Below are 114,402 nucleotides of genomic sequence, written 5' to 3' on the forward strand. Positions count from 1 at the left end.
CACCAGTTCTGGATGCTTTTCTAGAAGTTCGTAAAGGCAGATCAGTCCTTCTTGATCCCAATCCTCTTTCTCCCACAGGTGGAGATAATAATCTTTTCGGCATCTATGGACAATTCCTTTTACCTTCTCATAATTCTTTTCAAGCATTTGCTTTCCCCCTTTCTCTACTTGTAGTATAGCAGAGAAAGGGGGAAAGAAGGGATTTGATTTCTGTCTTGTGTTTTTTCAAGTCCAAGGTGTATCAGGAAGTATGAATACTGACAAGTGAGAATAAAAAAAGACAAAGATTTGAATCCTTGTCTTTTACCTTTTAAACGTTTTAGCGAAACAGATCTACAATGGTATCCCAGACAGTCTGAGCTTTTTCTTTAATTTTAGCATCCGATAACGCTCTTCCTGCTTCATCGACCAGATTTTGCGCCCGTCCACGAATATCTGATAGTATATCATCAGACTGTGCACTAGTATCACTTGTAGTTTGTTTAGGTGTATTTTCTGGTGCAATACCATTCATTTTATAAGCATTTTCAACTGTAAAAGTGCTACCTGGTGTATATGGTAGGATTGTTTCCGCCATACTTCTAAAAATGTGAGCAGCACCATTCGAAGTCGAACCTGCTAAATAGTGATTTTCATCAGTAGTCGGGAAACCAAGCCAGTGGCTAATGACTAAATCAGGGGTATACCCAATCACCCATTGATCACTCGTATATTCTGGATTGAAGGCAGCCTCTGTCGTTCCGGTTTTCCCAGCCATAACATAATCATCTGGAGACGAACTTATACCTGTGCCATTTGTAAAGGTTCCGAGCATCATACTTGTCATTTTATCAGCTACCGATTTGTCTACTACTCGTTTTTGAGTGTTTTTATGAGTAGCAATCACTTGACCACTAGCATTTTCAATACGAGTGATAAAGTGAGCATCCGGCATGAGTCCTTCATTTGCAAACACTGCGTATGCTTGGGCCATCTGAAGAGGGTTAGTTTCTACGCCACCACCTAAAGCCACTCCAAGCACACGATCTACATCGCTCATGTTTAGACCAAACTTTTCACCCGCTTCAAAGGCTTTATCTATTCCAAGCTCTTTAACAGTAGCTACTGCAGGTAAATTTAAAGATTTAGCCAAAGCTTGATACATGGGTACTTCTCGTGATGTCTTGATTCCTGCGTAGTTGTCTACTTTATAATCACCATATTGCATGGTATGATTATCCAACTCCTTATTAAGAGACCAGCCTGCCTCAACCGCTGGTGTGTACACTATCAAGGGTTTAATAGTAGACCCTGGACTTCTTTTGGATTGGGTTGCATAGTTAAAATTTCTGAAACCTGTTTTATCATCCCCGGCCACTCGACCAACAACTCCTCGAACTCCACCTGTTTTTGGTTCTAATGCTACACTACCAGACTCTGCATGTGTTCCATCTTCAGCTGTCGGAAAGAGAGAAGTATTTTGGTAGATAACCTGCATATTTGCTTGGTAATTTTGATCTAGCTCCGTATAAATTCGATAACCGTTATTAACGATTTCTTCCTCTGTTAGATTATACTTTTCAATAGCTTCATTGACAACTGCATCAAAATAGGAAGGATAACGGTAGTCTGATATTTTCCCTTCATAACTATCTTTCAATTGAGAAGCCATATCAACACTTGCTGCTTCTGCTTCCTTATTTTTATCAAGATAGCCGGCAGCCACCATATTTTGCAAGACAGTATCTCTTCGATTAGTTGAATGCTCAATAGAATTCAGAGGATTGTACAATTCTGGGCCTTTAAGCATACCTGCTAAAGTGGCGGCTTCATCAAGAGTTAATTCCGATGCCGAAACACCAAAGTACTTTTTACTAGCATCCTCAACGCCCCAAACTCCATTACCGAAGTAGGCATTGTTCAAGTACATAGTTAGAATTTCTTTTTTACTGTATTTTTTGGTTAATTCTAAAGCAAGAAAGAATTCTTTGGCCTTTCTCTGCACAGTTTGATCTTGTGAAAGATAAGCATTTTTCGCCAACTGTTGAGTAATTGTAGATCCACCACCCGAGCGACCAGCTGTTAGGATAGCTAGGAAAAAACGACCATAGTTAATTCCACTATTTTTATAGAAGCTTCTATCTTCTGTCGCAATAACAGCATTCTGCAAATCTTCACTAATTTCCGAGAGCTCAACATAGGTCCCTTTTTGGCCTGATAAGGCACCAGCCTCATTCTCTTCTCTGTCAAAAATCACTGTTCGCGTTTTCAAAGCATTCTGCAAGTCTGTAACATTTGTCGATTTAGCCAAGGCAAATAGATAGACCCCAACAAATAAGCTTGCACTTAGTCCAAGAATTAGAAAGATTTTGGTCAGATGATAACGACGCCAAAATTTTCGAATAGGTCCGACTTGCCCAACTTTCTTTCGCCCACCTCTTGATCTTCTTAAATTAGTCGAGGTATTTTCTTCATTATTAGCTTCGTCGATTTCTATTTCTTCCATTTCAGCTTCATCTTTCTTAAATAAAGAAAGAAATTTTTCAAATAATGTATCTAATTTCATGCGTTTATTTTATCATCTTCCCCATAGGAAGACAAGAATTTAGCTAGTTTCTCTATCCAAATAATCTATTTTTTGTTACAATATCTGTATGAAATTTACCTTTGTTATCCCTGACTCTCTTCCTGAAATGACTGTCAAAATCTTCTTGGAGGAGCAGCTACTCATTCCGAGAAAAATACGGCATTTCTTGAGAATTAAAAAGCATATTCTCATCAATCAAGAAGAAGTCCACTGGCATCAAACTATCAAATCCGGAGATGAATGTCAACTGATTTTCGATGAGGAGGATTATCCTACAAAAGAAATTGTTTGGGGGAATCCTAATCTTGTCCAAGAAGTTTACCAAGACCAACATTTGATTATCGTTAATAAACCAGAAGGTATGAAAACTCACGGGAATCAACCAGATGAGATTGCTCTTCTCAACCATGTCAGCGCCTATGTAGGCCAGACTTGCTATGTCGTTCATAGACTAGACAAAGAAACAAGTGGACTCGTACTATTTGCCAAAAATCCATTTATACTGCCCATCCTAAATCGATTATTGGAGAAAAAAGAAATCTCCCGCGAATACTGGGCTCTGGTTGAGGGGAACATAGGAACTAAAGAGCTTGTCTTTCGAGACAAAATCGGTCGTGATCGTCACGATCGTAGAAAACGGGTGGTGGATTTCAAAAATGGTCAATATGCTGAAACTCATGTAACTCGATTGAAACAATTTCAAAACAAAACTAGTCTCGTTCGTTGTCGATTAAAAACAGGACGTACTCATCAGATTCGAGTTCATCTATCTCACCACGGTCATCCAATCCTTGGAGACCCTCTCTATAATCCACATTCCAAAACTAGCAGACTGATGCTTCACGCATTTAAGCTATCCTTTATCCACCCTCTAACTTTTAAAAAATTAAGTTTTACTGCGCTATCAGATACATTTGAAAGAGAATTAAAACAAAATGGATGATTTCATCATCCATTTTTTCTTATAGATACCAAAAAAGCAAGGCCAGTCGGCCTTGCTTTGATTGACTCAGGAATTATTTAGCGATTTTAGCGAAGTATTCAAGAGTACGAACAAGTTGTGAAGTGTAAGACATTTCGTTGTCATACCATGAAACAACTTTAACCAATTGTTTACCGTCAACATCAAGAACTTTAGTTTGAGTTGCATCAAACAATGAACCGAATGACATACCTACGATATCAGAAGATACGATTGGATCTTCAGTGTATCCGTATGATTCGTTAGAAGCTGCTTTCATAGCTGCGTTTACTTCATCAACAGTAACGTTCTTGTCAAGAACTGCTACCAATTCAGTTACTGAACCAGTTGGTACAGGAACACGTTGAGCAGCTCCGTCCAATTTACCATTCAATTCAGGGATAACCAAACCGATTGCTTTAGCAGCACCAGTTGAGTTAGGAACAATGTTAGCTGCAGCAGCACGAGCACGGCGAAGGTCACCTTTACGGTGTGGTCCGTCAAGAACCATTTGGTCACCAGTGTAACCGTGGATAGTAGTCATCAAACCTTCAACGATACCGAAGTTGTCATGAAGAGCTTTAGCCATTGGAGCCAAACAGTTTGTAGTACATGAAGCACCTGAGATAACTGTTTCAGTACCATCAAGAATATCGTGGTTAGTGTTAAATACGACTGTTTTAACATCTGATCCACCAGGAGCAGTGATAACAACTTTCTTAGCACCACCAGCATGCAAGTGTTTTTCAGCAGCTGCTTTAGTAGCAAAGAAACCAGTTGCTTCAAGAACGATTTCTACACCGTCGTTAGCCCAGTCGATTTGTTCTGGATCGCGTTCAGCAGAAACTTTAACGAATTTACCGTTAACTTCGAATCCACCTTCTTTAACTTCCACAGTACCATCGAAACGACCTTGAGTTGTATCGTATTTCAACAAGTGTGCAAGCATAACTGGATCTGTAAGGTCGTTGATGCGAGTAACTTCAACACCTTCTACGTTTTGGATACGGCGGAAAGCAAGACGACCGATACGTCCGAAACCGTTAATACCAACTTTAACTACCATTAGTGATTTCCTCCTTATGAAAATCATGAAAATTTTATTGTGAAAAGAGTAACTTGAATCACTACAAATCACCTTTCAACGTTCTTATTATATAACTATTTAAGCTAAATTGCAAGCGCTGGCCTTGATTTTCTATGCTAGTTTCTTTTTGCGCTTATTCATAGCGTAAAGATTCTACCGGATCCATTTTACTAATCTTACGGGCTGGAAAGTAGGCTGAAATATAAGCAAGTAGTACGGCAAAAACTAGAGTGCTAAAAATAGAGAGGAAGTTTAATTCAAAAACTTTAGAAATAGACGGGTAGAAATGATTCACAGCTACATTCGCCAAACTTCCAAGCCCTTGTGCAATCAAAAATGCCATAAACAAAGCAATCCCTACAATCCAAATAGCTTCGTAGATAAAGATACCTTTCACATCATTATTTTGATAACCAACTGCCTTCATAACACCTATTTCCTTAGAACGTTGCATGATATTGATGTAGATAATAATGCCTATCATAACAGCGGATACCAAAATAGCTTGAGAAGAAAGTACTATCAAGAGCCCCTGAATAACACGAATAAAGGTAATCACAATATCAAGAACTGCCTGTTGAGAAAGAACTGTATACTTCTTATTTTTTTGCAATTCTTCTGTTACTGCTTTTGTCTGAGATGGATCTTTGAGTTCCAAAATGAAATAAGATACAGTCTTTGTAAATCCAGCTTCTTTCAAAATAGATTCCATTTGATAGGCTGACATAAAACTGTTACTGTCCTCCATGTCATCTTCATCATTTATCACACGTACAATCTGAGTTTGAAATTGAGAAGTCTTGCTACCTTCAGCCCCATTTTCTACAATGCTTGCCGATACTGTTTTGCCTATAACATCACTAGCTGTCAGATTTTTCCCTGTTTGTTCATTCCAATTTTTCAGTAGACTCATCGGAATCGTCAATCCCTGCTCTTTTGCATCAGTGTATATAGGCCCTGCTAGCACTTTTTCTTTCTCATTACTGCTAACAGAGATACTTGTATCCTCGTATAAACTCACAACCTGAGCATAAGAAGGCATGGTTTGACTAAAGTCTACTTCTTGTCCGTCTATGCTAATCTTTGACATGCTCATGCTAAAAGGACTTTCTAGATATTTAATAGCTTCTTTTCCAACCGTGTCCGTAATATAGTTCTTATCATCTTGGTTCAGAAAACCTCTTCCAGCAACACTGGAATTCAGTGCAATCTGCACTTGGGAAGGGAGCTTCCCTCCGTTTGTATTTTCATCAATCATAGAAATCAGAGCATTTCCCAGACCAAAAGAAATCAGTACGCCTACAAAACCGATTGAAGTTGCTACCGCAATCAACAAATTACGCCACTTTCTTTCCATAAAGTTACTTAAAGAAAGTTTGAATTTATTTTTAAAGGATAATCCTTTATTTTTTGACTTCTTCAACGACTTCACCATCCTTCATTTTGATAATTACATCTGCATATTCAGCCACTTCTGGGTTATGAGTCACAATCAGCACTGTTTTCCCAGATTTGGCCAAACTTTTAAATACTTCTAATACAATTTCTTGGGATTGAGAATCCAGAGACCCTGTTGGCTCATCAGCCACAATCATATCCGGTTGATTGACAAGAGCACGTGCAATGGCTACACGTTGCTTTTGCCCACCAGATAGCTGCTTGACATTCTTAGCCATAAAAGGCTCCATCCCTAGACTGAGAAGCTGCTCCTGAGCGATCCTTGTCATTTCTTTATCCGACAAATCTTTGACATAGAGAGGCAACTTGACATTATCCAGAACAGATTGATGGGGGATGAGATTGAAGTTTTGAAAGACAAACCCAATGTTGTCTTTGCGAAATTGAGTCAATTCAACCTCCGATAGTTCTCTAAGAGACTCCCCTTTAAAATCTAAAACTCCCTCGTACTCTCTATCCAGGCCACTGATGATATTCAGTAGACTGGTTTTGCCACAGCCTGACGGACCATAAATCGCTGTAATTTTTCCTTCAGCAATCTGCAGGTTAATATTTCTTAGAGCCTGCTCTTTATGTTTGCCGTCCAAAGCGTAAAATTTTGAAATACTTTTCATGGATAAAATGGACATTATAATCTCCTTTAATCACTTGTGTTATCGTGTACCGATACAAACTATATTTATCTATCAGATTCAAAAGGAATCAAAGAATTCCTTTCTCTTTTTACAAATTCATTGTAACAAAAAAGTGACATTTCACCAATGACAGAAATGTCACTCCTATAAACCCTTTAACAATATCTTTCTAGGTCCTCCGCCCATTCATTATCTAAACTAACGATTAACTGCTCATTACCAAACATTCTCGCCATCATTTTTGCTTCTTCATACTTTTGTTTGGCTGTATCATAATCTATCTGAATATAATATTTCCACTCAAGCATCAAGACAATAGGTTGTTTTTGAAAATCTCGTGTTTTTTGTCCTATTTTATTTAAGGCTTCAACCGCTCTCTTAAAATAATGAAACAGACCCATAATCTCTATACAAGTTAAAGAAGCTAACAAGGAGTCTCTAAGTAAGTCTAAACAATCGAACTCCATCTTATCAACCTGAGAACTTAGTTTATCATGAAAATAAAGAATGGTTTCATGCTCAGATTCTTTTATTTCACCCGCTTTCAAACCATCCATTAAGTTACATGCAAAATACAACCTCAGTCTTAATAGTTCCTCCGCTTTATATACATCTCTGGATAGTAAGTTCTGCAGACCATTTTCAAGCACACTGGTACCATACAAAGAATTACCAGTTGCTCTCACTGCATCTATAGCTTGAAGACAATCCACTACCACTTTCTCATCACGTGGCAAATCATCATAAAAACACTCAAAAATCTCATCAAAATAGTCTTCCTTCTGTTCCTGCAACTCTTTGTCTCCGTAGTCAGGATGATGAAGAAGAAAGTACTTTAATTCTTGATAACGCTTCGGTAATTCCTTATAGTCTGGCATCAAGACATAGGAGGGAATGTCTAGCCTATCTGCAATATATTCCAGTGTTTTTATAGTAGGACGAAATTCTCCTTTTTCAATGCGCACCAACTGACGGACTGATAGTTCGGACTCATCCCCACAAAAAACTGGACGACTTAGTCCTTTCTCCTCTCTAAGAAGCCTTACCTTTTCCCCTAGCTCATTTGTCTTGCTCATTTGCCCCTCGCATGATTATAAAAGATTTGGTTTTCAAATAAATATATACGATTATTATACCATTTCTCAAAAAGAATTACAAAAAAGAGACAGGATTCCTCCTGCCTCTGGCTGATAATCTATTATTTACGACGTCCTGGACGTTCTGCATAACCATAGTAAGCATCTGCCATGATTTCTTCCATGTCAGCTACCATTGGCAAGCGTGGGTTTGCAGGAGAACATTGGTCTTCGTAAGCAAGCAAGGCAATTTCATGCAAGCTATCTTTCCAAGCTTTTTCATCGATTCCTTGATCCTTGAAGTTCATCTTAATACCTACTGCAACACCAAGGTCGTAAACAGCTTTGGCGTATGCTTCAACTGCTTCTTCTGGAGTTGAGTGAGGCAAACCAAGCATTTTGGCGATGTCTTGGAATTTCTCATCAGCTTTCCAGTAGTTGTATTTAGGCCATGTAGTAGTCTTAGATGGACGAGTTCCGTTGTAACGGATTACGTATGGAAGCAAGATTGCATTTGTACGTCCGTGAACAGTGTGGTGAACCGCACCAATCTTATGGGCCATTGAGTGACTCATCCCAAGGAAGGCATTGGCGAAGGCCATACCAGCCATTGTAGAAGCATTATGCATTTTTTCGCGAGCTTCTGGATCAGCTGTCTTAACTGATTTTTCTAACCATTCGAAGACAAGCTTGATTGTTTGAAGAGCGATACCATCTGTATAATCATTAGCGAAGTTTGAAGTGTAAGCTTCGGTAGCGTGAGTCAAGACGTCCATACCAGTGTCTGCAGCGATGAAGTCAGGAACTGACTCAACCAAAGCAGGGTCAACAATCGCAATAGTTGGTGTCAATGAGTAGTCAGCCAATGGATATTTACGGTTGTTTTTCTTATCAGAGATAACGGCAAATGGTGTTACTTCTGAACCTGTACCTGAAGTTGTTGGAATACCGATGTATTTCGCTTTCTTGCCAAGTGATGGGAAGCGGAAGGCACGTTTACGAATATCCATGAATTTTTGAACCAAGTCACGGAAGTCGATTTGTGGTTGTTCGTAGAAGAGCCACATTACTTTAGCCGCATCCATTGGAGAACCACCACCAAGTGCGATGATTGTGTCTGGTTCAAATTTTCGCATCACTTCAGTTCCACGTTCTACAGTTGTGATATCTGGATCTGGTTCAACATCTGAGAAGACTTCGACAGTTACACGGTTGCTACGTTTGTTCAATTGATCAATAACACGTTGAACAAAGCCTAGTTTTTCGATAGATTTGTCTGTAACAATCATAACGCGTTCAATATTTTCACAGGTTTGAAGGTATTGGATAGAATTGCGTTCGAAGTAAATTTTTGAAGGAACTTTAAACCATTGCATATTATTTCTACGTTTCCCTACTTTCTTGATGTTTAGAAGGTTGATCGCACTCACGTTATCACCAACTGAGTTGTGTCCATATGAGCCACATCCAAGTGTCAATGATGGAATGAAGGCATTGTATACGTCACCGATACCACCGAAAGTAGATGGAGAGTTCCAGATAATACGCATTGCTTTGATTTCTGTACCAAAGCGTTTAGCAAGAGCTTCGTCTTTTGTATGGATGGCTGCTGAGTGACCAAGTCCGTTAAACTCAACCATTTGACGAGCTTTTTTAAGACCGTCTTCTGTATCTTCAGCTTTTAGGACAGCGATAACTGGTGATAATTTTTCACGAGTCAACGGTTCTTTTGGTCCTACTTCTGCACATTCTGCAGCCAAGATATTTGTACCTTCAGGCACGCTGAATCCTGCTTGTTCTGCAATCCATGCAGCTGGTTTACCAACGATGTTTGCATTTAGTTTAGCACCAGCACAGTTTTTGCTGTTAGCTTTCACACCGAAACAGAATTCTTCAAGAAGAGCTTTTTCTTTCTTGTTTACAAAGTAAGTGTGGTATGACTTTAATTCTTCTACAAATTCATCGTAAACTTCTTTATCAATGATAACTGCTTGTTCTGACGCACAGACCATACCATTATCGAATGATTTAGACATAACAATGTCATGAGCAGCTTGACGGAGGTCAGCTGATTTTTCGACATAGGCAGGAACGTTTCCGGCACCTACCCCAAGAGCCGGTTTCCCGCATGAGTATGCAGCTTTAACCATGGCATTACCACCTGTTGCGAGGATAGTTGCAACCCCTTCGTGGTTCATAAGTGCTCCAGTTGCTTCCATTGATGGTTCAGTAATCCATTGAACACAGTTTTCAGGTGCACCAGCTGCAATTGCTGCATCACGAACGATTTGTGCAGCATGAGCAGAAGATTCTTGAGCTGATGGGTGGAAGGCGAAAACGATTGGGTTACGTGTTTTCAAGGCAATCAATGATTTGAAAATTGCTGTTGAAGTTGGGTTTGTTGTTGGAGTGATACCACAAATAACTCCGACTGGCTCCGCAATCTTCGTCAAACCTGTAATTGGATCATCTTCGATAACTCCAGCTGTTTTAACTCCACGCATATTGTTCACTACGTGTTCACAGGCAAATAGATTTTTTGTCGCCTTATCTTCAAATACTCCACGACCAGTTTCTTCAACTGCATGTTGTGCAAGGATACCGTGCGCGTCAAGTGCGGCAACAGACGCTTTTGCCACGATATAGTCAACTTGCTCTTGATTCAATTTGCGCATTTCTTCAAGCGCAACCAAAGCTTTTTGTACTAATCCATCTACATGCTTTTCAGCAGCAAGTTGTTTTTCCTCTGGTGTTACTGTTTTTTTATCAGCCATATTATCCTCCATAGCCTTTAAGGATATTATCCTTTGTTAAATTTTTCACAAGTTTATTATAACTCTTTTTTTATACTTTGTAAACAGTTTCATAGATATTTCACAAAGAATTTTCAATTTATTGTGAAATTTTTTATCAAACTATTGTTTTTATGCACTCTTTTATCAATCTTTGTGAAAATAATATTGAAATTATTTTATTTCACAAACTTTTTTTATGATATTTTTAACGCAAAACCCAAGGAAGCGCTTTCTTATCATTTTGATAAAAGACCTCCTTGTTAGGAGGTTATTGTGCTTGTTGGAAGAGCCCTTGTTTAAAGTCGCCTTCATAGACAACTTCTTGCTCAGTAGTTAGTTTTCCTTTTCCTTCAGCTTGGCCGTTAACAAAATCACCTTCATAAACCCAGCCATCCTTTGCTTGGTAGGTACCTTTGCCATTGAATGTCCCATTTTTAAATTGTCCAGTGTAGGTGTCGCCATTTGAGAAGGTCATTGTTCCTTGACCGTTCATCTTTCCACGAACGATGCTCCCATCGTAGACAATTGAGTCACCATCCAGTTTTAAAACCCCTTGCTTTGGCATATTCCCTACAAATACAAAAATTGCACAAAGGACTATGACTACTACCGTCGCAATTTCTAAACGAGGGCGTGTTATATAAACACTGTATTTATCATAGAATTTCTTTAAATTATCCATTTTTTGCCTCATTTTCTAAACGTGTTAGCCATGCTTGGCAACCAGCTAAAACTCGATCATAAGTTTCGTCAAAGTCACCTGTATACCATGGATCTGGAACACTTTCAGAAGCGAACGCCTCTATCTTATGCTGTTGTTCTTGAGGACACATACGAGTCAAGTCAAGAAGATTGGACTCATCCATTCCGATAATATAGTCAAAATATTCAAAATCATCCTTAGAGATTTGTTGCGACGTTTTTGATGAATCATAAGGAATACCGTGAGTTTTAAAGATTTTCTGAGTCCCTTTGTGAATTGGATTGCCGTGTTCCCAAGATGAAGTTGCTCGACTTTCAATCTCACAATTATCGGTTAAAGATTTCATAACAAATTCTGCCATAGGACTTCGGCAAATATTACCAAGGCAAACAAAAACAACCTTTTTCATCATTACTCCTCATTATCATAGAAAAACGGGAATGAAATCCACCCCGTTTTATTCTTCAATCGCGCTTTCACCATCAACAACCGCACCTTCAGGTGTGACAGCTTCTTTAACTGGCAAAACTGTTCTAATTGCACCTAATTCGAAAGTCAAGTATACTCCGTCTACATCAAGTACAATCGTTTTGTTTTCAGTATCAACTTCGTCGACTGTACCGTAGAGACCACCGATAGTGATTACTTCGTAGCCTTTTTGAAGTTTGTTGAGGCTCTCCATACGTTTTTCAGCTTGTTTCTTTTGAGAACGTTGCATGAAGAACATCAAGCCAAACATCAAAACAAGCATAATCAAGAATGTTAAATTCCCACCCATTATTTTTTCTCCTTTGTAATTCAGATAAAACTACTATATCAAATTTCACTTGTTTTTACAAGATTGCACCTTGATTTTAGGTCAATAAAAAACCAGAGCAAACGCCCTGATTTTTCTTATTTCAAATTGTTTACAAGTTCTACTAAGTTTTCAACTGTAAAGCCATATTCTGCCAATACTTTTGGTGCTGGGGCAGATGCTCCAAAGGTATCAATACCGAGAACTGCTCCATCAAGCCCAACATATTTATACCAGTTTTGGCTAGCACCCATCTCAATTGCTACGCGACGACGAACTGCATTTGGTAGGATTTCTTCTTTATAAGCTGCATCTTGAACATCAAAAACATCCGTTGAAGGCATACTTACCACGCGCACCTTACCACCTTGACTTGCCAATTCTTTAGCAGCTGAAACAGCTAGGTTCACTTCTGAACCTGTTGCAATCAAAATCGTGTCAAAGTCTGCTGCATTTTCATAGACAACATAAGCACCTTTCGCAACCTTATTAAAGTCAGTTCCTTCCTCAACAGTCAAGTTTTGACGAGTCAAGACAAGAGCAGTTGGTGTTTTCTCACTCTTCACTGCAAGGTACCAAGCTGCTTGAGTTTCACGCGCATCTGCTGGACGGAAAACGTTGAGATTTGGAATCGCACGAAGTCCTGCCAAGTGCTCAATTGGTTCATGAGTTGGTCCATCTTCACCAACTGCGATTGAATCGTGAGTAAAGACATAGGTCACAGGAAGACCTTGTAGAGCTGACAAACGAACTGCTGCTTTAAGGTAGTCTGAGAATACGAAGAAAGTTCCACCGTAAACTCGAAGTCCACCGTGAAGAGTCATCCCGTTCAAAACAGTTCCCATTGCAAATTCACGAACACCAAATTGGATATTACGGTTCAAACGATTTGCATCGTCCTGAAGTCCGTCAGTTTTGATGTAAGTCATATTTGAATGAGCAAGGTCAGCTGATCCACCAAGGAAGGTTGGCAATTTAGCAGCCACTACATTTAAAGCATCTTGGCTTGAGTTACGAGTTGCTTGAGAGAAGCCATTTTCTAAAGCTGGGAAGTCTTCTGGAGTCAATTCAACTGGATCGCGTCCGTCGATGATTGCTTCCACTTCTGCAGCAAGCTCTGGGTAAGCTCCTTTATAATCTGCAACTAGTTTTGTCCATGCTTCATATGCTGATGCACCTCGGTCCGCAACATTTTCTTTGAAATCAGCATAAACTTCTGCTGGGATTTCAAATGGTTCGTAGTCCCAACCAAGGGCTTGACGAGTTGCAGCAGTTTCGTCTGCACCAAGAGGAGCACCGTGTACGGCATTAGTTCCTTGTTTGTTTGGCGAACCATAACCAATAACAGTTTTCACTTCAATCAAAGATGGTTTTCCTGAAGCCTTAGCTTCTTCAATAGCTGCTTGAATAGCTTCTAAGTCTGTCCCATCTTCTACCAAGGCTGTATGCCAACCGTAGGCATTATAACGATCGCGAACACTCTCTGTGAATGAATCTTTTGTCTCACCGTCCAAGTTGATATCATTTGAATCATAGAGAACAACCAATTTGTCAAGTTTCTGCAAACCTGCATAAGAAGCAGCTTCACTTGATACACCTTCCATCAAGTCACCATCTCCACAGATAACATATGTGTAGTGATCAAAGATGTTATAACCTTCGCGGTTATACTTGGCTGCAAGGAAACGTTCTGCTTGTGCAAAACCTGTCGCAGTCGCAATCCCTTGTCCTAGAGGACCTGTTGTTGCATCAACCCCTGCTGTATGACCAAATTCTGGGTGACCTGGAGTTTTAGAACCCCATTGACGGAAGCTCTTTACTTCATCCATGCTCACATCTTCAAATCCAGAAAGGTGAAGAAGGGCATAGAGAAGCATTGACCCGTGACCCGCTGAAAGAATAAAACGGTCGCGGTTAATCCAGTTTGGTTGAGCTGGATTGATACGAAGTTCTTTAGTGAATAGGCTGTATGCCATCGGTGCAGCTCCCATAACCACCCCTGGGTGACCTGAGTTCGCTTTATTGATAGCGTCAATACCCAAGAAACGAATAGCATTAACAGATAGATTTGACATAGAATTTCCTTTCTATTTAAGGTGATAAGTTTATCACATATCCTATTCTACTATTATATGAAAAAACAGATAGAATAGCAATAAAACAATTTACTATAAAATGACTCAGCCGATTATACTAATCTCTAGTCACTTGATAGTAAGGTGATAGTTTTTCAAAACCTCTATCAAGTTTTTCTAGAACTTTATCTATAGTATCTTCATCAGCTACTGGAATATCAACTTTTACTAAAACCTTACGAATCTCCTGATTGGATAATTGTTGTCTTAAAAGTTGTCTATTCTCCTCAGTAGCTTGTACTCTATAGCTTTCATCGTTTTTCTGAACCCAATAATAGATTCCATCAACCACCGGGATATCCAATATTTTAGCTTGTTTTGACAAGGTAGTCTCATCTTTCTTTCTCTCTACAAAGCTGACTTCTATAGAGATTCCCCAATTATTCTGATTTCCATACAAACGAAGAGCCATCATTGGCTCTGTCACTTTCCCCTCACGCTGTAGATAAACCCAAAAATGTGGTCGCAAGCGCTGCGCTTGGTTCATCCACTGGCTAGTCTGTTGGAGTTGCCATTCTGGATGGCTTGCTTGAAAAGCTTTAGCCAGTTCTGTAAAAGCCTTTCTAGCTTCCTGTCCCTTACTCCTCAAATATAGCATTTTCTCAGCATCTTGTCCTGCCTTCTCTGGTTTTTGATACTGTAAGCCAGAGTATGCAAGGTAGTCTCTCATTGTATTCAACATAGGATTAACCTCCCTTAGCTAGCAAAAAATCAGGGAAGCCCTGATTTTCTATTTTATTCTGTATCAACAACAACGTAACGATTTGGCTCATCACCTTCTGAATAACTAGTGACACCTTCCATACGTGAGATGATACGATGGATAATTTTACGTTCGCTACTAGACATTGGATCAGTCACCTGGCTTCGCCCCTCTTCTAGGACACGTGTAGCTAACTTCTGTGCATAGCTTTGCAAGACTTCTGCACGGTGCTCTACATAGTCATTAACATTGATGGTAATATAGAAGGTTCTTGAATAGCGGTTATAAAGATAATTTTGCGCTAAGAGCTGAAGAGATTTCAAGACCTTACCATGGTAACCGATAATACGACCCGGTTCATTGGTATCAATTTGCATATTGATAGAACGGCGATTTGAGGTACTTGAAATTGCTCCCTCAACATCCATATCATCAATAATACCTTGAACATAATTGGTTACTTCTTCGACCACCTGGTCAATATCATAGGTCGGTTCAATCTTCAAACCTAGATTTTCTAAATCATCATTCTGCTCGACTTCTTCCTGCTCTTTAGATTCTTCTGGCAGTAAATCTTTTAGAATGGCAATATGACCAGTCTCCTCTAAAATTGTACTAGCTTCTTTCTCATTTTTAAGAATTTCGGCCTTAACTTCTTCAGAGATCCCTTGTCCTTCTTCCTCGATTTTCTTAATTGCTTCAACAACATGGCCTAAGTCTACTGTTGCTTCACTAACAGTCTTAACGGGTTCGTTCTTAGCATTAACTTCCTTTGGAACTCCCTTCACTGCTTGCTGATTTGCCTTCACAACAGTTGTCTCACTAATTGCTTCGATATCAACTTGCGCTGGTTTCTTCCCAAAAAGGCCAAAGAAACCTTTTTTCTCCCTTGAGACAACCTTGATATGCGCCTTCATTCTAGGAATCCCCAATTCCTTCAATCCCGTTTGGATCGCTTCCTCAACAGTTGAACCTGTAAATAATACCATTACAAGATTCCTCCTTACTTTTTCTTTTTCTGTGCTTTCTTGAGAGCTTTTCTCTTCTTGATTTCTAAATCCTTCTTAGCCTGTACTCCTGCCTCACGCTCTGCAATAATCTTAAATGGATTGTTGAGCAGATAGGTTTGGAGCACCTGATAAGCATTGGATACCGCCCAGTATAAGGCAACCCCACTTGGTGAATACATGGCAAAGAAGAAAATCATGACTGGCATTGCATACATCATTCCTGTCATAGCACCATTTTTCTCAACCATGGCCTTATTGGATAACCAGGTGCTAAGGAAAGTAAAGATAGCTGCCAGAATAGGCAAAACAAAAGTCGTATCAACACCACCAAGGTTAATCCATAAGAAATGACCCGTTTTTAGAAATTCTACCCTACTCAAAGCTTGGAACAAGGCCAACAAGACTGGCATTTGGATTAAGATTGGCCAAAGAGAAGCTGACTGCTTCACACCATGTTGCTTGAACAACTGACGCATTTCTTGATCCAGCTTGGTACGGCTCTCCATATCCCGTCCCGGATAACGTTCTCGCAACTCCTTAACAAGTGGTTGTACTTCTTGCATCTTTCTAGATGCCACCATTTGTATCTGAAAGACTGGTAAAAGAATGGTTCTGATTAAAAGGGTAAATAAAATAATCCCCAGACCAATACTTGTATCAAATGATAAAAAGCGAATAGTTTCAGCAAAAAAATAAACAAATTTACTCCAAAAATCTGTTGATTCAGCTGTAATCTCACTCGTCGTACCACTAGCCGTGCAGGCGCTCATCACAAATAAAGCAAGCACCATTAAGCTAGTCAACTGTAATTTCTTTTTCACTCCCATTTCCTTCCTGGTAAATCTTTGATAACTTTAATACGTGAAGTAGATTTTTTTCCATTTCCGCGTAGTCCAAGATTTCAACACCTTTTCGAGCAATCACAACAAAATCTACGTTTTCAACCAGCTGATTTTTATGTTCAATCAGAATATGTCGAATTCTTCTTTTGATCTGATTTCTCATGACAGCGTTTCCCAATTTTTTGCTGACAGACAGACCAACTCGAAAATGCTGTTCATTATTTTCTAATCGATAAATAACAAATTTACGATTAGCAAAACTCTCCCCTTTTTTAAATATTGCACTAAAATCTTTCTCTTTTTTTACACGAAAGCGTTTTTTCAAAATTCAACTCCATCTATTAAAACTACTACTATTATACCATAATTTTTCAAAAAGCCAATCATAGCAAGGTTTTAGCCCATTTTACAGAATGAAAAAACTAGTTTTATCCTTTAAATCATCTTATTTTTGAACAAATTTACAAATTTGAACATGCTACTTTCTCTTGAGATAAAACAAAAGTCACCCTTTGGAGTGACTTTTGTAGGAGATTATTATGAAAAAGTTAGGATTTTAATTAAATAAAGTTAGGAGGTCTTTATTTAATAATAGTAGTATACAGGTCTATCCTTAAATTCAACTTAAACAGATTCCACTTCTTTTTAATTTTTAAAACTATGGATTGGAGCCGGGATTTGTCCTCCACGTGCAATAAAATCAACAGATGATGCACCGTTGACCTTCATGACTGGAGCTGTTCCTAAAAGGCCACCAAATTCAATCATATCGCCTTCTTTTCCTTTTGGAATAATACGTACAGCAGTTGTTTTCATATTGATGACTCCGATAGCAGCTTCATCCGCAATCATTGCTGCAATCGTTTCTGCAGGTGTATCCTCAGGAATGGCAATCATATCCAAACCAACTGAACAGATAGCTGTCATAGCTTCTAATTTTTCCAAATTAAGGGAGCCGTTTTGCACTGCAGCAATCATCCCCTCGTCCTCAGAAACTGGGATAAAAGCACCTGACAAACCACCAACTTGGTTGCAAGCCATAACTCCGCCCTTTTTAACTTGATCGTTCAAGAGAGCCAATGCAGCAGTCGTTCCATGAGTCCCAACTGTCTCTAGCCCCATTTCTTCAAGAACACGAGCTACAGAATCACCCACTGCTGGAGTTGGAGCTAAACTCAAATCGACAATCCCAAAATCAACTCCGAGGCGCTCACTAGCCATTTGACCAACCAATTGACCAATACGGGTAATCTTGAAAGCTGTTTTTTTAACAGTTTCAGCAACAACATCAAAGCTCTGACCTCGAACTTTTTCCAAGGCACGTTTGACAACACCCGGTCCTGAAACACCTACATTGATGATGACATCTGCTTCACCTACACCATGAAAAGCGCCTGCCATAAAAGGATTGTCCTCTACCGCGTTGGCAAATACAACCAATTTAGCCGCCCCCATATCAGATAAAGAAGCTGTTTCCTTAATAATGCGCCCCATATCCGCTACTGCAGTCATATTGATGCCCGATTTGGTAGAACCGATATTTACTGATGAACAAACCTTATCCGTTTCTGCCAATGCACGAGGAATGGAGTTGATAAGGATTTCATCACCTTTTTGATAACCCTTTTGTACCAAGGCTGAAAAACCACCAATGAAGTCAACACCAATTTCTTTCGCAGCTTCATCCAGTGCTTTAGCTAAGACTACATAATCCGTCGCATCGGTAGCAGCACCAATCAAGGAAATTGGAGTAACTGATACCCGTTTATTTACGATGGGAATTCCCAGCTCAGCCGCAATTTCATCCCCAACAGCCACTAAATTAGCTGCTTTTGTAGTAATCTTTTCATATATTTTATCCGCAGCACGATTGATATCTGGATCGATACAGTCCAAAAGGGAAATCCCCATGGTAATGGTTCTAATGTCAAAGTTTTGCTCCTCAATCATAGCGATTGTTTCGGTAACTTGTCTAATATCCATAAATACCTCCTAGATATTGTACATAGCATCAAAAATAGCCGCACTTTGAATATTGATTTTGACATTCAAAGTCTGACCAAAAACCTCAAATTCGTTTCTAAGATGAGTAAAATCTTGTTTTTCATCACTAGATACCACAGCCATCATTGTAAAGAATTCATCCAAGACTGTTTGTGAGATATCATCAATATTTAAGCCTAATTCAGCAATTTTTGTCGCAACACCTGCAACAATTCCAGATTTATCTTTACCAACAACAGTAATAATAGCTTTCATGATTAAACTCCGTTTCTAACACAGAACAATATCCATTTCGGACAAAAATAAAATGAAAAAGGGAGATAGAGTAACTAAATCACTTAATAGTGAACAATTATCCAAGTTGAAATCCTAAAAAATCTCTTAGTTGATCTTGTACCAGACTAGTATTTTTTTACCAAGTCGCTAGTTTAGAACTTGAAACTGATAGTCTATTGGCTCATAACCTCTTTATAGAATATTTTTGAAAAAATGAACATTGTTGATCTTTTTCCATAGTATAGCATATTTCTTAATAAAATACTCAAAAACGCCTGCTTACGAAATTGTTCTTTAGTAAAAAACAATTTCGTAAACAAGCGTCTACCTTATCATCTTATGATGAGTGTTCCCGCTAGGACATAAGTCCTAGCGGTAGACCAGAGCTAGACTAAGAGCACAAGACCCCATCATCATAACACTCAACAAAATTGATGATTTTATACTAATTCGATGATCGCCATTGGCGCTGCATCACCACGACGTGGTTCAGTTTTAAGGATACGAGTGTATCCACCGTTACGCTCAGCATAACGAGGTGCGATTTCTGAGAACAATTTTTGAAGTGCTGTAGTAGAAGTGTACTTATCAGTTGCTTCATCATAGTTTTCAGATGCGATTTCATTACGTACGAAAGCAGCTGCTTGACGACGTGCATGCAAATCACCACGTTTACCTAGAGTAATCATTTTTTCAACAGTTTTACGGATTTCTTTAGCACGAGCTTCAGTTGTCACGATTGATTCGTTGATCAAAAGGTCAGTTGTCAAATCGCGAAGCATTGCTTTACGTTGTGAGCTAGTGCGTCCTAGTTTACGGTAAGCCATTTATTCCTCCTTTATTTATCTTTTAATCCAAGACCCAAATCAATGAGTTTGACTTTCACTTCTTCCAAACTCTTGCGTCCAAGATTTCTTACTTTCATCATCTCTGCTTCAGATTTTTCTGTCAAATCATGCACAGTGTTGATACCGGCACGTTTCAAACAGTTGTATGAACGCACAGACAAGTCAAGTTCCTCAATCGTACGTTCCAAGATACGGTCGTCCGATTCAGTATCAGCTTCTTTCATCACTTCTGCTGACTTAGCAATCTCTGTAAGATTTGTAAACAAATCAAGGTGCTCAGTCAAGATACGCGCTGAAAGCCCTAAAGCATCTTCTGGAATAATTGTTCCATTAGTCAAGATTTCAAGGGTTAATTTGTCGAAACCATCATTGCTACCTACACGAGCAGGTTCAACTTGATAGTTGACTTTTGTAACTGGTGTATAAATAGAATCTACAGCAAGTGTTCCAACTGGTGCATTATCTTTTTTATTTTCATCAGCAGGTACATATCCACGACCACTGTTAACAGTCATTGTCGCTTTTAGAGAAGAACCTTCACCGATTGTAAAGAGATAATGATCTGGATTTACAATTTCAATGTCGCTATCTGTCAAGATATCTCCAGCTGTAATTTCAGCAGGACCTTGCACATCTAGTTCAATGATCTTTTCGTCTTTAACGTAAGATTTTACTGCAATACCTTTGATGTTCAGAATGATTTGCATCACGTCTTCGCGAACACCCGGAACTGTATCAAATTCATGCAATACACCTTCGATATTGATAGATGTTACAGCAGCCCCTGGAAGAGAAGCTAGAAGTACACGACGAAGAGAGTTACCAAGTGTTGTACCGTAACCACGTTCAAGCGGTTCGATTACAAACTTGCCATAATCTTTATTTTCATCAATTTTTGTTATATTTGGTTTTTCAAACTCGATCATTTAGTTACTCCCTCTTAAACGAAAAGCAGTGTAAGGTTATGATTATACACGGCGACGTTTTGGAGGACGAGCACCATTGTGTGGCACTGGAGTCACATCACGAATTGCTGTTACTTCAAGACCAGCGGCAGCAAGAGCACGAATAGCTGACTCACGACCAGAACCTGGACCCTTAACAGTAACTTCAACTGACTTAAGACCGTGTTCTTGTGCAGATTTAGCAGCAGCTTCAGAAGCCATTTGAGCAGCAAATGGTGTAGATTTACGAGAACCTTTAAAACCAAGAGCACCAGCTGATGACCAAGCAATTGCATTACCATGCACATCAGTAATCATAACAATAGTGTTATTAAATGTAGCGTGAATATGAGCAATACCAGATTCGATATTCTTTTTCACACGACGTTTACGTGTTGGTTTAGCCAAGACTTTTACCTCCTATATTATTTTTTCTTACCAGCAATCGCAACAGCTTTACCTTTACGAGTGCGAGCGTTGTTTTTAGTGTTTTGTCCACGGACAGGAAGTCCACGACGGTGACGGATACCACGGTATGAACCGATTTCCATCAAACGTTTGATGTTCAAGTTTACTTCACGACGAAGGTCACCTTCAACTTTGATTGCATCCACTTCACGACGGATAGCATCTTCTTGATCTGGTGTAAGATCGCGAACACGTACATCTTCTGAAATTCCAGCAGCTGCCAAGATTTTCTTAGATGTTGGAAGTCCGATACCGTATACATAAGTCAATGAAATTACTACGCGTTTGTCATTTGGAATGTCAACTCCAGCAATACGAGCCATGTTTTCTCCTTTCTATCTTATCCTTGACGTTGTTTGTGTTTTGGATTTGCTGGGCAAATTACCATAACACGACCATTACGACGAATAACTTTACAGTATTCGCAAATTGGTTTGACCGATGGTCTTACTTTCATTTCTTATCCCTCCAAGTTTTTCGATTATTTAAAGCGGTAAGTGATACGTCCACGTGTCAAGTCATATGGACTCATTTCGACAGTAACACGATCTCCCGCTAAAATACGAATATAGTTTTTACGAATTTTACCAGAAACTGTTGCTAAAATCTGATGTCCATTTTCAAGTTCAACCGTAAACATTGCATTCGGCATAGTATCAACTACTTTACCTTCAACTTCAATCACATCGTCTTTTGCCACGCAAAAGTACCTCCATAAATTTCGATTTGATGCCTCTAGGCACAGAGACAACAATTATAAGTCAGACTAATTCAGTATAACATTTGTAGAAACATTTTGCAAGCATGAAAAACGCTTTTATTTCAAATTTGTCAATACTTTTTCGATATCTGCAAATACATCATTGATATCTTGATTACCTTCGATATCATGTACCAAACCTTTAGCGCGATAGTGGGCAATAATCGGTTCACCTTGGGCAATATTGACATCCAAACGACGTTTTACTGTTTCAGGTTTGTCATCTTCACGTTGGTAATAGTCTTCTTCTTTGTAGTCAACTGGTGGGTTGAAAACTTTGTGGAAAGTTTCGCCAGTTTCACGATGAATGATACGACCACTCAAACGTTCGAGTAGACATGATGGATCTACTTCAATATTGATTACACCCTCAAGTTCAAGACCAAGGTCTACCAAAATTTGATCCAAAGCGTGTGCTTGTTCAATGGTACGAGGGAAACCGTCTAAGAGGAATCCTTTATCCTTAATGTCATCTTGAGCCAAACGTTCTTTAACGATACCGTTTGTAACTTCATCTGGAACCAACTCGCCTTGGTCGATATAAGACTTAGCTAAGACACCCATTTCAGTTTGGTTAGCCATTGCCGCACGGAACATATCACCTGTTGAGATATGAGCAACATGGAATTGTTCAACAATTTTTGCTGCTTGTGTACCCTTACCTGCACCAGGTAAGCCCATAATCAAAAGATTCATGATTCAAACTCCTTTTTTATTTTTAAATAGAAGCAAAAATTCATTTCAACTCCTATTTAAAAACAAAATAGAAGAGAGGAGATAAAAATCTGACAAGGTCTTTGATTTTTAAACTCCACTCTCTGAGCAATAGTGAATTTTCTTTTCTATTACAATTATTCTGTTGTATTCATGAAACCAACATACTTACGTTTCAATAAATAACCTTCCAATTGTTTAATTCCTTCAATACCTGTTGAGATAATGATCAAAAGACTTGTTCCCCCAAAAGCAACGACTTCTGAAAGACCGAATAAATCCTTAGCTACAATAGGTAAAATAGAAATAACACCTAAGAAGAGGGAACCGACTGTTGCGAGACGACGAAGAAGTTTTGACATATACTCTTCTGTCCCTTTACCAGGACGGACACCGTGGATATAAGCACCGCTCTTTTGCAAATTTTCTGCTGCCTTCTCTGGATTAATCTGTACAAATGTATAGAAGAATGTAAAGAGGATAATCAACAGAGCGTACAAAGCGATACCTGTAGGAGCTGTTGTAGATAGTAACTCCTGAGCACTACGTACCCAGGCCCAATCAAGACCAGATGCACTTACAAATTGTAAAATTGCCGCTGGTGCTGCTGTAATTGAGCTAGCAAAGATAACTGGAATAACTCCAGCAGGGTTAATCTTCAATGGAAGATAGGAACTTGACGGTGCTCCTTGTGCTACCTTAGTATACTGAATTGGTATCTTATATTCAGCTTGTTGAACATAAGTTGTAAAGTAAACAATCAATAAGACTGCTACGATTAAGATAGCAACAAAAATGAGGGATGAAGTCAAGCGGTCGCTTGGTACGTTGACAAAATAATCAACATAGATACCCTTAATCATATCAGGAATTGAAGCAACAATCCCCGCAAAGATAATCATGGAAACACCATTCCCATAACCCTTATCAGTAATTTGCTCTCCCAACCAAGTTACAATCATACTACCCGCTGTTAGGATTGCTCCAATCACAAGGAAAACTTGTGGTGTTAGAGGAACAGTCAACAGTTTGGCTCCAGATAAAGCATTAAAACCAGCTGTAATTCCGATAGATTGCACGAATGCAAGAACAAGGGCAATATATCGAGTTGCCTGGTTCAACTTTCTACGACCAACTTCCCCTTGTTTGCCCCACTCTACAAACTTTGGTAATAAATCCATTTGTAAGAGTTGGACAACGATAGAAGCAGTAATGTATGGACTAACACCAAGTGCAAAAACTGAAAAGTTTTTCATGGCATTACCAGACACCAAACTTAACATATTTAGAAAAGATAGACCACTCAAAGCATTCAAGCTATTGGCATTCACCCATGGAACTGTAATACTAGTCCCGATACGGAAGACCAAAACGATAAAAATTGTAAAAAGAATTTTTGATCGAACTTGCTTGACCTTGAGAGCTTCTCTCAATAATTTAAAAAACATAGGTCACCTCTCTTAGATGACTTCTACTGAACCACCTTTAGCAGTGATAGCTTCTTCAGCTGATTTAGAGAATTTAGCTGCTTTCACAGTCAATTTCTTAGTCAACTCACCGTTACCAAGAATTTTAATACCTGATTTTTCAGCTTTAACAATTCCTGCTTCGATAAGAACAACTGGAGTAACTTCAGCACCATCTTCAAAGACGTTCAATTGGTCAAGGTTCACAATTGCGTATTCTTTAGCGTTGATGTTAGTGAATCCACGTTTTGGAAGACGACGGAACAATGGAGTTTGTCCACCTTCAAACCCAAGGCGAACTCCGCCACCGCTACGAGCTTTTTGGCCTTTTTGACCACGACCAGATGTTTTACCGTTACCTGATGAAGTACCACGACCAACGCGGTTGCGTACTTTACGAGAACCTTCTGCAGGTTTCAATTCATGAAGTTTCATTTTTATTTTCTCCTCTTTTGTAAAATGCTAGCGCCGATAAGGGAGAAAAGGTTGTCTCCCCCATCAACTCGCCTATACGACGTCATCATAGATGACTATATCTAGTTTTAGGGGATGGTATAGTGCACATCCCCTAAAAATTCATTAGTTTACTTCTTCAACTGTTACCAAGTGAGATACTGCTGTGATCATACCACGGATAGCAGCGTTATCTTCTTTAATAACAGAGCTGTTCAATTTGCCAAGTCCAAGTGCTACAACAGTTTTACGTTGTGATGGAATGCGTCCGATTGGAGACTTAGTCAAAGTAATTTTAATTTGAGCCATTTTATCCCCTTTCTTATGCTAAATCAGAAACTGAGATACCACGAAGGGCAGCAACTTCTTCAGCGCGTTTCAATTGTTTCAAACCTTCAACAGTTGCGCGAACAATGTTGATTGGAGTATTTGAGCCAAGAGATTTAGATGTAACATCAGCTACACCTGCCAACTCGATAACGGCACGAACAGCACCACCAGCGGCAACTCCAGAACCTTCTACAGCTGGTTTCAACAATACTTTAGCTCCACCGAATTCTGAAATAACTTCGTGTGGGATTGTTGTTCCAACCATAGGAACTTCGATCAAGTTTTTCTTAGCATCTTCTACTGCTTTGCGGATTGCTTCTGGAACTTCTTGAGCTTTACCAGTACCAAATCCTACGCGACCGTTGTGGTCACCAACGACTACAAGAGCTGCAAAACGAAGACGACGTCCACCTTTAACAACTTTAGTAACACGGTTAACAGCAACTACGCGTTCTTCTAATTCAACTGCATTGTCTTTAAATGCCATTTTCTAGTGTCCTCCTATTAGAATTTCAATCCGTTTTCACGAGCTGCATCAGCCAAAGCTTTCACACGTCCGTGATATAGATATCCACCGCGGTCGAACACCACTTCTGAAATACCTTTAGCGTTTGCACGTTCTGCAACGAGTTTACCGACAGCAACGGCTTGTTCAGTTTTTGTTCCTTTTGAAACTTCTTTGTCAAGAGTTGAAGCACTTGCGAGCGTTACACCCGCTACGTCATCAATAACTTGAGCGTAGATGCCTGTATTAGAACGGAATACGTTCAAACGTGGGCGATCAGCAGTTCCAGAGAGTTTTCCGCGAACGCGACGGTGGCGTTTTTGGCGGAGTTTGTTTTTATCTGGTTTAGAAATCACAGTTTTCACCTCTTTAGTTTTAAATCGTGTGCTATGCACAAAGTTGGAAAATATGCTGGTGGTTGAAGATCAACCACTCAACATTATTTACCTGTTTTACCTTCTTTAAGACGAACGTATTCGCCAACGTAACGGATACCTTTACCTTTATAAGGTTCTGGTGAGCGAAGGCTACGTACGTAAGCAGCTGTTTGACCAACTACTTCTTTTGAAATTCCGCTGATAACAATGTTTGTTGGGTTTGGAAGTTCAAAAGTAATTCCTTCTGGAGCTTCAACTTCGTCTGGATGAGATTTACCAACAGCCAAGACAAGTTTGTTTCCTTGAAGTTGTGCACGGTAACCAACCCCACGCATTTCAAGTTGTTTCTTGAATCCTTCTGATACTCCAACAACCATATTGTTCAAAAGGGCACGAGTAGTTCCGTGGATAGTTTTCATTTCTTTTGAATCGTTTGGACGGTGAAGAGTTACTTCAGTTCCTTCCACACGGATTTCAATATCTTTTGAGAACTCACGAGTAAGTTCTCCTTTAGGTCCTTTTACAGTTACAACGTTGTCATTGTTAGTGATTTCAACACCAGCAGGCAACACGATAACTTTATTACCAATACGTGACATGTTTTTATTCTCCTGTTAAATTGTCAGGCCATGACGGCCAGTTTTCACGGGGAACTAAGATACAGAGGGCGTTATAAAGTCAAAGTGAAAATAGAAAACTTGAAGAAGAAACTGAAGTTTCTAGGAAAGTTTATCTTTTTCACACAGACTTTAGCCCATGTTCAATTAGTTCATTAATTAAACCAGATACCAAATTCGTTCATTAGCTGAACTGAACACGCTCTAAGAACTGTGCAAAATAGATAAGTTGGCTTGTTTGTAAACAAACTGCTCCAACTTCCTAATTTTGCTTTGTTCTTTACGAGCTTTGTATCTTGATTTTACCAAACGTAAGCGATAACCTCACCACCAACGTTCTTTTGGCGTGCTTCTTTATCAGTAAGCAAACCTTCAGAAGTTGAAAGGATAGCAATTCCAAGTCCGTTAAGTACTTTTGGAAGGTCTTCACGTTTTTTGTAGACACGAAGTCCTGGTTTAGAAACACGTTTCAAGTTTGTGATAACTTTTTCACCGTTTGGTCCGTATTTAAGGAATACACGGATGATTCCTTGTTTGTCATCTTCGATGATTTCTACGTTCTTAACAAAACCTTCGCGTTTAAGGATTTCTGCAATCCCTTTTTTGATGTTTGATGCAGGTACTTCAAGTACTTCGTGTTTTGCTTGGTTAGCGTTACGAATACGAGTTAGGAAGTCTGCGATTGGGTCAGTCATAACCATTTTATTTTCTCCTCTTACTAGTAGTTTGCAAGTTGCACTTGCTAGTTAATGATTGAGCTGGGCTCAGATTGTATTGACACATTCAAACAAGATAATCTCATTTGAACACGAGCTACAACCTGGGCAAAAAAGATAGATTTGTCTTGGAGCATCGCTCCTGCACCAAATCTCCTATTTTTGCTGGGGTTGTTACGCTCTTTGTATCATGATATTACCAAGATGCTTTTGTTACACCAGGGATTTGTCCTTTATATGCCAATTCACGGAAGCAAACACGGCAAAGTTTAAACTTGCGGTAAACTGAGTGTGGACGTCCACAACGTTCACAGCGAGTGTATGCTTGAGTAGAGAACTTCGCTGGGCGTTTGTTCTTAGCAATCATAGATTTTTTAGCCATTAGTTATACCTCCTATATTATTTTGCAAAAGGCATTCCAAGGCCTGTAAGCAATGCACGTGACTCTTCGTCAGTGTTAGCAGTTGTTACGATAACGATGTCAAGACCACGAGTTTTGTCAACGTCATCAAAGTTGATTTCTGGGAAAATCAATTGTTCTTTCACACCAAGAGTGTAGTTTCCGCGTCCATCAAATGATTTTGTTGGAACACCGTGGAAGTCACGCACACGTGGAAGTGAAACTGAAACCAATTTATCCAAGAATTCGTACATACGTTCACCACGAAGGGTAACTTTTGCACCGATCGCTACACCTTCACGAAGACGGAAGCCGGCGATTGATTTTTTAGCTTTAGTGATAAGTGGTTTTTGACCTGAGATAAGCGCCAATTCTTCAGCAGCTTTTTCAAGACTTTTAGCGTTTGATACAGCTTCACCAACACCCATGTTCAAAACGATCTTATCTACTTTAGGCACAGCCATCACTGATGAGTAGTTGAATTGTTCTGTCAAAGCAGGAACTACTTCATTAAGATATTTTTCTTTTAAACGATTTGCCATTATACTTCTCCTTTCCTTCGTGATTAATCAAGCACTTCGCCTGATTTTTTGTTGTAGCGAACTTTTTTACCGTCTACAAATTTGTAACCAACACGACCAGCTACACCATTTTTGTCCAAAACTTGAACGTTTGATACGTGGATAGCTGCTTCTTTCTCGATGATACCACCTTGAGGAAGCTCGTTAGTTGGACGTTGGTGTTTCTTAACGATGTTAACACCTTCAACGATAACTTTGTTTACTTTTGGAAGGGCAGTAAGGACAACAGCTTCTGTTCCCTTATCTTTACCAGCGATTACGCGAACTTTGTCGCCTTTTTTTACAAACATTTTTTTCTCCTTTTATTCTTACGCCCAATGGGCACCCTGGCTATGTCAGGGGACTGTGTTTGTTTGTTTTTGCTCTGTGAAAATTAAAGCAAACCTTCGTCAGTTTCAACTCACCTAACTTAAGTTATGCTTTCGTCTTACTTCCTAGACTTGTTTTAATTTTCTTTGAGCAATCAATTAAAGTACTTCTGGAGCAAGTGACACGATCTTCATGAAGCCACCTTCACGCAATTCACGTGCAACTGGGCCAAAGATACGTGTTCCGCGAGGAGTTTTATCTTCACGGATGATAACTGCTGCATTTTCGTCAAATTTGATGTATGAACCATCAGCACGACGAGCACCTGATTTAGTACGAACGATAACTGCTTTAACAACGTCACCTTTTTTAACCGCACCACCAGGAGTAGCTTGTTTTACAGATGCCACAATAACATCACCGATGTTCGCAAATTTACGTTTAGAACCACCAAGAACTTTGATAGTCAAGATTTCGCGTGCACCGCTGTTGTCTGCGACTTTCAAACGAGTTTCTGTTTGAATCATTTCAGTTTTCTCCTTTCAGGTTTGATTAGATGATAACCGCTTCTTCAACGACTTCTACAAGACGGAAACGTTTTGTAGCTGAAAGCGGACGAGTTTCCATGATACGTACGATATCGCCTTCTTTGGCAACATTGTTTTCATCATGTGCTTTGTATTTTTTAGAGTAGTTAATACGTTTACCATAGACTGGGTGGTTACGTTTTGTTTCAACTACAACTGTGATTGTCTTGTCCATTTTGTCAGATACAACACGTCCAACAAGAACTTTACGATTATTGCGTTCCATTGAAATTTCTCCTTCCCTAGTCTATTATTTCGCTTCAGATTGAACTGTTTTGATACGAGCGATTTGTTTTTTAACTTCTTTCAAGCGAGCTGTTTGTTCTAATTGACCAGTAGCAGCTTGGAAACGAAGTTCAAACAATTCTTTTTTCAATTCGTTTTCGCGCTTCGCGAGTTCTTCTTGAGAAAGACCACGAAGTTCTTTAACAAATTCTTTTACTTCATTAAGTTTCATGCCTTCTCCTTATTCTGCTTCACGTTTTACGAATTTACATTTAACTGGCAATTTGTGGCTTGCAAGACGAAGCGCTTCGCGAGCGATCTCTTCAGATACACCTGCAACTTCAAACATTACTTTACCACGTTTAACTGGTGCTACCCAACCTTCAGGTGCCCCTTTACCAGATCCCATACGAACCCCGATAGCCTTAGCTGTGTATGATTTGTGTGGGAAGATTTTAATCCAAACTTTACCACCACGTTTCATGTAACGAGTCATGGCGATACGAGCAGCTTCGATTTGGCGATTAGTGATCCAATGGCTAGTTGTAGCTTGAAGACCGTATTCACCGAATGCTACTTCTTTTCCACCTTTAGCTTCACCGCGCATTTTACCACGGAATTCACGACGGTGTTTAACACGTTTAGGTACTAACATTGGTTATTTACCTCCTTTAGTGTTTTTACGAGCTGGAAGAACTTCACCACGGTAGATCCATACTTTAACACCAAGTTTACCATATGTAGTGTCTGCTTCTTCCCAAGCATAATCGATATCTGCACGAAGTGTGTGAAGTGGAACAGTTCCCTCAGAGTATCCTTCAGCACGGGCGATATCTGCACCGTTCAAACGACCTGATACTTGAGTTTTGATTCCTTTAGCTCCAGCACGCATTGCACGTTGGATTGCTTGTTTTTGTGCACGACGGAAAGCAACACGTTGCTCCAATTGACGAGCAATTCCTTCACCAACAAGGTGAGCATCCAAATCAGGTTGTTTGATTTCGATGATGTTGATGTGTACTTGTTTTCCAGTCAATTTGTTAAGTTTAGCACGAAGTGCATCAACGTTAGCACCACCTTTACCGATAACCATACCTGGTTTAGCAGTGTGAAGTGAAACGTTAACTTTGTTTACTGCGCGTTCGATTTCAATAGTTGAAACAGCTGCGTCAGCAAGTTCTTTTTGAACGAATTTACGGATTGCAAGATCTTCATGAAGGTAATCCGCGTATTCTTTTTCAGCATACCATTTGGCATCCCAATCACGGATGATGCCGACACGCATACCAATTGGATGTACTTTTTGACCCACGATTTTACCTCCTTATTTTTCTGCAACAGCTACAGTGATGTGAGCTGTACGTTTGTTGATTGGTGAAGCTGAACCTTTCGCACGTGGACGGAAACGTTTCATAGTTGGTCCTTCGTTTGCGAATGCTTCAGATACTACCAAGTTAGCTTTATCCAAACCAAAGTTGTTTTCAGCGTTAGCTACAGCTGAGTTCAAAACTTTCAAGATGATTTCAGCAGCTTTGTTTGGAGTGAATGTCAAAATTGCGATTGCATCGGCTACGCTTTTACCACGGATGTTGTCAAGAACAAGACGTGATTTACGAGGTGAAACACGTACTGTGCGAGCCATTGCTTTAGCTGAAGTAATTTCTGCCATTTATGTTCTCCTTATTTTCTACGTGTCTTCTTGTCGTCTGCGGCGTGACCTTTGTAAGTACGAGTTGGTGCGAATTCACCAAGCTTGTGACCTACCATGTCTTCTTGGATGTAAACAGGTACGTGTTTACGTCCATCATAAACTGCGATAGTGTAACCAATGAAACTTGGGAAGATCGTTGAACGACGTGACCAAGTTTTGATAACTTTTTTCTTTTCGTCGTTAGCTTGAGCTTCAACTTTTTTCATCAAATGCTCATCGACGAAAGGTCCTTTTTTAAGACTGCGTCCCATTTTTATATTTTCTCCTTTAAATGTTGTACCACAGCGGCTTGCGCTCACAAGGAGCGCTACCGAGCTGGCGGAATTTCTAGTTGCTTAAGCGACTAGTTTTAAATTATTTCTCGTTGCGACGACGAACGATAAGTTTGTCAGATTTCGCTTTCTTGTTACGAGTTTTAAGACCAAGAGCAGGTTTGCCCCATGGAGTAGATGGTGCTTTACGACCAACTGGTGCTTTACCTTCACCACCACCGTGTGGGTGGTCGTTAGGGTTCATTACAGAACCACGAACTGTTGGACGGATACCTTTCCAACGGCTACGTCCTGCTTTACCAAGGTTTACAAGTCCATGTTGTTCGTTTCCGACAACACCAACTGTAGCACGACAAGTTCCAAGAATCATACGAACTTCGCCTGATTGAAGACGAACAAGAACGTATTTACCTTCTTGTCCCAACACTTGAGCAGAAGCTCCAGCAGCACGAACCAATTCACCACCACGACCTGGTTTCAACTCAATGTTGTGAACCAAAGTACCAACTGGGATGTTAGCAAGTGGAAGAGCGTTACCTACTTTGATATCTGCTTCAGGACCTGAAACGATACGTTGACCAACTTCAAGACCTTTTGGAGCGATGATGTATGCTTTCACACCGTCAGTGTAGTGTACAAGAGCGATGTTTGCAGAACGGTTTGGATCGTACTCGATAGTTTTAACAACTGCTTCAACGTTATCTTTGTTACGTTTAAAGTCAACCAAACGGTAGAAACGTTTGTGCCCACCACCTTGGTGACGAACAGTGATACGACCGTTGTTGTTACGACCAGCCTTGTTCTTCAAAGCAACAAGCAAAGTTTTTTCTGGTGTGCTTGTTGTGATTTCAGCGAAATCCAAAGAAGTCATATTACGGCGACCGTTTGTTGTTGGTTTATAAACACGAATTCCCACGATATTTCCTCCTTAGATTATTCAGCTTCAGCAGCAAACAACTCGATTGCTTTTGAATCAGCTGTAAGAGTGATGATAGCTTTTTTAGTTTTGTTAGTAAAACCAGTGTAACGTCCAACACGTTTAGCTTTAGGTTTTACGTTGATTGTGTTAACATTTGCAACTTTAACACCTTCGAAAGCAGCTTCAACAGCTTGCTTGATCAAAAGTTTGTGTGCACGAGTGTCAACTTCAAATACATATTTGCCTGCTTCAAGTTGAGCCATTGAGCTTTCAGTGATTACAGGTTTTTTGATAACATCATACAAATTCATTATGCAAGAACCTCCTCGATTTTAGAGATAGCTGCTTGAGTAACAAGAAGTTTGTCACTATTTGCGATGTCAAGAACACTTGCAGTTGTAGCAGTCGCAACTTTCACGTTTGGAAGGTTACGAGCTGAAAGAGCTGCGAATTCGTTTCCTTCTTCAAGAATAACAAGGACTTTAGAATCGATGCTCAAAGCTGCAAGAACTTTTGCAAATTCAGCAGTTTTTGGAGCTGTAAATTCAAGAGAATCAACGGCTACAAATTTGTTTTCAGCAACTTTTTCTGAGTAAACAGATTTTAGTGCAAGGCGACGAACTTTTTGAGGAAGTTTGTACGCATAGCTACGTGGAGTTGGTCCGAAGACGATTCCACCACCACGCCATTGTGGAGAGCGGATAGAACCTTGACGAGCACGTCCAGTTCCTTTTTGACGCCATGGTTTGCGTCCGCCACCTGAAACGGCTGAACGGTTTTTAACAGCGTGAGTTCCTTGACGAAGGCTAGCACGTTGGCTGATGATGACATCAAACACAACAGATTGGTTTGGTTCGATACCAAAGATTGCATCGTTAAGAACAACTTCGCCCGCTTGTTTACCAGTTTGGTCGAATAATGTTACATTTGCCATTTTGACTGTATTCCCCTTTCCTTATTATTTACCAGCTTTAACTGCTGATTTGATAGTGATAAGAGATTTCTTAGCACCTGGTACGTTACCTTTGATAAGAATAACGTTCTTTTCTGGAACAACTTGTACAACTTCAAGGTTTTGAATTGTTACACGGTCGCCACCCATACGTCCTGCAAGGTTTTTACCTTTGAATACGCGGTTAGGTGCAACAGGTCCCATAGAACCTGGACGACGGTGGTAACGAGAACCGTGAGCCATAGGTCCACGTGATTGTCCGTGGCGTTTGATAACACCTTGGAAACCTTTACCTTTAGAAGTACCAGTTACGTCAACAACATCTCCAGCTGCGAAAGTTTCAACTGTGATTTCAGCACCAACTTCCAAGCCTTCAACGTTTTTGAATTCACGAATGAAGCGCTTAGGAGCCGTGTTAGCTTTTGCTACATGTCCTTTAGCAGGTTTGTTGCTCAATACTTCGCGTTTGTCATCGAAACCAACTTGGATAGCGTTGTACCCGTCTGTTTCAACAGTTTTAACTTGAAGAACAACGTTTGGAGTTGCTTCAATAACTGTTACAGGGATCAATTCGCCAGCTTCAGTGAAGATTTGAGTCATTCCCACTTTTTTCCCTAAGATTCCTTTTGTCATGAGAAAATAGTTCCTTTTCTATATTTTTTATTCAAAAAGTTTTTAACGAGCGTTTTTTATGCTCAAGTCTAAGATACAAAGGGCGTCAAACTCAAAGTGAAAATAGGAAACTGACGCAGTGTCTAACAGACACTAGGAAGTTTATCTTTTTCACACCGAGTTTAGCCCGTGTTCAATTAAATTGAAACACTAGCCTCTGCTCTTTTATATTTTAAATTAAAGTTTGATTTCTACGTTTACACCACTTGGAAGATCCAATTTCATCAAAGCGTCAACTGTTTTTTGAGTTGGGTTAACGATATCGATCAAACGTTTGTGTGTACGCATTTCAAATTGTTCGCGAGAGTCTTTGTATTTGTGAGTCGCACGAATGATTGTGTAGAGGCTACGCTCAGTTGGAAGTGGGATTGGACCCGCAACTTGTGCACCTGTACGAGTAGCTGATTCTACGATTTTTGCAGCCGCTGTGTCAAGCGTACGGTGTTCGTAAGCTTTCAAACGGATACGGATTTTTTTGTTTGCCATCTTTTTCTCCTTTTCGTCTATTTAAGATAATAGGCTAGCTCCACAAGAAAACCGACGTGCGTTGCGTGGCAATGCAACCGAGCGTGTCGCAACCTCTTGCATCAAAGCTAAAGCTGTAATTTACAGCACCATAATAGAATAACACAAAGCCCCTGCGATTGCAAGGGATTTGACAGGATTTTTTAAATTTTTTAGATGAAACTGTTTTCTTATTCCATTTTAATAAATTTACATATTTAAGTGCTGGATTATCTGACTTTTCTTCTATATAATCTTAGTTTTAATTTGAAATTTATCATCTGATTGATCTACCAAGATATCTGCTCTTGATTCGGTTTCTTTATAGTATTGTAGATACTGCATCCGTCTCATCTGCTGACTAGCCAATATAAATTTTGAATCACAATTTCTCACAGTCGTATCTCGAGCTAGTCGCCTCTTTAATTCGGTCTCCTCATCCGTGTAGAAACAAATGGTTTTGTCAAAGAGTTCCTTGGGTAGAAAACCCACAGACATCCCTTCAACTATCAGAATTGGTTTTGCTCCCGATAAGACCTCACTAGCCTTCCAAGGTTCTTCTATTGTCAAGACATCCATACCCGCCTGCAAAGCGAGGATATCTCTTTGTAAACTTGCCAGCTCATGCGCTACTGGTAAACATGCTGTCACCTTTTGGTCCGGTGTCTCTTTAGGTACCACTAAATGTCGTTCCGAAGTAATATAGGGATCTGTCTCTAGTAAATTTACCTTTTTGAAATCAAGTTCTTGGTACAATTCTTGAGCAAAAGTTGATTTCCCTGAAGCTCCATGACCGTAAATACCCAGCGTTTTTACTTTTCCAGACTCTATTTCTGATACTAGTCTTTCTACTAACTCTTTTTTCTTCATTCTCTCTTCACCTGTTCATAGCTTTGCTTCCCATCATTAAGCTTGTCCCAAATAACTACTTTTCCACTTTGCAGAGATTTTTGGACATCGATAATCCGCTGATTAGAAGAGCCTCGGAACTGGAGCATGAGATTGCGCTTGCTTTTATCATAGCGTCCATCGACCAGGATATCAATCAGCGACAAGAGCTCCAGTTTATCAGGTGTCTCCAACATCATCTCTTCCCATGTGTATCCCGTCCAAGACCAGATGTCTTTTTCTGGCAATTCTTTCCGGATACGTTTCACGAGAGGCAAGAGTATTCCTGTATTGAGGAAAGGTTCTCCTCCTAATAAAGTCAATCCTTGAACATAGGGTTGGGCCAGATCTGCCATGATTTGTTCTTCTAACTCTGGCGTATATGGGATACCAGCATTGAAAGACCAGGTCGCAACATTATAACAGCCCTCGCAGTGAAACATACAACCTGCTACATAGAGAGAATTGCGCACTCCCTCTCCATCGACAAAGTTAAAAGCCTTATAGTCAATGATGCGCCCTTGACTGAGTTCTTCACTCTTCCACTCGCCTGGTTTTGGGGTATTCCATGTCATCCTTCTACTCCAACTCTATCCAATAGCGCTCCGTTCCATTACGAACATCCTCATAGACACCGCCGTTAGCTAAGATAACAGCTCGGCTGGCAGGATTTTCCGTGCTACAAGTCACAAGCGCTCGTTTGATATTCTTTTCCTTGGCAATTTGTAGACCTTGTCGGAGGGACTCTTTGGCGTAGCCCTTGCCTCTTTCAGACGGTCGGATGGAATAGCCAATATGACCACCTTCTTCCAATAAGAAGTCATTGAGACGTAATCGAAGGTTGAGGAATCCAACTGCTTTACCATCTTTTGCAAAAGCAACTAACTGAATATCAGGCACCCACCCTTCAGGCAAATTAATCCCCATTTCATGATTCTGGTTACTTTCCAACCACTTTTCGTAGTCAAAGTTCTCAGTATCCCAAAAGCCGCCATCGTGGGCTGATTGGCTCTTTTCAAACTCTGCCATCATCTCTAAAACTGTTTCTTTATCTGCTAATCTTGGTCTGCGTAGTATCATTTTTACCTCCAATTAAGAGAAAAGCGAGAGCGGACTCTCACTTTTTCTTATTCTTATTTAAAAATTGCTCTCTTAGGCTAGCCACTCGGTCTTTTTTATTGCCTCCACCTTTTGAATGTTTCTCGTGGAACCGTTGAACCAAGGCCTTGCCCTTATCGTCTAATTGATATTTTCCCATTCTATCTCTTTCTAATTTTTTACTTCATGTCCAGCTGTTTTGATAGTAGAACCGTTCATGTGTTTGACACGCGCAGCAATTTCCTTGTGGCGTCCATTAACCATCGGACGCGCTTGTGGATTCCCAAGATAACCACAGGTCCGTTTAACAACATCTACTGTTTTAGGATCGTTATTCCCACAGTTAGGACAAGCAAAGCCTCTCTCAGTTGGCTCAAAATCTCCTTCAAAATCACACTTGTAGCAACGGTCAATTGGAGTATTAGTTCCGAGATAACCTACACGGTCATAAGCATAATCCCAAACAGCTTCCAAGGCCTTTGGATTTTGTTGAAGAACTGGATACTCACAGTAGTGGATAAAGCCACCTGATGCACCCGCTTCTGGATAAACCTTTTCAAAATCTAGTTTTTCAAAAGGAGTTGGATTTTTACGCACATCATAATGGAAGGAATTTGTGTAGTATTCTTTATCAGTAATGTCTGGAATAGAGCCAAATTTCTCTGTATCCAAACGACAGAAGCGGTCTGTCAGACTTTCAGACGGTGTTGAATAAATAGAGAAGTGATACCCATATTGGTCTGACCACTCTTCTACTCGATGTTTCATATCTCGAATGATATCAAGGGTGAATTCTTTAGCTTCTGGATTGGTTTCCCAATTGTTGCCAAAGAATACTGTCGCTACTTCATAAAGTCCAATGTAGCCAAGCGAAACAGTAGCACGACGGTTCTTAAAGAGCTCGTCAACACTTTCTTCTTTACCAAGACGACGTCCGAAGGCACCATATTGATAAAGAATTGGTGCATTAGCTGGAGTGGCTTCCTTGGTTCTTTCCACACGATAAACCAAGGCATCTTCCGCGATATTCATACGCTCATTGAAAATTTCCCAGAACTTATTCATGTCGCCTTCTGATTCGAGGGCAATACGAGGGAGATTGACCGTCACCACCCCTAGATTCATACGGCCAGAGTTAACTTCAACTCCATTTTCATCCTTCCATCCTTGAAGGAATGAACGACATCCCATCGGAACCTTGAAGGAACCTGTCAATTCGATAATCTTATCGTAAGACAAGACATCGGGGTACATGCGTTTAGTTGCGCATTCGAGCGCCAACTTCTTGATATCGTAGTTCGGTGAACCTTCCTCCAAGTTAAGTCCTCTTTTAAGAGTGAAGATCAATTTAGGGAAGATAGCTGTACGGTGTTCTGAACCCAGCCCCTTGATTCGAATGTTCAAGATAGCCTTTTGAATTTCGCGTTCAAAACGATTGGTTCCTAGACCAAAACCAAGAGAAGTAAAGGGTGTTTGCCCATTTGAAGTGAAGAGAGTATTGATTTCATACTCTAGAGATTGCATGGCATCATAGATATCTTTTTGGGTTTTCTTCCAGGCGTACTCCTCACGCTTGTCAGGTAGTACCCATTCCTCTGCATCTTTGAGGTGTTTTTGGTAATTTTTTTCTGCATAAGGAGCCAAGACTTCATCAATACGGTCTGCTGAACAGCCTCCATACTGACTTGATGCAACGTTGGCGATGATTTGCGATATCTGAGCAGTTGCGGTCTGAATAGACTTAGGACTCTCTACCTCAGCATTCCCAATCTTAAAACCATTTTCCAACATGCCCTTGAAATCAATCAGACAGCAGTTGGTCATCGGGGTGTAAGGGCTATAGTCCAAATCGTGATAGTGGATATCCCCTTTTTGGTGGGCATTAGCCACATGCTTAGGAAGCATTTGAAGACCGATTGATTTCCCAACAATCCCCGCCGTCAAATCACGCTGGGTATTAAAAACATCACTATCTTTATTAGCATTCTCATTGACAACTGCCTGATCTTTGTTGAGAAGTTTATGGATACTGAAGTTGATATCTGTTGCTTTTGAGCGCTCAAAATCCCTTTGAGTTCGATAAGTGATATATTCCTCTGCCAAGGCATATTCTTTAGCTTCCAATAACTCATGTTCTACGATGTTTTGGATTTCATAAATTTTTACACCTTGAGGAAAGCGACTATGAATCTCTTCTACAATACGTTCAATTAGAGTATTAAGACGCTTTTCTACCAAGGGGGTTACATCCATGACTTTTTCTGCAGCCTTGTGTAAGGCTTTATCAATCTTATCTACATCAAAAATGACGCGTCTACCGTCGCGCTTTTCAACAAATAAGGTTGGATCAGGGTTTGTTTTTTCTTCCAATACAATCATATCCAGGCTCTTTTCTTAAATATTCTTTCTTAAAGTATTATATCACTATAAAAATAAAAATCAATATCTAGTATTAAAATTCCTATTTTCATAAAATTTACACTAGATATTGATTATTTTATTTTAATTTGTAAAGTTTACACTAGATATTGATTATTTTATTTTAATTTGTAAAGTTTAAAGTCTTTGAATTCACTTTGAACTGGTTGGTAGCTTTCTGCTAGAAGCTGTTCCACTTCCGTCCAGAGAGCTGTTTTGGTATTGACCACAATCACTTTAGGCTGATTATCACGTAAATCATTGACAAGTTTGCTACGATTTGCATCAAGACCAGTATATAATTTTGGTGATAGCAACTGACTAGCTGCTAAACGTTCACTAGTCTTATAACCATTAGTAAGATCATCCCATATATAAATACGATCGGTTGCCTGTGTTTGTCCTTTAACCGTAGTTTCCATACGAGCACGTTCTTGATATTGTTCTGAGTGAAGAACATAACGGGCCACCAGAGGAGCCAAAAATAGGTAGACCAAAGCTAAAACTGGCAAATAGACATTACCCTGAAGAAATACTGCCCATATTGAGGGTACTTCTCGATGTTTTCTACGGCGATTAGCTCCTTCTAATTTCCCAGTTCGAATATGAGTCAATAAAAGAATGGACAAGAAAGGAAGAAGCTCAGCTATACGACTACCGTGAATCGGTTCTGTAGAGTAAATTTTCAAGCCTAGTAACAATAGGATCGCTACTGAAGTAAAAATAGATAAGACGTATTGCTTGCTTGGTTTAGACTGGAAAAGCCCTGTAAATACGAGCCTTAATCCTCCAAGACCAATTGTTAACAATCCATAAAAAAGGAGGTTGTCCAGTAAGGCTGGATTGGACATAAATTTCAAACTATCTACTGGATAGAGGATCTGACTGATAGCGTTCCCAAAACTCCCATTATAAGCCGTATAGTAACCAATTGGAAAAAAGAAGAGCGAGAATCCAAGACCAGCTGCAAAGAATTGATAGAGCCCATGAACCAAGCGACCACGCCCAATATTAAAGGCTAACAAAGCAAAGAATAAGACTAGAGCATATAAAGTTGTGACGAGAGGGGCAAAGAAGAAGGCAAGCGCCAAACTCATCCCGATACGCACGAAACCTTTGTCATGATTATACTCTACCAAATACCTAGTTACTAAACTGAGAGCGTAAAACAGGAAGGGAAGGGCCAAAATAGTGGCATAACCACCGCCAAAGCTAAGTCCTCCAGCAAGAAGATAAAAGATGGTCAACACTTGTTGCGACTGCTTGTTCTCCTCCGTCAAGGTATAAGTTGAACGGAAAAGAAAAATCCCAGCACCCACTAGAGCAAGCCAAGTAAAGGCGGCAAACAAAATACTACCCTTGCTTAGATACTGTAAAAAGTAATAGAGAAGACCACTTGTTCCAAAATAGTCTGTGTAGATATCTCCCCCTTGGTGCATAGCCCATCCGATATAAAAATCTTGTGCCTGCTCTGGGCTAGTTAGTCCTAGCAAGAAAGGAAGAACTACAGATACAAGTACAACTAGAGTGCTCCAGATTAGGATCTTAAATAATGGTAAGGGAGCAAATGAACTTGGTTCATCCTCGAAACGCTCCTCTCTCTCAACTAAATCATCCTGAATTCCCGTCCAAGATGGAGTTGGTTCCTCTTCTAATCTGCCATATACGTTCATTCATTCTCTCCTATGTTTTAATTTGTTCTAGTATATCAAAAAGTCTAAATCTTGTCAGCCTGTGGTGGCCATTTGTCTAACTTTTGACAGAGACTAGCGAAGCGTTCAATCTCATAAAAACGATGATAGGAAGCATTTTTATAGTGGTCTAAAAAATTTTTTTCTTCTACCGTCAGCATGGTCATTCCTCCTTTTCTCTTTATTCGAAAATAGAGGACGATTCTATCAAAAAAGCTGAATTCCCAAAAGAGAATTCAGCACTTTATTTTTAGTCAGCTTTCTTTTCTAAGTTTTTAGAAATGCTTCGATTTTTACCTTCTAAATACACCATAAGAATGGAGATATCTGCTGGGTTAACCCCAGAAATACGGCTAGCTTGACCGATGGTTTCTGGATTAATGAGTTTGAACTTCTGACGAGCTTCAGTCGCGATAGAGTCAATGTCATCCCAGTCGATGTTGGCTGGAATACGTTTTTCTTCCATGCGTTTCATCTTGGCAACCTGATCCATGGCTTTTGAGATGTAGCCTTCGTACTTGATTTCTGTTTCAATCAATTCGATAATCTTGTCATCTAACTCTTCAGCAGCAGGTCCGATAAAGGCCACCACATCTTGGTAAGAGACTTCTGGGCGACGAAGGAATTCCTTGGCTGTCACCGCATCTGTCAATGGCTTGAAGCCCATCTCCTCAACCTTAGCATTGGTTTCCTTGACTGGCTTGAGTTTGATGCTATCCAAACGCTTCATCTCATTGTCAAATTGGTTTTTCTTAATCTCAAATCGAGCCCAACGTTCATCATCCACAAGACCAATCTCGCGTCCCATCTCAGTCAAGCGCATATCAGCATTATCATGACGGAGAATGAGGCGATATTCAGCACGACTGGTCAAGAGACGGTAAGGTTCAATAGTTCCCTTGGTCACCAAGTCATCAATCATGACCCCGATATAACCGTCACTGCGCTTCAAAATTAACTCAGGCTTACCTTGGATTTTCAGAGCTGCATTGATCCCAGCGATAATCCCTTGGCCAGCAGCTTCTTCATAACCTGATGTTCCATTTGTCTGACCAGCAGTGAAAAGTCCTGAGATTTTCTTGGTTTCCAGAGTCGCACGCAACTGGTGTGGTAAGACCATATCATACTCAATGGCATAACCAGTTCGCATCATTTCTGCATTTTCCAAACCTTTGATAGAATGTACCAGCTCACGCTGGACATCCTCAGGCAGACTGGTTGAGAGGCCTTGCACATAGACTTCCTCTGTATTGCGCCCTTCTGGCTCAAGGAAGAGTTGGTGACGTTCCTTGTCTGCAAAGCGCACAATCTTGTCCTCAATTGACGGACAGTAACGAGGCCCTACTCCCTTGACCACACCTGTAAACATAGGCGCACGGTGGAGGTTGTTTTGGATAATCTCATGGCTGGTACCATTGGTATAGGTCAACCAGCATGGCACTTGGTCCTTGACATAGTCCTCATCACGTGAAGTGTATGAGAAGTGATTTGGCGCTTCGTCTCCTGGCTGAATCTCTGTCACATCGTAGTTGATAGAGGAAGCCTTGACACGTGGAGGCGTCCCTGTCTTGAAACGACCGATTTCGAGCCCCAGTTCCTTGAGATTGTCAGCAAGGTTAATAGAAGCTAGGCTGTGGTTAGGACCTGACGAGTACTTGAGGTCTCCGATGATGATTTCCCCACGGAGGGCTGTCCCTGTGGTCACAATAACAGCCTTGGCAGCATACTCTTGATGGGTCGCTGTACGCACACCGACAACTTTGCCGTCTTCAACTAAAATCTCATCAATCATGGTCTGACGAAGGGTTAGATTTTCTTGATTTTCAACCGTTTTGCGCATTTCCTTAGAGTAAAGCTCCTTGTCAGCCTGCGCACGAAGAGCTCGAACTGCTGGACCTTTCCCAGTGTTAAGCATCTTCATCTGGATATAAGTCTTGTCAATGGTCTTGGCCATTTCCCCACCGAGAGCGTCGACTTCACGCACAACAATTCCCTTGGCAGAACCACCGATAGAGGGATTACATGGCATGAAAGCCAACATTTCAATGTTGATGGTCGCAAGCAAGACCTTGCAACCCATACGGCTAGCTGCTAGGGATGCTTCTACCCCAGCGTGTCCCGCACCGATAACTATAATATCGTATTCTTCTATAAAATTATAAGTCATTTCTTAACCTTTCAAAAATTTCTCGCAAATAAGGAACTAACTTCTCCTCCTCTAGAGCTTGAGCCATAGTAACCCATTTAAAGTGCGTATGCTCTTCAGAATCTAATCTGATAATTGGCTTCTCCCCAACCCACTCTGCTTTATAAACTAAGCGAGTAAAGACAGTATCCTTAGAGATATCCAGTTGACTATCTTCGTGAAGAAGTTTGAGCGAACCGCTGTCTAGCCTAACTCCCGCTTCTTCAAAACATTCTCTAAGAGCTCCATCTCGTGGAAGTTCACCCTTTTCAACCCCACCACCAGGAATATCCCAGTAAGTTGGATAAACGTTGGGTTGTCCTCTTTTAATTTTCGAACGCTGAATGAGCAAATAATCACCACCACTATGAACAAGAACATGGGCAATGAGCTTAACCATCATTTTCTCTCCTATTCGTTAAGATGGATGTGTTGTAATTGTCCGTCCCAATTTGGTAAGGTAGTTTTTAAAAATGCCGGCTTAAGATTAATAGTATGTAGGTCATTTAAAGCAAGCCACCGGCAAGGTAATGGCTTCGCATCTTCTTGCATGGTTAACGGTGCATCTTCCAGCAAGTCCACTAAATAATGGAATTCGATATTATGATAGTGGACCCCAGCTTGTTCAAAGCGGTTTTCAACAATGAAAGCTAACTGAACAGCTTTAGATGCGACACCAAGTTCTTCCTTTACTTCTCGAACCACAGCATCTTCAGTAGCTTCATCCACTTGAATGGCACCTCCAATTGTATAAAAAACATCCTCATCTTCTACGACTAACAAGCGATTGTCTTTTACAATCAAGGCTGTCGCCCGAACACCAAAAACAGTATTTCCCACTTTTGTCCGAAAATCTTGTTGAATCATTTTTATCCTTTCCTTAAACGACACAAAAACAGTCAAAACTCGTAAGAAGTGCAGGACAAAAAAGCCTGCAACATCCATGAGCTTTGACCATCATTTCTATTGCTTTTATTATTGTAGCAAATTGAGAAAATTTGTCAATCTATATGTACTATGATTGGCGAATTGCTTCAAAAGCTCCTTTGTCAATCTCAACTGGGTCAGAGAAGGCATCTAGAACAATCCCTCTCACAGGAAAACTCTCCATCCCTTCCGCAGCAAACAAACAGTCCGTAAGAGGCAATTGCAACCAAGAAAATCGGGCATAATAGTCCTTGGGGATGTCCTGAATTTCTAAGAAGCAAGGATAAAAGTAGTCATCTCCCTTTTGCAGAATATCCGGTTTTAGGCGAGCGCCTTCTTGTTCGTCACTCTCATCCATCAGATAAGGATTGAAGGGAACCCAGACTTTAGCTTGCTTCAATTCCTTAAACAAGGCCTCTATCGATTCTGTCGTTTTCTCCCTCAGATACTCTTTCTTATAGTCAGAAAGAGTCATTGACTTCTCTTTTTTAGCCGTTTTTTTCTTAAAAAACTGAAACATTCTCATTCCTCTTAGAAGCTCTTAAATGTACTGACAAACCTTGCCATCACGGTAGGCATTGTCAATCAACCCACCACCGAGACACTCTTCACCGTCGTAAAAGACAACTGCCTGTCCTGGTGTGATGGCGCGCTGTGGCTCCGCAAAGATGACCTCTGCCTTATCCCCTTTGACATGTACAGTCACTTTAGAGTCAGGCTGACGATAGCGGAATTTAGCCGTGCATTCTAACGTAAATTCCTCTGGCATCTCACGAGTAAAGTGGACTTGACTAGCCTCTAAGCTTGTTGACATGAGCGAATCATGGTAGAATCCTTGGCCTACATAGAGGTTGTTTTGGCTCAAATCCTTTCCAACAACAAACCAAGGTGCATTGTCACCGCCGTGTTGTCCACCGATACCGAGTCCGCCACGCTGACCAATTGTATAATACATAAGGCCTGCATGTTCGCCCATATCGCGACCATCCACAGTCATCATGCGGCCAGGCTGAGCTGGTAAGTAGTTGCTGAGAAATTCTTTAAAGTTCTTTTCTCCGATAAAGCAAATCCCTGTTGAGTCTTTCTTCTTAGCAGTTGCAAGGCCTGCTTCTTCTGCTAGTCTGCGAACTTCAGGTTTTTCCAAATGTCCCAAAGGGAACATGGTCTTTTGGAGTTGTTCTTGTGAAAGTTGGCTGAGGAAATAGGTCTGATCCTTGCCATTGTCCACGCCACGAAGCATGTGAACGATGCCATCCTCATCACGCGACACACGGGCATAGTGCCCAGTTGCCACATAGTCTGCACCCAAGGTCATAGCATAGTCCAAAAAGGCCTTAAACTTGATTTCCTTGTTACACATAACGTCTGGATTGGGCGTGCGTCCTGCACGGTATTCCGCTAGGAAATACTCGAAAACGCGGTCCCAGTACTCTTTTTCAAAATTGACAGAGTAGTAAGGAATGCCAATCTGGTCTGCCACCGCAGCCACATCCTTGTAATCTTCGGTCGCCGTACAGACGCCGTTTTCATCTGTGTCATCCCAGTTCTTCATGAAGATACCGATCACATCGTAACCCTGCTCTTTGAGCAAAAGAGCCGTCACCGACGAATCAACACCACCACTCATCCCCACGACAACACGTGTTTTAGAGTTATCACTCATGGTAGTTCTCCCATCTATTCGTTTATTCACGATTGAAGGTCGTGTGTGCTTCACGATTGAAGGTCGTTTGAGCAGTTTTCATTATAACATGCTTGGTTGGAGAAGACAAGAAAGAGGCTGACAAATCTGGCAACCTCTTGCATAAGACACTTATTCATTCCAAACTATTCTTTATAGAAAAAAGTCCTATAAATTCGAGCAATAGTTAAAATACAAACAAATATAATTCCCAAAATAGGTAATACTATTTTCACAAAACTCATTTCCGAACCTATGACATATATATGAAAAAGAGGGGCTAGTCCTACACACATATACAATAGATAATTTATAAAGTTTATTTCACCAATTCCAGCAAAAAAATGTTTCATTTTAAATATCCCAATTTTACCTTTCGTCTTAATAATCCATTAACAACTCTATTGACTTCTCTTTTTTTTGAAAAATCTTGATAGCAAATTTACTCCACTTAAAGCCACTAAGATTTCAATCGTCAGAATTTCTCCAAGAAAAAATGCAAACTGACAAAATTCCTGCTAAAATACTATCCTCCCAGCAAATAGAGTGTCAGCAAAAATAAAACAACCGAAATTGGCAGAAAAGCAGCACGATTTGTTTTACAAAAAATGGCATAAAAAAGACTACCTATCGAAAACGTCATAATAACTTCAATAGTTATCTTTAGAGCAGGGTAATATATATTTTTAATAAAAAGAATTAAAAGGATAAACAATACCAATGAACAAAGAACGGATTTGATATAAAATTTTAAATGAGTCATAATTTTTTTTTTAGATTCTACCTACTATAGATAAAATCACCTTTCTTATTTTCTTCTCATGATATCCACTTTACTTTCTTGACTAGAATTTCTATGAATATAAATATGGTAAATGAAAAATCGGACTTCTAACTAAAAGAAATTGATGAAACATGTAAAGATTTGAGATCCTAATGAATCTACTCAATGCAGATTTTATTTTGACAGTAGTTCTATAACAACTCTAAATAACACTGGGGTTGCTAGAATCAACATAACCCCTACCACAAAGACAATGATTACCCGAAATATATCTCTATTTTTACGCATTGAAACAACCTCCAATCTTTATTTTCTAGCTACATGATACCCCATATTTAATTTCTATATTCTTATGATACAATATTTTTAATAGGATTTTATTATTTGTTAACTTTTTTCACGAAAAGGAGAAAATCATGCGCTATGATTTCGGGAAAGTATATAAAGAAATACGTGAGTCAAAAGGATTGACACAAGAAGAGGTCTGTGGAAATGTCCTTTCAAGAACCAGCCTTTCCAAGTTTGAAAGTGGCAAGGCAACTCCCAAATATGAAAACATGGAGTTTCTTCTCCGTCAAATCAATATGAGTTTTGAAGAGTTTGAATACATCTGCCATCTCTATAGACCGAGCCAGCGAACAGAAATCATGCAAACCTATCTCAATACAAGTTCCATCTTTGGTACCAGTAGTCTAGTCAATTTATTTGAAACATGCCAAGACTATCTTAAGATTCATCACGATATCCCTATAGAGGAAATCAGAGATATGCTGGAAATTGTCATTTATATCCGTCAACATGGAACAAGGCAACTTTCAATCCAAGTGAAACAAACGGTCAAAAAGCTTTGGGAAAAAATTGAAAAACAAGATACATGGTATGAAAGTGACCTAAAAATCCTCAATACCATCCTTTTTAGCTTTCCCATCGAACACCTCCATCTGATCACTGAACAAATCTTGCAGCGCTTGGAAGAATATAAAAACTATCGGCATTTATATGAATTACGAATGGCAATCCTACTCAATCTGTCCACCATTTACTTGTACAATTAAGATAAAAATACCTGTCAACAAATCTGCTACACCTTACTAGAGGATGCTAAGAAAAAGAAAAGATACGATATTTTAGCTATCGCCTATGTTCGAATAGGTATTTGTACTAGTAATGATCATCTTATTCAAAAGGGCTTCTCCCTTCTGGAGTTAACTGATGAAACCTCAATGCTATCTCACCTCAAAAAGGAAGTAGAGACCTGTTATCAAGCAAAGGAAATATAAAAAAGTCGAGGAAATCCCTCGACTTTTGCATCTTATTCTGCTAGTTAGTTCTTAGTACCAACCGTTGTTAAGCCAGAAGTTTTTAGCAGCTGACCATGAACCGTAACGTCCTGCAACGTAGGCATCTGCTACACGTTCTTGGTTTTCTGCTGAGTAGTCACCGTTCAAGTATGAATCTGTCAATTGGTAACGTCCGATGTAACGTCCGTTTGTAGCTGTGTAGCTACCGCCTGATTCTTTTTGAGCGATCCATTCTTTAGCTTCTGCTTCAGATCCGCTGACGGTTGAAGTTGATGCTGAAGTTTCTGTTGTAGCAACAGTTTCTTCTGCAACAGTTACGCTTGCTGCTGGCGCTTCATAAGTTGTTGCTTCAGAAGCTGCTGGTGCTGCTACTGGAGCTTCTGCTGTCGCAGCTGAAGTTGCTGGTGCTTCACCATCAATAACCAATACTTGGTCTACATAGATCAAATGAATATCTTTAATCTTATTTTTTTCTGCCAATTTTTCAACAGTTGTATTGTATTTTTCAGCGATTCCTGATAGAGTGTCACCTGATTTTACTGTGTAAGTTGTTGTTTCTTGTGCAAAAGTAAGTGATGGTGCAAGGAAAGCAAGCGCTGCTACCACTCCTACAAGTCCTGTTTTAATTTTGTTAGTTGTTGATTTCATATTAAAAGATTCTCCTTCTTTCTTATATTTCCATCATACCCTACTATTATTACTGTTTCTTGACGGTTTTATGTAGAAATGTTACAAGACGATGTTTTATTTCACTTAAATAGCCTCTTTTTGTTACAAAAGGCTTGATTTTAGAGGCTTTATGGGGATTTTAGATATTTGATCATGGAATTGAGCGCTTGCATCTAATCTTTGATATAATAGAGTTAAGAATCTTTTTAAGGGGAAACAGATGCAATCACTTCGTTTTCAATCTGTCTTTGATATCATTGGACCAGTCATGATTGGCCCATCTAGTAGTCACACGGCAGGAGCTGTTCGTATCGGTAAAATCGTCTCTTCTATCTTTGACGATACTCCAACCGAGGTTGAGTTCCAGCTTTTTAATTCTTTTGCAAAAACCTATCGCGGGCATGGAACTGACCTAGCCCTTGTCGCTGGAATCTTGGGAATGGACACAGATGATCCAGAAATTCCAAATAGTTTAGAAATCGCCCACAAGCGTGGCATCAAAATAGTCTGGACTATCCAGAAAGACAGTAACGCCCCTCACCCAAATACTACGAAAATCACTGTTAAGAATGAGAACAAGACCATCAGTGTGACAGGAATTTCAATCGGCGGTGGTAACATCCAGGTGACAGAGCTTAATGGTTTTGCCGTATCCCTTAACATGAATACTCCTACCATCATCATCGTTCATCAAGATGTTCCAGGTATGATTGCTCACGTAACAGAGGCCCTCTCTCGCTTTAACATTAACATCGCCCAAATGAATGTAACCCGAGAAAAAGCTGGCGAGAAAGCCATTATGATTATCGAAGTTGATAGTCGCAACTGTGAAGAATCTATCGAAGAGATTCGCAAAATTCCTCATCTGCATAATGTCAACTTCTTTCAATAGGAGAAAATATGTTTTACTCTATCAAAGAATTAGTCCAACAAGCCGAACTTGGTTTTCAAGGCAATGTTGCTGAACTCATGATTACGACCGAGTTTGAGCTAACCGGTCGTGAACGTGAAGAAGTTCTCCTTCTCATGGAGCGCAACCTTGAAGTCATGAAGGCTTCTGTAGAACTCGGACTTAGCGAGAAGAAATCTCGTAGCGGTTTGACAGGTGGAGATGCTGCCAAGCTTGACCACTACATCAAAAAAGGAAAGACCCTATCAGACTTCACTGTCTTGTCTGCCGCCCGTAATGCTATCGCCGTTAATGAACACAATGCCAAGATGGGACTGGTTTGTGCGACACCGACCGCAGGTAGCGCAGGTTGTCTTCCCGCAATTCTCACATCTGCTATTCAAAAACTCAATCTAACTCATGAACAACAACTAGACTTCTTATTCGCTGCAGGTGCTTTTGGACTCGTGATTGCTAACAACGCTTCTATCTCGGGAGCCGAAGGTGGCTGCCAGGCCGAAGTCGGTTCAGCTTCAGCCATGAGTGCCGCTGCCCTAACTCTAGCTGCAGGTGGAACACCTTATCAGGCCAGCCAGGCTATCGCCTTCGTTATCAAAAATATGCTCGGCCTAATCTGTGACCCCGTTGCAGGTTTGGTTGAAGTTCCTTGTGTCAAGCGGAATGCCATGGGAGCCAGCTTCGCCTTCATCGCAGCCGATATGGCTCTGGCTGGTATTGAATCCAAAATTCCAGTTGATGAGGTCATTGACGCCATGTATCAAGTAGGATCTAGCCTACCAACTGCCTTTCGTGAAACTGCTGAAGGGGGGCTCGCTGCCACACCTACAGGTCGTCGCCTTCAAAAAGAAATCTTCGGCGAATAATTTCAAAATAACTAGGAGAGTATATGTCATCAATTTCCGCTATTTTTTTCGATTTAGATGGAACACTTGTGGATAGTTCTATCGGAATTCACAATGGTTTCACCTATACCTTTGACCAACTTGGAATTTCTAGTCCTGGTGCCAAAACCATCCGTGGTTTTATGGGACCTCCTTTGGAAACTAGTTTCGCTAGTTGTCTCCCTACAGATCAAATTGAGACAGCTATCCAGCTTTATCGTTTCTACTATAAAGAAAAGGGAGTTTACGAAGCCCAGCTCTTTCCACAAATCAAAGACCTGCTAACTGAACTAGCTCAACAATACCCACTCTATATCACTACTACGAAGAATACACCAACTGCAATTGATATGACAAGCAACTTTGAGATCAATCAATTCTTTGATGGTATCTATGGTTCTAACCCTCAAGCACTGCACAAGGCAGATGTTATTCGTCAAGCTTTAACAACACATGATTTAGCTCCAGAAAAAGTGGTTATTGTTGGAGATACCAAGTTTGATATGATTGGCGCCCAAGAAACTGGCATTAAAAAACTAGCAGTGACTTGGGGATTCGGTGACGAGAAAGAACTCCTAACCTATCAACCTGACTGGGTTGCTCACCACCCGGCAGACATTTTACAGCATCTACAATTAAAACGTTAAACAAAAGACTCCCAGCCTAAAAGTTAGGTTTGGGAGCTTTTTGTCTGATCTTAATGAGGAGAATGACACTCCCCGTATTCGTCCAATTATTCAAAGGGGGTAGCTTCTTCGTTTTCAACTTCTTTAGGTCTATTGATTGTTACTATTTCTACTTCCTTACTTGGTATCGCTAGCAGAACTAATAGAGCAAAACGTCCGACCATTGGAACAAAGTGAAGGAAGATAAAGGCCCAGTGGAAACCTCCATCACGCAAACGTCGAATCTTTAACGCTAAAGTAGCAACAAAAAGAGTAGAGCCAAAATGGCATAAATACTAACAACCAATATAACTAAAGTAAAGTTCAGAGAAGGACCTTGGTTTATCTCTTTATTGAAGATAAGGATATACAGGGGTAGGAACAAGATATGATTCATCAGCCAAACCCACCAATACTCTGGACGTGTTGAGCGTCCTACAAACTCTACATAACCTTTCAAAAGATTTATATAAGCCCTAAACAAGATATTTCTCCTTTTTAACAACTGTATACTATAAAGCAGCCTCATTGTTCTAAAACACTCCCAAATCTATTTTAGATATGGGAGTGTTAGATATTTGCCTAACAATATAAAGAAAACTCTAAAACAGTTTCACTTGCAAAACCTAAACTTCTTAGTTTTTGTCTGATTCTTCGAATGGTGAAACTTCTACAACTTCTTCAGTTTCATTGATGGTCACTACTTCTACTTGTTTCGTTGGCATAGCTAACAAAACTAAAAGAGCAAGAGGTCCAACCATGGGAATAAAAATGATAAAGATTAGAGCCCAGTGGAAACCAGCATCACGTAGTCGACGAACTGTCAATGCAAGTCCAGGTAAGAAAAGTGCTATACCGAAAATCATATAGATAATAGCAATTCCACCCAAAGCCACTAGAGCACTCTCATTTCGTGGATTAGCTATAGCATTTCCGTATGTGAAGAAGAAAGGAATATAAAGAATCATATTTCCTAGCCAAATCCACCAATATTCTGAGCGTGTTGAACGGCCTGTAAAATCTACATAACCTTTAAAGAAATTCTTATATGCGTTAATCATAAGTTACTCCCAAATTTTTTAATTCATACTCCATGAAAATTGAAAAACAAATCAGAAAGTCAGTTATAAACCATATCTAAGTACAGTAAAACAACACAGACCTTATTTACTTTGATTTTCAAATAGTATAAATTTAGTTTACCATAAATGTTCAACAATAACAAGTTCGTATAAAAATCGGTAAAGGACCATTCGTTATCATAAAAGGTATGATTCCACTTGCTTTTAACATGAAGATAGGAATCATACCTTTTTCTTTTTTAATGAGTGTGAGTTGTTTCATTTGCAAAACCAATAATGGCTTGCTTCAACTCTGAACCTTGCAAGATACGGAATTCTTCAATCTTTTGATCTATAACTTCAAGTGGCATGACATTAACTTTACCAACAAAAATCTTATCCATGACTTGATTATCAACCAATTCAGTAGATACCAACAACTCCTCATAGAGTTTCTCACCTGGACGGATTCCCACTTCTACAATTGGAATTTCATTTTCAGTACGTCCACTGAGAAGAACCATTTTCTTGGCCAAATCATAAATCTTAACTGGTTTGCCCATATCAAGGATAAAAACTTCTCCATCTTTAGCATAAGCTCCTGCATGGATCACTAAACGGCTAGCTTCTGGAATGGTCATAAAGTAACGAGTCATACGGAAGTCTGTCACAGTCACTGGACCACCCTCTGCAATCTGACGCTCAAAGACTGGAATCACACTACCACGGCTACCAAGAACATTCCCAAAACGAACCGCACAATAGGTAGACTGGCTACGTTGGTTAAATCCTGTAACAATCAACTCTGCCACACGTTTGGTAGCTCCCATAACATTTGGTGGATTAACAGCCTTATCTGTCGAAATCATGACCATCTTCGGTACCTTAGCGGCGTCAACTGCCTTGGCAACATTGTAAGTTCCGAGGATATTATTCTTAAAGGCTTCTTTTGGATTACGTTCCATCATTGGCACGTGCTTATGGGCAGCAGCATGGTAAACAATGGCTGGTTGGTACTGCTCAAATACTTGAAGCAAGCGATCGTAGTCTTGGATGTCTGCAATCACAGGAACATAGTCAATTCCTTGGAAGCTACGAATCAATTCATGATAGATCAGATAAATGGAGTTTTCCCCATGCCCCAAGAGAACCACGCGCTCTGGATTAAAGCGACTAACCTGACGGCAAATCTCAGACCCGATAGAACCTCCTGCACCTGTCACTAAGATGGTTTTTCCAGTAATTTCTGAGCCTAGGCGTGACTCATCTAGTTGAATTTCTTTACGTCCCAAAAGGTCCGTAATATCGATTTTTTGGAAACCACCTACCTGAGGATGCAATCCTTGTACAACCGACTCAATCTTGGGCATCTTATAACACTTCAAGCCAAGTTGGTTACACATTTTTAGGATACGCTCATACTCGGATGGATCAAGAGAAGGAATCGCAACGATAACTTTTTCAATCTGATGACGTTTTGAGAGTTCTGGTAACTGTTCATAAGATCCTAAGACTGGGATTCCTCCTAGTTTTTGACCTTTTTTCTTTTCATCATTGTCCAAAATACCCACTAACTCAAGATCACTCGTAGGATGCTGGTAGCTGTTCATAAAGAGAGCTCCACCGTCTCCCGCACCAATCAAGAAGGTACGACGATGTTCCCCTTCTCCATCACTCTTTTTACGTCTAGAATAGATCAACTGCCAAGTGATACGAGGGAAGAGAATCAAGAAGGTTGTCAACAAGATAAAGAGGACAATAAAGCGCACAGAGAAAAGTGGCAAGAAGGCATAACAAAGAAGATAAGACAAGACACTACTGACACTTACTCCGATGAATATCTTCATAAAGTCTGTGATTTTGCTATAGCGACTAATACTAGCATTGAGCCCCCAGAATCCAATCATGATTTGATAGAAAAGGAAGGTCAAACTTGTATAGATGACATAGTCCACAGGAGCTGGATTGATCAATCCATAAAACAAGATATAAGAAACAATGATTGAGGAAATCATGCTGGCAGCATCAAAAATCCCCCAAAAGACTTGTTTTTGTTGTTTATTTAACACTTCAACCAGATCAATTACATAATCTGTCATTTTTTTATTCATGTGAATGGTATCCTCCTACACAAAGTCACATTTTCTAGTAATTACAAGATGTTTTTTTAAACTGATGAGCTATTTGCTTTTTCTCAATAGTTTTAAAAATATAAACTGTCGCAAAAAGCCTGGACATAGGGCAACGACAACTTGGATTAAAACACTTTTCAGATATTCACCATAAGAAATCTGTCCACGCGCATGCATTCTTTGACGTGCTTGGCGATAGAGTTTGAGATAACGAAGACCACCACGGCGTTCAAACATCCCCGCTCCCACGCGCACCTTACAAAGAATCTGATCCACATTTCCAGTTCGAGCACCAGCGCTAATCATATTGAGCCAAAGGAGATCATCTTCCATATAAAGGCCATCTTCATAGTTGCCTGCTTTTAAAACCATCTCTTTTTTGAACATGACCGTCATGTGATTGAAGGCACTTCTCATGCGTTGGTAGGCGATAATCTCTTCGTGCTTGATAGGAACGCGACGATAGGACACTATTTCATCAGGTTGGTCAATAAATTCTGCGATATGACCTCCCAGCAAGTCCAAGTTTTCCTTTTCCATCAAGTCAAACTGTTGTTCGAAACGGTCTTCAACTGCAATATCATCTGTATCCATACGAGCAATGACGTCATATTGGCACTGTAAGACACCGTACTGAAGCGCCAAACCTAAGCCGCGATTTTGCTCAAGCGGACAACGTTTGATTGGAATACTTGACTGTGCTGCCAACTTTTCCAACACTTGATATAGTTCAGGTGTCAGTGGACCGTCTTCAACGATAACCACTTCACTAGGTTTGAGCGTTTGATGTAAGATACTTTTTACAGCCTCTTCCAAAAAGACAGGATTTTCTTTGATGTAGACTGACATTAAGACGCTAAATTTCCTATTTTCAGACACAGTTTTTCTCCAATTTATATATTTTCTTTCACTATTTTATCACAAATTTCCTGACTTTCCTATTTTTATTTGAATCCCAGAAAAAAACTAGTAAACAACTCGTCCTTCTTTACTTTTATTTAGTTTAAGTAAAACACCGAATCTCCCTGCTCTAGCTTGACATCTCTTAGAAAAAAACTTAAAATAAGCTGTTATCAAAATCAGTTTATTGAGGTTCACATGAAAAAACGATCACTCTTTTTTATTCTAGGAATTATCTTAATAGGAGCGGTCTTAAGAGCTCCTTTTACGGCCTTACCGACTATTTTAGGAGATATTGCTCAAGGTTTAGGAGTTGAGGTCAGCTCACTTGGAGTTTTGACCAGCCTTCCTCTCTTAATGTTTGCTCTTTTCTCCTCTTTTGCGACCCGTTTGGCTCAAAAGATTGGACTTGAGCACCTTTTTACCTATAGTCTCCTTGTCTTGACAATCGGTTCAGTGATTCGCATCTTCAATCTTCCTCTACTCTATCTGGGAACTTTACTCATCGGAGCAAGTATCGCTATTTTTAACGTACTCCTTCCTAGCGCCATTCAGGCCAACTATCCACAAAAGATTAGTCTCCTAACGACGGTTTATGTGACTTCCATGGGAATCGCAACAGCTCTTGCTTCCTATCTCTCTGTTCCCATTACTCAGGCGACATCTTGGAAAGGCTTGATCCTCTGCCTATCCTTTGTCTGCCTACTCACTTTAGCTGTCTGGTTCCCCAATCATCGTCACAATCATTTTCTAGAAGGACATGAGAAAAAACAAAAGAAAGAGAACATTCTAAAAGACAAGAACGTTTGGGCTATTATTGTATTCGGTGGACTCCAATCCCTACTCTTTTATACCAGTATGACCTGGTTACCAACCATGGCCATCAGTGCTGGACTATCTCATACGGACGCTGGTCTTCTGGCTTCTATCTTTTCACTGATTAGTATTCCCTTCTCGATGACCATTCCAAGTTTAACAACTCGTTTGTCCAATCGTCACCGTCAAATCATGCTGACAGTCATCTCTCTCGCTGGAATGCTTGGAATTGCTATGCTTCTATACCCGAGCAATAACTTCCTCTACTGGCTGGTAATCCACCTCTTAATTGGTACAGCCTGTAGTGCTCTCTTTCCTTATCTCATGGTTTGCTTCTCTATTAAAACAAGCTCTCCTGAAAAAACGGCCCAATTATCTGGACTTGCCCAGACCGGTGGTTACATCCTAGCAGCATTTGGACCAACTCTGTTTGGCTATAGTTTTGACATATTTCAATCCTGGGTCCCAGCTGTAATGGCTCTCCTCATCATTGATATCATCATGACAATCTCCCTCTTTATGGTAGATAAAACTAAGAAAATCCTCTAAAAAGGTTTTAGAATTTACCACAGATAAACATACTTTTCAAGCCAGACTGAGTCTGGTTTTTTTGGATCTTCACAACATTTTAAAAAGTATAGATTTACCAAGCATACTGCTGTTCCTACGCGCAAAAATGGTATAATAAAGCTAGGAAAGCTCCGGTTACAATTTATTAGGAGTAACACTATTTGAGTACATAAAAGATTATTACTTTGGGAATTGATAGTTGATGCGATGCTAAAGTAGAAATTATAAACGTCTGCATTTATGATTGTTTTAATGCCATTAAGTAATTTTGATTGGATAAAAAATCTCGATTAACCAAAGACCATTGAATCATGTAAGGAGAAATTTGTATGCCAGCAAAAGCAGGGGACGTCTATTGTGTTTACAATTTCCATCTAAAAAAATACACAGCTTGTCAGATAACCAAGATAGAAGAGGGGGAGAAAAAGCCGCAGGCTGTCCTACTGTCTTTAGACTGGTCAGGAAAACAACCTCTTAGAGAAGAAGAACTATCTTCTTTGAAGCCACTCTATATAGATTTTATGTACTGGGAAAGAAACTTACATCTTAGTAATGTTGATATTCATGTACCGTCACATTATATTTTTATTGGTAATACAACACCATTAACAACTGAAAGCACCAATACTTATGCTATGTTTTGGGGAAATGGTTACGATATTTATAGGCAACTGAAATGGCAAGAAATACCAAAAGAAAAAAGAGATTTATTTAAGAAAGCAGATAAAAGCCAGGAAAGAGTTTCATTTGCAGGAAATGAGTGTCGTATCTCTAAACACAATATCAATGACGAGTGGACGCCTTTTGAAGACGCATTAGAATTAAAGGTCTTTCCTTGTTTATCTAAGTTGGCATTAACGAGATGGCACAAAAATTTATATAAGTATTTGCAGTCAACTCCTTTTATTACAGAACTAGTTCTTGAAAATCATGGACAAACAAAACTGGATTTTTCTAAGACATCCATACATCGGCTTTCCATTGATTTGACAGGCGTAGAGGAACTTAGACTGAACGATGATTTGGAGGAGCTAGTCTTATTAGGAGACATGAGCGACAATTGTCAGATACTTGTAAAAGACCATGGAGCCAGCTTACGATTACACCTTGACAACTCTCTACCCAAGGTGCTGGGATTAAAAGATTTAGGAGCTATCCATTGTTCAAACATCCTCGAAATAGACTTTGCACAAATCTTGAATAACTATCCAAATCTTAGGGAATTGAGATTGTGGGGGAAACCTGGTAATATTCTTAATTTCCATAAATTATCAGAGTTAAAAGAATTAATCAATTTTTCAACTGTTGATTTGTTTGGTTTTACTGCAGAGGATATCCCCAAACCAGAAGATTTACCTCAATTAAGCATGTTTTGGATGAGTAGCTTACCAGAAGATGCAGCTAAAGTAGCCAAAAAATATTATAAAAAACAGCAGGACAAGGGACTGAATCTTTGGATAACAAAACCGAGGAAAGCTGAATGGCTAGCCCAAAACCTAGATAATCCATTTCGCTCATGGGATGGACAAGAGAATATTTCAACAGCAAACGCAAAAAAAGCAGCCTCTTTATATAGAAAAACTAGATCAAGCCTTATAAAGCTTCTAGAAAACCCCAATGAGAACACTATGAAAAACGTAGAAGTTCTCATAAGAGAGTATACTCAAGGTTTCAATAAAATGGACAAGCGTAACTGTTTTATTGAAACAATCGAGAGAGAGGATATCTATGATGCTCTGGTCGAGATCTTAGATTTACTACCTGAAGATTTAGGGATGGACAAAGAAAAATTTATAGAAATCTTTGATGAGCTAAAGGATTTTTAAATGAGAAGCCTTTCTAGTTCATTCCTGAAACGGAGATTATCATGACTAACTTTATACAGACTATCACAGTAGAAAATCGGCAGGTCGACAAAGAAAATTACTTTACAATTGGCTACTCTCCTGAGATAGAAAAATCTTTACTGTGTGTTTATATTTCTTGGATTGCTGGTTACGAACGCTATTACGAGTTAGATGACGGAGATTTGGCTCTCTTTGAAAGCAAACGAGAAGCATTTCTCAAAAAATATGAAAAAGAAATCAAGGCTTATCGGACTGAAAGATTGATTGGTTCTGGGGCTCTGAGGGATTACAATTTCAGATCTTTGCCTAAGAATATCCTAGAAAACTTGGATAGCTATCCTCCATTTAACGGATATGTCTATCAAAACGGCATCCTCTGTGCTAGAATCAAGATTGAAGACAAGTATTTTTATCTTCCGCCCATTTATGATAAGGATTACAGATAAGCATTGCCTCAAAGTAATGCAAAACAGCCTCCAATCTTCTAGTTTTTACTAGGAGATTTTTATATATAAAAATTTTATACATATTGCTTGACAAGGCTTACAAATAGATGTATGATGTATGTGTAGAATAATTATATATAAAATTTTTACATACTAAAAAAGGAGGTGCCCCATGTATTTTCCAACATCATCGGCCTTGATTGAATTTCTCATCTTGGCCATCCTAGAACAAGGGGATTCCTATGGTTATGAGATCAGCCAAACCATTAAACTCATTGCCAAAATAAAGGAATCCACCCTCTACCCCATCTTGAAAAAACTGGATACCAACCGCTATCTGACTACATACTCTCGTGAATACCAAGGTCGGATGCGCAAATACTACTCCTTGACAGAAATCGGAGAGGAGCAACTCTTTGTCCTTCGAGAAGAATGGACACTCTACACTGACACGATCAATGGCATCATAGAAGGGAGCATTCGCCATGACAAGAACTGAATATTTGAATCAGCTTGAAGCCTATCTGATGAAGCTTCCTCAATCTGATCGCATCGAAGCCATGGACTACTTCAAAGAACTCTTTGATGATGCTGGTCCAGAAGGTGAGGAAGACCTAATAGCTAGCCTGGGAAGTCCAAAAGAAGCTGCCCATGATGTCCTGACTACACTTCTTGATAAGAAAATCAACGAAGAAAATTCCAGTAAGAACGACCGCCATATTTTACGCATCGCTCTACTAGCCCTTCTTGCAGCGCCTATCGGAATTCCGGTCGGAATTGCTCTTCTCATGGCTATCATCGGCATTTTTATCGCCGCTGTCAGCGTACTTATTGCCTTCTTTGCTGTATCCGCAGCTGGAATGGTTCTCGGAGCTGTTCTCCTATTTGAAAGCTTCTACATTCTGGCTGAATCTACATCTGCTTTTGTGCTGATTTTTGGTGGTGGTTTACTGGCGATCGGAGCTTCATCCCTAGTCTTACTAGCCACTTCTTACGTAACACGTTTCTTTGGATTACTAGTCCTTCGACTCATCCAATGGATTCTTAATAGAGGAAAGAGAGGTGAAAGACATGCGTAAATGGACAAAAGGATTTCTTATCTTTGGTGTTGTTACTAGTATCATTGGTTTTTCCATGATGATCATCGGTATCCAAACAGATGGTGTCAGAAGCCTCCTTGCAATGTCTCAAAATCCAGTATTTGAAAGTCGAATGGAAGAACTCGTTTTTGATCAAGATATTGAAAATCTAAACATCTCACTAACAGAACATTCGCTAGTCATTACGGAGTCAAACGATGATAAGATTCACCTTCAGTATCACCCGACCATCTCTGAAAAAGAAAATCTTCAACACTCTATCAAAGAGAAAAGTCTTGAAATAACTGACACCAAGTCAACTACACGTCGCTCTATAGGTTCTAGTATCGAAGGTATTCTCTTTATCGCAAGCGGAATTTCTAGCCGCAATGATGAAGTTGTTCTCTCATTACCAAGAGGAAAAGACTTAAAAAATCTAACTGCCCAGGTAAACCGTCGTATCCTTTCAATTGCTAATGCAAAACTCAGCAATGCCAAGATTCTGTCAAATGGCTATCTTCTTCGTATCACTGATAGCGAGATTAAAAATAGCCAACTGATCACAACTGGCATTGTCAATGTATTTGAAACCAGTCTAACAGATAGCCGTATCCAAGCAGACCATCAACATATCAAGGCAGACGATATCCAAGTGCATGGTCGAGTGGAATTCGAGGCAAGAAAAGATATCTCACTCGAGTTATCTCAAAAGGAACTTGATCGAATCAATGTTGAGTTTTCTGCTGAACATGGTGATATCTATCGTTGGCATCGAGACAGACGTGACATACCTACGGGAGGTAGTAAAGGTGAAGCATTAGCGAACCCTTACAAAACAGAAAAAAAAGATACGCAAGATCTCCTCGTCGCAAAATCGAATCAAAGTATCTATTTCCCATAATAAGATCGCTTGCTTTCTTATAGAAATCATGAATAAAGACAACTAGTAGTTACTACTCAAAAATTAATCAAAAAAAGGGAGGTCTATTATGACTCAAGAATGGTTTGAAAGTGCTGATTTCGAAAAAACAGCCAACAATGATAAAAAAGATAGCCCATCCGACTCAGTTCTCCTTGAAGAAGATTCAGAGACAAGAGAAGAGGCGCCAGTAGTTGAGGAAAATCCTCAAGCCAATCCAGAAGATAAGGAAACTGTAGAGACTGAAGAGCTCGATGAAAAATTAGAAAAGATAGACGAGTCAGAAGAACCTGTTAAAGAAGCTTCTCAGAAAAGTCAATCTTTGACTAGCAAGTCTTTAGAAAGTCCGTTTCTACCAGATTCTGCATCTACAAAAACAGCAGTATTTGCAGTTTTCAAAGAAGAACTGGCTGATCAGTGGGTTTGGCTACTAGGTGCTCTGAAAGAGCCGACAGCTCGTTTTGATACAGATAAAAAACATAGTTATAATGCCTTTGCCCTGCTGACTATCTTTTCTGCTCTTAGTTTCTTCTGTGCGATTTATCATATCAAGCATGACTACTACGGCCATATGGCGGTTATCAACTCTCATGCCATCGAGCAGTTCCCTTCACTGAATCTCTTTTCTATCTTCTCCATCTTGGTAGCGACAAGCTTATTCTTCTTTTCTATCCTTATGGGTGGATTTGTAGTTAAACGTTTTGTCAATCAAGACAATGACTGGACACTGGAAAAATCCTTGCAAGAGTACAGCAGACTCTTCGCCCTTCCTCTCCTGCTCACAGGTATTGCGAGTTTCTTTGCCCTCTTTAATAGTCTACGCTTTGCGGCTCTTCTTTGCCTCATTAGCATTGGTCTGGTACTTCTTGCCAACCTCTATACCATCTCAAGACCAAGTAAAGATAGCCAAACCGACTCCTTCTATCGCCTTCTCTTGGCATTTCTAGTTAACGGTGGTATCCTATTTCTCTTTTTCCTAGCAGAAATGGCACTGGTTTTTGATTATCTACGAATTCTAGCTTTTATGTAAGATAAAGGTAGCGAGATAGAAAGATATTAGCTTTAGAGGCTCATTACTATAAAATTTTAAAAACAAAAAAAGCGAACAAGACAGAATTCTGATAATCAGAAAACTAATCTTGTTCGCTTTTTAACTTTATAGAAACTTTTGTCACAGATTCCTTATTTATCTATTTGCTAAAGCTTCAAAATCCTCTCCTGAAACAGGTCCTACTTCTACTTGGTTGGCATCCAAATCCTGACAAAGTTCCTTTGGAAGAACTTCTAAAAAGGCTTGGTAATCCAGTCTAGCTACCGCTTCATAGTCTTCAGGCTTAGAACCATCTCCAGAGATTTTCACCAGGTCAATCTCCCAGACAAGATCCTTACCAGCCAACTGCTCAACATAAGGTACAGGAACAACAGGACCTTTTGGCAAAATAGTCTTTACTCCTTGAGCCAGGTGGTAGATTCCATGAACCTTACCCTCACTATCTGGGTAGAATTTAGCACTTGCAGGATAAGCATCTGACCCTTGAACCCTCTTAACTAATTCTTCAAAACGTGCCAAGCCATCTTCTTCTAGGAAGCTATCTAAGTCCTTCTTATCAAAGTAAATAGTTGATAGAATTCCTTGGCAAAAGGCCAAACGAGCATCCTTATCAGCTAGATAGTTTTTAACAGTTTCTTGGAAATAGTCTTCCAAATCAAAGTCTGCCAAGCCTTCAACCGCTTCACCAACCTTGCTAGACAAAGCCCGCAAGAGCCCTTCTACAATCTCCCAGTCAGCTCTTGTAATCAAATCAGGAATGATTACTTGATAGCCGTTTTGAGAGTCAAGGTAGCGAACTTTAAAGAGAAACTGAGATTTTCCCACAACAGCACACTCGATATACTCAAGACGATTGAGAGGTTGACGGAGGTAAACAGCATCATAACTATGCGACTCTAGGCCTTCTACTAAGCCTAAAATTGATTTAGCTGTAAGAATCTCCTGTTGTCCTAAAATACTTTGTTTATTTGGAATAAAAAATGTCTTCACCATAATGGTCTCCTTTGAAATCGTTTACATATAGTATACACCATTTTCCTGAAAGATGCAGAAACAAATTTAAGATTTTTTGGTCAAAAGCATAGAAAAAACAGCCCTTTAGGACTGTTAATGTTTATTATACAACTTCAGAATGGTCTAGGCTCTCACCAATTGCTGCTAAATGCTCGATGACTTGATCTTGCGTCAATTCATGTTCTAAAACATAGCGATTACGTGGGTGAACACGGCACTCGTGTGAGCAACCACGGAGATATTTATCTTCGTTGTCTTCTGATGCCAAGATACGACGGTTACAGAAAGGATTTCCACAGTTGACATAGCGTTCACATGGTGTTCCATCAAACCAATCTTTCCCTACAATGGTTGGATTGACATGGTTGACATCGACTGCAATACGTTCATCAAAAACGTACATTTTCCCATCCCAAAGTTCCCCTTGAACTTCTGGGTCTTTACCGTAAGTTGCGATTCCTCCGTGCAATTGGCCAACATCTTTGTAGCCTTCACGGACCATCCAACCAGAGAATTTCTCACAGCGGACTCCACCTGTACAGTAAACTACGACGCGCTTGTCCATGAACTTTTCCTTGTTATCACGGACCCATTGTGGCAATTCACGGAAGTTGCGGATGTCAGGACGGATAGCCCCACGGAAGTGTCCAAGGTCGTACTCATAGTCATTACGAGTATCAAGGACCACTGTATCTTCGTCTAGGAGAGCTTCTTTGAATTCTTTTGGAGACAAGTAAGCACCTGTTGTTTCAAGTGGGTCGATGTCGTTGTCAAAGTTATCATCCTCTAAACCAAGGTGGACAATCTCTTTCTTGTAGCGAACAAACATCTTCTTGAAGGCTTGCTCACTTTCTTCGTCAATCTTGAACCAGAGGTCTTCCATACCTGGAAGGCTGTGAACGTAGTCCATGTATTTTTGCGTTGTTTCGTAGTCTCCAGAAACGGTTCCGTTGATCCCTTCGTCTGCCACTAGGATACGGCCCTTGAGGCCAATAGACTTACAGAAAGCTAAGTGGTCTGCAGCAAATTGTTCCGCGTTTTCGATTGGAACATATTTATAGTAAAGTAAAACTCGAATATCTTTTGACATAAGATTGATTCTCTTTTCTAAGATTAAATTATCAGAATTTTTCATTCAACTATACCAGTATACTCCCCCAAGAAAGCGAATGCAATTTATTTGACTGAAAATTGAAAACAAGACCATTTTCAGATTTTGTTTCAACTAAATATTCGGTGAAGAAAGGTTAACAAAAATGGTAAGGTTGCTACAATATTATTAGTAACATGGACTGCATAGCTAGGATAGATACTCTTGGTATAACGAGTTAATCCAGCACAACATACTCCAAATGTCGAAAAAACAAGAATATCTAAGAAATTTGGAAAGCTAGAAAAGTGAGGAAGAGCAAACAAAACCGAAGGGAGAATCAGGTCAAGTCCAAGCTTCGAATCTTTAAAGAAGGCGTGTTGGAACAAACCCCTATAAATCAATTCTTCCATCAGAGGCCCTAGGAAAAATAAAGTCAGGTAGAGACCCAACTCAGCAAAATTTGTCCCACTATAGCCGATTAGTACAGCCCAGCCTTCAGAGGTTGACTGTACATGTCTTGCCGTTTGAAAATTAAAAGATATGTAAAGTACAGTTACGAGAACCGTCAAAACTGTATACCATAGCCATTTTTTCTTTGGAATAACAAAAAGGTAGCCATGTCCTGTCTTGACTAAAATCCATATCATGAGGCCAATAAAGACAAGACTGATAAGATTTCGAATCCAGAAAAAATTGCCAATCTGAGAAGAAAATTGCCAGTAATTTTGAACCACCAGTGTTAGCTGAGAGAGTCCATATACGAAAAATAAGTAAGATAAGATTGCACTGATTTTAAAGAGTAGATGGTATTTTTTCATATGTCTGTGTCCAATGTTATATGTAAGAGCAAATATCTAGATAGAAATACAGATAATTATATGCACTTGCACTAAAAAGAATCACCACCCCGTCTGGAAATATCCAGACAAGGCAGTGATCGCTCTTTTTAGGAATGAATACACGAAATCAATTGTTCTTGCGATTATTTGTTTTTCAAGAATTCGTCGTATTGTTTTTGCATTTCATCCAATACTTTTTGGTAAGCACCTTCAGATTTAAGTTTTTCCATCAATTCTGGAATAGCTTTTTCTGGGTCTACAGTACCAGTGTTGATAGCTGTATCGAATTGTTGCATAGTGTTAGTGATAGCTGAGATTTCAGATTTCACGTTGTCAGTGTTAAAGATGAATCCAAGCGCTGGAGATTCTTTTGCAGTTTCCAAGTCTTTCTTAGATTGTGCAATTTGCTCATCTGTAACGTTTTCGTTGATGTAAAGGATCCAGTTGTTACCAGTATTCCATCCTGACATGTGAGTGTTTCCTTTGTATCCATCAAGGACTTTAACACGGTTTTCTTTACCTGCTACTTTCTCCCAGTTCTTGCCTTCTGGTCCATAAACAAGTCCGTTCAAGAGTTCTGGGTTAGTGTTCAAGAGGTTCAACACTTCCATTGCTTTTTCTTTGTTCTTAGAGTTGTTTGAGATTACAAAGTTAGCAACTTGAGTTGTTTGGTTTTTCTTGATGAAGTTAGTAAATGGTTTGATTTGGATGTCTCTGTTAGCAACACGAGAAAGCAAGCTGCTACCGTAGTCAGCTGGTCCTACTGTCTCTTCACGAACAAACCAAGTATCTTGAGTAAGGTCATATGAAGTATCGCTAGTTGCTACGTCTTTTGGAATGTATCCTGCCTCATAGAATTTGTGAAGAGTCTTCAAGTGTTCTACGAAACGAGGAACTTCGTAACGGTTAACGATCTTAGTAGTATCGCCTTCAAGGTCGATGACGAATGGAAGTCCGTTTGCAACTGGGTAGTCAAAGTTTTCTGATGGGATAAAGTTTTTACCAACAGCAAATGGCATTACATCTGGAGCTTTTTCTTTGATTTGTTTCAATACTGGTTCAAGTGTTTCGTATGAAGTTACACCTGAGATATCGATTCCATATTTTTCAAGAAGTGGGCCGTTGAAGGCGAAGTTTTGTGAAGACGCAACGTTAGCCGCAACTGGAACTGAATAGATTTTACCGTTTACAGTGTTACCTTTGATGTAAGCTGGGTCAAGAGCTTTGTAAAGGTCAGCTCCTTCTTTCTTGTACAATTCTGTCAAGTCAGCATAAGCACCTTTTTGAGCGTTTACGACGTAGTTGTCTGCAAAGGCGATATCATAGTTTTCACCTGATGAAGTGATAACTGACATTTTCTTACCGTAGTCACCCCAACCAAGGTATTGGATATCCAATTTAGCACCAACTTTTTCTTCGATGATTTTGTTTGCATTTTCTAGCAATTCATCCAAGTTATCTGGTTTGTCACCGATTTGGTACATTTTGATAACAGGTTTGTCACCTGATGCTGAGTCAGCAGCTTTTTGGCTGTTTCCTTTAAGGTTTCCACAAGCAGCAAGGCTAGCAGCTAAAGCGACAAGGCTAGCAGATGCAAAAGCATATTTTTTCCAGTTTTTCATTATAAAAACTCCTTTTTTATTTTTAAAGTTATTAACAAGTTGAAATTGTTGATTTTTCTTAGCTAGAAAAATCAAGGATAGGGGAGAAACATAGTTTCTCAGATTTCCTTACTCTTTAACACCACCGATAGTCAAACCTTTTACAAAGTAGCGTTGGAAGAATGGGTAGAGGATCGCAATCGGAACAGTCGCAACTACGACCATAGCCATACGACCTGTTTCTTTTGGTAGGGCAACCGCAAGTTGTCCTGACATACCAACTGACTTGGCAATGTAATCCATGTTGTTTTGAATTTGCATAAGCAAATATTGCAATGGATACAAGTTATCACTCTTGATGTAAAGAAGGGCGTTAAACCAGTCATTCCAGAATCCAAGCGCTGTCAATAGTGTAATCGTTGCGATACCTGGTAGTGAGAGCGGCAAGCAGATTTGGAAGAAGATACGAGCTTCACTAGCTCCATCGATACGAGCTGATTCGAGGATTGCTTCTGGGATGGTCTTCTTGAAGAAGGAGCGCATCAACATGATGTTGAATGGTGATAGAAGCATCGGAACGATCAAGGCCCAAATGGTATCACCAAGGTGAAGCAATTGTGTCACCACGATATAGCCTGGTACCAAACCAGCATTGAACAACATACTAAGAAGAGCGAAGATTGTAAAGAATTTACGATACTTAAATGTTGAACGTGAGATGGCATAAGCGTAAGTTGTAGTGATGAAGACGTTTGTCAATGTACCGACAACTGTCACAAACACTGAGATAAAGAGTGCTTGTAAAATCTTATCTTTGAACTGAGCCAAAAACTCAAAACCATCTAATCCAAACTGTGATGGGAAGAAGCTATATCCATATTGAACGATACTCTTCTCATCTGTAACTGAGATAATGATGACAAAGATGAAAGGCAAGATACAAGAGAAGGCCAGCAAACCAGATATGATACTAAAGAAGATATCTGCTTTCTTGCTGAAGGAGTGTATGCCAACATTATCAATTTTTGCTTTTTGAACTTTTTTTGCCATATGCTCCTCCTTTCTAGAATAGGGCTGAGTTAGGATCAACACGTCTTGCAAGTAAGTTTGATAGAATAACCAGAATCAAACCGACGACTGACTGATAGAGACCGGCTGCTGATGCCATACCGATATCTGCTGTCTGAGTCAAACCGTTAAAGACGTAGACGTCCAATACGTTTGTTACGCTATAGAGCTGACCAGCATTGTGAGGGATTTGGTAGAAGAGACCGAAGTCTGCACGGAAGATGTTTCCGACTGCAAGGATGGTCAATACTGTCACAAGTGGTGTTAACTGAGGGATGGTTACGTTGCGGATACGTTGCCATTTGCTAGCACCGTCCACTGTCGCTGCTTCGTAGTAGGTTGGATCAATACCCATGATTGTTGCATAGTACATCACACTACTGTATCCAAAACCTTTCCAAATTCCTAGGAAGAGGAGAAGATAAGGCCAGATACTGATGTCAGCGTAGAAGTTAATTCCCTTCATGCCAAGAGCTTCTAAGGTGTGGTTAATAAGCCCTTTATCGATATTTAGGAAAGCATCTGTAAAGAAACTGATGATAACCCAAGATAGGAAGTAAGGGAATAACATAGATGTTTGGTAGATTTTAACCATTTGCTTAGAGCGAAGTTCACTAAGGATAATAGCGATACCAACTGACACGATCAAACCGATAAAGATAAATCCAAGGTTGTAAAGGACAGTGTTTCGAGTGATGACAAAGGCATCTTTAGAACTAAACAAGAATTTAAAGTTATCTAGTCCGACCCATTTACTATTTATAATACTGTGAACGAATCCTTCACCAGTCATATGGTAGTCTTTGAAGGCAACCACATTTCCAAATACTGGGATGTAGAAGAATAAAATCAACCATAATGTCCCTGGTAAAACCATTAAGAGAAAAATCCAATTATCTCTCAAAGTTTTTGAAAACTTGTTCATAATTTCCTCCCTTTTTATTTTTCTAAAACTTGATAATCTCACAATTTTTAGATTTGATAACGTTTACAAAAATAGTATACTCTTATTTTAAGGATAGTTTAAACTACTAATTATAGAAAAAACTCCACAAATTATTTTATGTGGAGAACTTTTTTATATAAGAATAGGTTTCACGAGAAACTTTCTTCCTGAATAGAGTTTTTCTAGGTTGTATAAATAGTTGAAGCTGTCGCAATGGTATGCCACTGGTTAGCTGTTGTTGCCGCAAAGTCCTTGTCTGCGTAGAAGTCAGTAAATGGAAGAATCTCTACTTCTAGTTCGTCAATACGAGAGATTTCGCCTGCTAGGTAGTTTGCAATGCGACTTTCTGCTCGCTTGATCCGCTGCAAGAGTCCACCCATGCGGATATCTACTGTATCCAAACCAAAGACCTTGTTTTCTTTCAACCATTGGTGGCTAAAGAGCTTGTGGAAGTTTTCAATCTCACTTCTGAGTTTTGGCAGTTCTTCTCTAGCGATTTGTTGCAAGCTGTCTTTATCATCCTCTTGATAAGCCTCACGAATGCGTCGTCCCACATCCACTTTGCTACTTAAAATAGCATTCAACTGAGCCTGAGTTTCGAAAAGATAAGCGTAGGTACCTGCTTTTTCTTTGATAGCAACAAGAGTCACAGCTGCCTGGGCAAAGTGAGGCTTGTCCTGTTCAGGAGTCATGTGCTTATCAAGAATTGGGCAAAGAATATCCTGGTAAAAGACATATCGGTTGGGGTTAATCCCACTCAGATTTCCTGGTAGGTCTGGTAAAAGATTGGCCAAATCAAGCTGCATAAAGTCCTCAACGGATAGACCTGTATTGGTTTTGAAGTGAGCTGACAAATGCTCTAAATCATTTCGGTAGCTGAGTTCTGCCCAAATTTGCAAACTTGGTAAGATAGAGAACTGGGCTGTTTCGCCACCATTGTCTCCCCATCCAGTCACGATGACTTCTTTGATCTGATTAGCACGGCAGGCTTTGTTTGCTTCGATAGCGATGAGACGACTGAAATGGTTGTGTGGTGTGAAACCAATCCACTTCCAAGCACCACCTGCAAAGGCAATATCCTGGCTAATCTTGTGGTGATTACCGAAGTTACGGTTGTATTTTTCTTCGCTATCCTGATAATAATCCCAGTAAACCAAGGTCACACGGTCTTTGAGACGGTCAAGATAAACGCGCGTTTCCTCTGGAATTTCCACATCACGGTCATACTGGCCATCTGCTGACATGAGTTTGAAGAACATATCGCTCCACATCTGGCAGTGGAAACCATACTTGTCTGCAATATCCAGCACGCGCTCCAAGTGTTGGCACATGAGGAGACTACGATCAACCACACCGTTCAGGATAAGATAACGTCCCAAACCAACCAAGTGAGCTTCGTCCATTCCGATATTGACCTTGCGTGTTTGTAGCCTAGACAAAGTCGCAAACATGCCGTCAATTAAGTCGTAAACTTTTTCTTCGCCGATGAGGAGAATGTCCTCTACATCACGAAGTTGCTGGACTTCTTTGACACCCCATTTGACAAAGGCTGATAAGTGGGCTAAGGTCTGGATACATGGTACAAAGGTCATGTCAAACTGCTGGGCGTAAGCTTCGATTTCCTGTAATTCTTCAGCTGAATAAGCCCCGCGGAAATAGCCAAAATAAGGTTGCCCCTCAATCTGATAGGTGTCTTCCATGTAGAGCTCAAAGGTTGAATAACCCATCAGAGCCAGGACTTCAATCATCTGCTTGGCAGATGCAACATTTAGAACTGCATTTCGCGAACAGTCAGCCATGTAGGCTAAATCTTCATAAGCCGCTTGTTCTTCAATCTCTACCTTATCACCTTCTTCTAAAGCTGTTGCGAGAACCGATAAGGCGCGGTAAAGCTGATGAGGTTTACGATAAGTCAATTGATAGTTTCCGCCCTCACCCTTGATAGAGAGAGAGGCTTGATCAGACTGAGCGACTGCCACTTCTACATCTGGCAGAGAAATGTGATTTTGAAGTAAGTCTATAGCTTGCTGTTGTTTACTGCTAATTCCGGTAAAATTTACCATTGGTTTTCCTCCTGTAACCAGTTGACAAGGGCACCGTAGAGATTGGCATCTGCCTGATAAGTGCAAGCTTGGATGACTGGCGCAATTGTATACTCTTCATAAGTTTCGACAAAAGCGTCTACTGCTTTTTGCACCCCTTTGATAAAATCAGGGTTCTGACTGATAGAGCCACCTAGGCTAATGACATCTGGGTCGATTAGATACTGGATATTGAGTAATCCTTGAGCTAGATTACGATTCATACGCTCAATGGCTTCTTGGCAAAAGGCGTTTCCTGCTGCAGCCTCTTGGTAAACCTTACGGCCATCCCAGTCGGTTTGACCAGATTTTTCGATGACATAGCGAACCATGTTTCCTGTAGAAGCTAGTTGTGACCAGTTATTGAGTTTTTCTGCTGGTTCGATAGTTGTCATGTAGCCAAATTCTCCACCCAAGCCATGGCGACCACGGTGAATTTTGCCATTGATAATCATGGCCCCGCCAATCCCTGTGCCAATGACAACACAGGCTGCATTTTCAATCTCAGGATGAGCTAGCAGTTCACTAAGTCCAACACAGTTGGCATCATTTTCTAGATGGACAGGTAGCTGGTGATGAGCAAGGGCCTCATACCAAGAAAAACCATGAATGTAAGGAATAGCACTAATTCCCTCGATCACTCCTGTTTCTTGATTGACCGCTCCTGGAACACTCATGGCAATCCCACGATAGTCCTGTTCTGACAAGCGTTGGTCCAACCAAGCCAATAAATCTTCTAGAGTTTCTGGAGTTGGGGTGCTGGTCTTATCTAAAATCTTTCCATCAGGAGTTAGACTAGCAAACTTAATGCCAGTCCCTCCGATATCAATCGTTGCAATGGTCATTGCTTTCACCTGCAAAAGGAGCGAATCAGCAGTTGGTTCTTACTTTTTCGCTCCTCCTTTCTGTTTATGTTTACTTTTTGAAATTAAATTTCTTCTTTTTGAATCAATTCTGTACGAATTTCTTGTGGTGCCAATAGTCCTGAATGGACTGGGTATGGGCGTTCCAACAAGTCAAGAATAGTTTGTTGTTTTTCAGACACACGGATATTTTCTTGACTCATGTTGTAGTAACGAAGGACATAACCTTCTTCATTTTCAGCCACCTTAAAGGCTGTTGGGCAGACTTGTGGCAAGTTCATTGCCGGATGGTTAAAGAGGCTACCCGTTGCTGCAACGCTACCCTCTTGTTTTGCAACTTGAAGAGCTGTAAATGGCACCTGGAAGGCTTTGGCACGACGGAAAGCTGAGAAGCGTTCCCCTGCTTGGTGACATTCTACTGCAAATTCAACTTCGATAGCTCGCAAGCACTGAGCTTCCGGTGTTGGGAAATAGCCCCAGTCACCGAGTTCGCCTGAAGCACGAAGAAGGGTTACAGCCATGGTGTCATCTCCAAGAATTTCATACTCGTGCAATCCTTTATTGGATACGGTCACTCCTTTAACATCATCATACAAGCTGACAAAAGCTTGTTGGTGTTGTGGGTTTTCAGGATTTTCCCAAGAAGCTGCTGGTTTATTTGGTCTTGTCACAACTTCATAGATGCTTTCAGAAGCATTGCTTGGACGAGTGTTATGAGTTTTCACCAAGAGACGGATGCGGTGATCCTTGGCTGTGTTGGTAAAGCGAGTCTTGAAGCGAATCTGTGGATTGTCCACAAAGACGGTCATCTCAGTTTCAAGAGGAATGGTTGTCAACTCTTCTGAACGACCTGCATCTCGTTTCATGAACTCGATGATACCTCTTTGTTCTGCATCCAATTTTTCATCTGCACTAACTGGAATAGTCAAGTCATGTTTGAGCAAGATTTTGGCATAGCGAGCATTGTTTTCTAGGACATCGTATCCCTTCAATTGAGCATAGATTGGCTCAGTTCCTTTCGGCTGGAAGTAAATGTACTCGTTACCAATATCTCCACGGTCCTCGAATTGGATGAAATCTTCGTAAGCTTCGTTTGTAGTCTTGTCGTAGAGTGTAATTCCTTCATCTACACTGACAGTTACGAATGGTGTATCAATGACTCCATTTTGGTAAATACCATCACGGTGATCTACTTGACCTTCGACCAATTGGAAGCTTGCCCAAGAAAGTGGAGAAAGGTGGACTGGGATTGTCACGCGCACTTGACGAGCAATATAGGGTTGACGGAATTTATCTTTAGGCAGAGTATAGCCAAAACTTGCTCCCAAGTCTTCAATCTTGGCTTCAATGACATGACCATCCAAATCTTGAACATGGTAGGTTGGTAAGGTCACGGCTTCCATCTTCTTGTAACCTTCAGTCGGATGCAATTCTTTAAAATCACAAGTCACAACATCCACTACAACACTAACTGTATCAACCTTGTCATGTAAAGCTGTGTTGACAACGGTAAAGAGGTGGTCGCTTTGCGCATTTTGAGTAGCTAATTTACCCTTCCATTCGTTAAGAAGATTACTCTTAACAAAATTCCCGACTTGATTAACCTTGGCAAAACGAACTTCCATTTCACGGTGAACTTCGTCAATACTACAACCACAGATACTATCGTGTGGTGCATTTTGCAAAAGCACTTTCCAAGCATAGGTCAATTGATCCTTATGGTTATGACCACCAGTGAGAATAGTCAATGGTTCCACAACCTGCTCTAACAAGTTGCTATTTTCTTGGAAGGATTGTTTGAGGTAAATACGTGAAGAAGAGGTGTTGGCAAGAGTGTACCAACCATCTGTTTCCTGGCTGGTCAACTCACCTGTGACCGTTGATAGGTGTTCAGGAAGTGCACTTTCCACTGCTTGGACATATTCGTCAAAGGAGCTATGAATAAAGGTCACGTCTGGGAAGAGTTCGTTTGCCACACGAATCGCTTCGCTAATATTTCTCTGTACAGGCTGGTGGTCACAGCCGTTCATCATCAACCATTGGTTAGTCGATGCATAGTCACGAACGTCTGCTAATTTTTGCTTCCAGAAAGTCAAGGCTTCGTCTTTATCCACTGGAATTTCATTCCCGTTACTGTACCAGTTAGCAAAAAGAATGCCGAGTACACGGCTACCATCAGCCCCTTGCCAGTACATCTCAGAAAATTGAGAGGTAAACTGCTCATCTTCGAGGACTTGGTTGTCAAATCCGATTGGCTTGACACCGCGACCAAAGGCTGCGACGTGAATACCTGATTTTTGAAGGATTTGAGGAGCCTGCCCCATATTTCCAAAGGTGTCTGGGAAGTAACCAATTTGAGTAGATTTGCCCCATTTGGCACATTCCGCTTGTCCAATCAAAGTATTGCGGACGTTAGCTTCACTGGAAATCAAGTAATCATCCTGCAAGATATAGAAAGGCCCAATCTTCAATTTGCCTTCGTCGATATAACGCTGCACCTTGTCACGGTTTTCAGGGCGAATTTCTAAATAGTCATCGAGGACAATGGTTTGTCCATCCAAGTGGAAGCTCTTGAACTCAGGATCATTTTCAAAAAGATCAAACAGATTGTCAAAAAGTTCCACCAATTGCATACGGTGACTTTCAAAAGGTAGATACCACTCACGATCCCAGTGACTGTGAGAGATGATATGTACAACAACATTTTCCATGAGTAAAACCTCATTCTAACTTAAATTTAAAAATATATTTGTGATTCTTTGCAAGAACCTATTGAGCTAAGGATCATTAGCGAATATCTAGGTAATCCAAGACCAATTCACAGAACATCATGTTGGCCCATGAGAACCATTCGCGAGAGTAGAGCGTTGGATCATCTACATGGAAGCTTTCGTGCATGACACCTGTGCCACCATCGCAGGCAACGAGCTGATCGAGCAAGAATTTCTTCTCCGCCTTATCTCTTGTTGTCAAGCCCTGGATAGAAAGGGCGATTGGCCAAATATAGCGATAGAAGGTATGAGAACTTCCGAGACTGCTAGCGTATTCTCCTTGGTAGAAATATGGATTTTCAGAGCTCAGAATGGTACGACGAGTTGCTTGGTAAACCTCATCGTTGACATCGCAGTAGCCCAGATAAGGCGCCGCCAGTAGACTTGGGACGTTTGGATCATCCATGATGCTAGCATTTCCTAGACCATCCACTTCAAAGGCGTAAATCTTTTCGCCCTTGCTGTTGGTGGTGTAGGCGTAATTTTCAATGCCTTCTTGTATTTCAGACTGGAGACGCTTAGCGTCTGCGATAATACTCTCGCTATCATCTAGGGCCAATGCTGCAAAGATTTCTTGCACATAACCCAAGACAACGACTGCAAACATATTGGATGGAATCAAGTAGCTGTACTGACAGCAGTCATCACTTGGACGGAAGGCTGACCAGGTCATTCCTGTAACGGCAAAGTCAGGTCCAAAACCATCATTAACCAAAGTGTCTTCCTTACGATCGGTATCACGAACAAAGCGATATGGTGAGTTCTTGTGGTCTTGTTCCACCTTCCAAAGATGAAGGATCTCCTTGGTCGCCGTAACAAAAGTTTCATCAAACTGGCTAGTCTCACCAGTTTCCTTCCAAAGAAGGTAAGCCAATTGCAAGGGATAGCAAAGCGAATCCACTTCATACTTACGTTCCCAAATCCAGCCATTGAGGTCTGTATGGTCTGTCTCGTGGTGCCCCTCCCAGTTCTCCTCAATATTGAAAGAGTTGGCATAGGGATCCTTGAGAATCAAAGTCATCTGTCGTTTAACCAAACCAGCAATGGTCTGGCGCAAACGAGGGTCTCTTTTTGCCACATGAAGGTATGGTCTAAGCTGAGCAGTTGAATCACGAAGCCACATAGCTGGGATATCCCCAGTTAGTACAAAGGTCGAGCCGTCTTCTAAAATTTCAACTGTATTGTCTAAAGTGTCTGTATAGCAACGCTCAAAGACATCCACCCATTCAGGATGTTCCTTGGCTCTCTCCGCTACCTCATCTAGCCACTCTCTGACGATTTCTTTAGAATAAACCATAAACTATTTTGCCTCTTTCAAACAAATTTTCATTTTCAGTATATAGCTTTTAGCCCAGAAAATATATACACAAATGTTAGTCATTATTCTACAAAATCAAAAATTGCTTATTTTATGTTTCTTTATAGTTCCCTAACCCTTATATAACGCGCTTTTTAATAAAAATTACTAACATTACTATTTACTACTTGCTCCCCCAAAGTACGCAAAAAGGGGAGCAAAAAAGCCCCACAAAAGGGCTAGGATTTGATGAGTTCAGCAGGCAAGAAACTAGCACGGTCAAACGTGCTTTTTTATTAGGAAATCAAGGTATACGTTTACTAAAAGCAAACAAACGTATATATGTTTAGTAAATTTCTCCATTACTCAGCATTTGTTTTATGTTTGGGATCTATACGGGTTATATTAAAATAGTTTTCACTATTGTAATATCCAAACACTCTAAATGAATTACAATCTTTCCCGTAATGTACAACATCTTTGTTATTGATGGTTTGTGTTACCCCACCTTTTGTTCTCAAATACAGTTTATCTACTTGAGTTATCGTTAATTTCTTTCCAATAGTTATATCAATGAAGTTGTGTAAGGCTTTAATATCTGCAGCTTTTAAGTCTTTAAATGCGAAATTGTTATCTAATTGCTCACTAATTGAGAATTTAAAAGGAACATCTCGTAAAGCTGTTAATGAAGCGCCCTTACTCGAAGAAGCACTATTTTTGTTTGTTAGTTTCTTCAAGAATTAGTCTCCAATATAAATTGAAAGATAGTACTCTTTCATGTCTTCGGCATTAATCAGTTCATGACTAGGTTCTGTTTCCCCTAAACCTTTACGAGCATTTATCCAAGGAAGTTCACTATGTGTCAATGCTTCTAATTCGTTTGCAGATTTTGACCCGTATGTAATCCATACAGATTCCAATAAATCTAATGTCTTATTATCAAACAAATCTGAATTATCTTCTGTTTGTTCAATATCATTCCATCCAAATTCTTTATATCTGCTATACAATTCTGGAGAGACAGGACCATGTACCCACGCCTCAAATTTTGTATCAGATATAAGAGAGTCATTAAACAATGCGTAACTCCATGCTTCAAAATAATAAGAAAGTTTTTGTAACTTTTTAGGAGTCATTGCTTCTTTTGATAGAAACCAATCAGAAATATTAAAAATGCTATATTTTTTCATCTCTTTTCTACTCCTTTCTAAAAAAATTATAACAGCTCACTATACTTATGTCAATCTATTTCGCTTTAAAATTAAGTTAAAACATATTTTTTTAAAGCCAAATTTCAAGTTCAAGTTAGTCATCAAGCAGTCTTCTCTGGGAGACTTGTAGTTTATCCGTGGTGTTTTAGTTGTCCAGTACGAAACAAAGCAAAATAGGGGGCGAATATGAAGCCTCAGCCTACATTTGCCAACATTTACGCTTCTAACTCTCCGTTCTGGTGGAACATGTAGGAACTTTTCAGACCCAGAGAGCATTTTTTAGTTTTTCGATGACGGGGGGACGTGTAAGAACTTGTTAGTACCTGACAACATTTTATGAGCTGTTCAACGACTGGCGATATGTGTCCATAAATGTCCATACCTGCTAACTTAATTCTCAACATTTCTCAACAAAACACCACCACGATAGCTTTTAGCAAAGTCTAGCAGTATCTCAGCTTTTAGACGTTCATACTCAGCCTTATCAATGCCCAGTGTCTCGTATAACCGCCCTAGCTTCAACCTCTCCCCAGTCCGTCTTGTAAATAGATTGGCGAATATCTCACGTCGTACATCGTCTAGATTGTCCCTGAAGGCTTCAATCACACCCATCAACTCCTCAGCTTTGGCTCTAAATGCTCCATCTTGGCCGTCTAGACTCAATTTTACCAGTGAGTGATAGCTTTTTAGAAATCTGTATACCTGTTTGACTGTCTCTTTTTTATCAATCTGCATTTGCCATACCTGCTAAGTGTTCTATAGCTTCCTGCCTTACTCGATATACCAAAGTTTTAGATTTTCCTATTTCTTCAGCGACTTCCAAAGCTACAAGATCATTCAAGTAAAAAAGTCTTAGAACAGAACGCTCAAGTGGATTGTCCAGCTTATCGATTAGCCCCGATATTGCCATTCTCTCCTCAGTAAGGCGCTCAATTCTCTGGAGTGTATCCTCTTTTAGCTTCAGAACACTTATAAGATTGTTCTCTGTCTTGTTCTCTCTGCTCGTTTGTACCTTGCTATGGCTTAGTGTTGGCTTTTTGATAATACCACTCTCCAGGGCTTCCAATTCCAAATATAAGCCTTTGATCTCCTTGTTTATCCACTTAACGCCCTCTAGTTTTTCTTTTACCTGCTCTGGTGTCATGCCTTGGCCTCCTGTATGGTATAATTTCATTGTGTTAATTATAGCTGAGGTGGTAAGCCTTGGCTTTTTTGCATTTTCAACGACTGGCGGAATATGTTCATAATTGTTCATGTTTGAAAGCATGTTGTAAGTGTAAATAAGGCAAGTTATTTGTTCCTTCTCTGCTTGATAAATGATAGGGGATATACCCCACTTTCTCAGGCTTCGCTCGAGCTTCAAGCTATGTAATCTTCTCTGTTCGTTCTCTGTTCAAGAGCTATTTTCTCGGCGTTCGCTCGGAGTTCAACACACATAACCCTGCCATTTGTCAGGCATATTTACTGCCACTACCTAAGCAAAATCTCACCATTGGAAGACTTCGATACCTTACCGTTCTTTGTCTCTAAAAGTATCTATATCTTAGGAAATCTTAGTGTTTTATCTCTAGAACAAAGCCCTGTACCTTGCTATTATTAAATGCAAAACCTAATTTAAACCTTACCAAAACCTAAGTATTTCCTGTTTCCTTTTCCTAAACGAATAACTTTTTTTCAAATCACGCGCACCCTTTCGGAACGCTCGAATCCGTCAAAAGTCTTGATATAGCTGACTTATTTCAGAGTTTTAGTCGTCTAATATGTAGTATTTGTTTGTTTTGTAAATTGCACCCTACTAAAAATTACCTTAGAGATCCCAAACCATTCAGCCAAAAGCTATCCCCTTTTCTGGTGTAGTTAACAAACTTTTGATAATGCTTATAATACTTGTCACGTTTCATATACTTTGGTCTTTCAGGAAAACCATCAAACATATATCCGCCACGTTTGGGACTCCAACCTGGTTCCACCTTTCTAGCTTCCCTCAGTGCTCTCTCCCAATAGTATTGGCAATCTGTCTTACTTCGGTTCAGGGTTGATTTGTGTATTTTCTGGCATGATCCACAACCATATAGCAAAAGTCTCATATAGAGTTTTCTGCATCGTTTACCACAAATAGGACAGAGAAAAAAGTAGCGATTTCCTCCCTTAGTTCCTGGTATTCTTGCTAAATCAAAACGATCACGTTCAAAGGTGATATACAGATTATCTAGGTCTATTTCTAGTTTTCTACCGTCCAACTCAGCTATACCGTGACTGATATTCTTGTTTTTCATTGGCTTTATAAATGTCTCTATGGTTATTGATTTTATAGTTTTCATCCGCTCCAAAATCTCCATATACAGAAAAACCCAAATCTATTGGGATAAGTAGCAATTAAACCACAAAAAGAGGCTGGTGCCTCTCTTGATAGTTCTAGCTTTCTGCCTCTGCCACATAATCAGCAAGGCCTTTATATTCGCCTTCTACGTCCAACTTTTGGAGTAGGCTAATACTTTCATCGCCCAGCATTTCCAACGTACCAAAAGCAGTCATAGAGTCCATAGGGATAGGCTTATCAGAAAGCAAGCGATCAGCATAGTCTAATAGTTCTAGCTCGTAGTCTGTAACCTTATTGAGCAAACTCTCAAAATCCTCTGACTCTTTGAGTTGAATCACGCGCTCCCGTTTGTAACATTCTTCCAACGCTGCAGCCTCTCCTGGTTGTTTGTCGTAGTCTTTAAAGCTGTCACAAATACGCTTGAAAGTCTTGTTTAGCTTGTGATCTTCTACATACTCAGCGACAAGCGTGCCTTTATCCTTGTAGGTCAATGAGATTACAGGCTGGCAATATGTTCCAGTCATATATCCCAGTAGCGCGTGACCTGCTACTTGAGCGGTGTCTTGGTCTTTAAATTCGTAAGTGAAAGTAAATGTTTTTGCTTTATCAGAAAATGTTTTTAATGTCATGTTGTTTCTCCTGTTCTGTTATTTGTATAGAACCATCACACTGGTTAGTGTATCCATATCCTCACTATTCCCCACTGTTGCCTCTGTATATTTCACGTCAATAACTTCAACGCCTGCCATAAAACCATTTACCTGGCTTTCCAAATCCCAAAGGGCTTTCTTGTATTTCTGATGAAATAGTTTAATTTTCATGTTGTTTTTCCTCTTTCTGTTTTTAAGGGTGTCACTAGTAGTTACACCATTGCAAGGGGGTCGGTACTATCTACCCCATTTTGTTACCTTCTTTAGTGATTTTGTTACCTTCTAGGTAACATAGTTCAGCCTTACTCCCCCAAGGGTTTAGATCCTTTTGTTACCATGTTACCTTCTTTTGAAGTCATAGCCCTTATATATAAAAATACTATTTTTTCCCTATATAGAGAGTTAAAAACAAGGTAACAAGGTAACATTTTCCCAAAAAAGTCAGTAGTATCAAGGGTTTAACAACGTTACCTTCTTTCTAAACAAGGTAACAAGAAGGTAACATTTTTGGGCAAAAACCTAGATATACCAAGGGTTTAGGGCATAAAAAGAAGGTAACATTTTAGTCTTTAACGACAGCGTGATTAGTTTTGGATAGTTTGGTTCTTTCAAACTCTAGCGGATCTAGTTTGTCATAATCTTCAACTTTGACCCTCGCTCTTTTAAGTTTGTAATGATTGGGTGTTAACTGTTGTAAGTGTCTTATCGTTTCTTTTCCTGCCCCGTAAACATTGGGCTTGGGTATTCCCATATCTTCAGCATAATGTTTCAGCGACCTAGTTAGTATAAAAACAGGTACTACGTCCAGCTCATGCCAACCTTTTTCCATGTATTCATGCTTAACCCATGAAAGTAAGTAGTCATTATCCTCCTGGTATTCTTCTAGGAGTCCTTTAACTGCTTTAGGTTCGATAAAGTGAGTAAATGGCTCTTGATTGATAGCTTTGTAGAGGGCATATTCTAATACTTCATCATTGGCCAAAAATTCATTTTTTATCCAAGGTTTTTCCTTCTCCCCGTTAAAGTCAGCATTAAAAGGGACGATCATAATTCTACGATACCAGCCTTTTGTCTTGTTGCCACCATTGGGGATATAGTTGCCTGAAAAGATATTGAATAGCTTAAAAGTAGCTTCAAAAGCTGGCCGACCTTTTGGATTGACTAGCACGGTGTCCCCACTAGTGATACTCATTAGATCCGACGGATTTTTTAAGTATTCGTTAGGTGCTTCATCCCCAATATTACAGACTTTACCTACCAAGGTTTCTAAGTTATGTTTTTCAGCAAACTGTGCAGGTTTTAAGGCTGATATATTGCTTTCCCCTATCAGGTTGATAAGGAAGCGCTGAAATGTCCCTTTACCATTGTTACCGTCCCCGTAGAAGATAGCAAACTTATTTCGGGTATGGTTAGGGTTAATAGCTTCAAGGATAATCTGCCAAAACAGTGTTACCAGTTCACTATCATTACAAGCGATTGAGTTTAGCCAATCATCAAAAGTTTTGCCCTCTCTATCTGTTGGGACTCGTTTAGGCGCGTGGTAGGCCGTGCTTATCTTACTTGTAATTACATACTTAGGACTAAAGGGGAGTAGTTCCTTAGTTTCTAAGTTGATAATGCCGTTCTATACGGGAATAAGGTTAGCACTTTCTAAAGGTTTTCGTATCTTGGCCAATGTTCTAACCATTAACTTAATCTGTGGCCACTCTCTGGGTTTAATTCTAACGTCAAAGGTCTTACACAAAAGATTGAATAGATCATTACTAGCGGTATAGATACCCTCGTCTAAATCATAGATATAGAGCAGGCTATAATCAGGTATATTGCTCTTGCTGATAAAAGTAAATGTGACAATCTCGCTCAGTATTTTAGCTACTGTGAATGTCTGTGGCATGGCCACCTTTTCGGTAACGTCCCCTGTGGTCTCATTTACCTTAGTTTCGGTATGTTCTGCCCGCCATTCTTCTCCAGCTTTAAAGATACGATTTTCAAGCTCCTTCATCGTTCTAGGAGGTTGTTCTTGCTCTCTGACCTCCAAGATTTCACTTTCTAGGTTTCCTAATTCTTCTAGTTCTATGGTTCTAACCTCTCTTTCTATATTCAGCCCGTGCTATACTGCTAAAAGTGCGGTCTAGCTCCTCAATAGGCAATGGTTCAACTGTCACGCTATTGGCTATCTTTGTAAGTTCATAGGCGGTCTCTAGGTCACAATCAACCCACTTATTAAAGAGTAAACCTACAAAGCGTGTCAGCGCTACGTTTCTCCCTCCCTCGTCTCCAAAGCCATTAAAAAGCGTGTCAATAATCCTCATAGTCATTGACCTCTGGCCACTTGCTCTAGGCTTGTAACGCTCCGTAGTTTCTTGCTTCGCTCTTGGTTCAACCTTGGGAACTGGATAATCTAGGCCATGCTCTACAATCTTTTGATAGTCTGCTGGGTTGCCTGTTGTTACTGGTAGCCCTTGGAGTTGTGACCATGTAAGGCTGGCCATGTCAAAGGGTAGCCCAATCTTATCAGCAATCTCTTTCACTACCTGCTTATAGGTTGCCTCATTCATCATGTTGTCAGGCTTCACTACAAGGCGAAAACGGGGCTTTTCTAAGCTATGTTTGATAGTCGGGTATAAGATATAGGAGTAGCCAAATAAAGCGCTAGAAACGGCCTTTATAAAGCCCTCAGTCGTCCCCTGTATATCGTCATAATCAAGGAAAATCAAATCCCGATAGATTAGACTGGAGTTGTTTCGCTTGTAACTGCCATGCTTTTCTGGCGTCACTTTGCCACTTATACAGTAAGGCGCTTGTGTACGTTTAAATTCTTCAATGTTTGCCCCTTCAGGGACTACCAAAGGTTTAAAGCGTTCAATGTACTGGAACGGCTCAATCTTATCAAATGGATAGACAAGATTACTCTGAAAGCCTTTGGCCTCATAAATTGTCATACTATCGCCCCTTTTTGCGTTTCTTTTTTAACTTCTTCAGTTGTTTTCGTTCTTTGATTTGCTTCAACTTGGGGCGTTTGTCCTTGGTTTTATCTTCCTGGGCTAACTTCATCCCCTCATAAGCTGGCTCTGTCATGTATCTACCCATTTTCTACCCCCAGAAACTTCAGCAAGTCAGAAACTCTATAATAGATCTTCCTAGTATCTTCTAGTGGGGGCTGGTATCGCCTTAGCCCAGCTTCTTCCCACTTCTGGAGTGTCTTGTACTTTATATCTAACTCGTCCATGGCCTCCTGAGCTGAGATTAACCCTGTCACTCGCGGTTTGATTCTATCACGAACTTCAAGGTATTTTTCCACTACTTCCAGAATGCCATGAGTCAGGTCATGCTCACTTTCCTTGCTTAAACTAAACATATTCTTCCGCCCCCTTCAGTAGTTGCTTGTAGCTCTCTAAATCGGCATTCAAAAGGACAGTTAGGCGCTTCTGCTCCTCTTGTACTTGGTTATAGAATGCCTTTGCTCCATCCAGTAGCTCCTCTTTGTTAGCTGGGATAAAGTAGCCTCTGAAAGCTCCGTGACGTACCCCGATGATAGGAACACCGTAGCGCGTGATCAGACGGTTGATAATGTCCTGTACTGTTCTTTCTGCTAGCTTAGTGAGTAAGCTGATTTCTGCCCCCGTTATGGAGTTCTCAGCACCTACCTTGATTAGTCTTAATACTCGCTTGTCATTCTCTGTCAGACTCATTCAATCCCTCCCCATACATTGACCCCTACAAGCTGGATATAACGCCCATAATCAGGGTTTAAATCCTCGCTAGGTGTTTCTATCGTCTGTTTGCTTTCTCGCTCAATTTGGGCGCTTTTTTGGCGGTCTCGGTGGTTTAGATAGAGTAATACACCAATCAGTACCAGGCTAACAAAAACCGCCTGTGTGTTGCTTAAATCTAATTCATTCATGCTATGCCCTCGCTTGATAGTTCTTGATATAGTCCACTTGGTTTCTATGCTCCATCTTCAGGAAGTCGTCCACCTCTTCGGTGCTTACTTTTCGATCTACAAAATCAGCAATAAACTGGAAGAGATTAGGGTGTCTCTCCTTGATTTCAGCCATTTGTTTATCAAATTCTGCTTGTGTCATGTTGTCTAGGTCTAGTGTCATTGCATTGCCTCCTCAAACTTCTCTATAAGACAACTTTTATTTGCTTTCTGAGTTCCATTTTTAGAGTTAAAAAGAAGATCTTTTAAGGTTATAGTAGCCTCTAAATACTCCTTTTCAGCATGTTCTATATATGCCTGTTGCTCTGCTTCATTGTCAAAAAAGTGCTTAGCTTGGCGTTTAAAGAATGCTTGTCGCATAGCATCCATTTCAAAAATACCAGGGGCGAAAAAGATTCCCGTAGTGCTTTTAGAGACCGCTTCGATTTTATGGCTGTCATTCAATTCAGGAAGTTCAATCCAAAGTAAACGGGATAAATCTTCTTTGATAGTTTTTGTCTGATTTGCCAATAACGAAAGTCTACTAAGCCCATTTTTTTCGCCAATTTCTCGCATTTCTGCGCTAATTCTGTCTATATGTCTAGTTAAATTATCGTATGTTGTTTCTTCCATTTTTTTACCTCTGTTTCTATGTTTGTGTAATCGCCTTGATGGCTTTTTAATGCCTTTTACTATCCAGGATATCCTCACACTCAAGATTGCCGTCGGAGAGTGTGGGGCTTTTTAATGGTTGTTTCTTATAATGCTAATCCTCACGCTCAGACTCGCCAATATTTGAAAACGTGAGAAAGTACCAGTTTAAAGAGTTAGCGCTCTCCGTATGGTCAAATTGCCCTAAATATGCTATAATCTAGGTATAAATCTTTACTAAAACCTCTTTAATAATAGCTTGCCTGCGTTGTTAAATTCGTTTTAGTGTTAGTGTAAAAGGCTTTGCTGATTGGTCTCGGTAAGCCTTTTTTGTTGCAATCACGCGCTTTCTAGTCGTGTTTTTTTATTTCTGAATGCCATGGCTTTGATTTCCTGATAACTCATATTCAAGCCAATCATGGCTATTACCATGTCTTCAAAAGCCTGGTATTGCTCCAGCTCGTCACTGGTCAAGCTATCGATGCCATTATAGCCCCCTCGTTCTTCCCTTAACTGCTTAGCGTTCCTGTCAGTTACTGCTTTCAGTAGCAAGTTGTTCATGGTACTGTGTGCATGCTTGGGTGCATTCCTCCAAGTCTCTATACTGTCATGCAGTGTTTTTCTTTTTGGCTTTTCTAGCGCTCTCTGCATACGAAACTTAGAAAGCTCCTCACGCATTTCAAAGAATGCTTTGACTAGGTTCTTCTTAAACTCTTTTACGGGTTCTGTATTTCGTAAGTAAGTGATCAGCAATGTTGCCTGTTGCTCGTTCAAAATATAATCCCGTACATTTTGCCCACTCTCTGAAGGTGAAATTTTAAATTGCACCTTTCCGAAGCTTTCAAAGTCCTCTCGGTGCTTATTCAGCAAAATCTTCAAATGTCTGTGCTTAATTTCAGCGCACTCTGCCACAATACTGCTCAGCGTATACGGCTCTTTCTTGCCGTCCATATAGACTAGTTCCATTGGTTTGCTCCTTTCTATTCTTCTGGTGTCAGTAGTTCATCTAAGGTTACGCCCAGATATTTCGCAACTTTTAGCAAGGTTTCTGTTTCAGGGTTTTTGGTACGTTCATAGTACAAAGCTGTCAAAGTGGTTTTAGAAACACCCGTAGCTTCGTAAACGTCTGAAACTTTCTTGCGTTGCTTTGCTAAAAGAATTCTAAAGTTATTTTTCAAAACTAAATACTCCTTTATTGATTATTGTTATATTTTAGCGTGCTTGCTAACAATCAACATGATACACTATCCGAAAACATTTGTCAATAGTCTGTTATATTTTTTTATACATTGTGTTTTTTTGAGCTTTGAGTTATAATTTAGACACGGAGGAAATTATAATGATAAAAACAAATTTTGCAGTTCTCATGGCTGAAAGAGGCTTGAAAATAGCAGATGTTTATGAAGATACTGGCATTTCCAAAACTACCCTAATGGCTTTAGCTGAAAACACTGGTAAAGGGGTTCAATTTGAAACAGTCGATAAACTATGTAATTACCTTGGGATTGAATTAAAAGATTTCTTTGTATATGTTCCGTATATTTGGGAAATGTATTTTAAAGCAAACGACGAAGAAAAGAACTCTGATTACGTAGTAATAAAACTGAAAACCAAAAATACTGAAAAAGATTATTTTCTAAACCTTTGGTATCGTCATCCAAAAAACTATGATTTCCCACTTGATGACGATAGCTTCAAACTTTGGCTCTTAGTTTACGTAGAACAGAGTGATGCGTATGATGAAGAAGATTTTTATAGTTTCCTTTCCAATCTACCCGTATCAATGAAAACTGCGTTCTACTCTCAGTTATTGGAGGTAATAAAAAATAATGTACTTCGAGTCAATAATAAAATAAAAGTTTTTTGCGACTTCTTAGATCGCACCGGAGAACTTGAAGATATGTTAGAAAATACCGTCTTGGAAAAAGGAGATAAAATCTATCTGTCATTCTTTGGCGAAGGAGTAAGGCGAGGTATGGAAAAAGAATTAGAGAACACCAAAACTTTAACTATATAAACCAACAAAACTAAATTTTGTATATGATTTTATTTAATAGCAAAACTCATCCCTAATATTTTTTTTAGGGTAGCCGAAAAGTCCGATTATACCAACAAAGGCGCGTGGATTCTCAAGCTTCGTTCGAGCTTCAAGCCTATATAAGCCCCATATCCGCCTTGTTTCCTACTCTGGTATTATATTTACCACCTAACTCTTTAAAATCGAATGTGGGGCAAACTGTGAAGCCCTAGCATGATATAAACCACAATCTAAAACCTTTTTAATAATAGCTTGCCTGCTGATGTATTTTAGAAAGGTTTATCATCATGAAAATAACTGAAGTTATAAAAAAAGACGGTAGTAAAGTCTATCGTGCTAATGTATATCTAGGAGTTGACCAGGTAACAGGAAAGAAAGTTAAAACCAAGGTAACAGGGCGAACACAAAAGGAAGTAAAACAGAAAGCCAATCAGGAAAAAATAGCTTTTCAAAAAGCAGGATCTACTAGACAAAAGGCTGTTACCATAAAAAACTATCAAGAATTAACCAGTCTCTGGTGGGAAAGCTATAAGAATACAGTTAAGCCAAACACTCAAGGAAATGTTAGAACGCTAATAGATAATCACATATTGCCTACTTTCGGGGAGTATAAGCTCGATAAGCTCACTACTCCACTTATTCAGTCAATTATCAATAAACTTGCTGATAAGGCTAATAGAGGGGAAGAGGGCGCTTTTCTACACTATGATATGATACACGCTTTAAACAAACGTATCTTACAGTATGGCGTAACCATGCAAGCGATACCGTCCAATCCTGCTCGTGATGTTGTTTTACCTCGTAACACTCAGAAAGCAAAGCGACAAAAGCTAAAGTACTTTGATAATCAAGAGTTAAAAAAGTTTCTTGTTTATCTTGATAATTTAGATAGTTGTAAATATCGTTATTACTATGACGTAACGCTCTATAAGTTCCTACTGGCAACTGGTTGCCGTATCAATGAGGCTCTAGCGCTTAGCTGGTCTGATATTGACTTAGACGGTGCCATTGTACACATCACCAAAACACTAAATCGGTATTTAGAAATTAACAGCCCAAAATCTAAGGCTAGTTATCGGGATATAGATATAGATCAAGAGACTGTTAGTATGCTAAAGCAGTACAAACTGCGCCAAACTAAAGAGGCCTGGAAGATAGGACAACGTGAAAGTGTAGTATTTTCTGACTTCATTCATGAATATACTAGCATTGTAAAACTTAAAAAAAGATTACTAACACATTTTAAACGAGCTGATGTTCCGAATATAGGTTTTCATGGTTTCCGTCATACTCACGCTAGTTTACTGCTTAACTCTGGAATACCTTACAAGGAACTCCAGCACCGCCTAGGTCATTCAACTTTATCAATGACCATGGACACATATAGCCACCTCTCAAAAGAGAATGCAAAAAAAGCAGTATCATTCTACGAAACTGCACTAAAAGCACTATAAGGGGAACAAAAAGGGGAACAAAAAGGGGAGCAAATTCAAAAATTAACAATTCAAGACAAAGCAAAAAGCCAATAACAACGGTATTTTGTGAGAGTTATTTTGTAAAAAAGGCTCATTATTCTACAAAATTGTTATATTTTGAAGTCATTTTCTAAAAGTATCCTTTTTCTGATATAATGTAGAAAACTACTGAAGGAAACCACTATGAAACCGATACTTGAAACCATTGATACCCGATTTGGCACCGCGAGCAAGCATGCCTTTTCTCGGGGAAATACCCTACCATACACTGGAGTGCCTTTTGGGATGAATTACTTTGTTCCACAAACGAGTGATCAAGAAGGATCATGGTTTTTTGATCCTCACCTTCCCATATTTCAGGGTGTTCGACTAACCCATCAGCCTAGCCCTTGGATTGGTGATTATTCTTGGTTACTACTGACTCCTGTTACAGGAGAAATCAGTGGCGACACCCTCTTCCATCGTCAGTCTTCTTATAACCTTGATCGTGCTATTTTCAATCCCCATTATCTCAGAATTTTTTCTGAGCGTTATCAGATTGAAACCCAACTCACACCTACTTGCTATGGGGCTTCTATTCAACTAAGACAGATACAAGGCAAGAAGCTCTCACTCTATCTGCATGCAGCTGATGATCTATCATTAGAGCAAGTAAATGAACGTACTGTCAGCCTTGGTCAACGCGGATTAACCGAAACCAACAAAAGTCCCCTCGTCATGTTTACTGCTCTCGCATTCTCTACGGATATTCTATCTATCAATCAAGTGGGGCAAGACTGGCGTATCGACTTGGCTGGAGCAGAAGCTCTAGTTCAACTAGCTACTTCTTTTATTTCTAAAGAACAGGCCCTCTTTAATCTGCCTAGAAAAGACTTTGAAGAAACGAAATCAGAGGCTAAAGCAAGTTGGGAAGACCTTCTAGGCCGTTTTGATGTCGTGGAAACTGGCTCTGTAGACCGAACATTTTTTGATCACTGTCTTTATAGACTCTTTCTTTTCCCACAAACCTTCTATGAGGTAAATGAGCAAGGCGAGACTATTCATATAGACCTTGCTTCAGGAACGATCAAGCCTGGTCTACTCTATACCAACAATGGTTTTTGGGATACCTTCCGCACTTCATTCCCACTCTTTGCCTTGATTATTCCAGAGCACTATCGTCAGTTTCTTGAAGGTTTCCTCAATAGCTATAGAGATACTGGGTATCTCCCTAAGTGGCTGGCTCCTGACGAAAGAGGAATGATGCCTGGGACTTTGATTGATGGCCTTCTTGCAGATAGTGCCTGCAAGGATATGGCACCTGAGTTTGAAGAAGAATTTCTCAAAGCCATGATTGAAACTGCTACTAAGGCAGATCCAAAAGCTATCAACGGGCGACATGGCCTAAGCCAATACCAAGAACTGGGCTATTTATCCACAGACTACCACGAAAGTGTCAGTCATACGCTAAATTATACCTACAGCGATTTTTGTATCTCTACTTGTGCAGAAAAATTAGGTCAAGAAAATCTGGCTCAAACCTATGCTCAATATTCTAAAAACTATCAGAATCTATTTGACTCTGAGACGGGTTACATGAGGGCGCGTGATGTAGATGGCAACTTCCGTCCTGACTTTTCTCCCTATAGTTGGGGGCGTGACTACGCTGAGTGTTCAGCTTTTCAAGCCAGTCTCGGTGTCTTACACGATATTTCTGGACTTAGCCAACTAATGGGTGGAAAAGAAGCCTTTAGCAACTATCTTTTGAAAGCTTGTCAAAGTCTCCCACTCTTTGAAACGACGGGCTATGGATATGAAATTCATGAGATGAGCGAGATGGCAACAGCGCCATTTGGTCAACTAGCCATTTCCAACCAACCAAGTTTCCACATCCCTTATCTGTTCCGCTACAGTAGTTATCCCCAATATACCAGTCTCTTGGTCAAGACTCTCCGTCAAAAAGCCTTTCAAGCTGGCTGGGATGCTTATCCAGGAGATGAGGATAATGGTAGTCTATCGGCTTGGTATGTATGGTCTGCTCTCGGGCTTTACCCAACCTGCCCAGGAAAAGCAAGTTATGACCTTGGAATTCCACTCTTTGATCACCTTCGTGTCTATCTGGCAGAAAAAAATCAGTGGTTGGATGTTCGTACTCAACAAAATCATGAGCACTTCCACTTTGTCAAAGACTGTCAACTGGACGGAAAAGAGAAACAAAGCATCAGCCATCAGGAATTGCTCAATGCTAAGACTCTTGACTTTACCCTCAGCTGGTTGCCAAAGCATTAATAACCTAACCCCTTTGTCAGACGCAAAGGGATCTTCTTATCCATAAAAAGTTATCCACAAGCTGTGAATAACCTTCAACCTTTCTTCGGAAAAGATTTTCAAGTTTTTCCAAAATATCTTTCCAATTCCATTCTCTATGCTTTAGACTAGAAAGCATCCAACAAAGCTTGTTATATCAAGATTTATACTAGTTTATCATCTCTTATAATTCCTAAATTTCTTGCTGCCTTCTAAACCATTGCTATAAAAATATTTTTGATAGGATGGTGTCAAGTTATCCACAGGATGTGGATAATCTTTTTCTAAACCAACAAGCCCTATTCCCTATCTGTTAGCTAGCTTTTACTTTTTTTATAGTAAATTTCAAAGTTTGTTAGGCGCTTTCAAAAAATCATGATATACTGAAATTATCTGAAAAGGAGACATTATAAAAAAAGATCAACACCCTTAATTAGCTGATGGTTTCTCTGCTTGCTAATCTTTGGACTTTTCCTCTACCTTTCTACAAAAGGATTGACAACACTGAAAGTCATCGGTAGCTTGGCAGGAAGTGCCATGTTGATTATGTCTTTACTCTTTGTGCTTTTGGCTGTCGGTCTGCCTTTCATTAAGCCAGACATCCAGTTTGCGACACCGCACATGGATCAACTGAGCACCTACATTCCAAACTTTGATTTTTCTTATTTCACAACGATCTCATTACTGGTCTTTGCAGTTGGTGGTTGCGAAAAAATTTCCCCTTATGTGAATCAAACTCGTAATCCTGCAAAAGAATTTCCAAAGGGTATGATTGTCATGGCCATCATGGTAGGACTCTCTGCTATCCTTGGTTCAGTTGCCATGGGAATGCTATTTGATGGTAATAACATCCCTGAAGACCTCATGCGTAATGGTGCTTATCAAGCCTTCCAAATGTTAGGAAATTCTTGGGGAGTTGGAAACCTCTTTGTCGTAATCTACGCTCTTACAAACATGGTCGGACAAATTGCGGCACTTGCCTTCTCTATTGATGCACCATTACAAATCCTACTCAATAACGCTGACGAAAACTACATCCCAAGCTGGCTTCGTAAACGTACTGAAAAAGGGGTCCTCATTAACGGCTACCTCCTTACAGGCGTCCTCGTTAGCCTTATCATCATCCTTCCAATTTTTGGTATTCAGGAAATTGACGGACTTGTAAAATGGATGACCAACCTCAATTCTATAGTAATGCCAATGCGTTACCTCTGGGTATTCCTTGCCTATATGATGCTCAATCGTGCTTGGAAGACATACAAAAATGCCGAATACAAGTTTGTGAACAATCCTAAAATTGGCTTTGTGATCGGTACTTGGTGCCTCCTATTTACAGCCTTTGCTTGTATCCTAGGTATGGTTCCAAAAATTAGCTATGCTGAGAATCCAACTGCTTGGCAATTCTCTCTTCTTACAAATATCTTGACACCAATTATTCTGATTGGTCTAGGAGTTATTCTACCAGTACTTGCCAAAAAAGAACAAAAGAAACAAATCAAATAAATCAAATAAATTCTACTATTAGCTAGATAGTTTCACTTTTGTCTTTTCCTGAAAGAAAAATCCCTTTGAACAGTAGCGTTCAAGGGGATTTCTTTTTGTTTAATAGTCTATTTTTTACTTGGCCTCATACCAAGTTACGCCTTCATTTTCATCAGCAATCAGGGGCACACTTAGTTGAATGGCTTCTTCCATGGTTTGTTTGACGAGTTTTTTTATGGCAGCTAATTCTGACTTAGGCACTTCAAGAACAATTTCATCGTGTACTTGTAACAACATCTTAGTTTGATAACCACCTGCTACCAAGGCTTTATCTAGCTGAATCATAGCGATTTTGAGAATATCTGCAGCCGATCCTTGAATAGGTGAGTTGATAGCTGTACGCTCTGCAAAACCACGAATGTTAAAGTTACGCGAATTGATATCTGGCAACTCACGACGACGTTTGAAGAGAGTCTCTACATAACCCTTATCACGCGCCTCACGAACGACTTCATCCATGTAATTTTTGATACCAGGGAAGCGTTCAAAGTAAGTGTCGATGTATGCTTTAGCCTCTTTACGGCTGATACCTAGGTTATTGGATAAACCAAAGTCTGAAATTCCATAAACCACTCCAAAGTTGACAGCCTTGGCATTGCGACGGTCGTTTGGAGTCACATCCTCAGGACGTTCAATTCCAAAGACACGCATGGCTGTCGAGGTATGGATATCAGCTCCCTCTTGGAAGGCCTTGATTAAGTGCTCATCTTTAGAGATATGCGCCAAAACTCGCAACTCAATCTGTGAATAGTCAGAGCTGAGAAGGACACTATCCTCCCACTCTGGCACGAAAGCCTTACGAATGAGGCGACCTTGTTCCAAGCGAACAGGAATATTTTGCAAGTTTGGATCCACACTAGACAGACGCCCTGTCTGAGTTAAATCTTGGACATAGCGCGTGTGAATCTTGCCATCCGCTAAAATCCAATCCTGCAAACCAATCACATAAGTCGATTGAATCTTAGCAATTTGACGATAATCTAAAATTTTCTTGACGATTGGGGCAATAGGAGCTAGGCGCTCTAACACATCCACGGCTGTCGAGTACCCTGTCTTGGTTTTCTTGGTATATTCGAGAGGGAGACCTAGTTTTTCAAAAAGAAGGACACCCAACTGTTTAGGTGAATTGATATTAAATTCCTCACCTGCTAGGTCATAAATCTCTTGCGTCAACTTTTCAATGACAAGCTCATTTTCAGCTTGCATCTCGAGTAATGTTTCTTTTTTTACCTTGATCCCAGCAATTTCCATCTTAGCAAGGACAAAAGCCAGAGGCTGCTCCATGTCATAAAGGAGATCTAATTGCCCATTTTCGCTTAATTTTTCAAGTAAGACAGGCTCTGTCTCAACCAATACAGCAACCTTGCGAGCCAAGTGTTCCAAGAAGGTCTCTCTCTCAGGGATAGCTTTCTTGACACCCTTACCATAGAAGGTTTCATCATCGACTAGGTAAGTTTGACCATAGAGACTAGCAATGGTTGAAATTTCATTATTCTCTACAGTAGAGAGAAGGTATTTGGCCAAGCGACTGTCAAAAGCTGGAGCCTGTAAATTCAAACCAAAACGATTTAAGAGAACTTTAGCTTTCTTAAAGTCATACACTTTCAGAGGTGTTTTTTCTAGAAAATCTTTGAGAATCGGATTCTGCAAAAGTTTCAACTTATCTGTAGCGTATAGCTTGTCCCCACAAGACCAAGCAAAACCAACCAAATCATCTGTATGGTAATTTTCACCAAAAAGTTCAAAGTGAAAGATAGAGTCGGCACTCAGCATATCTTCAGTCACTTTGTCAACCATGGTGAAATTCAAAGTCTCAGCTTGATTCGCCTGAGAAGCATTCAAGGCTTGTTTGAGCTGTTTAAAGCCCATCTCATCGTAGAATTTACCTAAACTTTCCACATTTGGACCACTATAGACCAAGTCATCTAGGCCAATCTCGATTGGTGCCTTGGTATCAATCGTTGCCAGTGTTTTAGACAAAAAGGCCTGTTCCTTGTCATTGACGAGATTTTCCTTCATCTTGGAAGCCTTCATGCTATCAATATTTTCATAAATACCTTCGAGCGAGCCGTGTTCTAACAAGAGCTTGATACCGGTCTTTTCACCAATCTTGGTCACCCCTGGAATATTATCAGACTTATCCCCCATGAGTGCCTTGAGATCAATGAACTGGATTGGTGTGATTCCCATCTTTTCCATGAGATAAGCCGGCGTAAATGCCTCAAACTCAGCTACACCTTTCTTAGAAATCTCAACCACAGTATGCTCATCTGTCAACTGAATCAAGTCCTTGTCTCCGCTGACGATAGTTACATCAAAAGAATCCTTTTCAGCCAAACGACCCAGAGTCCCGATGATATCATCTGCTTCATACTGAGCTAACTCATAATGACGAATCCCAAGATGGTCTAGCAACTCACGAATAAAAGGAAATTGCTCACGAAACTCATCTGGAGTCTTGGCACGACCACCCTTATAGTCTGCATACATCTCTGTACGGAAAGTCGTCTTCCCTGCGTCAAAAGCAACCAAAATATGGCTCGGCTGGACACGTTCCAATAGGTGATTTAGCATCAGGTGAAAACCGTAGATTGCATTGGTATGTAGTCCATTGTCATTTTTAAAACGATCCAGCTGCTGGTAAAGTGCAAAAAAAGCGCGAAAAGCAACTGAAGATCCATCAATCAATAATAATTTTTTCTTGTCCATACACCCATTATAAAGGAAAGCAGGGAAAAATACCATTAGGAAGAGCCCAAATGCTGAATAACACTTATGAGACTGGTTTTTCTACTCGAACTCCATCGCCATCAACTTGAAATCCATCGATAGTAGTATTTACTGCCAATTCTCCAGATGCATTTACATAGTAATGTTTTCCTGAAACCTGGAACCACTGGCTGGTTTTCATAGCTCCAGAACTTTCCAGATAATACCAAATACCTTTATCCTTCAACCAACCTGTCTGCATTTCACCAGATGACTTCAAGTAATACCAATTCGAACCATCTTTTAACCAACCTGTCGTCATTCTACCATCAGCTTGCAAATGATACCAGTTCCCATTAATCTTCTTCCAACCGACGGCTATCTGACCATTTTCATAGTAGTACCAACTTGTTCCCTCTTTTGCCCAACCATTTTTAGAGCTACCTGTTTTAGTTAAGGGGATATAACGTCTGTTTCCACTTCGTGAAATATAACTAATCCATTTATAGCCTTCTTTTTCAAAGGTTTGATCATAATGAACACTCATTCCAGCTTCGTAGTAATCGATAACAGTAGATGTCAATGATGGCTGATCCATAATAGCACATTTTTCTGTGAAGTGATGAGTTCCACTGAAAGCTAGTAGAGACTGATGATGCCCTACACTGGCATTCCCTACATCTTTAAAGTGAATGAAACCAGTCATAGAACTCGCCTTTACAATTCTACTATGATATGTTTCTGTATAATCATAATTGTACTCCTCGATTTCAATCATGTCTCCAATCACATTAGATACCCAGGCTACGTGACCGTACTGCCCTCTTGTACTCCAAGCAATCGCACCAATTGCTGGTTGCTGGTCCACCCGATAGCCTTCTTTTTGGGCTCGATAACCCCATTGATTAGCGTTCCCATAAGCAGCCGGTAGTTCAAAACCATTGACACTACTTAAACGAAAAGCAGCAAAAGAAGTACACTGTCCTGAGTACATGCGCCACTTATCAATTTTTTGACTTCCATTTTTATAATAATAGGGATAATCATCTCCTCGTGCCAGTGATCCATTGTTTACCTGGTTGGCATGAACAGTTCCTCCACCAAACAAAAAAGCTCCTGCTAGTAATAGTGAAGCTGATCCTACAGCTGTCTTTCTGAGAAAAGTTCCCTTTTTATGTCCTGCTTTAGTAAATGTCATTCATTCTCCTTCAAATAATTAGATTTTTGAGGTTGACCTCATCTATATCATTCGAAAGAAAATAAAAAAAGTGAGAAACTTCCCACTTTCATGATTAGCCTTAATCCAAATAATGAATCAGGTTCTTTTCCGTTAAAATGTCTGAATAGGTGAAAGATTCAACATAGACATTAGCCTGTTTGTCTCCTTCAACATTTCCAAACTCAACGATGAAGAGCGATGGATAAACCTCAATTAGTTTTCCCAAACGATTTTTTTGGCGTTTACGACCATTTTCTAAGGTCATTTCTACCACTTGTCCCTCATGCGCCTTAATTTCTTCTTTTATTTTTTTCATTTTAGCCACATCTGTAAATGCGTCTGTCATCTTGGTTCCTCCATCTTCGAAATACTTGAAAATTTATTATATTCTTTTTGGAAAATCAATTCTACCGTTCCGCGAGCACCGCTACGGTTTTTCTCGATAATCACTTCTACTTTATTATTTGGAATGCCTTCCTCTTCTTCACCACCGCGCTCATAATAATCATCACGATAGAGGAAGGCTACGATATCTGCATCCTGCTCGATAGATCCAGATTCACGAATATCAGACAAAACTGGTCTCTTATCTTGACGTTGCTCTACACCACGAGAAAGCTGACTAAGAGCTATAACTGGAACTTTGAGTTCTTTTGCTAAGATTTTCAACTGACGGGAAATCTCAGATACTTCTTGTTGACGATTTTCTCGACCAGTTCCAGTGATAAGCTGAAGATAGTCAATCAAAATCAAGCCTAGATTACCTGTTTCCTGAGCCAGTTTACGAGAACGAGATCGAATTTCTGTGATTCGAATCCCAGGTGTATCATCAATATAGATACTTGCATTAGCCAGATTACCCTGAGCAATCGTATACTTACGCCATTCTTCCTCGGTCAATTGACCCGTACGGATAGAATGTGACTCTACCAAGCCTTCTGCAGCCAACATACGATCGACCAAACTTTCAGCACCCATTTCCAGAGAGAAAATAGCAACTGTCTTATCGAGTTTGGTTCCGATATTTTGCGCAATATTCAAAGCAAAGGCTGTCTTACCAACCGCAGGACGAGCTGCCAAAATAATCAATTCTTCCTCATGCAGACCTGTCGTCATATGATCTAAATCTCGATAGCCTGTCGCAATACCCGTGATATCTGAAGTCTGTTGCGAACGAGCTTCTAGATTTCCAAAGTTAATATTCAATACATCGCGAATATTTTTAAAACCATTTCGATTGGCATTCTCACTGACATCAATCAAGCCTTTTTCTGCACGAGCGATAATTTCGTCAGCAGGTTGAGAAGCTTCATAGGCTAGGTTTACAGACTCTGTCAACTTAGCAATCAGGCGTCGAAGCATAGCCTTTTCTGCTACAATTTTAGCATAGTATTCCGCATTGGCAGAGGTTGGCACCGAATTGACAATCTCAACCAGATAAGACAAGCCTCCAATAGTTTGTAAATCACCCTGACTATCTAGTATCGTCCGAACTGTGGTTGCATCAATAGCATCTCCACGATCAGACAAATCAACCATAGCCTGAAAAATCAAACGGTGAGCATACTTAAAGAAGTCCTGTGAATCGATATATTCTCGGACAAAGACGAGTTTAGTCTCATCAATAAAAATGGCTCCCAACACAGATTGTTCTGCCAGAATATCTTGAGGCTGAACACGCAGTTCTTCAACTTCTGCCATCAGACTTTCCTTCCTTTTACAATGCTGTCAACCAATCGTAAATTAAGCTTCCTTGACACGAAGATTGATTACACTTGTCACTTCTTGATAAATCTTCACCGGAACATCAATCAAACCAACTGCTCGGATTGGTGATTGAATTTGAATGTGGCGTTTATCAATTTTAATACCAAATTGTTTTTGCAATTCTTCTGCAATTTTCTTGTTGGTAATAGATCCAAATGTACGTCCATCTGGACCAACTTTTTCAACAAACTCAACGATGGTTTCCTCTGCTTCCAGTTTCGCTTTAATTTCCTTAGCTTCTGCAAGCATCTCTGCATGTGCTTTTTCTTCTGATTTTTGCTTACCACGCAACTCACCAATGGCTTGAGCTGTAGCTTCCTTAGCAAGGTTTTTCTTAATTAAAAAGTTTTGTGCATATCCAGTTGGCACTTCTTTAATTTCACCTTTTTTTCCTTTACCTTTAACATCTGCTAAAAAGATTACTTTCATTCTTCTGACTCCTTTTCTTTTGTTTCATTAAAAATAACTGTTTTCAGTTTATCTCCTGCTTCTTGCAGGCTCATATCTGTCAAACGTGCCGCAGCTAAGTTAAAGTGACCACCTCCACCTAACTCTTCCATAATTCGTTGGACATTGATCTTACTTCTGCTTCGCGCAGAAATGGAGATTGCTCCTTGACTATTCTTAGCAAGTACAAAGCTGGCCTCTATACCAGACATAGCAAGCATAGCATCAGCAGCCTTACTAATAACAACCGTATCGTACTCTTTATCCTCCAAAGCTTGAGCAACCAGGATTGATGGCTGTACCATTTGTCCCTGCAAAATGAGTTCATTTACCAATCGATATTCTTCAAAATCAGTGGCTGAAATTTCCTGAATGATAATGCTATCACTCCCTCTCGTTCTGAGATAACTTGCAACATCAAAAGTTCGACTAGTTACCCGAGAGGTGAAATTTTTAGTATCCAACATCATTCCCCCCATAAGAACACTAGCCTGAATGCGACTCAAACGTTTCTTCTTAGAGTTTTGAAATTGAATCAACTCAGTTACAAGTTCACTAGCACTGCTTGCTCCACTCTCAATATAGGTAATAACCGCATTATCTGGAAAATCTTGGTCGCGACGGTGATGGTCAATGACAATCGTCTGTGTAAACAAGTCATAAAACTCTTTGGATAAGGTTAAAGCTGTCTTAGAATGGTCAACCATCACAAGCAAGGAACGTTTGGTAACCATTGTCATAGCCTGGCCTAAAGGAAGAAGTTTTGAAACACCCTCCTCTTCCAAATAGTTAACCGCTCGAGCAATATCTGGAGACATCTGTGTAGGTTCATAAATCACATAACTCTCTTCCAGTACATTACTCGAAAACAACTGCATTCCAACCGCTGATCCAAGAGCATCCATATCCAGATTCTTATGACCAACCACAAAAACTCGATCGACACTTTTAAGTTTATCTGAAATAGCTGTCATCATGGCACGAGTTCGTGTCCGAGTACGTTTAACAGATGCAGCTGAACCTCCTCCAAAGTAGATTGGATTTTTAGTTTCATCATTCTCTTTTACGACAACTTGGTCACCACCACGAACTTCAGCTAAGTTGAGATTAAGAAGAGCCACCTTCCCAATCTGATCATGATTCCCATCACCATAGGAAACTCCCATACTCATCGTTAGCGGTAAATTCCGTTGCTTAGCTTCCTCACGAAAGGTATCAATCACAGAAAACTTATCATGCATCAAGTGACCAAGTACAGTGTAGTCAGTAAATAGATAAAACCGATCCATACTCACTCTACGAGAAAACATGGCATGTTTCCCAGCAAATTCTGAAACAAAATTTGCAACAAAGCTATTAATATGACTAATGTCTGATTCAGACGTTTCATTTTCCAAATCATCATAGTTATCAACTGAGATAATCCCGATTACCGGTCTACTTGTCACAAGCTCAACAGTCGCCTCATACTCACCAGAAACATCAAAAAAGTATAAGACACCTGAATTTCTATCTAAATGCACTGCATATCGTTTCTCCCCAACAATGGCATAAGACCCTGGAGTAGAAATCGAACTCTTTAAAATCTTTTGAAATTGAGGAAAATCAATTTCTCCATCCTCAGTTGTCAAAATTAATTCCGCATAGGGATTGAACCATTCAATCTCACTGCTGTCCATATTTAATTTAACAACCCCGACAGGCATTTGCTCTAGGAGAGCACTCAAACTATCCGTAGCCTGATGATTAACATACTGGATTTGCTCGATATCTGTTTTTTTGTAATATTTTTTCTGGAAATTAAACAGCAGAACATAGAATACGATAAATAAAAATAGACTTGCTATAGTGATAAGATTATCCTTTACTAACACAATCAAAATGGTCATAATCGTAAAGGTTACCATAGCAATCAGATACATAAAAAAGGGATTTATTTCATTTTTTTTCATTACAAACCTCTTGCGCATTATTATACCATAAATGTAGCCAAAATGCGACTTTTAAAGAGGGAACACTATATTCAAATAATAGTAAAACATCCAAACTAAAAAGTGGTTTACACTAGTGTAAACCACTTTCAAAGACTAATTTTTTTGATTATTTAACTTCTAGAAGACCAATATCTCCATCTTCACGACGATAAATAACATTTGTTGTTTCATCTTCAACATCTACATAGATAAAGAAGTCATGTCCCAATAAATCCATCTGTAAGATAGCTTCTTCCAAATCCATTGGTTTCAAATCAATTTGTTTTGAACGAACAACTTTTGGTTGTACTACATCTAAGTCCTCAACTAAAGCATCTGTAAAGAGTTGACTTGTAGATACTTTATTTCTGTTCTTACGTTCAATTTTAGTTTTGTTTTTACGAATCTGACGCTCAATCTTATCTGTCACCAAATCAATAGAACCGTACATATCTTGAGAAATATCTTCTGCACGAAGAGTAATAGATCCAAGCGGAATGGTTACTTCTACTTTAGCAGTCTTTTCACGGTAAACTTTCAAGTTAACACGCGCATCCAATTCTTGGTCTGCTTGGAAGTATTTTTCGATCTTTTCGAGTTTAGAAACTACATAATCACGAATTGCTTCTGTTACTTCTAGGTTTTCACCACGGATACTATATTTAATCATATAAGTACCTTCTTTCTAAACATATTTGTTTTTCTAATTATATTATAACGCTTTCATATTTTTTTTGCAAACTTTTTCCTCATCTTGCGAGGGAAAAAGTTTTAATATTCTGACATCCAGCCTCTAAAAACATACTTTTAAGACGATTCAAGGTAGTTCCAGTCGTGTAAATATCATCAAATAGTAAGATATTTTCTGGAAGCTTCACTACATCTTTCAATAAAAAGGGAAATTCTGCAAGTAAGCGATCCGATCGATTTTTTGAAGAACTAGCCTCCACTTCTTTTTTAACCAAAATATCCAGATATGTTAACCCTGTCTCCATTATCAAACCTTCAACTTGATTAAAGCCTCTGCTTTTAAAACGCTGGTCACTCAGAGGGACAATCACAATCTGATAGTCCTTATACTTCTTTAACTCTTTTTGCAATATCTCAGAAAATACCTTTCTAAGAAGATAATCACCATCAAATTTATAGCGACTAAAATATTCTTTCATTGCCTGATTATAGGAATAAAGAGCCACATGATCAACCTTTACACCTTTTTTACACCAAAATTGACAATCTTGACAGATAATTGACACCCCTTTTTTAAAACAACTAGGACAATGATTACCAGCAATACTCTCGAAAGACGAAATACAGGATTCACATACTAGTTCCTCCTCCTTTTTAAAACAGAGCAGGTTAGTAAAAGTTATCTCTGTTTGCAAGCTTTTACCACACAATAAACACTTCATACTCCTGCCTCCTGATTCATTTGTTTAATCTCCTTTATGGCTTTCTTAATGGACTGATTGAGTCCATCATGGAAAAATATAAGTTCTCCAGTAGGACGATCCATGCTTCTTCCAACCCGCCCACCAATTTGTACTAAACTTGACTTAGTAAAGAGTTGATGATTGGCTTCCACCACAAAAACATCTACACGGGGGAAGGTAACTCCACGCTCTAATATAGTTGTGCTTATTAATATCGTCAACTCGCCATCTCGAAAGGCCTGTACCTGCTCTAATCGGTCTTCTGTGATTGAAGATACAAAGCCTATTTTCTCATTTGGAAATTTCTCCTGCAAAATTTCTTTTAGCTTTTCTCCCTTTTTTATTTCAGATGCGAAGATTAGTAAGGGATATGCCGTCTCTCTCTGTTTCTCAATGTAAAGTTTTAATTTTGGAGGTAAGCCATTTTTTTCTAAATATCTATTAAAATGCGATAACCAGATTGGCTTGGGAACAATGAGAGGATTTCCATGAAAGCGACGTGGCAAACTGAGACGCTTTAACTCCCCTTGTTTAACTTTTCTGTCTAACTCATCTGTTGACGTTGCTGTTAAAAATATTCTCAATCCATTTTCCTTTACACAATTGTTGACTGCATGGTAAAGCACTGGATTATCAACATAAGGAAAGGCATCTACTTCATCCACAATCAATAAATCAAAAGCTTGATAAAATTTTAATAGTTGGTGAGTGGTTGCTACAACTAAAGGTGTACGAAAATAGGGATCCGACTCCCCATGTAGTAGTGCAATCTCACATGCAAAATCATTTTGTAATCGTTTATGGAGCTCTAGGCAAACATCAATTCGTGGACTGGCCAGACAAACAGCTCCACCCTGATTTATCACCTTAGCGACAACTTGGTAGATCATCTCTGTCTTACCAGCTCCTGTCACTGCATGTACCAAGGTGGCCTCCTTCTTATCTACCGCCTGAAGGAGTCCTTGTGATACCCGCTCTTGAAATGGAGTCAGTTGACCTGACCATTTGAGTACATCTTGCTTGGGAAAATATTCTTGCGGAAAGTAATAGAGTTTTTGATCACTTCTTATTCGCTTCATAATCAAGCATTCTCGACAATAAAAAGCACCAACAGGCAAATGCCATTCTTCTTTTATCTGACTACCACAACGCTGACAATATTGTTGGCCCTTCTCTTTTTTTATGGATGGAATTTGTTTTGCTCGTTGTCTCTCCTCAAGACTTAATTCTTGTTCCGTAAAAAGGCGACCGAGGTAATTTGGATTGACTTTCATATTTCTTTATTCGTAAAATGTAGAACTTTACGCTATTTTTTAGTACAATAAAAATATGGAATATAGAACTATAAAAGAGGACGGTCAAGTCCAAGAAGAAATTAAAAAATCACGCTTTATCTGTCATGCCAAGCGTGTCTATAGTGAAGAAGAGGCTCGTGATTTTATCACAGCTATCAAAAAAGAACACTATAAAGCAACCCACAACTGCTCTGCCTTTATTGTCGGTGAACGTAGTGAAATCAAGCGAACTAGTGATGACGGAGAACCTAGTGGAACTGCTGGTATTCCTATGCTAGGAGTTTTGGAGAATCACAACCTTACTAATGTCTGTGTTGTAGTTACTCGTTATTTTGGTGGTATCAAACTAGGGGCTGGTGGTTTGATTCGCGCTTATGCTGGTAGTATTGCCCTAGCAGTTAAGGAAATTGGCATTATTGAAATCAAAGAGCAGGCAGGGATACAGATTCACATGACCTATGCCCAGTATCAAGAATATGGGAATTTTCTTAAAGAGCATAATCTCATAGAATTAGAGACAAACTTTACAGATCAAGTTGACACTATGATTTTCATTGATAAAGAAAAGAAAGACGGTATCAAGGCTGATCTCATTGAATTTTTCAATGGAAAAGTTACTCTAACTGACAAAGGTTTACGTGAAGTTGAAGTACCTGTAAACCTATCGTAAAGAAAGGAAATATCATATGGCTTTTGGAAGATTAATTCAGGGACTCGCTGGAAACTTCAGTGAGCAAAGTAAAGAAGCTCTTACCAAGGAGTTTGGACAATATTTATTAGAAAATGAAGAAATTCAAAGCGGATATAAACTTATTCGTGACTCAATTATCTTTACAAATATCCGAATCATCTTTACAGATAAACAAGGGGCAACCGGACGGAAGATGTCTATCAAATCAATTTTCCTCATGAACATCATTAATGTTGAGATGGAAACTGCTGGACTTGGGATTGATGATAGCGAGATTACGATTACTTATTTAGAAAATGCCTTTTTAAAATCTCACAATGAACTTTTTAATTCTCACAAATTTGAATTTCCAAAGAAAACAGATATCATACCTCTATACACTTATCTGTTTGAATTAGCTTATCACAATCGTTTGAATATTAACGATTTGAATCACTGATATAAAGAAATCCTATCACTCCGATAGGATTTCTATATTTTACAAAAGTTAAAGTTAGCGTTATACTAGTAGCATCTTATATAAAGAGGTGCTTATATGGCTATTTATAACAACATCACAGAACTCATCGGTAGAACACCGATTGTTAAATTAAACAACATTGTACCCGAAGGTGCAGCAGATGTTTATGTAAAACTTGAAGCTTTTAACCCAGGATCATCCGTTAAAGACCGCATCGCCCTAAGTATGATTGAAAAAGCAGAACAAGAAGGTAAATTGAAACCAGGTTCTACTATTGTGGAAGCAACAAGTGGAAACACTGGTATTGGACTTTCATGGGTTGGTGCTGCTAAAGGCTATAAAGTTGTTATCGTTATGCCTGAAACCATGAGTGTTGAACGTCGTAAAATTATCCAAGCTTATGGAGCTGAACTAGTCCTCACTCCTGGTAGCGAAGGAATGAAAGGTGCGATTGCAAAAGCGCAGGAAATTGCTGCTGAGCGTGATGGTTTCTTACCATTACAGTTTATTAACCAAGCTAACCCAAAAGTTCACGAAAGAACAACAGGAGCTGAAATCCTAGCTGATTTTGGAGCTGATGGTTTAGATGCCTTTGTTGCTGGTGTTGGTACCGGAGGAACTATTTCAGGTGTTTCTCATGCTCTTAAAACTGCTAACTCAAACATTCAAGTTTTTGCAGTTGAGGCAGACGAGTCAGCTATCTTGTCAGGTGAAAAACCAGGTCCTCACAAAATTCAAGGTATCTCTGCTGGATTCATTCCAGATACACTTGATACAAAAGCTTATGATGGTATCGTTCGCGTAACCTCAGACAATGCTCTTGCACTTGGTCGTGAGATTGGCGGAAAAGAAGGTTTCCTTGTTGGAATTTCTTCTGCTGCAGCTATCTATGCAGCAATTGAAGTTGCTAAAAAACTTGGAGCAGGAAAAAAAGTCCTTGCTCTCGCACCAGATAACGGTGAGCGTTACCTATCTACAGCTCTCTATGAGTTTGAAGTATAGTCTCCTAAATACACTAAGCCCTTGTATAGGGCTTTTTGTTTACCTTTTAAAATAAACCTCTGAATCCCCCTCCAACAAAAGAAAAGGAAGCTGATTTGCTTCCTTACTTTTTTATTAGTTATTCAAGGCTGCTGCCATTGTAGCTGCAACTTCTGCTTCAAAGTCGTTTACAGCTTTTTCGATACCTTCACCAACTTCAAATCGAGCGAACTCAACTACTGAAGCGTTAACTGATTCAAGGTAAGCTTCAACTGTCTTGCTGTCATCCATGATGTAAACTTGTGCAAGAAGTGTGTAAGCTTGGTCAACTTTAGTGTTGTCAAGCATGAAGCGATCCATTTTACCTGGGATGATTTTGTCCCAGATTTTTTCTGGTTTACCTTCAGCTGCCAATTCAGCTTTGATAGCTTCTTCAGCTTGAGCGATGACTTCATCAGTCAATTGAGCTTTAGAACCATATTTAAGGTGTGGAAGAGCTGGTTTACCAACCATTGCACGGCTTTCGTTATCTTGGTCGATAACGTGGTTCAATTGTGCCAACTCATCTTTAACAAATTGCTCATCCAATTCTTTGTATGAAAGAACTGTTGGTTTCATAGCAGCGATGTGCATTGAAATTTGTTTAGCAAGTGCTTCATCTCCACCTTCAATGACAGAGATAACACCGATACGTCCACCATTGTGTTGGTATGCTCCAAAGTGTTGTGCATCTGTTTTTTCAAGCAAAGCAAAACGACGGAATGAGATTTTTTCACCGATTGTAGCTGTTGCAGATACATAGGCTGCTTCAAGAGTTTCACCTGAAGGCATTGTCAAAGCAAGTGCTTCTTCGTTATTAGCTGGTTTACCTTCAGCAATTACTTTAGCTGTTGCATTTACCAAGTCAACGAATTGAGCGTTTTTCGCAACAAAGTCCGTTTCAGCATTTACTTCAACTACTGCTGCAACGTTACCGTTAACAAATACACCAGTCAAACCTTCAGCTGCAACACGGTCAGCTTTCTTAGCTGCCTTAGCCATACCTTTTTCGCGAAGTAATTCGATTGCTTTTTCGATATCACCTTCAACTTCAACCAATGCTTTCTTAGCGTCCATAACACCAGCACCAGATTTTTCACGCAACTCTTTAACAAGTTTAGCTGTAATTTCTGCCATTTTGATTCTCCTATATTTTTTAAAATAGGAGAGCCGGGCTAAGCCCTGCCCTCCTAGGTAATGATTACTTATTTGAATTAAGCGTTGTCGCCTTCTACAACTTCAACGATTTCTTCGATTGAGTCAGCTTGAGCTTCTGAAGCTGCAAATTCTGCTTCAACTGCTGCATCTTCACCTTGACGTCCTTCGATGATAGCGTCAGCCAATTTAGCTGTAATCAATTTAACCGCGCGGATAGCGTCATCGTTAGCTGGGATGATTACATCGATATCGTCTGGATCAGTGTTTGTGTCAACCATCGCTACAACTGGGATTCCCAATTTTTTAGCTTCTTTAACAGCGATTTGCTCTTTATGCGGGTCAACTACGTACATTACATCTGGGATACGAGGCATATCTTCGATACCACCCAAGAATTTTTCAAGACGTGCACGTTGTTTGTTAAGAAGTGCAACTTCTTTCTTAGGAAGAACTTCAAAAGTTCCATCTTCTTCCATACGTTTGATTTCTTTCAAACGAGCGATACGTTTTTGGATTGTTCCCCAGTTTGTAAGAGTTCCACCCAACCAACGGTGGTTGATGAAGTATTGACCTGAACGTACTGCTTCTTCAGCAACTGCGTCAGCTGCTTGTTTCTTAGTACCAACAAACAATACAACTGCATCGTTAGCTGCAGCATCACGCATGAAGTCGTATGCTTGGTCAGCGTATTTTACAGTTTGTTGCAAGTCGATAACGTGGATTCCGTTACGCTCAGTGAAGATGTACTTAGCCATCTTAGGGTTCCAGCGACGAGTTTGGTGACCAAAGTGCACACCAGCCTCAAGAAGTTGTTTCATTGAAATTACTGCCATGAGTATTTCTCCTTTTTTGTTTTTTCCTCTTCTCGATTTCAGCTTGCAAAACAACCAAAAGGCAACAGTTTCACAATTCATCAAGAATGAGTATTATCGTTCACACGACAAGTTTCATTTTATCATAATTGGAGCTTTATTTCAAGTGATTTTGTTATTTTCTCCTTATTAAATTACTTGTAAACACTCTAAATTTAAAACATCTCAACATATACTGCTGAGATGTTCTAATAGCTAATTTTTAAAAATTTAATGTAGTAGCAAAATAATTAGTTTATCCTATCTACTTCGAAGTTTCTTACGGATTTTATAGGCTATATTAAACAAGAAATACAATGAGCTAGTTGGGTAATTAAACTCACCAGCAAATTCCTCGATAGTGGGATTAAACTTAGATTTAAAACTAAATAACCCACCCTCTAAGTTGTTTTCAATTCCACCCATATTATGAGTTGCTGCCCCGCGTTCAAATGAATGTTGAGCAGTCTCAAACCATGTTGGAATAGCAGGTTGATAATGTCTAAATTCCTCATTCATTCCAGCATATAAGTTCTCAGAAGTTTTCCCAAATTCTATGGTCAAAGTTCCAGACAATGGAACGACACTGTCCCCTCTATCAATATGGCTCTTAAGAAAAGAAATTTCTTCCTCTAATCGTTTTCTCTCTTGCTGATTCTCTTTTATTTTGCCTTCTTTCGTTTTATCAGTGAATTTCTGCGCTATTTTAAGATTTTTTTCCAGTTGCTGCTCAACTTCTTTCAGTCTATTAGGTAAATCTAAATAGCTCAGTGTGATAAAGGAATGATCAGGATAAGTAGTCAATAACTTCTGATAATAATCTTTTCCTCGTAAACTGATATTCTTACGAGACTCTGTTTTCTTCATTAAAAATGAAAATTCATCTAATAAATCAAGCCCACCGAATTTCACTTCCAATCCTTTATTTCTTGCAGTTCGGATTGCCTGTCGAGTAGATTTGGACAGTTGATCCAGCGAGAAGTTTTCTTTATGAATATTAGCTTGAAAACGAGGTTGTATGTTTTCTGCCATATCCTTTGTCAATCCTGTCCAATGAACTTTATTTTTTTGCAATTCCTCAACAATTTCAAAAGTTTTAGAATTTTGAATAGTTTTTTGGTCGATCAGACTTCGACTGATAAAAAGGCTTGGATCAAATTTAACCATTATTGCATTGCTTTTTTTAGCCATTTTTTTCAATGTTAAAAGCACAAATTTCAGAAGTTCTTTATCTTCATAATTAATAACTGGGCCTCTTGGAATATAGAACATGGAAAATCCTAATGGAAGAGGCTGAATTAAGATGTTCGCTACTCCAACTAGTTGATTCTCTTTATAAAATCCAACTCTCTCATTCCCCCAAGTATCCTTTATCTTGGCCCAATCACTACTCTGCAATAAATTCCCTTGAGGATGATTTTCTAAAAATAAATCCCACTCTTGAACATCAACATTCTTTTTATAAGTAAACATAATTCCAACACCGACTCCCTTAGAAACCATTTTTTTATCAACATGCTACACTCATACTAAATCCCTAAGTTTCATTTTACTTTAACTAAAAAATTATAAAAATAGAAAATAAGTTCAAGTAATTATATAATGAAATTTATTTTTCAGCACTATACAAAGGGTGAGATTAATAAAACCTCACCCTAAATTTAATAATAATTAATATGTTAGTTTGGATAAATGTATCTTACTGTACCACGTGATGCAGTAGGATTAAACCATCCACGATAATTTCCGATTGGTTGAGTTCCGCTACCATCATAGTTACATTCTGAAACTTGAATACGCGTTGTTGACTCAACAGCAGTAACAACTGCTACATGTCCGTATCCTCCATCATCCCATGAAGCAATTGCTCCAACTTGTGGTGTAGAACCTGTACGGAAACCTGCAGCCGCTGCACTTGCAGCCCATTGACCACCATTTCCCCAGTAATCACCAGCCCATGGAGCCAAAGTCTTAGCACCCCATGTACATTGACCTACAGGGTAACTTGAAGCATTTGAACTATAAGTTGGTCGTTGACTTACAGTAGTTGCTGCAGGTGTGTAGCTTGATTCTTCATCTGATGATGAAGATGATGAAGAACTTGAAGTTGCTTGTACTTGGGCAGCAAAGGTTGTGTTAGCCGAAGCTACAAGTGATTGTTGTTGACTTGCTTGTTTAGCTTTATAAGCTGCTTCTGCCTCCGCTGCTGCTTTGGCTTCTGCCTCTGCTGCTGCTTTTTTCTCTAGCAAGCTAGCTTTTTCATTTTCTGCTGTAGCTTTTTCAGCTGCAAGATTTAACTCAGCCACTTTCAATTCTGCTTGTCTTGTTGTCAAAGCTTGAGCATCGTCAGCAAGCGTTTGTTGGTTAGCAATGACTGTGTTGATTGCTTCGTTGTTTGCAACTTGTTTTTCAGAGATAGCTTTCTTATCTTCTTTTTGTTGCTGCAACATTTTATTGTTTGCTGATACGATTTCACTCATGGCTGCTACACGAGAAATAGCTTCTGTGATTGAGTCAGAGTTAATAATCGTATTGATGTAACTTGTAGCAGTTCCGTTTGTTTGTGCACTACGAGCTTGGTTTTCAAGCGATTCGTTACGTGCTACGATGTTTTTTGAAAGCTCTGCGATTTCACCTTCAAGTTTTTTTGATTCTTCTTGAAGTTTTTCGTTTTCAGATTGTAATTTTTCTTGCTCTGATTGAATAGCTGAAACTTTAGTTTGAATTTCGTCTACTTGTTTTTGAGCTTCTTTCTGTTGAGCTGTCAAGTTACTAATTTTACTATCTTGAGCAGCAATCTTTTCATCTGTTGTATTTGCTTTAACACTTGAAAGAACAGCTCCTTGTGAGACTAATACTGTGCTTAACAAAAGTGATGCTAGGATTTTTTTCTTCATAAGTGTAAATACTCCTTCTTTTAAGACAATACTAGTATATCAAAAAAAGGCTTAATAAATATTACGCCTTTATTACAGTTTTGTTTCTTTCTTATAGATATATTTTTTCAAAAATAAACTGAAAAACTAACATCCATAGAAAGTTTAATATCATTGATGGAACTAGACCATAGACGATAAAGACTGTTATACTTTCAGCAGTTAATCCAATCATTTGCGCTAGAAGAAAACTACCAAATTCAAAAGAGAAAGTCATCATTAAAATAGCTAATAGTCTAGTCCATCTATTTGAGAAAATGATCGCATTATTTTTATAAATGATTGCACCAATAATCACAAAAAGAAGACTAGCAATCCCTACTAAATGGAAAAAATAAATATCGTATATAAGACCAATAAATAAGCAATAAACTAAAAATAGATACTCCGATACTTCAATAGTTTCAAACAACAAGAAGATGAAGATAAAGTGGCTCACAATTTGAAAATGTGGAAAAAAACTATTTACAAATTGCCCTAAATGACTATCTATTAAGATTATTAAGGGCAAGAGCAAAAACATTCCTATCTGCTTCAACAGTCTCATGATGGGTTCCCCACTAACTCTACGACTTTTAGATTCATTGGATCAGCATGGAGTTTGACCATAACTTCTCTTGTTAGATAGTCACTACTATGGGTAACTGATACAACCTCCCCTACTGGAATATCTGTTGTTTTAAAGTTCCCCAGACCTCCTGTTACTACCTTGTCTCCTTGACTGATATCACTACTACTATTTAACTGGCTTATTTTAAGCAAGTCTTTTTCTTTGTCGTACCCAATGATAATGCCATATATACTAGTAGAACCGTGTTGGATTTTAACGGATATTTTCTCCGTATTTTCCGCATTGGTCAATAAGTTGACCACAGTAGAGTTATCTTCAACCTTTCCCACGCTTCCAATCAGTCCCCCACCAGCTATAACAAGCATATTACTTGTCACGCCTTGTTGAGAACCTGCATCAATTGTCAACTCTTGTTTCCAAGTTGCAGGAGTTCTCATGATGACATCAGAAACAATCAACTTGGTTGCATTCAATTTTGACTTCATATCCAATAACTGACGTAGTTGCTCATTTTCTTCCTTCAAACTGTCTGCTTCATTCGTTTCCTTCTTCATCTGATAGAGTTCTTTTTTGAGAGTTTCATTCTCGTTATAGGTTCTGGTCAAACGACCTAAATCAGATTTTACGGAAGAAAGCCACTGAAAAGGCTTTTGCACTATTCTATCGACTAATGAAATTCCATCTCCAACTTTTGTTACAACTGCACTTGATTGTGTTGTCACTAAAAAAACGGATACTACTAATACAACGACAAATAGAACAATGATATATTTTGATTTTTTAAAACGATTCATACCTCTACCTTATATTACATTCTAAGATTTTAGCAAAAATAGAATTGCACCCAATACACAAACAAATAATAGCGCTATACTGTCTCTGTTCATCCAATTTAACTGTCGATACTGACTGCGTCCATTCCCGCCTTGATAGCCTCTAGCTTCCATGGCTGTAGCAAGAGAATCCGCTCGTTTCAAACTCGTAGCAAATAAAGGAATCAGAATAGGAATCATAGCCTTAACTTTTTGGATTACATTTCCTTCTCCAAAATCAACACCACGCGCCTTTTGAGCATTCATAATGCGAATCGTATCATCCATCAAGGTTGGTACAAATCGCAAACTCATAGACAACATGAGCCCAATCTCATGAACTGGAACTTTAAATCTTTTTAAAGGTCCAAGCAAGGATTCAACTGCTGTTGCTAAACTTAGTGGCATAGTCGTCAAGGTTAGCAAGGTTGAGAAAAAAATAATCAACACAAAGCGACAAAAAATAATTCCTGCCTGCTCAATACCATAGCTTGTGATTTTTATAAATCCCATCTCGAACAAGACGTGACCACCAGAGATAAAGAACAGTTGAAAAAGGGTTGTAAAAGCAATCAGAAAAAACATAGATCGCAAACCTTTTATAAAAAAAGATAAGGGAACTTCTGATAAAACGACAAATATGCCTGTTGCAATGAAGAGTATGAGATTTGTAATTGGATTATTGGCCCAAAAAGCGATAATGATCAATAAAATCATTGCTACTAACTTACTACGAGGATCTAGACGATGAATAATCGAATTTCCTGGTATGTATCGACCTAAAATCATATTATCCATTGATAAACTCCTTAAACTCCTCTATCGTTATCGGCAATTGTTCGAAAGAAATTCCTCTGTCAACTAGCCCTTGAGCAAATCGTGTGATTTTAGGAACACCTAATTGGATTTTTTCCATAAATTCGACATTTTGAAAGACAAGACTTGGTTTCCCACCCTTAACTAGTTTCCCTTTTTCCATCACATAAACTTGGTCAGCAAATTCGGCCACATCATCCATAAGGTGAGTTACTAAAACAATTGTTATGCCATCTTGATGAAGCTTTTTAAACAAGGTCATCAACTCTTTTCGACCAATTGGGTCCAAACCAGCTGTTGGCTCATCTAAGACCAAAATTCTTGGCTCCATTGCCAAAATTCCAGCAATAGCAACCCGTCTCATTTGTCCACCTGAGAGTTCAAATGGACTTCGTTCAAAGAGTGATTCATCGATTCCTACTAAAGCTAGTTTTTCACGCGCAATAGCTTCTGCCTCTTCTACAGAAACTCCAAAATTTTGAGGGCCAAAAGCCACATCTTTTAGGACAGTTTCCTCAAAAATTTGATTCTCTGCAAACTGAAACACCAACCCAACTTGTTTACGAATTTGACGAATTTGCTTATTAACAGATGTTGATGTAATCAATGTATCAAAGACACGAACACTTCCCTCTGTGGGAACTAGCAAACCATTTAAAAGCTGCAAAATTGTGGATTTCCCACTTCCTGTATGCCCAATAATAGCAGTATAGGAACCATCTTCTATGGTCAAACTGACATCTGACAAAGCAGCTGAGGCAAAGGGTGTTCCTTCCTGATAAGTATAACTAACATTGTCTAGAATAATTCCCATAAAGCCTCCTCAAGCTCCTCCTCGGTCAGGTAGTACTCTGGTAATTTCAAACCACTGGTACGTAGTGATTCTTTTAATCGGTTGACAAAGGGTTGATCTAAGCCAATTTGATCTAAATCTGATCTAGAAAATAACTCTCTAGGAGTGCTAGTTGACTCGATTTCTCCTTTTTTCATCACCAAAACTCTGTCACTCATGGCCACCTCATCCAAATCATGCGTAATGGAGATGACTGTCATCTGATGGTCTTTGCGAATCTTCTGGACTATCTTAATCAACTCTAATCGTCCCTCAGGGTCCAACATACTTGTAGCCTCATCCAAGATTAAAATATCTGGTCGCAGAGCAACAACTCCTGCAATAGCTACTCTCTGTTTCTGACCTCCTGACAAGCGAGCTGGTTCCTTTTTAGCAAATTCAGCCATCCCAACTAATGATAAAGCTTCAGAAACGCGTTTCTTCATCTCTTCAAGTGGGATTCCTTGATTTTCCAGTCCAAAAGCAACGTCGTCTTCAACAGTTGCTCCTACGAATTGGTTATCAGGATTTTGAAAGACCATACCAATCTTACGTCTTTTTTCCCAGACATTTTCTGGAGTTAGGCAATCACCGTCTATCCATATTTCTCCAGATTCAGCCTCGAGCAAACCATCAATCAAGCGAACTGTCGTTGATTTTCCACTACCATTATGACCAACAATTGACAACCATTCTCCACGTTTCACGTGAAACGTAATGTTATGAACATCATAATGTTCTTGATCTGCCTGATATTGAAAAGACAGGTCTTTTATCTCAATAATCGATTCCATATCTAACGAAAGGTTCCTTTAAACAAATATGCGCTTCCCTTGAAATAATCATAGCCAGAATAAACTGTGAAGAACAAGGCAATATAAAGAGTTATCTGACCAAGCACATTCCAGTGAAGTAGCAAGAATATTATCGCAAACATCTGACTAAATGTCTTGATTTTTCCAGGCATAGCAGCAGCTAGAACGGTACCCCCTGTTTCAACTAAGAGCAAGCGCAAACCAGTGACTGCAAGTTCACGGCAGATAATAACTGCTACCACCCAAGCTGGTGCCATCTTTAGACCGACCAACATGATAAAGGCTGACATGACCAATAATTTATCAGCCATTGGATCTGCAAACTTTCCGAAATTACTAACCACTTGCCATTTTCTAGCTAAATAACCATCTAGATAATCAGTGATACTGGCAATAGCAAAAATAACTGCTGCTATTTTATGTAACACTGGAGATGGTCCAACTGATAGAAGGAGAATAAAAATCGGAATAAATAAAATTCTACCAAGCGTAAGCATATTAGGAATATTCTCTTTTTTCATGTTATCCTTCCTTTAGTTTGAACTTAATGTTAGAGTAATCCAACCAGTTTGACCAGTTAATTTTGAAGTGTCAATTTCCTTATTATCAATTTTCACTGACACTCCTTTAACAACACCCAATGTTATGGTTACTGGAGATCCTTTAGAAATGGTTGTTTTAGCTGTTTTATTATTAGGTTCAAGAGTCACTCCTCCTGATAAATCAGTATCCGAAACACTAATCCAGCTTGTTGCATCTGTAACAGATAATTGAAGCTCCGCAGAATCTTTAGATGTCTTATATTCCACTGATAAAGCATCTCCCTGACCTGAAACAGTCAAAGTAGTTGCCTCGCTCGAACTTGATGAACTAGTAGCTTGACTACTACTTGATGCTACACTACTAGAGCTACTTGTTGAACTCACAACACTATAAGTTGCTGCAGAAGACGCAGTTGGTTGGGTTTGAATATAATTCCACACATAGTAGGTTACAAAAATTAAAATTGATAAAGAAAAAAGAACAAAGTAAAATAGCGGGAGAAATGAATTTTTCTTTCGATTAGACCGTCTACGTCCTGAAAGTTCAATCTCATCTACATCAACTTCTTCATAAGTAATCATACTTCCCGAATCATAGGCATCTAGAACGATATTTTCATCTAATTCAACAGCCCAAGCATACTTTCTCAAAAATGAACGAGCATAAAAAGCACTCGGTAGTTTGTCAAAATCATCTGACTCCATTGCCTCCAACAAATCCAGCTGAATATCTGTCTTTCTGTGCAATTCTTCTAAGCTCAGTCCTTGGTTAATTCTTGCAAGACGTAAGACCTCACCAATTGTTTTTTTTCTCATACTTAACATTCCTTCTTTCTAGTGTATTTTCTAGCGATTATATCGGGAAAATTGTACAATCAACCATATCGCTATTATCTATCAAATCATGTCCTGCTTCTAGAACATCTTCTAAAGTAATTTCCTGCAAAAGTTTAGGAAGGTCAAACAGGGTCGAGCCTGTCTCAGTTGGATGATACTGAGTAGCAATATATTCTAAGGAATCCATACTATGAAGAAATTCCCCATACATCTCAGTTTTTACAATATCCAAATGATCCTCTGTTACATCCTCA

General features: G+C 39.5%; 126 protein-coding genes and 5 pseudogenes (1 of these 131 only partly in view). 19 read left to right on the forward strand and 112 right to left on the reverse strand.

The window, feature by feature from the left end; translation table 11 throughout:
* Together ADH90_RS11575 and pbp2a are read right to left on the reverse strand one after the other, a co-directional pair.
* Positions 1-147: pseudogene (locus ADH90_RS11575) on the reverse strand (sigma-70 family RNA polymerase sigma factor); the annotation flags it as partial.
* A 172-nt stretch (positions 148-319) separates the two neighbouring features.
* A complete protein-coding gene (gene pbp2a / locus ADH90_RS05330) occupies positions 320-2,545 on the reverse strand; it encodes a penicillin-binding protein PBP2A (protein WP_049530273.1) in 2,226 nt (741 codons plus the stop codon).
* Between the two features lie 88 nt (positions 2,546-2,633).
* Between pbp2a and ADH90_RS05335 the strand changes: the two genes are divergently transcribed.
* On the forward strand, positions 2,634-3,509 hold the full coding sequence (locus ADH90_RS05335; RefSeq protein ID WP_152904476.1) for an RluA family pseudouridine synthase: 876 nt from the start codon (positions 2,634-2,636) through the stop codon (positions 3,507-3,509).
* Positions 3,510-3,582: 73 nt separating this feature from the next.
* Here ADH90_RS05335 and gap read toward each other — a convergent pair whose 3' ends face one another.
* The 57 genes from gap to ADH90_RS11580 all read right to left on the reverse strand — a co-directional run bounded on the left by gap (position 3,583) and on the right by ADH90_RS11580 (position 45,618).
* Positions 3,583-4,593, reverse strand: a complete 1,011-nt coding sequence (gene gap, locus ADH90_RS05340; RefSeq protein WP_000260673.1) for a type I glyceraldehyde-3-phosphate dehydrogenase — start codon at positions 4,591-4,593, stop codon at positions 3,583-3,585.
* A gap of 154 nt (positions 4,594-4,747) precedes the next feature.
* A complete protein-coding gene (locus ADH90_RS05345) occupies positions 4,748-6,049 on the reverse strand; it encodes an ABC transporter permease (RefSeq protein WP_080982626.1) in 1,302 nt (433 codons plus the stop codon).
* Positions 6,018-6,701, reverse strand: coding sequence for an ABC transporter ATP-binding protein (locus ADH90_RS05350; protein ID WP_049530275.1), 684 nt, complete (start codon positions 6,699-6,701; stop codon positions 6,018-6,020). Before ADH90_RS05350 ends, ADH90_RS05345 begins: the two co-directional genes overlap by 32 nt.
* Positions 6,702-6,862: 161 nt before the next feature.
* Entirely contained in the window at positions 6,863-7,783 is a 921-nt protein-coding gene (locus tag ADH90_RS05355; RefSeq protein ID WP_049530276.1) for a helix-turn-helix domain-containing protein, read from the reverse strand.
* Between the two features lie 122 nt (positions 7,784-7,905).
* On the reverse strand, positions 7,906-10,557 hold the full coding sequence (gene adhE, locus ADH90_RS05360) for a bifunctional acetaldehyde-CoA/alcohol dehydrogenase (RefSeq protein ID WP_049530278.1): 2,652 nt from the start codon (positions 10,555-10,557) through the stop codon (positions 7,906-7,908).
* A 289-nt stretch (positions 10,558-10,846) separates the two neighbouring features.
* The gene (locus ADH90_RS05365) at positions 10,847-11,260 is read right to left on the reverse strand and encodes an MORN repeat-containing protein (protein WP_049530281.1); all 414 of its coding nucleotides are present in this window, start codon (positions 11,258-11,260) and stop codon (positions 10,847-10,849) included.
* A complete protein-coding gene (locus ADH90_RS05370; RefSeq protein WP_049530283.1) occupies positions 11,253-11,690 on the reverse strand; it encodes a low molecular weight protein-tyrosine-phosphatase in 438 nt (145 codons plus the stop codon). Before ADH90_RS05370 ends, ADH90_RS05365 begins: the two co-directional genes overlap by 8 nt.
* Before the next feature lie 48 nt (positions 11,691-11,738).
* Positions 11,739-12,059 carry a preprotein translocase subunit YajC gene (gene yajC / locus ADH90_RS05375; protein ID WP_049530284.1) on the reverse strand — a complete coding sequence of 107 codons (321 nt, stop codon included), beginning with the start codon at positions 12,057-12,059 and terminating at the stop codon, positions 11,739-11,741.
* A gap of 116 nt (positions 12,060-12,175) precedes the next feature.
* Positions 12,176-14,152 (reverse strand): transketolase, encoded by a 1,977-nt coding sequence (gene tkt / locus ADH90_RS05380; RefSeq protein WP_049530286.1) that lies wholly within the window; start codon positions 14,150-14,152, stop codon positions 12,176-12,178.
* Positions 14,153-14,270: 118 nt separating this feature from the next.
* Entirely contained in the window at positions 14,271-14,894 is a 624-nt protein-coding gene (locus ADH90_RS05385; RefSeq protein WP_049530287.1) for a hypothetical protein, read from the reverse strand.
* A gap of 53 nt (positions 14,895-14,947) precedes the next feature.
* Positions 14,948-15,904: an RNA-binding cell elongation regulator Jag/EloR gene (gene jag, locus ADH90_RS05390; RefSeq protein ID WP_049504883.1), complete on the reverse strand. Its 957-nt coding sequence runs from the start codon at positions 15,902-15,904 to the stop codon at positions 14,948-14,950.
* 14 nt (positions 15,905-15,918) lie between these two features.
* Complete coding sequence (locus ADH90_RS05395; RefSeq protein ID WP_162837480.1) at positions 15,919-16,746, reverse strand: membrane protein insertase YidC; 828 nt, start codon at positions 16,744-16,746, stop codon at positions 15,919-15,921.
* The gene (gene rnpA, locus ADH90_RS05400; protein WP_000745628.1) at positions 16,721-17,092 is read right to left on the reverse strand and encodes a ribonuclease P protein component; all 372 of its coding nucleotides are present in this window, start codon (positions 17,090-17,092) and stop codon (positions 16,721-16,723) included. Before rnpA ends, ADH90_RS05395 begins: the two co-directional genes overlap by 26 nt.
* A gap of 320 nt (positions 17,093-17,412) precedes the next feature.
* Positions 17,413-18,750, reverse strand: a complete 1,338-nt coding sequence (locus ADH90_RS05405; RefSeq protein WP_049530288.1) for a PFL family protein — start codon at positions 18,748-18,750, stop codon at positions 17,413-17,415.
* A 9-nt stretch (positions 18,751-18,759) separates the two neighbouring features.
* Positions 18,760-19,026 (reverse strand): ACT domain-containing protein, encoded by a 267-nt coding sequence (locus ADH90_RS05410; RefSeq protein WP_000644115.1) that lies wholly within the window; start codon positions 19,024-19,026, stop codon positions 18,760-18,762.
* A gap of 461 nt (positions 19,027-19,487) precedes the next feature.
* On the reverse strand, positions 19,488-19,874 hold the full coding sequence (gene rplQ, locus ADH90_RS05415) for a 50S ribosomal protein L17 (RefSeq protein WP_000331493.1): 387 nt from the start codon (positions 19,872-19,874) through the stop codon (positions 19,488-19,490).
* An 11-nt stretch (positions 19,875-19,885) separates the two neighbouring features.
* Positions 19,886-20,821: a DNA-directed RNA polymerase subunit alpha gene (locus tag ADH90_RS05420; RefSeq protein ID WP_000568996.1), complete on the reverse strand. Its 936-nt coding sequence runs from the start codon at positions 20,819-20,821 to the stop codon at positions 19,886-19,888.
* A gap of 42 nt (positions 20,822-20,863) precedes the next feature.
* Positions 20,864-21,247 carry a 30S ribosomal protein S11 gene (gene rpsK / locus ADH90_RS05425; protein ID WP_001118385.1) on the reverse strand — a complete coding sequence of 128 codons (384 nt, stop codon included), beginning with the start codon at positions 21,245-21,247 and terminating at the stop codon, positions 20,864-20,866.
* A 17-nt stretch (positions 21,248-21,264) separates the two neighbouring features.
* The gene (gene rpsM, locus ADH90_RS05430; RefSeq protein WP_000090783.1) at positions 21,265-21,630 is read right to left on the reverse strand and encodes a 30S ribosomal protein S13; all 366 of its coding nucleotides are present in this window, start codon (positions 21,628-21,630) and stop codon (positions 21,265-21,267) included.
* Between the two features lie 17 nt (positions 21,631-21,647).
* Positions 21,648-21,764: a 50S ribosomal protein L36 gene (gene rpmJ / locus ADH90_RS05435; RefSeq protein ID WP_001808836.1), complete on the reverse strand. Its 117-nt coding sequence runs from the start codon at positions 21,762-21,764 to the stop codon at positions 21,648-21,650.
* A 24-nt stretch (positions 21,765-21,788) separates the two neighbouring features.
* Positions 21,789-22,007 carry a translation initiation factor IF-1 gene (gene infA / locus ADH90_RS05440; protein WP_001029883.1) on the reverse strand — a complete coding sequence of 73 codons (219 nt, stop codon included), beginning with the start codon at positions 22,005-22,007 and terminating at the stop codon, positions 21,789-21,791.
* Between the two features lie 117 nt (positions 22,008-22,124).
* Positions 22,125-22,763 carry an adenylate kinase gene (locus ADH90_RS05445; protein WP_049530290.1) on the reverse strand — a complete coding sequence of 213 codons (639 nt, stop codon included), beginning with the start codon at positions 22,761-22,763 and terminating at the stop codon, positions 22,125-22,127.
* 155 nt (positions 22,764-22,918) lie between these two features.
* A complete protein-coding gene (gene secY / locus ADH90_RS05450) occupies positions 22,919-24,229 on the reverse strand; it encodes a preprotein translocase subunit SecY (RefSeq protein WP_000465405.1) in 1,311 nt (436 codons plus the stop codon).
* A gap of 12 nt (positions 24,230-24,241) precedes the next feature.
* Positions 24,242-24,682 carry a 50S ribosomal protein L15 gene (gene rplO / locus ADH90_RS05455; RefSeq protein WP_000766087.1) on the reverse strand — a complete coding sequence of 147 codons (441 nt, stop codon included), beginning with the start codon at positions 24,680-24,682 and terminating at the stop codon, positions 24,242-24,244.
* A gap of 144 nt (positions 24,683-24,826) precedes the next feature.
* The gene (gene rpmD / locus ADH90_RS05460) at positions 24,827-25,009 is read right to left on the reverse strand and encodes a 50S ribosomal protein L30 (RefSeq protein ID WP_000057241.1); all 183 of its coding nucleotides are present in this window, start codon (positions 25,007-25,009) and stop codon (positions 24,827-24,829) included.
* A 13-nt stretch (positions 25,010-25,022) separates the two neighbouring features.
* Entirely contained in the window at positions 25,023-25,517 is a 495-nt protein-coding gene (rpsE, locus tag ADH90_RS05465; RefSeq protein ID WP_000874203.1) for a 30S ribosomal protein S5, read from the reverse strand.
* 17 nt (positions 25,518-25,534) lie between these two features.
* Positions 25,535-25,891, reverse strand: coding sequence for a 50S ribosomal protein L18 (gene rplR, locus ADH90_RS05470; protein ID WP_000624044.1), 357 nt, complete (start codon positions 25,889-25,891; stop codon positions 25,535-25,537).
* 83 nt (positions 25,892-25,974) lie between these two features.
* A complete protein-coding gene (gene rplF, locus ADH90_RS05475; RefSeq protein WP_000086627.1) occupies positions 25,975-26,511 on the reverse strand; it encodes a 50S ribosomal protein L6 in 537 nt (178 codons plus the stop codon).
* Positions 26,512-26,831: 320 nt separating this feature from the next.
* Positions 26,832-27,230, reverse strand: coding sequence for a 30S ribosomal protein S8 (gene rpsH, locus ADH90_RS05480; RefSeq protein WP_000245504.1), 399 nt, complete (start codon positions 27,228-27,230; stop codon positions 26,832-26,834).
* Positions 27,231-27,441: 211 nt separating this feature from the next.
* Entirely contained in the window at positions 27,442-27,627 is a 186-nt protein-coding gene (locus ADH90_RS05485) for a type Z 30S ribosomal protein S14 (RefSeq protein WP_001085699.1), read from the reverse strand.
* Between the two features lie 17 nt (positions 27,628-27,644).
* Positions 27,645-28,187 (reverse strand): 50S ribosomal protein L5, encoded by a 543-nt coding sequence (gene rplE, locus ADH90_RS05490; RefSeq protein WP_000013542.1) that lies wholly within the window; start codon positions 28,185-28,187, stop codon positions 27,645-27,647.
* 23 nt (positions 28,188-28,210) lie between these two features.
* Positions 28,211-28,516, reverse strand: a complete 306-nt coding sequence (gene rplX, locus ADH90_RS05495; RefSeq protein ID WP_000497691.1) for a 50S ribosomal protein L24 — start codon at positions 28,514-28,516, stop codon at positions 28,211-28,213.
* A 177-nt stretch (positions 28,517-28,693) separates the two neighbouring features.
* Positions 28,694-29,062 (reverse strand): 50S ribosomal protein L14, encoded by a 369-nt coding sequence (rplN, locus tag ADH90_RS05500; protein WP_000616548.1) that lies wholly within the window; start codon positions 29,060-29,062, stop codon positions 28,694-28,696.
* A 25-nt stretch (positions 29,063-29,087) separates the two neighbouring features.
* Positions 29,088-29,348, reverse strand: a complete 261-nt coding sequence (rpsQ, locus tag ADH90_RS05505) for a 30S ribosomal protein S17 (protein WP_000440801.1) — start codon at positions 29,346-29,348, stop codon at positions 29,088-29,090.
* 24 nt (positions 29,349-29,372) lie between these two features.
* On the reverse strand, positions 29,373-29,579 hold the full coding sequence (gene rpmC / locus ADH90_RS05510; protein WP_000772918.1) for a 50S ribosomal protein L29: 207 nt from the start codon (positions 29,577-29,579) through the stop codon (positions 29,373-29,375).
* A 9-nt stretch (positions 29,580-29,588) separates the two neighbouring features.
* Complete coding sequence (rplP, locus tag ADH90_RS05515) at positions 29,589-30,002, reverse strand: 50S ribosomal protein L16 (RefSeq protein ID WP_000960948.1); 414 nt, start codon at positions 30,000-30,002, stop codon at positions 29,589-29,591.
* 3 nt (positions 30,003-30,005) lie between these two features.
* A complete protein-coding gene (gene rpsC, locus ADH90_RS05520) occupies positions 30,006-30,659 on the reverse strand; it encodes a 30S ribosomal protein S3 (RefSeq protein WP_000529936.1) in 654 nt (217 codons plus the stop codon).
* A gap of 12 nt (positions 30,660-30,671) precedes the next feature.
* Positions 30,672-31,016 (reverse strand): 50S ribosomal protein L22, encoded by a 345-nt coding sequence (rplV, locus tag ADH90_RS05525; RefSeq protein WP_000818137.1) that lies wholly within the window; start codon positions 31,014-31,016, stop codon positions 30,672-30,674.
* An 11-nt stretch (positions 31,017-31,027) separates the two neighbouring features.
* Complete coding sequence (gene rpsS / locus ADH90_RS05530) at positions 31,028-31,309, reverse strand: 30S ribosomal protein S19 (RefSeq protein ID WP_000533766.1); 282 nt, start codon at positions 31,307-31,309, stop codon at positions 31,028-31,030.
* A 103-nt stretch (positions 31,310-31,412) separates the two neighbouring features.
* On the reverse strand, positions 31,413-32,246 hold the full coding sequence (rplB, locus tag ADH90_RS05535) for a 50S ribosomal protein L2 (RefSeq protein WP_000512914.1): 834 nt from the start codon (positions 32,244-32,246) through the stop codon (positions 31,413-31,415).
* Between the two features lie 17 nt (positions 32,247-32,263).
* On the reverse strand, positions 32,264-32,560 hold the full coding sequence (locus ADH90_RS05540) for a 50S ribosomal protein L23 (protein ID WP_001055347.1): 297 nt from the start codon (positions 32,558-32,560) through the stop codon (positions 32,264-32,266).
* Positions 32,560-33,183, reverse strand: a complete 624-nt coding sequence (rplD, locus tag ADH90_RS05545) for a 50S ribosomal protein L4 (protein WP_000024549.1) — start codon at positions 33,181-33,183, stop codon at positions 32,560-32,562. The genes ADH90_RS05540 and rplD overlap by 1 nt, the downstream gene beginning before the upstream one ends.
* A 24-nt stretch (positions 33,184-33,207) precedes the next feature.
* A complete protein-coding gene (rplC, locus tag ADH90_RS05550; RefSeq protein WP_000160197.1) occupies positions 33,208-33,834 on the reverse strand; it encodes a 50S ribosomal protein L3 in 627 nt (208 codons plus the stop codon).
* 216 nt (positions 33,835-34,050) lie between these two features.
* Positions 34,051-34,359 (reverse strand): 30S ribosomal protein S10, encoded by a 309-nt coding sequence (gene rpsJ, locus ADH90_RS05555; RefSeq protein ID WP_001284513.1) that lies wholly within the window; start codon positions 34,357-34,359, stop codon positions 34,051-34,053.
* 264 nt (positions 34,360-34,623) lie between these two features.
* Positions 34,624-35,247, reverse strand: coding sequence for a uridine kinase family protein (locus ADH90_RS05560; RefSeq protein WP_049530291.1), 624 nt, complete (start codon positions 35,245-35,247; stop codon positions 34,624-34,626).
* Positions 35,244-35,840 (reverse strand): anaerobic ribonucleoside-triphosphate reductase activating protein, encoded by a 597-nt coding sequence (nrdG, locus tag ADH90_RS05565; RefSeq protein WP_007555199.1) that lies wholly within the window; start codon positions 35,838-35,840, stop codon positions 35,244-35,246. The genes ADH90_RS05560 and nrdG overlap by 4 nt, the downstream gene beginning before the upstream one ends.
* Before the next feature lie 4 nt (positions 35,841-35,844).
* A complete protein-coding gene (locus ADH90_RS05570) occupies positions 35,845-36,345 on the reverse strand; it encodes a GNAT family N-acetyltransferase (RefSeq protein WP_049530294.1) in 501 nt (166 codons plus the stop codon).
* 37 nt (positions 36,346-36,382) lie between these two features.
* Positions 36,383-36,523, reverse strand: a complete 141-nt coding sequence (locus ADH90_RS11395) for a hypothetical protein (protein ID WP_000521609.1) — start codon at positions 36,521-36,523, stop codon at positions 36,383-36,385.
* Positions 36,524-36,534: 11 nt separating this feature from the next.
* Entirely contained in the window at positions 36,535-38,742 is a 2,208-nt protein-coding gene (gene nrdD, locus ADH90_RS05580) for an anaerobic ribonucleoside-triphosphate reductase (RefSeq protein ID WP_049530295.1), read from the reverse strand.
* 158 nt (positions 38,743-38,900) lie between these two features.
* Entirely contained in the window at positions 38,901-40,454 is a 1,554-nt protein-coding gene (locus ADH90_RS05585; RefSeq protein ID WP_049530296.1) for a damage-inducible protein CinA, read from the reverse strand.
* Positions 40,455-40,498: 44 nt separating this feature from the next.
* The gene (locus tag ADH90_RS11705) at positions 40,499-40,633 is read right to left on the reverse strand and encodes a hypothetical protein (RefSeq protein WP_261674327.1); all 135 of its coding nucleotides are present in this window, start codon (positions 40,631-40,633) and stop codon (positions 40,499-40,501) included.
* Between the two features lie 89 nt (positions 40,634-40,722).
* A complete protein-coding gene (gene mnmG, locus ADH90_RS05590) occupies positions 40,723-42,639 on the reverse strand; it encodes a tRNA uridine-5-carboxymethylaminomethyl(34) synthesis enzyme MnmG (RefSeq protein ID WP_049530297.1) in 1,917 nt (638 codons plus the stop codon).
* Positions 42,629-43,060 carry an NUDIX hydrolase gene (locus ADH90_RS05595; RefSeq protein ID WP_049530298.1) on the reverse strand — a complete coding sequence of 144 codons (432 nt, stop codon included), beginning with the start codon at positions 43,058-43,060 and terminating at the stop codon, positions 42,629-42,631. The genes mnmG and ADH90_RS05595 overlap by 11 nt, the downstream gene beginning before the upstream one ends.
* An 8-nt stretch (positions 43,061-43,068) precedes the next feature.
* Positions 43,069-43,524, reverse strand: a complete 456-nt coding sequence (locus ADH90_RS05600) for an NUDIX hydrolase (protein ID WP_049530299.1) — start codon at positions 43,522-43,524, stop codon at positions 43,069-43,071.
* A 148-nt stretch (positions 43,525-43,672) separates the two neighbouring features.
* Entirely contained in the window at positions 43,673-44,104 is a 432-nt protein-coding gene (locus ADH90_RS05605) for an SseB family protein (RefSeq protein ID WP_049530300.1), read from the reverse strand.
* Positions 44,105-44,125: 21 nt separating this feature from the next.
* Positions 44,126-45,247: a tRNA 2-thiouridine(34) synthase MnmA gene (gene mnmA / locus ADH90_RS05610; protein ID WP_049530301.1), complete on the reverse strand. Its 1,122-nt coding sequence runs from the start codon at positions 45,245-45,247 to the stop codon at positions 44,126-44,128.
* 164 nt (positions 45,248-45,411) lie between these two features.
* Positions 45,412-45,618 carry a hypothetical protein gene (locus ADH90_RS11580; protein WP_080982627.1) on the reverse strand — a complete coding sequence of 69 codons (207 nt, stop codon included), beginning with the start codon at positions 45,616-45,618 and terminating at the stop codon, positions 45,412-45,414.
* An 847-nt stretch (positions 45,619-46,465) separates the two neighbouring features.
* Between ADH90_RS11580 and ADH90_RS05620 the strand changes: the two are divergent.
* A pseudogene (locus ADH90_RS05620) lies at positions 46,466-47,329 on the forward strand (helix-turn-helix domain-containing protein).
* 51 nt (positions 47,330-47,380) lie between these two features.
* Here ADH90_RS05620 and ADH90_RS05625 read toward each other — a convergent pair.
* Positions 47,381-47,998 carry a LysM peptidoglycan-binding domain-containing protein gene (locus ADH90_RS05625; protein WP_049530304.1) on the reverse strand — a complete coding sequence of 206 codons (618 nt, stop codon included), beginning with the start codon at positions 47,996-47,998 and terminating at the stop codon, positions 47,381-47,383.
* Positions 47,999-48,239: 241 nt separating this feature from the next.
* On the opposite strand from ADH90_RS05625, the gene sdaAB reads away from it, so the two are divergent.
* The 3 genes from sdaAB to ADH90_RS05640 are packed head-to-tail and all read left to right on the forward strand — an operon-like array spanning position 48,240 to position 50,457.
* The gene (gene sdaAB / locus ADH90_RS05630) at positions 48,240-48,911 is read left to right on the forward strand and encodes an L-serine ammonia-lyase, iron-sulfur-dependent subunit beta (protein ID WP_049530305.1); all 672 of its coding nucleotides are present in this window, start codon (positions 48,240-48,242) and stop codon (positions 48,909-48,911) included.
* 8 nt (positions 48,912-48,919) lie between these two features.
* Positions 48,920-49,792: an L-serine ammonia-lyase, iron-sulfur-dependent, subunit alpha gene (gene sdaAA / locus ADH90_RS05635; RefSeq protein ID WP_049530306.1), complete on the forward strand. Its 873-nt coding sequence runs from the start codon at positions 48,920-48,922 to the stop codon at positions 49,790-49,792.
* Positions 49,793-49,815: 23 nt separating this feature from the next.
* Positions 49,816-50,457 carry an HAD hydrolase-like protein gene (locus ADH90_RS05640; protein WP_049530307.1) on the forward strand — a complete coding sequence of 214 codons (642 nt, stop codon included), beginning with the start codon at positions 49,816-49,818 and terminating at the stop codon, positions 50,455-50,457.
* A gap of 86 nt (positions 50,458-50,543) precedes the next feature.
* Here ADH90_RS05640 and ADH90_RS11805 read toward each other — a convergent pair.
* The 4 genes and pseudogenes from ADH90_RS11805 to ADH90_RS05660 form a co-directional block, all read right to left on the reverse strand.
* Positions 50,544-50,959: pseudogene (locus tag ADH90_RS11805) on the reverse strand (DUF805 domain-containing protein).
* Between the two features lie 151 nt (positions 50,960-51,110).
* Positions 51,111-51,536 (reverse strand): DUF805 domain-containing protein, encoded by a 426-nt coding sequence (locus tag ADH90_RS05650; RefSeq protein ID WP_049530308.1) that lies wholly within the window; start codon positions 51,534-51,536, stop codon positions 51,111-51,113.
* A gap of 260 nt (positions 51,537-51,796) precedes the next feature.
* Positions 51,797-53,647 (reverse strand): nucleoside-diphosphate sugar epimerase/dehydratase, encoded by a 1,851-nt coding sequence (locus ADH90_RS05655; protein WP_049530309.1) that lies wholly within the window; start codon positions 53,645-53,647, stop codon positions 51,797-51,799.
* Between the two features lie 69 nt (positions 53,648-53,716).
* On the reverse strand, positions 53,717-54,517 hold the full coding sequence (locus tag ADH90_RS05660) for a glycosyltransferase (RefSeq protein WP_414717259.1): 801 nt from the start codon (positions 54,515-54,517) through the stop codon (positions 53,717-53,719).
* Positions 54,518-54,766: 249 nt separating this feature from the next.
* Between ADH90_RS05660 and ADH90_RS05665 the strand changes: the two genes are divergently transcribed.
* The 7 genes from ADH90_RS05665 (at position 54,767) to ADH90_RS05695 (ending at position 61,275) form a co-directional block, all read left to right on the forward strand.
* Positions 54,767-55,933 (forward strand): CynX/NimT family MFS transporter, encoded by a 1,167-nt coding sequence (locus ADH90_RS05665; RefSeq protein WP_049530311.1) that lies wholly within the window; start codon positions 54,767-54,769, stop codon positions 55,931-55,933.
* A 350-nt stretch (positions 55,934-56,283) separates the two neighbouring features.
* On the forward strand, positions 56,284-57,780 hold the full coding sequence (locus ADH90_RS05670) for a hypothetical protein (RefSeq protein ID WP_049530312.1): 1,497 nt from the start codon (positions 56,284-56,286) through the stop codon (positions 57,778-57,780).
* A gap of 41 nt (positions 57,781-57,821) precedes the next feature.
* A complete protein-coding gene (locus ADH90_RS05675) occupies positions 57,822-58,247 on the forward strand; it encodes a hypothetical protein (protein WP_049530314.1) in 426 nt (141 codons plus the stop codon).
* Between the two features lie 172 nt (positions 58,248-58,419).
* Positions 58,420-58,746: a PadR family transcriptional regulator gene (locus ADH90_RS05680; RefSeq protein WP_000273853.1), complete on the forward strand. Its 327-nt coding sequence runs from the start codon at positions 58,420-58,422 to the stop codon at positions 58,744-58,746.
* Positions 58,733-59,326 carry a DUF1700 domain-containing protein gene (locus ADH90_RS05685; protein WP_049530316.1) on the forward strand — a complete coding sequence of 198 codons (594 nt, stop codon included), beginning with the start codon at positions 58,733-58,735 and terminating at the stop codon, positions 59,324-59,326. The genes ADH90_RS05680 and ADH90_RS05685 overlap by 14 nt, the downstream gene beginning before the upstream one ends.
* A complete protein-coding gene (locus ADH90_RS05690) occupies positions 59,319-60,227 on the forward strand; it encodes a DUF4097 family beta strand repeat-containing protein (protein ID WP_049530317.1) in 909 nt (302 codons plus the stop codon). Before ADH90_RS05685 ends, ADH90_RS05690 begins: the two co-directional genes overlap by 8 nt.
* Before the next feature lie 88 nt (positions 60,228-60,315).
* On the forward strand, positions 60,316-61,275 hold the full coding sequence (locus ADH90_RS05695; protein WP_049530318.1) for a DUF6574 domain-containing protein: 960 nt from the start codon (positions 60,316-60,318) through the stop codon (positions 61,273-61,275).
* 156 nt (positions 61,276-61,431) lie between these two features.
* On the opposite strand, the gene ADH90_RS05700 is transcribed toward ADH90_RS05695, so the two are convergent.
* From ADH90_RS05700 to ADH90_RS05825, 27 genes and pseudogenes are all read right to left on the reverse strand, one after another.
* Positions 61,432-62,289 (reverse strand): DUF4299 family protein, encoded by an 858-nt coding sequence (locus ADH90_RS05700; protein ID WP_049530319.1) that lies wholly within the window; start codon positions 62,287-62,289, stop codon positions 61,432-61,434.
* A gap of 124 nt (positions 62,290-62,413) precedes the next feature.
* Positions 62,414-63,400: a rhodanese-related sulfurtransferase gene (locus ADH90_RS05705; protein WP_049530321.1), complete on the reverse strand. Its 987-nt coding sequence runs from the start codon at positions 63,398-63,400 to the stop codon at positions 62,414-62,416.
* A 131-nt stretch (positions 63,401-63,531) separates the two neighbouring features.
* Entirely contained in the window at positions 63,532-64,221 is a 690-nt protein-coding gene (locus tag ADH90_RS05710; RefSeq protein ID WP_049530323.1) for a CPBP family intramembrane glutamic endopeptidase, read from the reverse strand.
* A gap of 164 nt (positions 64,222-64,385) precedes the next feature.
* Positions 64,386-65,864 (reverse strand): ABC transporter substrate-binding protein, encoded by a 1,479-nt coding sequence (locus tag ADH90_RS05715; RefSeq protein ID WP_049530324.1) that lies wholly within the window; start codon positions 65,862-65,864, stop codon positions 64,386-64,388.
* A gap of 108 nt (positions 65,865-65,972) precedes the next feature.
* Entirely contained in the window at positions 65,973-66,893 is a 921-nt protein-coding gene (locus tag ADH90_RS05720) for a carbohydrate ABC transporter permease (protein ID WP_049530326.1), read from the reverse strand.
* Between the two features lie 13 nt (positions 66,894-66,906).
* On the reverse strand, positions 66,907-67,836 hold the full coding sequence (locus ADH90_RS05725; RefSeq protein WP_049530327.1) for an ABC transporter permease: 930 nt from the start codon (positions 67,834-67,836) through the stop codon (positions 66,907-66,909).
* Positions 67,837-68,039: 203 nt separating this feature from the next.
* Complete coding sequence (locus tag ADH90_RS05730) at positions 68,040-69,920, reverse strand: beta-N-acetylhexosaminidase (RefSeq protein WP_049530329.1); 1,881 nt, start codon at positions 69,918-69,920, stop codon at positions 68,040-68,042.
* Complete coding sequence (locus ADH90_RS05735) at positions 69,914-70,783, reverse strand: ROK family protein (protein ID WP_049530330.1); 870 nt, start codon at positions 70,781-70,783, stop codon at positions 69,914-69,916. The genes ADH90_RS05730 and ADH90_RS05735 overlap by 7 nt, the downstream gene beginning before the upstream one ends.
* An 83-nt stretch (positions 70,784-70,866) precedes the next feature.
* On the reverse strand, positions 70,867-73,512 hold the full coding sequence (locus ADH90_RS05740) for an alpha-mannosidase (protein WP_049530331.1): 2,646 nt from the start codon (positions 73,510-73,512) through the stop codon (positions 70,867-70,869).
* Between the two features lie 76 nt (positions 73,513-73,588).
* Positions 73,589-74,869: a glycoside hydrolase family 125 protein gene (locus ADH90_RS05745; protein WP_049530333.1), complete on the reverse strand. Its 1,281-nt coding sequence runs from the start codon at positions 74,867-74,869 to the stop codon at positions 73,589-73,591.
* A 362-nt stretch (positions 74,870-75,231) separates the two neighbouring features.
* The gene (locus tag ADH90_RS05750) at positions 75,232-75,606 is read right to left on the reverse strand and encodes an MAG6450 family protein (RefSeq protein WP_049530335.1); all 375 of its coding nucleotides are present in this window, start codon (positions 75,604-75,606) and stop codon (positions 75,232-75,234) included.
* A 3-nt stretch (positions 75,607-75,609) separates the two neighbouring features.
* Positions 75,610-76,059, reverse strand: a complete 450-nt coding sequence (locus ADH90_RS05755; RefSeq protein ID WP_049530336.1) for a Panacea domain-containing protein — start codon at positions 76,057-76,059, stop codon at positions 75,610-75,612.
* A 411-nt stretch (positions 76,060-76,470) separates the two neighbouring features.
* Positions 76,471-76,815: a hypothetical protein gene (locus ADH90_RS05765; RefSeq protein WP_049530338.1), complete on the reverse strand. Its 345-nt coding sequence runs from the start codon at positions 76,813-76,815 to the stop codon at positions 76,471-76,473.
* Complete coding sequence (locus ADH90_RS05770) at positions 76,805-77,224, reverse strand: DUF1492 domain-containing protein (protein ID WP_049530407.1); 420 nt, start codon at positions 77,222-77,224, stop codon at positions 76,805-76,807. Before ADH90_RS05770 ends, ADH90_RS05765 begins: the two co-directional genes overlap by 11 nt.
* 658 nt (positions 77,225-77,882) lie before the next feature.
* On the reverse strand, positions 77,883-78,392 hold the full coding sequence (locus ADH90_RS05775) for a hypothetical protein (RefSeq protein WP_049530409.1): 510 nt from the start codon (positions 78,390-78,392) through the stop codon (positions 77,883-77,885).
* Between the two features lie 103 nt (positions 78,393-78,495).
* The gene (locus ADH90_RS05780) at positions 78,496-79,029 is read right to left on the reverse strand and encodes a hypothetical protein (protein ID WP_049530339.1); all 534 of its coding nucleotides are present in this window, start codon (positions 79,027-79,029) and stop codon (positions 78,496-78,498) included.
* Between the two features lie 18 nt (positions 79,030-79,047).
* Complete coding sequence (locus ADH90_RS11155) at positions 79,048-79,221, reverse strand: sporulation protein Cse60 (RefSeq protein ID WP_152904478.1); 174 nt, start codon at positions 79,219-79,221, stop codon at positions 79,048-79,050.
* A gap of 391 nt (positions 79,222-79,612) precedes the next feature.
* Positions 79,613-81,052 (reverse strand): annotated as a pseudogene (locus tag ADH90_RS05785) (DNA primase family protein).
* A 79-nt stretch (positions 81,053-81,131) separates the two neighbouring features.
* Complete coding sequence (locus tag ADH90_RS05790) at positions 81,132-81,992, reverse strand: primase alpha helix C-terminal domain-containing protein (protein ID WP_049530340.1); 861 nt, start codon at positions 81,990-81,992, stop codon at positions 81,132-81,134.
* A gap of 1 nt (position 81,993) precedes the next feature.
* Positions 81,994-82,140 (reverse strand): hypothetical protein, encoded by a 147-nt coding sequence (locus ADH90_RS11350; RefSeq protein ID WP_162489307.1) that lies wholly within the window; start codon positions 82,138-82,140, stop codon positions 81,994-81,996.
* Entirely contained in the window at positions 82,133-82,408 is a 276-nt protein-coding gene (locus ADH90_RS05795) for a hypothetical protein (RefSeq protein ID WP_049530341.1), read from the reverse strand. Before ADH90_RS05795 ends, ADH90_RS11350 begins: the two co-directional genes overlap by 8 nt.
* The gene (locus ADH90_RS05800; RefSeq protein WP_049530342.1) at positions 82,401-82,742 is read right to left on the reverse strand and encodes a DNA-binding phage protein; all 342 of its coding nucleotides are present in this window, start codon (positions 82,740-82,742) and stop codon (positions 82,401-82,403) included. Before ADH90_RS05800 ends, ADH90_RS05795 begins: the two co-directional genes overlap by 8 nt.
* Entirely contained in the window at positions 82,739-82,954 is a 216-nt protein-coding gene (locus tag ADH90_RS05805) for a hypothetical protein (RefSeq protein ID WP_049530343.1), read from the reverse strand. Before ADH90_RS05805 ends, ADH90_RS05800 begins: the two co-directional genes overlap by 4 nt.
* A gap of 1 nt (position 82,955) precedes the next feature.
* Complete coding sequence (locus ADH90_RS05810; RefSeq protein WP_049530344.1) at positions 82,956-83,156, reverse strand: hypothetical protein; 201 nt, start codon at positions 83,154-83,156, stop codon at positions 82,956-82,958.
* Positions 83,153-83,605, reverse strand: coding sequence for a hypothetical protein (locus tag ADH90_RS05815; RefSeq protein ID WP_049530346.1), 453 nt, complete (start codon positions 83,603-83,605; stop codon positions 83,153-83,155). Before ADH90_RS05815 ends, ADH90_RS05810 begins: the two co-directional genes overlap by 4 nt.
* Before the next feature lie 357 nt (positions 83,606-83,962).
* Positions 83,963-84,589, reverse strand: a complete 627-nt coding sequence (locus ADH90_RS05820; RefSeq protein WP_049530348.1) for a Rha family transcriptional regulator — start codon at positions 84,587-84,589, stop codon at positions 83,963-83,965.
* Between the two features lie 14 nt (positions 84,590-84,603).
* Complete coding sequence (locus ADH90_RS05825; RefSeq protein ID WP_049530349.1) at positions 84,604-84,801, reverse strand: helix-turn-helix domain-containing protein; 198 nt, start codon at positions 84,799-84,801, stop codon at positions 84,604-84,606.
* A gap of 161 nt (positions 84,802-84,962) precedes the next feature.
* Between ADH90_RS05825 and ADH90_RS05830 the strand changes: the two genes are divergently transcribed.
* The 4 genes and pseudogenes from ADH90_RS05830 to ADH90_RS05845 form a co-directional block, all read left to right on the forward strand.
* Positions 84,963-85,640, forward strand: a complete 678-nt coding sequence (locus tag ADH90_RS05830) for a helix-turn-helix domain-containing protein (protein ID WP_053092374.1) — start codon at positions 84,963-84,965, stop codon at positions 85,638-85,640.
* A 308-nt stretch (positions 85,641-85,948) separates the two neighbouring features.
* The gene (locus tag ADH90_RS05835; RefSeq protein WP_049530350.1) at positions 85,949-87,115 is read left to right on the forward strand and encodes a site-specific integrase; all 1,167 of its coding nucleotides are present in this window, start codon (positions 85,949-85,951) and stop codon (positions 87,113-87,115) included.
* Between the two features lie 204 nt (positions 87,116-87,319).
* Positions 87,320-89,404 (forward strand): GH92 family glycosyl hydrolase, encoded by a 2,085-nt coding sequence (locus tag ADH90_RS05840; protein ID WP_049530352.1) that lies wholly within the window; start codon positions 87,320-87,322, stop codon positions 89,402-89,404.
* A gap of 465 nt (positions 89,405-89,869) precedes the next feature.
* Positions 89,870-90,925: pseudogene (locus ADH90_RS05845) on the forward strand (APC family permease); the annotation flags it as partial.
* 114 nt (positions 90,926-91,039) lie between these two features.
* On the opposite strand, the gene polA reads toward ADH90_RS05845, so the two are convergent.
* The 9 genes from polA to ADH90_RS05890 all read right to left on the reverse strand — a co-directional run bounded on the left by polA (position 91,040) and on the right by ADH90_RS05890 (position 101,786).
* Positions 91,040-93,673 (reverse strand): DNA polymerase I, encoded by a 2,634-nt coding sequence (gene polA, locus ADH90_RS05850; RefSeq protein WP_049530353.1) that lies wholly within the window; start codon positions 93,671-93,673, stop codon positions 91,040-91,042.
* A gap of 64 nt (positions 93,674-93,737) precedes the next feature.
* Positions 93,738-94,871 carry an N-acetylmuramoyl-L-alanine amidase family protein gene (locus tag ADH90_RS05855; protein WP_049530355.1) on the reverse strand — a complete coding sequence of 378 codons (1,134 nt, stop codon included), beginning with the start codon at positions 94,869-94,871 and terminating at the stop codon, positions 93,738-93,740.
* Positions 94,872-94,971: 100 nt separating this feature from the next.
* Entirely contained in the window at positions 94,972-95,238 is a 267-nt protein-coding gene (locus ADH90_RS05860) for a Veg family protein (protein ID WP_000128621.1), read from the reverse strand.
* Complete coding sequence (gene dnaB, locus ADH90_RS05865; RefSeq protein ID WP_000852500.1) at positions 95,235-96,593, reverse strand: replicative DNA helicase; 1,359 nt, start codon at positions 96,591-96,593, stop codon at positions 95,235-95,237. Before dnaB ends, ADH90_RS05860 begins: the two co-directional genes overlap by 4 nt.
* A 42-nt stretch (positions 96,594-96,635) precedes the next feature.
* The gene (gene rplI, locus ADH90_RS05870) at positions 96,636-97,088 is read right to left on the reverse strand and encodes a 50S ribosomal protein L9 (protein WP_049530356.1); all 453 of its coding nucleotides are present in this window, start codon (positions 97,086-97,088) and stop codon (positions 96,636-96,638) included.
* Positions 97,085-99,058, reverse strand: coding sequence for a DHH family phosphoesterase (locus ADH90_RS05875; protein WP_049530357.1), 1,974 nt, complete (start codon positions 99,056-99,058; stop codon positions 97,085-97,087). Before ADH90_RS05875 ends, rplI begins: the two co-directional genes overlap by 4 nt.
* 148 nt (positions 99,059-99,206) lie before the next feature.
* Complete coding sequence (gene hpf, locus ADH90_RS05880; RefSeq protein WP_049530359.1) at positions 99,207-99,749, reverse strand: ribosome hibernation-promoting factor, HPF/YfiA family; 543 nt, start codon at positions 99,747-99,749, stop codon at positions 99,207-99,209.
* A gap of 79 nt (positions 99,750-99,828) precedes the next feature.
* Complete coding sequence (locus ADH90_RS05885; RefSeq protein WP_049530360.1) at positions 99,829-100,491, reverse strand: ComF family protein; 663 nt, start codon at positions 100,489-100,491, stop codon at positions 99,829-99,831.
* On the reverse strand, positions 100,488-101,786 hold the full coding sequence (locus ADH90_RS05890) for a DEAD/DEAH box helicase (protein ID WP_049530361.1): 1,299 nt from the start codon (positions 101,784-101,786) through the stop codon (positions 100,488-100,490). The genes ADH90_RS05885 and ADH90_RS05890 overlap by 4 nt, the downstream gene beginning before the upstream one ends.
* 55 nt (positions 101,787-101,841) lie before the next feature.
* Here ADH90_RS05890 and ADH90_RS05895 point away from each other — a divergent pair, with 55 nt between their 5' ends.
* The 3 genes from ADH90_RS05895 (at position 101,842) to cysK (ending at position 103,960) form a co-directional block, all read left to right on the forward strand.
* Positions 101,842-102,477: a YigZ family protein gene (locus ADH90_RS05895; RefSeq protein WP_049530362.1), complete on the forward strand. Its 636-nt coding sequence runs from the start codon at positions 101,842-101,844 to the stop codon at positions 102,475-102,477.
* A gap of 16 nt (positions 102,478-102,493) precedes the next feature.
* Positions 102,494-102,937, forward strand: a complete 444-nt coding sequence (locus ADH90_RS05900) for a PH domain-containing protein (RefSeq protein WP_049530364.1) — start codon at positions 102,494-102,496, stop codon at positions 102,935-102,937.
* Between the two features lie 96 nt (positions 102,938-103,033).
* Entirely contained in the window at positions 103,034-103,960 is a 927-nt protein-coding gene (cysK, locus tag ADH90_RS05905) for a cysteine synthase A (protein WP_049530365.1), read from the forward strand.
* Between the two features lie 114 nt (positions 103,961-104,074).
* Here the strand turns inward: cysK and tsf are convergent, their stop codons facing one another.
* The 12 genes from tsf to yfmH form a co-directional block, all read right to left on the reverse strand.
* Complete coding sequence (tsf, locus tag ADH90_RS05910) at positions 104,075-105,115, reverse strand: translation elongation factor Ts (protein ID WP_049530366.1); 1,041 nt, start codon at positions 105,113-105,115, stop codon at positions 104,075-104,077.
* 77 nt (positions 105,116-105,192) lie between these two features.
* A complete protein-coding gene (gene rpsB / locus ADH90_RS05915) occupies positions 105,193-105,969 on the reverse strand; it encodes a 30S ribosomal protein S2 (RefSeq protein ID WP_049521101.1) in 777 nt (258 codons plus the stop codon).
* A gap of 279 nt (positions 105,970-106,248) precedes the next feature.
* A complete protein-coding gene (locus tag ADH90_RS05920; RefSeq protein ID WP_049530412.1) occupies positions 106,249-107,460 on the reverse strand; it encodes an aminoacyltransferase in 1,212 nt (403 codons plus the stop codon).
* A gap of 206 nt (positions 107,461-107,666) precedes the next feature.
* A complete protein-coding gene (gene pcsB / locus ADH90_RS05925; RefSeq protein WP_049530367.1) occupies positions 107,667-108,884 on the reverse strand; it encodes a peptidoglycan hydrolase PcsB in 1,218 nt (405 codons plus the stop codon).
* Between the two features lie 91 nt (positions 108,885-108,975).
* Positions 108,976-109,470 (reverse strand): rod shape-determining protein MreD, encoded by a 495-nt coding sequence (gene mreD / locus ADH90_RS05930; RefSeq protein WP_049530368.1) that lies wholly within the window; start codon positions 109,468-109,470, stop codon positions 108,976-108,978.
* Positions 109,467-110,288 (reverse strand): rod shape-determining protein MreC, encoded by an 822-nt coding sequence (mreC, locus tag ADH90_RS05935; RefSeq protein WP_049530370.1) that lies wholly within the window; start codon positions 110,286-110,288, stop codon positions 109,467-109,469. Before mreC ends, mreD begins: the two co-directional genes overlap by 4 nt.
* A gap of 21 nt (positions 110,289-110,309) precedes the next feature.
* On the reverse strand, positions 110,310-111,104 hold the full coding sequence (locus ADH90_RS05940) for an energy-coupling factor transporter transmembrane component T family protein (RefSeq protein ID WP_000369587.1): 795 nt from the start codon (positions 111,102-111,104) through the stop codon (positions 110,310-110,312).
* Positions 111,097-111,936: an energy-coupling factor transporter ATPase gene (locus ADH90_RS05945; RefSeq protein ID WP_049530371.1), complete on the reverse strand. Its 840-nt coding sequence runs from the start codon at positions 111,934-111,936 to the stop codon at positions 111,097-111,099. The genes ADH90_RS05940 and ADH90_RS05945 overlap by 8 nt, the downstream gene beginning before the upstream one ends.
* On the reverse strand, positions 111,921-112,748 hold the full coding sequence (locus ADH90_RS05950; RefSeq protein WP_049530372.1) for an energy-coupling factor ABC transporter ATP-binding protein: 828 nt from the start codon (positions 112,746-112,748) through the stop codon (positions 111,921-111,923). The genes ADH90_RS05945 and ADH90_RS05950 overlap by 16 nt, the downstream gene beginning before the upstream one ends.
* 2 nt (positions 112,749-112,750) lie before the next feature.
* Complete coding sequence (gene pgsA / locus ADH90_RS05955; RefSeq protein ID WP_049530373.1) at positions 112,751-113,290, reverse strand: CDP-diacylglycerol--glycerol-3-phosphate 3-phosphatidyltransferase; 540 nt, start codon at positions 113,288-113,290, stop codon at positions 112,751-112,753.
* A 12-nt stretch (positions 113,291-113,302) separates the two neighbouring features.
* A complete protein-coding gene (rodZ, locus tag ADH90_RS05960) occupies positions 113,303-114,127 on the reverse strand; it encodes a cytoskeleton protein RodZ (protein ID WP_080982631.1) in 825 nt (274 codons plus the stop codon).
* A 37-nt stretch (positions 114,128-114,164) separates the two neighbouring features.
* A protein-coding gene (yfmH, locus tag ADH90_RS05965) for an EF-P 5-aminopentanol modification-associated protein YfmH (protein WP_049530376.1) crosses the window boundary here: on the reverse strand, positions 114,165-114,402 show its final stretch. The gene runs 1,046 nt beyond the window's last position; 238 of the gene's 1,284 nt are visible here — the last part of the coding sequence; its start codon lies beyond the right edge, outside the window; its stop codon occupies positions 114,165-114,167.

The sequence above is a fragment of the Streptococcus pseudopneumoniae genome (assembly GCF_001073085.1).
GTDB lineage: Bacteria > Bacillota > Bacilli > Lactobacillales > Streptococcaceae > Streptococcus > Streptococcus pseudopneumoniae_M.

Coding starts and splice junctions, on each gene's coding strand:
- pbp2a (WP_049530273.1), bottom strand. CDS start 2,545: ATGAAATTAGATACATTATTTGAAAAATTTCTTTCTTTATTTAAGAAA.
- ADH90_RS05335 (WP_152904476.1), top strand. CDS start 2,634: ATGAAATTTACCTTTGTTATCCCTGACTCTCTTCCTGAAATGACTGTC.
- gap (WP_000260673.1), bottom strand. CDS start 4,593: ATGGTAGTTAAAGTTGGTATTAACGGTTTCGGACGTATCGGTCGTCTT.
- ADH90_RS05345 (WP_080982626.1), bottom strand. CDS start 6,049: ATGGTGAAGTCGTTGAAGAAGTCAAAAAATAAAGGATTATCCTTTAAA.
- ADH90_RS05350 (WP_049530275.1), bottom strand. CDS start 6,701: ATGTCCATTTTATCCATGAAAAGTATTTCAAAATTTTACGCTTTGGAC.
- ADH90_RS05355 (WP_049530276.1), bottom strand. CDS start 7,783: ATGAGCAAGACAAATGAGCTAGGGGAAAAGGTAAGGCTTCTTAGAGAG.
- adhE (WP_049530278.1), bottom strand. CDS start 10,557: ATGGCTGATAAAAAAACAGTAACACCAGAGGAAAAACAACTTGCTGCT.
- ADH90_RS05365 (WP_049530281.1), bottom strand. CDS start 11,260: ATGGATAATTTAAAGAAATTCTATGATAAATACAGTGTTTATATAACA.
- ADH90_RS05370 (WP_049530283.1), bottom strand. CDS start 11,690: ATGAAAAAGGTTGTTTTTGTTTGCCTTGGTAATATTTGCCGAAGTCCT.
- yajC (WP_049530284.1), bottom strand. CDS start 12,059: ATGGGTGGGAATTTAACATTCTTGATTATGCTTGTTTTGATGTTTGGC.
- tkt (WP_049530286.1), bottom strand. CDS start 14,152: ATGTCAAATCTATCTGTTAATGCTATTCGTTTCTTGGGTATTGACGCT.
- ADH90_RS05385 (WP_049530287.1), bottom strand. CDS start 14,894: ATGTTGAATACAATGAGAGACTACCTTGCATACTCTGGCTTACAGTAT.
- jag (WP_049504883.1), bottom strand. CDS start 15,904: ATGGTATTATTTACAGGTTCAACTGTTGAGGAAGCGATCCAAACGGGA.
- ADH90_RS05405 (WP_049530288.1), bottom strand. CDS start 18,750: ATGGATATTAGACAAGTTACCGAAACAATCGCTATGATTGAGGAGCAA.
- ADH90_RS05410 (WP_000644115.1), bottom strand. CDS start 19,026: ATGAAAGCTATTATTACTGTTGTTGGTAAAGATAAATCTGGAATTGTT.
- rplQ (WP_000331493.1), bottom strand. CDS start 19,874: ATGGCTTACCGTAAACTAGGACGCACTAGCTCACAACGTAAAGCAATG.
- ADH90_RS05420 (WP_000568996.1), bottom strand. CDS start 20,821: ATGATCGAGTTTGAAAAACCAAATATAACAAAAATTGATGAAAATAAA.
- rpsM (WP_000090783.1), bottom strand. CDS start 21,630: ATGGCTCGTATTGCTGGAGTTGACATTCCAAATGACAAACGCGTAGTA.
- rpmJ (WP_001808836.1), bottom strand. CDS start 21,764: ATGAAAGTAAGACCATCGGTCAAACCAATTTGCGAATACTGTAAAGTT.
- ADH90_RS05445 (WP_049530290.1), bottom strand. CDS start 22,763: ATGAATCTTTTGATTATGGGCTTACCTGGTGCAGGTAAGGGTACACAA.
- secY (WP_000465405.1), bottom strand. CDS start 24,229: ATGTTTTTTAAATTATTGAGAGAAGCTCTCAAGGTCAAGCAAGTTCGA.
- rplO (WP_000766087.1), bottom strand. CDS start 24,682: ATGAAACTTCATGAATTGAAACCTGCAGAAGGTTCTCGTAAAGTACGC.
- rpmD (WP_000057241.1), bottom strand. CDS start 25,009: ATGGCTCAAATTAAAATTACTTTGACTAAGTCTCCAATCGGACGCATT.
- rpsE (WP_000874203.1), bottom strand. CDS start 25,517: ATGGCATTTAAAGACAATGCAGTTGAATTAGAAGAACGCGTAGTTGCT.
- rplF (WP_000086627.1), bottom strand. CDS start 26,511: ATGTCACGTATTGGTAATAAAGTTATCGTGTTGCCTGCTGGTGTTGAA.
- rpsH (WP_000245504.1), bottom strand. CDS start 27,230: ATGGTTATGACTGACCCAATCGCAGACTTCCTAACTCGTATTCGTAAC.
- ADH90_RS05485 (WP_001085699.1), bottom strand. CDS start 27,627: ATGGCTAAAAAATCTATGATTGCTAAGAACAAACGCCCAGCGAAGTTC.
- rplE (WP_000013542.1), bottom strand. CDS start 28,187: ATGGCAAATCGTTTAAAAGAAAAATATCTTAATGAAGTAGTTCCTGCT.
- rplX (WP_000497691.1), bottom strand. CDS start 28,516: ATGTTTGTAAAAAAAGGCGACAAAGTTCGCGTAATCGCTGGTAAAGAT.
- rplN (WP_000616548.1), bottom strand. CDS start 29,062: ATGATTCAAACAGAAACTCGTTTGAAAGTCGCAGACAACAGCGGTGCA.
- rpsQ (WP_000440801.1), bottom strand. CDS start 29,348: ATGGAACGCAATAATCGTAAAGTTCTTGTTGGACGTGTTGTATCTGAC.
- rpmC (WP_000772918.1), bottom strand. CDS start 29,579: ATGAAACTTAATGAAGTAAAAGAATTTGTTAAAGAACTTCGTGGTCTT.
- rplP (WP_000960948.1), bottom strand. CDS start 30,002: ATGTTAGTACCTAAACGTGTTAAACACCGTCGTGAATTCCGTGGTAAA.
- rplV (WP_000818137.1), bottom strand. CDS start 31,016: ATGGCAGAAATTACTTCAGCTAAAGCAATGGCTCGCACAGTACGTGTT.
- rpsS (WP_000533766.1), bottom strand. CDS start 31,309: ATGGGACGCAGTCTTAAAAAAGGACCTTTCGTCGATGAGCATTTGATG.
- ADH90_RS05540 (WP_001055347.1), bottom strand. CDS start 32,560: ATGAATTTGTATGATGTTATCAAAAAACCTGTAATCACTGAAAGCTCA.
- rplD (WP_000024549.1), bottom strand. CDS start 33,183: ATGGCAAATGTAACATTATTCGACCAAACTGGTAAACAAGCGGGCGAA.
- rplC (WP_000160197.1), bottom strand. CDS start 33,834: ATGACAAAAGGAATCTTAGGGAAAAAAGTGGGAATGACTCAAATCTTC.
- rpsJ (WP_001284513.1), bottom strand. CDS start 34,359: ATGGCAAACAAAAAAATCCGTATCCGTTTGAAAGCTTACGAACACCGT.
- ADH90_RS05560 (WP_049530291.1), bottom strand. CDS start 35,247: ATGAAGAAAAAAGAGTTAGTAGAAAGACTAGTATCAGAAATAGAGTCT.
- nrdG (WP_007555199.1), bottom strand. CDS start 35,840: ATGACATGGAATACCCCAAAACCAGGCGAGTGGAAGAGTGAAGAACTC.
- ADH90_RS05570 (WP_049530294.1), bottom strand. CDS start 36,345: ATGATACTACGCAGACCAAGATTAGCAGATAAAGAAACAGTTTTAGAG.
- ADH90_RS11395 (WP_000521609.1), bottom strand. CDS start 36,523: ATGGGAAAATATCAATTAGACGATAAGGGCAAGGCCTTGGTTCAACGG.
- nrdD (WP_049530295.1), bottom strand. CDS start 38,742: ATGATTGTATTGGAAGAAAAAACAAACCCTGATCCAACCTTATTTGTT.
- ADH90_RS05585 (WP_049530296.1), bottom strand. CDS start 40,454: ATGAACGTATATGGCAGATTAGAAGAGGAACCAACTCCATCTTGGACG.
- ADH90_RS11705 (WP_261674327.1), bottom strand. CDS start 40,633: ATGCTGACGGTAGAAGAAAAAAATTTTTTAGACCACTATAAAAATGCT.
- mnmG (WP_049530297.1), bottom strand. CDS start 42,639: ATGACTTATAATTTTATAGAAGAATACGATATTATAGTTATCGGTGCG.
- ADH90_RS05595 (WP_049530298.1), bottom strand. CDS start 43,060: ATGATGGTTAAGCTCATTGCCCATGTTCTTGTTCATAGTGGTGGTGAT.
- ADH90_RS05600 (WP_049530299.1), bottom strand. CDS start 43,524: ATGATTCAACAAGATTTTCGGACAAAAGTGGGAAATACTGTTTTTGGT.
- ADH90_RS05605 (WP_049530300.1), bottom strand. CDS start 44,104: ATGTTTCAGTTTTTTAAGAAAAAAACGGCTAAAAAAGAGAAGTCAATG.
- mnmA (WP_049530301.1), bottom strand. CDS start 45,247: ATGAGTGATAACTCTAAAACACGTGTTGTCGTGGGGATGAGTGGTGGT.
- ADH90_RS11580 (WP_080982627.1), bottom strand. CDS start 45,618: ATGAAACATTTTTTTGCTGGAATTGGTGAAATAAACTTTATAAATTAT.
- ADH90_RS05625 (WP_049530304.1), bottom strand. CDS start 47,998: ATGAAATCAACAACTAACAAAATTAAAACAGGACTTGTAGGAGTGGTA.
- sdaAB (WP_049530305.1), top strand. CDS start 48,240: ATGCAATCACTTCGTTTTCAATCTGTCTTTGATATCATTGGACCAGTC.
- sdaAA (WP_049530306.1), top strand. CDS start 48,920: ATGTTTTACTCTATCAAAGAATTAGTCCAACAAGCCGAACTTGGTTTT.
- ADH90_RS05640 (WP_049530307.1), top strand. CDS start 49,816: ATGTCATCAATTTCCGCTATTTTTTTCGATTTAGATGGAACACTTGTG.
- ADH90_RS05650 (WP_049530308.1), bottom strand. CDS start 51,536: ATGATTAACGCATATAAGAATTTCTTTAAAGGTTATGTAGATTTTACA.
- ADH90_RS05655 (WP_049530309.1), bottom strand. CDS start 53,647: ATGAATAAAAAAATGACAGATTATGTAATTGATCTGGTTGAAGTGTTA.
- ADH90_RS05660 (WP_414717259.1), bottom strand. CDS start 54,517: ATGTCAGTCTACATCAAAGAAAATCCTGTCTTTTTGGAAGAGGCTGTA.
- ADH90_RS05665 (WP_049530311.1), top strand. CDS start 54,767: ATGAAAAAACGATCACTCTTTTTTATTCTAGGAATTATCTTAATAGGA.
- ADH90_RS05670 (WP_049530312.1), top strand. CDS start 56,284: ATGCCAGCAAAAGCAGGGGACGTCTATTGTGTTTACAATTTCCATCTA.
- ADH90_RS05675 (WP_049530314.1), top strand. CDS start 57,822: ATGACTAACTTTATACAGACTATCACAGTAGAAAATCGGCAGGTCGAC.
- ADH90_RS05680 (WP_000273853.1), top strand. CDS start 58,420: ATGTATTTTCCAACATCATCGGCCTTGATTGAATTTCTCATCTTGGCC.
- ADH90_RS05685 (WP_049530316.1), top strand. CDS start 58,733: ATGACAAGAACTGAATATTTGAATCAGCTTGAAGCCTATCTGATGAAG.
- ADH90_RS05690 (WP_049530317.1), top strand. CDS start 59,319: ATGCGTAAATGGACAAAAGGATTTCTTATCTTTGGTGTTGTTACTAGT.
- ADH90_RS05695 (WP_049530318.1), top strand. CDS start 60,316: ATGACTCAAGAATGGTTTGAAAGTGCTGATTTCGAAAAAACAGCCAAC.
- ADH90_RS05700 (WP_049530319.1), bottom strand. CDS start 62,289: ATGGTGAAGACATTTTTTATTCCAAATAAACAAAGTATTTTAGGACAA.
- ADH90_RS05705 (WP_049530321.1), bottom strand. CDS start 63,400: ATGTCAAAAGATATTCGAGTTTTACTTTACTATAAATATGTTCCAATC.
- ADH90_RS05710 (WP_049530323.1), bottom strand. CDS start 64,221: ATGAAAAAATACCATCTACTCTTTAAAATCAGTGCAATCTTATCTTAC.
- ADH90_RS05715 (WP_049530324.1), bottom strand. CDS start 65,864: ATGAAAAACTGGAAAAAATATGCTTTTGCATCTGCTAGCCTTGTCGCT.
- ADH90_RS05720 (WP_049530326.1), bottom strand. CDS start 66,893: ATGGCAAAAAAAGTTCAAAAAGCAAAAATTGATAATGTTGGCATACAC.
- ADH90_RS05725 (WP_049530327.1), bottom strand. CDS start 67,836: ATGAACAAGTTTTCAAAAACTTTGAGAGATAATTGGATTTTTCTCTTA.
- ADH90_RS05730 (WP_049530329.1), bottom strand. CDS start 69,920: ATGGTAAATTTTACCGGAATTAGCAGTAAACAACAGCAAGCTATAGAC.
- ADH90_RS05735 (WP_049530330.1), bottom strand. CDS start 70,783: ATGACCATTGCAACGATTGATATCGGAGGGACTGGCATTAAGTTTGCT.
- ADH90_RS05740 (WP_049530331.1), bottom strand. CDS start 73,512: ATGGAAAATGTTGTTGTACATATCATCTCTCACAGTCACTGGGATCGT.
- ADH90_RS05745 (WP_049530333.1), bottom strand. CDS start 74,869: ATGGTTTATTCTAAAGAAATCGTCAGAGAGTGGCTAGATGAGGTAGCG.
- ADH90_RS05755 (WP_049530336.1), bottom strand. CDS start 76,059: ATGAAAAAATATAGCATTTTTAATATTTCTGATTGGTTTCTATCAAAA.
- ADH90_RS05765 (WP_049530338.1), bottom strand. CDS start 76,815: ATGCAGATTGATAAAAAAGAGACAGTCAAACAGGTATACAGATTTCTA.
- ADH90_RS05770 (WP_049530407.1), bottom strand. CDS start 77,224: ATGACACCAGAGCAGGTAAAAGAAAAACTAGAGGGCGTTAAGTGGATA.
- ADH90_RS05780 (WP_049530339.1), bottom strand. CDS start 79,029: ATGACATTAAAAACATTTTCTGATAAAGCAAAAACATTTACTTTCACT.
- ADH90_RS11155 (WP_152904478.1), bottom strand. CDS start 79,221: ATGAAAATTAAACTATTTCATCAGAAATACAAGAAAGCCCTTTGGGAT.
- ADH90_RS05790 (WP_049530340.1), bottom strand. CDS start 81,992: ATGACAATTTATGAGGCCAAAGGCTTTCAGAGTAATCTTGTCTATCCA.
- ADH90_RS11350 (WP_162489307.1), bottom strand. CDS start 82,140: ATGGGTAGATACATGACAGAGCCAGCTTATGAGGGGATGAAGTTAGCC.
- ADH90_RS05795 (WP_049530341.1), bottom strand. CDS start 82,408: ATGTTTAGTTTAAGCAAGGAAAGTGAGCATGACCTGACTCATGGCATT.
- ADH90_RS05800 (WP_049530342.1), bottom strand. CDS start 82,742: ATGAGTCTGACAGAGAATGACAAGCGAGTATTAAGACTAATCAAGGTA.
- ADH90_RS05805 (WP_049530343.1), bottom strand. CDS start 82,954: ATGAATGAATTAGATTTAAGCAACACACAGGCGGTTTTTGTTAGCCTG.
- ADH90_RS05810 (WP_049530344.1), bottom strand. CDS start 83,156: ATGACACTAGACCTAGACAACATGACACAAGCAGAATTTGATAAACAA.
- ADH90_RS05815 (WP_049530346.1), bottom strand. CDS start 83,605: ATGGAAGAAACAACATACGATAATTTAACTAGACATATAGACAGAATT.
- ADH90_RS05820 (WP_049530348.1), bottom strand. CDS start 84,589: ATGGAACTAGTCTATATGGACGGCAAGAAAGAGCCGTATACGCTGAGC.
- ADH90_RS05830 (WP_053092374.1), top strand. CDS start 84,963: ATGATAAAAACAAATTTTGCAGTTCTCATGGCTGAAAGAGGCTTGAAA.
- ADH90_RS05835 (WP_049530350.1), top strand. CDS start 85,949: ATGAAAATAACTGAAGTTATAAAAAAAGACGGTAGTAAAGTCTATCGT.
- ADH90_RS05840 (WP_049530352.1), top strand. CDS start 87,320: ATGAAACCGATACTTGAAACCATTGATACCCGATTTGGCACCGCGAGC.
- polA (WP_049530353.1), bottom strand. CDS start 93,673: ATGGACAAGAAAAAATTATTATTGATTGATGGATCTTCAGTTGCTTTT.
- ADH90_RS05855 (WP_049530355.1), bottom strand. CDS start 94,871: ATGACATTTACTAAAGCAGGACATAAAAAGGGAACTTTTCTCAGAAAG.
- ADH90_RS05860 (WP_000128621.1), bottom strand. CDS start 95,238: ATGACAGACGCATTTACAGATGTGGCTAAAATGAAAAAAATAAAAGAA.
- dnaB (WP_000852500.1), bottom strand. CDS start 96,593: ATGGCAGAAGTTGAAGAACTGCGTGTTCAGCCTCAAGATATTCTGGCA.
- rplI (WP_049530356.1), bottom strand. CDS start 97,088: ATGAAAGTAATCTTTTTAGCAGATGTTAAAGGTAAAGGAAAAAAAGGT.
- ADH90_RS05875 (WP_049530357.1), bottom strand. CDS start 99,058: ATGAAAAAAAATGAAATAAATCCCTTTTTTATGTATCTGATTGCTATG.
- hpf (WP_049530359.1), bottom strand. CDS start 99,749: ATGATTAAATATAGTATCCGTGGTGAAAACCTAGAAGTAACAGAAGCA.
- ADH90_RS05885 (WP_049530360.1), bottom strand. CDS start 100,491: ATGAAGTGTTTATTGTGTGGTAAAAGCTTGCAAACAGAGATAACTTTT.
- ADH90_RS05890 (WP_049530361.1), bottom strand. CDS start 101,786: ATGAAAGTCAATCCAAATTACCTCGGTCGCCTTTTTACGGAACAAGAA.
- ADH90_RS05895 (WP_049530362.1), top strand. CDS start 101,842: ATGGAATATAGAACTATAAAAGAGGACGGTCAAGTCCAAGAAGAAATT.
- ADH90_RS05900 (WP_049530364.1), top strand. CDS start 102,494: ATGGCTTTTGGAAGATTAATTCAGGGACTCGCTGGAAACTTCAGTGAG.
- cysK (WP_049530365.1), top strand. CDS start 103,034: ATGGCTATTTATAACAACATCACAGAACTCATCGGTAGAACACCGATT.
- tsf (WP_049530366.1), bottom strand. CDS start 105,115: ATGGCAGAAATTACAGCTAAACTTGTTAAAGAGTTGCGTGAAAAATCT.
- rpsB (WP_049521101.1), bottom strand. CDS start 105,969: ATGGCAGTAATTTCAATGAAACAACTTCTTGAGGCTGGTGTGCACTTT.
- ADH90_RS05920 (WP_049530412.1), bottom strand. CDS start 107,460: ATGTTTACTTATAAAAAGAATGTTGATGTTCAAGAGTGGGATTTATTT.
- pcsB (WP_049530367.1), bottom strand. CDS start 108,884: ATGAAGAAAAAAATCCTAGCATCACTTTTGTTAAGCACAGTATTAGTC.
- mreD (WP_049530368.1), bottom strand. CDS start 109,470: ATGAGACTGTTGAAGCAGATAGGAATGTTTTTGCTCTTGCCCTTAATA.
- mreC (WP_049530370.1), bottom strand. CDS start 110,288: ATGAATCGTTTTAAAAAATCAAAATATATCATTGTTCTATTTGTCGTT.
- ADH90_RS05940 (WP_000369587.1), bottom strand. CDS start 111,104: ATGGATAATATGATTTTAGGTCGATACATACCAGGAAATTCGATTATT.
- ADH90_RS05945 (WP_049530371.1), bottom strand. CDS start 111,936: ATGGGAATTATTCTAGACAATGTTAGTTATACTTATCAGGAAGGAACA.
- ADH90_RS05950 (WP_049530372.1), bottom strand. CDS start 112,748: ATGGAATCGATTATTGAGATAAAAGACCTGTCTTTTCAATATCAGGCA.
- pgsA (WP_049530373.1), bottom strand. CDS start 113,290: ATGAAAAAAGAGAATATTCCTAATATGCTTACGCTTGGTAGAATTTTA.
- rodZ (WP_080982631.1), bottom strand. CDS start 114,127: ATGAGAAAAAAAACAATTGGTGAGGTCTTACGTCTTGCAAGAATTAAC.